Source organism: Arthrobacter sp. MYb221 (assembly GCF_002979835.1).
Classification (GTDB): domain Bacteria; phylum Actinomycetota; class Actinomycetes; order Actinomycetales; family Micrococcaceae; genus Glutamicibacter.
The window spans coordinates 1-115,343 of the sequence record NZ_PCPW01000010.1 but is presented as its reverse complement, the minus strand read 5'-3'; the positions used below and the strand labels follow the sequence as shown (position 1 = coordinate 115,343).

Genomic DNA, 115,343 nt, shown 5'->3' with positions numbered 1-115,343 from the left:
GGAGGGACCCGAGCCGGAGCCCGGCGATCCGCAGGCCCTGCGCGGCCTGCGCCGCATGCGTGCCTCCCCCTACCTTTCCACGCGCCTGCTGGCCATCCTCGCAGGGCTCTGCACCACCACGGACCCGGCGCGGCGCGGCCGCCTGCTGCGCGCCGCGGCGCGGGATACCGCCGCCGCCCGGGCCGGCATGGCAAGCCTGGATCTGCGTACCGCCGTCGCGGTCCATCTGGCCCCCATCATGCGCTCCGATCTAGAGCGGGTGGCTGCCAGCGGCGACGGCTGGGCCGCCTTGCGGGCTACCGAACGCTGGCGGGCGGCGCTCGCCGAGGTGCCCTCGGTCCTGCCGCCCGCGGACGACGCGGCCGCCGCCCTGTTCGCCACGCTGCGCCGGCTGCGCGAAGAGCTGCGCACCGCCGCACCGGGTCCGGCAGGTGCCCTGCGCGTCGCGGCCGGCAGAATCGAAAGGCAGCTGCGCGAGCACCACTGGACCCACCGCACCCATGAATCGGAAGGCCTGCCCGGGCCGGTGGGCCGTGCCGAGCTGTCAGCGGTGGGCGTGCTCAGCTACTTCTGGTCCGCGGACGCGCTGCATCTGGTGCAGCTGGCGCCTGGCGCTCCGGCGCGGTTGCTGCCGCTGGCCGGGCGGGCAGAGGTTTCCGACCTGATCGCCGCCGCCCTGGCCGACACCGCGGCGGCCGGCAACGCGCCGGCGGGCCCGCTGTCCCGCGCGGTGCGCTCCTCGCTGAACGCCGCGCTGCAACGGCTCGAGCAACTGGTGCTGCCCGAGGACCTCGGCAACGCCCCGCTGGTGATCATCCCCAGCGGGGAGCTGGCCAGGCTGCCCTGGGGCATGCTGCCGCGGCTGCGGCACCGCGGTTTCACGCTGAGCCGCTCGGTTGCGGCTTGGGCTGCCGGCGGCGTCAGGCTTGCCGGCCCACCCAGCGTGGCCGTGATTGCCGGTCCCGGGCTGGCGCTGGCCGAAACCGAATGCGCGGCGGTGGCCGGCTGCTGGGCCGGCGCCCGGCCGGTCCCCGCCGAACCGGCCGCGCTCAAAGCCGCCCTGGCCGCCTACGACGTCGTCCACATCGCCGCCCACGGGCAGCACCGGGAAGACAGCCCGCTCTTCTCCTCGCTGCGGCTGCACGGCGGCTCGCTGTTCGCCCACGAGCTGGAGCAAGTCCCGATCCGCGCCTCGCTGGTGGTGCTCTCCGCCTGTAGCGCCGGGCGAGGGCGGCTGCGCCCCGGGGACGAGGCGCTGGGCCTGACCTCGAGCCTGCTCGCCATGGGGGTGGGCGCCGTCGTGGCGCCGCTGACCGACATCCCCGACGCCCTGGCAGAGCGGACCATGGCAGGCCTGCACCGCCGGCTCGCCTCCGGGCAGGAGGGGCCCGCGGCGCTCGCCGCGGCCTGCGACGGGCCGCTGGAGCGCAGCTTCGCCTGGTTCGGTTCCGACTGGCGGGCCGGCCCGGGCAGCTGAGCGGAAACTTTTTGCGCGGCGGTGTATCACCGGCCGCCGCCGGCGCTCCTAGGGGGTGCGGCGCAAAGGGGCGCCGCATCCGTTATCGGCTCCAGGAGCAATCCAATGTCAGAGAACAATGAGGCGCAGGCCTACTACTACGCCGACGGCGAGCGGGTTCCGCTGGCCGCATCACCGAACTTCGTCGCCATCCATGCAGACGCGGATCAGGCCGAGGCCATGAACGCCCGCGCCGCGGCGGCATCCCACGACCCGCAGCACCCGGTCCAGCTGCTGCGGGTCACCGACCAGAACCTCGTGGTCATGCGCGTCGAGGACGCGCCGCTCGCGCGGCCCGCCGGGGCGCAAGCCGCCGCGGAGGCCGGGGCAGTGGACATCTACGAGCCGGTGGCCGCGCAGGCCGGGGACGGCGAAGACGCGCCGAGCGCGCTGATCGACCAGGGCGAGCTCATCGCCAAGTTCGAGCCCGGCGCCGACGCCGCGGCGAAGCTCATCAAAAAGCACCATCTTCAGACCGTCCAGGAGGACTACCCGGAGCCCGGCGCTTACCTGCTGCGCACCACCCGCGCGCCGGACTCCGCGCTGGCCATCGCCAATGAGCTGCACGAGCAGGAGGGCGTGGAGTACGCCGTGCCGAACTTCGTGCGGATCGCCCCGCGGCTGACCAGCACCCTGGAGGAGCTCGTGGAAACGGCCGAGCCGAACGGCACCGGCCCGGCGTTCACGCCCAACGACCCGCTGCTGCCGGCGCAGTGGGGCATCAGGAAGATCCGCTGCCCCGAGGCCTGGGACATCACCCGCGGCAGCTCCGCCATCTCGGTGGCGGTCATCGACGAGGGCGGCAACGCGCACGAGGACTACGTCCTGGCCCCGGGCTACGACGCCCGCTTCAACGACCCGAACCCGGCCCCCAGGTCGGCCGATGGCCACGGGGTGGCCTGCGCCGGGATCGTCGCGGCCACCGCCCACAACGGGCGCGGCATTGCCGGTGTCGCGCCGAACAGCCGGGTGCGGCACATCCGCATCGCCTACGGCATCGGCAACGGCTTCTGGTCCACCACCGACGCCATCATCGCCGCCGGCGTCCGCAAGGCGGTCGACCTCGGGGCCGATGTGCTGTCCAACTCGTGGGGCAGCCCCACCAGCACCGTGGTGACCAACGCGTTCCGCTACGCCCAGGCCACCGGGCGCGGCGGCCGGGGCACCCCGATCGCGGCGGCCACCGGCAACGGCGACATTCTCGGGGTCGGCTACCCGGCCCGCCTCTCCCCCTCGATCCGCGGCTTCCTCGCCGTCGGGGCCAGCAACCAGTGGGACCAGCGCAAGAGCAAGACCAGCCTCGACGGCGAAACCTGGTGGGGCTCGAACTACGGACCGCAGGTCGACGTGGTGGCGCCCGGGGTCAAGATCCCGACCACCGACATCATGGGTTCCGGCGGCTACTCCGGCGGCAACTACGTGAACACGTTCAACGGCACCTCCTCGGCGACACCGCATGTCGCCGGCCTGATGGCGCTGATCCTTGCCGTCGATCCGGCGCTGCGCTCCTGGGAGGTCGAGGACATCATCAAGCTGACGGCGCGGGACCTGGGTTCCGGGGGCCGGGACCAGCACTTCGGGTTCGGCCGGATCGACGCCCGCAAGGCGCTCGAGGCCGCTTCCCGGTTCTGGTACTCGATCCAGGTCACCCCGGTCTTCCTCGGCTCCGGCCGCGACACCTATATCCGCGCCAACATCCGGCTCTACAACCCGGGCATCAACACGGTGCGGCTGAACGGACTGACCTTCCGCTCGCACGCTCCGAACGGATCCGTACTGGACCAGTTCAGCTTCGCGGGCAATCCCGGCCCGGTGATGCTGGCGCGCAGCGGGCACGACGTGCGCTTCACGAACGTGCTGCTGCGGGCCAACGGGAACCGCTCGCGGTGGTCCTATAAGTGGTCGGCGAACTGGGGCTACACCTTCTGGCGGCCGGGTGCACCGCTGCATCCGCTCGGGGCCCAGGAGCCGGCCGACGCCGGTGCCGGCGTCCTGGACGAAGCACAGGGCGTGAGCGAGACCGTGCCACCGGTTGAAGGTGCGGACGCTGGCGCGGATAGCCCGGTCGAGCCGGTGCCGAACGCCGAGTCCGCGGCGCTGCCTGCGCTCAATGGAGCCGGCGGGGACCAGATCACCGTCGATCGGACCAGCAAGGCGATCACCATCGTGGTGCGCTGAGCCGGTGCCGCTGGGGGCGGAAATCGGGGATCCGACATGCAATCTTGGGGGATGCATGTCGGATCCCCGCCGCGGTTAGATCGCCGAATCCGGTGATGGTGGATTCCGCCGATTTCAGGCAATGAATTGCATGCAGATCGGCCCACTTCATGTTTGACTTCCCAGGATCCGGAATCCCGCGATGCACGCACCGCCGAAGACAAGGCCATGGCCTTGCTCCGGGCCTTCGGCGATGCAGCGGCCACTTGTGTCGGAGTCAGCGAGCTAGCCCGACGAGCCGAGCTGTCGAAATCCACACCGGCCTACCTGCCAGTCGCTTACTCCTGGTGCATTGCGCTGCCAAGCACCTCACCGTTGCCGTCCAAGGCTTCAACAACGACGTACCGTGCATCGCCGGGCAACGGGATGGCTGTTTCAAAGGACTCCCGTTCGACGGTGGCCTGTTCGCTTGCGGTTGCCGCGTCGTCCCCGGTTAGCAGGCGCCATTGCGCGACCTCGGTAGCACCGTTCCAGGAGACGTATGCGGTGCGATCCCGGAGCGTGAGCTGCGGGTCGGTCGATGGTTGCCCGTGCCACGCAGCCTTGTACGCCCGGTAGCTGGTGCCTCCCCCAGAGAATCCTTCCGGGTAGCAGGCATCGCCATGGCAGATATCGTAGAGCAATTCACCATCATGGTTGTATTCCGAAAAATAGGACTGCGAGCCCCAGCCGATAAGCATGTTGCCGTTGGACAGTTCTTGGGCGTTGGCCATGCTGCCGGCCGCCCGTTCCTGCGGCGGAGCATACTCGGTGACCACCGAGGCGGTCATTGCCCCCTCGTCCAGTGACAGCCGCAGCCCCCGGGAGGACCGTTCGCTCTCATCTCCTTTGGCGTGGTTGTCCAGCAGCGTCAGCGTCCCGTCGGGTGCTCGCTGCGCGTCATGCTGCCAGACGAACACGGCATCCTCATCGAGGTCGAAGTCGCTGGCCGATCCACCCAACGTCCAGACCACCTCCCCGGTGGTGCGGTCCAGCCGGTACACCGCCGAAGTATGCCGGGCCGAGACGAGAATTGCGCCGTCGTGGTCTTCGGTTATCGAATTAATGTGGAAGTAGTCAAAAGGCTTTTCCGCGGTGCCCAGTTCGTCCTCGTCCTCCGTCTGCGCGGCCCGTTCGGAGTCGAAATCCAGCATCGTCTGCGTCAGCGGAACATGATCCAGCGCGCTCCATTCGAAGATCACCTCGCCGCTGGCAATGTCGACCTCTTGGATCACCGCATCTTCGATGTTTCCATCCTCCGGGCCTCCCACGGCAGACAGATCGGCCGGGGTGGGCACATAGGAAGCGATCAGCATGGTGCCGGCTGCGGTGATGGTCGAGTCGTGGAAGTCTGCCTTGCCCGGACCTAGAGAACCGCCGGTGGTGACGCTGGCAATCTGTTCGTAGGCGGCGTTGAGGATGAGAATCTCGCCATTGCCGCGGCCTCCGTCTCTGGTGCCCTGATAGACCGTTAATACTGTTTCGCCGCGGTATTCCTGCGGACGAAGGTCAAAATAGTTGTCCTTAGGGTCCTCCGGGTCGATCGGTTCCATCCAGACAAGTTCGCCTTGGGCATCGAAGATCATCGCCCCGGATGAGGGAGTGCCGGTCTCGTAGCCCGGGGTCAAGAAAATATACTCGGTCATTCCCCCGTGCTTTGCGGCCGCGGTTTCGCCGTGCGAAACTGCCAATTTCGGCGGCGTCAGATCCGGGCGGCTGACGAAGCTGTGATGCGGCACGGGGTAGTCCTCGGCCCCTTCGGTGGGAGCACAGCCGGAGAGCAGCACGGCGAGCGCCGCCACGATGGCTGCAGCCGACGCCCGGCGGCGGCGAGGTTGATACCAAGTGATGTTCGCACCCATACCTCAGAATGACACCGTTGGGCCGAGGATAACAAGGGCTGAGCGCTGCGGCACCGTCATGGCTGGATAGGTAACCGCGGGCAGCTATCAACTACCATTGCTGCGCCCGGCTAAGAGCGCCCATGCCAGGCACCGGTCGGAGCCCGGACTGCTGATTTACCGATTGGCGCTTTTTCCGGATGATCGCTTCAGGTCATTCCATTCCTCGAAGCAATAAGAAATACAGGATCTCGGTGGAGATCCAACATGCCGTATTCCGCGGCTGAAGCGCAGCAGAGTCTGTCCTTGCGCGTGCGGTGAGACACAATACCCCTGCAGGGAAACGCAAGGGCTGCGGCCCTGCCCTCAGGGGACAGGATCCGCAGCCCTCTACTTGCCTAGCCGTTCAGCGCGCTGTAATCCAGAGCGCCTCCGGTGGCGGAATCGCCGTAGGTTTCCACGTGGACGTGGTCCATATGCCGGGTGGTGTCATTCCAGTTGTCGGTGAACTGGGTGCCGTACTTGCCAGAGGTCGAGTACGGCTCCCAGCCCTTCGCCTCAGATAGCCAGATCTTGTCCTGCCAGATCAGGTAGTGGACTCCCAGCTGCTTGCGGTTGTCCAGCAGGAACTGGGAAATGCGGTCTCCGGCGGCGATTCCGGCGGCGCTGTGGTAATTGCCGATCATCGCGTCCACGGCTTTGCCGGAGCTGTGGCCAACGGATCCGGGACGCACCGTGCCCAGCGAGGTGAAGTCACCGGCGAACAGCTGCCGCAGCTGCTTGATGCCCCCTTGGGTATCGCTGCGCACCGGGTGCAGCTCGGCGGTGCTCAAGTAGCGGGAGCTGACGTATCCGGTGCCGACGCCGCTGGTCACCTTGGCCCAGCCGTTCTGCGCGCTGATCAGCTGCACTCGCCCATAGGCCGGGAGAATTCCCTTGCTTGCATAATTGGTCCCCGGGCCGGTGCGCAAATGCAAGCTGCCGGTTGTCCAGCGGTATTGCGCGCTGGACGGTTTTTCGTCGCTCAGGTAGTCGGCGCTGACGTAGCCGGTCCCCTCCGAGGAGGTCACCTTCGACCAGCCCGCCGTAGTCAGGTGGACGGTGAGCTTTTCCCCCTTCGGGATCACGCCGAGCGAACGATGGCTGGTGCCGGCCCCACTGCGCAGGTTGAGGTTCGCGGTGGTCCACTGGGTGCTGCCCCCGATAGGGCGGACGCTGTCGTCGTCATCCTTGGGCTGGCTGTCGCTCTTGGCGCTCGTGGACAAATACGCGCTGCTGGCCCAACCGGTGCCTTGAGAGGAGCTTACCTTCGACCAGCCGCTGGAGGTCGTGTGGATAGTGACCTTCTCGCCCTTGGGGATCACGCCGAGCGAACGGTGGTTGGTTCCGGCCCCGGAGCGCACGTTCAGGTTTGCCGTGGTGTACGCTGACTTTTTGGCGGTGGGCGGGGTCTCTGGTCCGGAATTGGAGGCGCCACCGCCCAGGTAGGTCCGGCTGACCCAACCGGTCCCCTTCGAGGACGAGACCTGGGCCCAGTTGCCCGAGGTGCGCAGGACATTGACCTTTTCGCCCTCCGGGATCACCCCAAGCGAGCGGTAGCCGGTTCCGGCCCCGGTGCGCAGATTCAAGTTGGCGGTCGTATAGCGCGAGCCCTCCGAAGATTCCGTTTTCGGGTTGCTCGGCTTCGACGAAGAACCCTTCGAGGTCAGGTAGCTGGCGCTGGACCAACCGGTCCCCTTTGACGAGGTCACCTTGGCCCATCCCCTGGACGTCTTCGAAACCGTGACCTTCTCCCCCTTGGGGATCACACCGAGCGAACGGTAGCCGGTCCCGGCCCCGGTGCGCAGGTTGAGGTTCGCCGTCGTATAGCGCACCGAACCGCCCTTGGAATCCGTGGTGGACGAGTCTTTTTCCAGGTATGAGCCAGCGGACCACCCGGTTTTCCCGCCGTACTTGATCTTGTTCCAACCATGGCTGGTCGCCAGCACGCTGACTTTGGTGCCCATCGGGATCACCAGCAACGTGGCTGAGGAGGTTGTGGCCCGTTCGCGCAACCGCAGGTTTGCCGTGGTGCGCTTGATTGTTGCCGATTTGGCGGATTGGACGGTGAGCTTCGCCGTCGGCAAGGAGTTCGGCACATCTGCGGATGCCGGTGGCGCTGCGGCTGCCTGAGCGCCGGTTCCGATTGTCATGGTCACGGCCAAGGCCAGTGCTGCGGTGCGTCCCGGATTCCTCATAAGTCCCTACCTGATATCAGTCGGCGACGCTCATCCATCACGGTTCATAAGGCATCTGGCAATGTCCGAGCGGCTTGTGCTAGTTCGTTCAATCGGCACCCACCCCACAAGGAAAGCCGCCCCAAGCTCGCCACCGAAAGTACTTCTACGCAACACCCTCCCACAATCGGGCCCGACTCGCACATCATTTTCCCAGATCGACGTCTTAAAACACGCAGAGGTAAGGTGGCTTACTTTTCCGATGCACTAGGCGCTCCGCCGGTCCTCGACCGGCGTGACCCGTTGTGCGTCCCCTCCAGAATTCCAGCACGTAGGCTTGAGCACATGGGCATCGATAATTCTCAGTCACAGATTTTCTACGCGGTGGCTACCGCCCGCGAGGTCGAGCTGGCGGCGGAGAACTTTGGCGGTCCAGAGCAGATTCTTGGCACCGAAGCGAGGCGCGCAACCGACTTCCTGCAGGCCGAAGACCGCGAGGCCTTCCTCGGGGCACGCACGCTGCTGCGCTTACTGCTGGCGCATGTCCAGCACGGCGATCTGGCGATGGCCGCGCAGCTGCGGATCTCTCGTCGCTGCACTTCGTGCGGTTCTGTAGAGCATGGGAAACCTGCATCCCCAGAGCATTCCATCTCGCTTTCGCGCACCCGCAAAATGTTCATCGCGGCAGTCGGCCCGAAGAGGATCGACCTTGGAGTCGACATTGAGCGGGGGCCCGGCTTTTCTCCCGAAGGCGTCTTTGCCGGTTTTGATGACGTGGCGCTCACCGCCGCGGAACGCAGACTGGTTCGTCGAGAGGCCAATGCGGATAGGGTGCGCCTCATCGCATGGTCGGCCAAGGAGGCTCTGCTCAAAGCCTCCGGCACGGGGCTACGCCAAGAGCCGTCCGCCGTCCCGGTGCTATCGGCGCGTGCGCTTCGCGCCGAGCGTGAAGGTCAGTGGACCGAGGTGAAGCGCCCGGCCGAATACCAATTGCGCTGGCTGCCCGTGCCTGCCACCCATGTCTCGGCATTGGCCGCTTCTGTGTCGCTGCCGGTCGTGGAACTCAGCGCAGAATTATTCGGAGATGGGAACGGCCAGCTACTACAGCGCTAAACGTCGATGAAGGTAATCAAAATGCGGGCAGGGTTTTCCGCATAAACGGCGTGGACCACACCGGCCTCCAACTGGATCATTCCGCCATAGCTCAGTTGATGGGTCTGATCACCGACGCTGAAGTCCACTTGCCCGTCGAGAACCTGCACGATGATGGGAGTGGCTGCCTTATGCTCGGCCAATTCGACATCTGCGTCAAAAGCGATCTGCACGAGCGTGGCGCCGGAAGCGGAACTGATCCGCTGGGCCGAGTAGCTCCCTGGCTTAATCGGATTCGCTAATTCAAGATCGCCCAATTCCTGAGCCAACAGGGAACTTGCTACCTTGGTGTAGTTCTTGTCCATCACGAATCTTCCTTTACGTCAGGTGGTGCCCGGTGCTGGAGGTCCAATCTCCTTCGAGTATTCCAGAATTTGCCTGCATTCCAAGGCTGCGAGCGCATTGGCCGCAGCGGGGCTAGTAGGAGCGCCGCCTGACCTTGCGGACAATTAGCAGAATGACGCTCACCAGCATCGCCGTCGCAAGCGTCACCAACGCCGGAATGATCCAGTCGGATTGCCGTACGGCAGCTACGGTCAGCTCGCCGAATCTGCTCAAGGATGCGCCCCATGACCCCTCAGGGTTTTCCAAGATCGTGACCACCGCGGAGATCACCGCGGGCATGATCCATTGAATTGCCAAGGCAATAATCCAGAGAACCAGATGCCAGGCTCGGAGAAAACCAAGGAATCCCAGCACGAATCCGAGCAGCAACGGGCCGGCATAGGTCAGCGAGGAATAGATGTTTGGATCGGCCGGAGTATACGTCGCCACCATTTGCATCCATTGCCCCACGCTGAATGCGAGCACTGCGACCAGCAGGGCCACCACGCTCAGCCGCAATTTTGCGATGACAAAATAGAGGATCTGGGAAATCACCAGCAGCGTTCCGAAAACCCATAGTTCCCTTTGAGTTTCGGGGCTGGCACCCCCCTGCAGAAAATTCGGCTCGCCGCCCAATATCCAATGCGCCGCTAGTCCCAAGAGGAAGAGCATCATGCCCACATCGGTCAGAATCGCGAAGCTCGTCGCGCGCCGCCCTATGGCTCGGGCAAACCAACCACCGAGCAGAGCGACAAGGGACAAAACAATAATCAGGCCCGCTGCGTCGGAATCCGGAGCAGGCAACAGCGACTCGTCTCGTTGGCCAAGCCACAACCAAAGCCAAGGAGCAACCGCAAGAAGTACAACGAATAACCCCGCAACGATCTGGGCCCACCAGGGACTCCAGAAGTTCCGGCTGCTTCTCATATTCAACGTATGTGCTCCCACGGGCTCATTCTGTCAGAGGAGCGAGTCTGATTCTAGGACCTCAGGAGCTATTTCAGTGCGTCGGCCACCGGTGTCACAGCGTCGACAAGTTCACCGCATACGGCGGTTCGGATCGTTTTGGGCTGCACTGCCCCGCGGCACAACGCCAAAGAGACCCGTACACGTTTCCCCTCAAACAGGGAAGCGTGTACGGGTCTCTTGATCAGACCTTTTGACGCCCGACGACGGTGTATTTGTCCCGTGTCTAGATGCGCCCGCGAAGATGTGGGTGATCTTTACGGTGATCGGCGTAAGCCATGCCAGGCGGTAACCCGATGACTTCAACTGAAACCAGTAAATACCAAATCAATCACTGTGTGCAACCGACCTGTTGATGAGTGATCAATATGATCAGTCCTAATACTTTGAGGTACCTTAGAGCCGACATTCTGCCGAATCCACTGAATTTAGTGTCGTGGATCACTGTCTTCAACGGCTTCGCTATGGACTCTTTCAATCTTGATCTTTCGCTCGGACACTGCGGAGGATAAGAGCATCGCCACGATGACAAACCCCAAAGGCAGGATCAATGCCTGACGCAGCCCAAATTCATCACCCACGAATCCGAGGAGTGGCGGGCCGACCAGGAATGCGATGTATCCAATGGTTGCTGCTACGGCGACGCGTCCTGCAGGATCATTTCCCGAGGCTCCAGCGGCAGAAATCGCCAGCGGAAATGCGAGCGAGGTGCCGATTCCCCAAAGAATGACTGCGCTGCCTGCAAGAACCGGGTTTTCGAGAAAGATGACGCCGGACAGGCCGGAGGCACCGAGGAAGGCGCTCACGGCAAAGGTCCGGCTCGCGCCGAAACGTGCGATGAACCAGCCGCCGCAGAACCTGCCAATGGTCATCGCCAACGCGAAGCCGGTGAAAATCAGGGAGCCCGCGGCCGGGTCAAACCCGTGGCCGTCCACCATGACCAGCGGGAGCCAATCATTGGCGGACCCTTCGGCGAGCGCCATCGCCAAGACGATGAAGCCGATCAGCAACAAGCGAGGATCCAGCCACAACCGCGCGGTGCGCTGCGGCACTTCTCCATCTTGCCTGTGCGTATCGATTTTTCCGGTTCCCTGCGGAAGATAGCGATTGACGTAGAGGAATAGCGCGAGAGAAAGCAGGCCGCTGAGCACTAAGTGCCAAATCACAGGGAAGGCCAGCGACGTGAAGACTATCCCGAGGCTCGCCCCAATGACGGTACCGAGCGAGAAGAAGCCGTGCAGGCTCGCAAGGAATGGCTTCTTGGTGATTCGTTCCACCTCGGCTCCTTCCACGTTCATGCCAACTTCTGCACTGCCCATTCCGGCGCCGAAGATGAATAGACCCGCGGCGACGCACCATTCCAATTGGAAGTGGGCGCTTATTCCAATCAGCGGCATAGAGATAATCACGGCGGATGAGCCTGCTTGGATCACCGGACGGGCCGCGAAACGCGCAACGAGCTTTCCGGAAAAGATAATTCCAAGCATCGATCCTACGGATAAGCCGAAGAGCACAAGCCCCATCTTGGCGGGGGTAGCTTCGAGCAGATCGCGAATGGCCGGTGTACGGGTTACCCAAGAGGACATCGTCAGCCCGGGGAGGAAAAACAGCGTATACAGCGCCCAACGGCGTTGGGTAATGGTCGGTGCCAAGTCCGCTCCTGGTGCGGGTGCAGTCGGTGCCGAAATCGGCATTCATAGTAAATCTACACAAGGTTGGCATTTGCAGGACAACTTTGTCTGCAGAAACATCATTACGCCTTGACCTTGACGCTGCGTCAACCCTTAGCGTGGTAGCCATGAACGATTTTCTGTCGACCAATCCCGGTGGTGCGCACTCGATCAGTGAAGTGGCACGGGCCGCAGGTGTGAGCAGTCGAACCCTGCGCCACTACGACCATATCGGTCTACTCCATCCGAGCTGGACCGCAGACAATGGGTACCGTTTTTACACCCGGCATGAGTTGGTGCGCCTGCAGCGCATTCTTCTAATGCGTCAGTTGGGACTGAAGCTGGAAACCATTGGCGAAATCATTGATGAGCATCAAGATGAGATTTCTGCCCTCCAAACCCATATCACCGAGTTGTGGAACCAACGCACTGCTTTAGATGCCCAAATCAACGCCCTGAGGCACACCATCCAATCGCTAAGATCAGGAGAGAGCATGAATGTAGATCAAGCCTTCGACGGCTTCAACGAACAATACAAAGACGAGGTAGTCGCCCGTTGGGGCCAAGAGAGCTACGTAAAGTCGGATCAGTGGTGGCGCGGACAGTCGAAGGACCAACAGGCCGCACAGCTGCAGCAGGTGAAAGACCTAAATGAAAAGTGGATACAGGCTGGGCGTTCAGGCATAGACCCAACTGGTGACCGAGCCCAACAAATTGCTGCGGAGCATGTAGCTTGGCTCAATAGCATCCCCGGAACCCCGGGCCATGAGGGAGATGAAGCACAGCTTAGGCAATATGTATTGGGGTTGGCCGAGATGTACGTGGCCGATGAACGATTCGCGAAGAACTACGAAGACCAAGCTCCCTTTGTGAAGGCATCTTTGGAACGTTTTATGCAGGAGTAGTTGCACTCCTAGAGGTAAATCCCGTCCGGGGCTGTCCCTCGGTCGGGATTTACTGCTGTCGCCTACACATGCGCTATTCGCTGCCGTCGCTGATTTCGTCGCGGGCTTGGGCATAGCGGTGCTGAATGTAGTTTTCCAATTCGACCCTTTCGACCCGCCACATGCCACGTCCACCAATCTGTATCGCCGGAAGCTCGCCGCTTTTCACCAGTGCGCGTACCTGCGGAAGCTTGACGTTCAACTCTTCGGCGACGTCTTCCAATCTCATAAACCTCATACTTGATAGGTTACTGTTATTTGCGGTTATTTGGTGTGGGAATAGGCAAGTTGTGGATAAGTTGGTGTTCGAAGATTCGACTGCATCCGGGCGATGACACATAATGAGTTAGACGCAACAAAACCGGTCAGACCGTGCAACACACTTGGGTGCGGCTGGTCATTTTGACTAAAATCCTATGAAGGCACTTACGCCGCCGCCCACCCAACTTGCCAGCCCAGGAGAAACTCCATATGCATTCGGAAACGTATCAGCTCGATGAGACCGACCGCCGAATCCTGTTGGCCCTGGATGCCGATCCCCGAGTGCCGATCATGATGCTGGCACAGCAGCTGGGTTTGGCCCGCGGCACCGTGCAGACCCGGCTGGAACGGCTGGCCCACTCTGGCGCGTTGCGTCCAAATACCGCACGGATCCTGCCAAGCTCGATGGGGCGCGGAGTCAGCGCGTTCGTCAGTGCAGAGCTCAACCAGTCAAGTTTGAATGAAGCCATCGAGGCACTTCGCGGCATCCCAGAGGTACTCGAATGTGTTGCACCGGCCGGTGAAACCGACTTGTTGATCCGCGTCTCGGCCACCGATCCAGATGATCTATATCGAGTCTCCGAAGAGATCCGCCTATGTCCTGGCATCACGCGCACATCTACCTCGATGATTCTGCGCGACGTGATCCCCTACCGCACCACCGAATTGCTCAAGAAACTCAGCGGAACCAAGAACTAGCTAGCTACTAGATCCAGTGTCCTTGCCGGAAGGTTTCTACGCGCGGCAAATACGCACACCATGCTGAGCAAGCAAAGCCCGATTAGCAACGCGATAAACCAGATGGGGTCCGCGAATGGACGCCACATGGCGAAGAGGGTCGGGAAGCTAAATCCGATAAAGCACACCGCATAGAACCGTCCGGTGAGTTTGCCCATTTCTGCCGATCCGGCAAGGTCAAGCACCTGGCTCAATCCAGCCACCAGCAAGACGCCATTTGCCGAACCCGAGAGAATAAAGGCGACGACGCCCAAGGCTTCGGAGCCGGTCGTGTAAACCACGATCATCAAGAGAAAAGCCAGGACCGCCAGAGTGAGCCCGGCGAGCAATAGGTTCACCTTGCTGGTGTTGTTGTATCGTTTGGCCAGTGGCTGGACGATCACTCCCATGCCCATGGTGATGGCAACCGCGGCGGTGGTGTAGAACAGCGATGACTGGCCAGCGTCCGTGCTCAATGCGGGAACTATGGCAAAGCCACTAGCGGCCAGCCCAAAGACCCACGGAGCCGCTGGAAGAACTACGAATCTGAAGCGGGCGAGATTCTCCGCCGTGGTGCTGCCTCCAGCTGTTCGAAGTTTGGCAGCTTTTTCTTCCTTGACTGTGGTGATCAGCAGCAGCCAAGACACAGCAGCTACGGCGTGAATTCCATAAGCCAGTTCGGGGCTAGCGCTCGCGCCAACTATTGCACCGGAAATTATCGGTCCCAAGGCAAAGCCTGCCGAGGTGCACAGGGCCGCACGAGTGGCTCCTGCCGGACCGACGCTCAGTACTTTAACCCAGCTGGTCACCGCGACCATCGCCAGTCCCATCCCCATTCCGGTGAAGACACGTCCGAGATACAACCCGGAGTCGTTCACCATGCCGAACATCATGGCAACCGAACCCAGCGTGGACGCGGTCAGCGCCAGCAGCGTGAACGGCTTGCGGCCAAATTTGTCGGCCAGGGGCCCGCCCAAGAGCAAAGTGGGGATCATGCCGAGCAAATAGCTGCCCATCACCAGCATCGCTTCAATTTCGTTCAACTCGCGGTGCTGCTGGTACCAGCTAATAAGCGATACGTACTGGTTGGCGCACCAGCCAGTGAGGACTAGGCAGATGCCTGGAAGCCACCATGAATTCTTGCCCTGCTTGGTCTTGCTCGTGGTGATCTTACTTCTCCAGTTCATGGAACAGTTCGCGAACGCGATCTGCAATTTCGTCACGGATCATATTCATCCGTTCCGCACCGGTGACCCCGTCTTCGCTCGGTTCATAGGTGATCCAGCGTTCGGTGGGGATCGCTTCGTCAATGCTCGGGTTGGCTTCGCTCCCCAAGATGACTACGCGGTCCACCTTCTCCACGACCGACGAATCAATAGCCTTAGGCGTTCCGGCAGACATGTCTGCACCGGTTTCGGCCAAAGAATCGACCGCCTCGTGATTGATCACGGTGCCAGGGTTTGTACCGGCCGAATAGCTGGTGACCGTGCCGCCAGAAACAAGATCCATCAATGCCGCAGCCATTTGCGACTTGCCTGCATTGCGCGAGCAGATAAAAAGAACCGAAGTAGCCATGAACTCATTGAACCACCCACAAGGCATTCGTGGGTGGTTCAATGATATTTGTTGAGGGCACATTATGGCTGCGCTCAACGCGTTTTGATTGTTTCTCCCTTGAAAAAAGCGGGATGCCGCACCCTGGTGAAGAGCATGATTGCTACGCCAAGCAGCAGCACACCTACGCCGAGGATGAAGACCATTCCCACGTTGCCGATCGCGGATCCGGAACCATAATCGGGGTTCATCGATTCGACGGCGGTGCTGAAGAACATCACCAGCAGCACCACACCGCCGACCAAAGGAGCCAAGAATTTGAAGAAGAAATTCCGCACATTGGTAAATAGTTCACCGCGGAAATACCAGACGCAGGCCAGCGCCGTCAGCCCGTAGTAGAAGCAGATCATCAGCCCGAGCGCCGTGATGGTGTCCCACAATGCATTTTCGGAGATCAGCCGGGTCACGACATAGAACACCGCGGCGGCAGCTGCCGAGACGATGGTAGCTACCGAGGGCGACATGAAGCGTGGCGAAATCTTGGCGAAGCTCGGCGGCAAGGCCTTGTAATAGCCCATGGCGAGCAAGGTGCGTGCCGGAGACACCATGGTTGACTGCAGCGAGGCTGCCGAAGAAGAGAGAATCGCCAATGACATCAGGATGGCCAGTGGACCCATGATCGGCCCCGAAAGCACCGCAAAAATCGATTCTTGGTTCGCTTCATTGCCTGCCCCGAGCCCGGTTTCACCCACACCTGCCCAGTAGAGGACCCCCAAGGAAACCGCTAGATACAAGGCGATGATCAGGAGCACTGTCCAGGTCGCGCCGCGTCCGGGTACCTTGTTGGGGTCGGTAGTTTCTTCGTTCATGGTCAGCGTGACATCCCATCCCCAGAACACGAAGATGGATAGCGAGATGCCCGCGGCAAAGGCCGAGAATGAATCCACGCTCGCCGGGTTGAACATATCCAAGGTGATCGGCGTGCGGTCAAAGGGCGTGCTGTTGGTGAAGGCCATGACGGCAAAGAGCAGCAGCACCGATACTTGGAAACCGACCAAAATATACTGAAACACCTTGGTTGCGTTCAGTCCGCGATAGGAAATATAAGCCGCCGCGGCGATAAAGGCCAGTGTGGTGGGAATGTTGACCCAAAGATTATCCGTTAGGTCGGCAATCGCTTGATTGCCGGTGAGCTGGGCGATGAGGATATAGAAGAAATCCACGGCTACGGCCGCCAGATTCGATAAGACGATCACCGTCGCCGCGATCAGACCCCAGCCGCCCATCCAACCGATCATGGGACCAAAGGCGCGGGTGGCCCAGGTAAATGAAGTCCCCGAGTCCGGCATCGCGTTGTTTAGCTCGCGGTAGCCCAGTGCCACCAGCAGCATCGGAATGAAACCCGCCAGCAAGATGGCCGGAAGTTGCGTGCCGACCTCGGACACCGTGGCGCCTAGGCCGGCGGTCAAGGTGTAGGCCGGGGCAATACAGGAAATACCGATCACGACCAGTCCCAGCACGCCTACGGTGCCGGTGGACAGGCCCTTGGAGTGCAGGCCGGTGTCCGGTTGCTCGACGGTGTCCCGTCTGAGATCTTGCGACATAGTGATTACCTTCTGGGGTTCATGCTGGGCAGGCGTCGTCGTCTGTCCAGGGTGCGGGCAGCGACCGCTCCACGGATTTTTAGTTCGGCACCACGGCCATGGGGACGTTGAGCTGGCGCAGAATTCGTTGTGCCTTGGGACCGATGAATAGGCGCCGGGTGGCGGCAAGCCGCGCCGAGCCAAGAATGGCGAATTCGCCATCAATCCATTCCAAGGACTCGATGGCCTCATCCAGGCTTTGCCCCGAAACCACTTCAACGGATGCCTGCAGTCCCATGGAGTCGGTCAGTTCGGTGAGGAACTTCCTGGTGCGCACCAGATGCTGGTTCAGCTCGGTGGCCGGGTCAGACACATCAGAGTCAGCCACGAGGGTGGCCACACGTAAATCCACGCCACGGGCTGTGGCGAATCTAGCTGCGCTGGCGATCACCTCGCGTGCCCCGGGGCGGTCCCCCACGAAGGCTGTCATGCGGGTGATCCTCCCTTGGGCCGCACGCAGCGAGGCTAGCGCTTGCGGGCTGGACATGATCACCGAAACGCTCGAAGCGTGCAGGAGCGCGTTCGCCACGCCACCGGGCATGAAGAAACCCGCCCGGTGGCGTTTGCGTCCGCCCAAGACGATCCCATGGGCTCCGCTGTCTTCGGCCAGCTCCATCAGACCTTCGGCCACCGAAGGCACCGAGCGGGCTACCACGCGAACGGTGACTCCCGCCGGGACCTGGTTCAGCGCGTGGGCGGCCCATTCATCGACCTTGGCGGAGAGAATCGAGTCGAATCCGTGGTCCCCGCCGGGATAGACGGCGCTAAACGGGGTACTGGCAGGGAGCACTATCGCGATCACCAGGCTGGGTGACAAGGTGCCCTGCACCAGGGCCGCGGCCAGTTCGATGGCTTCGGCGCCGCGTTGATCTGCGGTGTATCCTACAAGCAATTTCATGGCTAGGCGGTGACCTTATTCAGTGGAGCCACACCGTCATAGTTTTCGTCGTAGCTGGCCCCGTCAAGCTCGGCGATGATTCGTGCGGCCGAGCGGCGGCCCATTCGCACGGCGCCATCCACGTGCTGGAATCCTTCTCCGGCGAGATCTGAGGAGGAGAAGTAGAGCGGTCCGACGTTGTCATTTTGGGTTGCGCCGAACCTCGAGAGGCCGCCCAAGTCGTAGCTGGTGGCATAGGCCCCTCGGGTCCATTCTTCGGCGCCGAAATCCGAAAGGTAGAAGACCTTTGGCTCCAAGGCTTTCTCGCCGAGGAATTCGCAGATCCCCTGCAGGATCTGCTTCTTGCGGTCTTCTTCGTTCAGTTCCCACATGGCATCGGCGTTGACGTCAGAGATGAAACCGACCAGGGTACCGGTGCTTTCTCCGGTGTAGGTGTTGTCATAGAGTTCCTGGACCAAGGAGCTTGGGCCGAAACAGGTTCCGGATAGCCCGGCTTCTCGCCAGAACGGCGTCTCGTACACGGCATGGACCTTGATCACTAGACCCATGGAGTGGTGCTGGTGGGTGATCAGCTGCTTGCGGGGAAGCGCCGGCACATAGCTGATGCGCGAGTACAGGTTCGGCGGAACTGCAATGACAGCCTTCTTGGCCTTCACGCTGACGGTAGCTCCGTGGGCGATTACCCCATCTTCAGACCATTCGAGCTTCAACACCGGATTCTCCAGGAATACGTCGTCGCCGAGGCGCGCGGCCACCGTTTTGGAAACTCCCTGCATGGTGCCCACGATGCGACGGTCAAGGATGAAATCCTCATCAACAAGGTTGTCGAAAGATCCTGCCGAGGATGCCATCAGCACCGCTTGCAATGCCGAGAAGGTGTGCGCCGGTTTGGTCAGCATGCCACCGGCGATAAATAGCCCAATGTTTTCGCAGGCGAGATTGTCTGCCGAATGTTCGCGCAAGAAATGATGGAAGGAGACCATGTCCAGCTCCTTGGCGCGCGGGTGCTCCCATGGCTTGTCTGGATTCATCTGTGCCGCAAGCTCATTCATCAGCTCAATGAGTTTGTTCATTTCGACTACGGTGCTTGCCGCGACCGGGAAATCCGCGCCTTCATAGACGATGCTCTCGCCATCGGTGGTTCGATAGACGCTCTTGCCCGCTTTGTAGCGTTCGAAGGTTTCGATGCCCAACTCGTCGATCAGCGAATACAATCCGGTCTGATCCGGGCTGATCCACTGGCCACCGATTTCAATGGTGGCGCCGTCCATTTCTTCGCTCCAGGTGCGCCCGCCTACACGGTCACGCGCTTCGAGCACCGCCACGGTCTTGCCGCATTTTTGCAGTTCGAAGGCGGCGGTCAGACCCGATGGCCCAGCACCGATCACAACGACGTCACGTTCAAGTTGTTTCATGGTAATTCTCCTCAACGCTAAATGAATTTGGTTCATTTACCTCTGCGTATAGCATAGAGTACGAACATGCGCTTGTGAAGCATGCCACGTCAGGGGGAAATTGGAATGACCACCGAAGGTGCCCGACGGGCCGGTCGACCACGCACAGCGATACTCAACCGTGACCGAATCACCGAGCACGCGCTGGGTCTCGTATCGCAGGACGGCTATGACGCACTGACCATGCAGCAACTGGCCAGGTCCTTGGGGGTCTCGCCTTCGGCCCTCTACAACCACGTGGATTCCAAGCAAGACCTGCTGCAATGGATTCAGGAATTGGTGATGGCGGAGGTGAACACCTCCGCCTTCGAAAAACTAGAAATCCACGAGGCGCTGATTCACTGGGCTACCAGCTACCGCGATATTTTCGCCAAGCACATTCCATTGATCCCGATTATCGCCGTGCTCCCGGTGGCCGATTCGCCACGCACCTTGGGCATGTATGAGCATGTGGCAAAGGCGTTGAAAAACTACGGGCTCGCCGAATCCGAGATCGTTCCGACGATTGTCGCCCTGGAGTCGTTCATCTTCGGCTCAGCCATGGACACCGCAGCGCCACATGACATTTTTGACACGAGCAATCGCCAAGATGCCACCCCTAATTTCACGCAGGCCGTTGCGGCGCAGCGCGAGACGGGAATCAACACCAGCGACGATTCCTTTAGACGCGGAATCCGCGCGCTGGTGCTCGGCTTGCTGGCTTCGCGAGACCAGCTATGAGGCAAAGCCGTACGCCTGCTGGGAGTTCAAGGCTTTCGGCCAAACAGTGGGCAGCCATCGCGCTGGGAATTATTGCGCTGGTCTTTATCTTGCAGAACCTTCAATTCGTGCGTGTGGAACTGCTGCTCTTCCACACCGCCGCTCCGCTGTGGGCCGTGCTCTCCGCCACTTTGGCCATAGGTTATGTGATCGGGCGGTTCTCTAAGAAGCGGGATTAGTCATCAAGGAACGCCCATTCGCCAACCTCTTCACCCTCGGCATCGAGGATGTCCCCCTGAGCGCCTGGCTCTAGCGGGTAGATGGCGATATTCTTCGACCAGTCCGCGAGTATCTTCTGCAACTCCTCGAGTGGCTTGAGCTTCATACTCTCGGAGTCGAAGTTTACTTCCATTACGAAACGCATGTCGGGCTCCAATCCGTGGGATTGTCGCCATCCTATGCCCAGAATTTCTTAATTACGAGTCTTGTCAGCGGCGCTCCGAGATGCGCACACAGCCGAAGTACCAGCAATACAGAAGCAGCTTGGGCGAAACCAATAGGTTTCGCCCAAGCTGCTTGAAAATTCTGGAGTTAGGGCATAGCACCCATGGTCGACAGCGACGCGATCGCCTCGTTGCCACCGACCTTGTACAGAGCCAACAGCAATCCGCCGAAGACGATTCCCATCACCGCGCTGAACCCGAGAGAGATCTTCACCAGCGAGCGCACTTCCTGGCGGCTGACTACCGATTCATCTTCCAGGTAGGAAACTGCTCCGCGGCTAATCGATTCTGCCGGACTAAGCGCTCGGGCACTGAGCAGATTCGACGCCGAATCCGTTGCGCCCCCACGCAGATAGGCAACAGTTGCACGGTTTTTGCGATCCTGACGAAACTTGACGACACTTGCGCCATGACGGGCCAAGAGTATGTCTTCGCCGAGAGGGATCGCACCCATGTTCTGCTCCTAGATTTTTGCCAACATCGTAATTCCAGTAAAGCCCATAAATTTTCCCCTTTTTTACAGAACCCTCTAATTCGTTCACAACGTCACAGCACCTTGTGATTCAATCCGCATGAATAACCGGAAGTTACGGCAAAAATGGTGACTTGCGCCATTTATCAAAGAGGCTAAAAATCAAAGCGTAAATATGATTCTGAAGATTATTTATTCTTTAACTAATCTAGGTTTTGCGACCCGTCCATCATCACTCAGGCGGCGAATGCGACGGGTCTAGCGAAGAGCCTGAGCGGGGAAATAAATGACGGCGGTGAGCGAATCCGAAATGTTCTATTCACCGCCGCCATTGAAGGTAGCGCGCCGATACCTGCTAGGCGGTCTTCATCTGCCCTTGCTTGCGGTCGCGCTTAGCTTCGTGAATATGTGCCTTGAGCTCCTGATTCGTCAGGTTCTCCGGGGATACGACGCCATGCTTATTTGCCTGCCGAATCAGCGACTCGCGGATCTCTGCTGCGTGTGTTCGCCGGTATTTCGCGACCAGATAGATACTGGCGCCAGCAAGCGCCGTAAGGGTGACCAATGCGGCCAGTACAGTTACGTCAACACTCATTAAGTTCTCGGCCTCCTCAAAACTCAACCGCGGATGCGGCTAGCCTCGACCGAGGCATCATCAGCGATGGTTCGCGACTTCGAAACGCCTCACCTCGGAAGAGAACGTTCATATTAGCATTTTTATTCGAATAATGCCAGTCGCTATCGTCAGGAAGTACGAATCGAGAGCGTGTTCCCGAAGCCTGCAAATCGTTCTACTTTCGCACGCTGGCTTCGATTCCGTCGTGGACCATATTCCCGATACGTTCTCATCCAAACGTCAGTATCGTCGAGGGGTGCCAACCGGGTTGCAACCATTCGCTAATACTCGTCGGTTCCATGGCTGTGTTCAAAGACCAGAGAAGTTTGGGTGGTGGCCACCGCGGGATTCGCTGACAGGTTGTCCAAGACGAACTGCCGCACATCTGAGGAGTTCCGGACAGCAACGTGCAGGACGAAATCGTCGGCGCCGCCGAGGAAGAACAGCTGGCGGACCCCGGGTTTAGCACGCATGTCCGAAGCGAAGCTGGACATCAGGTGACGTGCGCCCGGACGTATTTTGACGAAGATCAGCGCCTCGAGCTCCCGACCAAGAACTTGCGGATCGACCTCGATGGTGAATCGGGAGATGACTCCGGAGTCGCGTAGGGCATTTAGTCGAGCCAGGCAGGTGGATGCCGCAATTCCCAATTCCTCGGCCAACGAGTTATTAGTTCTACGTGAATTCTCCGAGAGCAGCGCCAACAACCGTCGGTCTAGCTCATCGAGCTGGGCAGTTCTTTTTTCGCCAGACGCGGGGTTATTGAGCATCTATTTGCACCAGCTTTCACTACCAAGTTTTTTTGGGCCTTGCCGCCTTGGACGTCTTTACATTCTCTAGAACAACATCATAGTGAGTTCATGATTGATCAGGCATGCTCTCTTCGGAAGCGGCACCGCTGATCCGTTCGGAATTGCGCTTGCGGTAGCGGAGGAAAAAATACACGACCACCGCGATGGCCAACAAGGCAGCAACAATATACGGCCAATCCAGCGAGAGCCAGGCGTAGAACACCGCCATGCCAATGGTCGTGTAAATCAAGGCCCAGGCCAGCGCTCCTACCGTCACCGCAGGCAGGTAGCGCCGTAGCGGCATCCGGCTAGCCCCGGCCGAGGCATTAACCGCAGACTGAATTCCAACGGTGAGGAAGCACAATGGAACCGCAAGCATTCCCCACCGTGCAATGAATCTTTGGGCACGCCGGTACACAATTCCGTGCATGATTCTTTGATACCGGGTGTTTTCCACCCCTCGTGCCACTGCGCGGCCTACCCAATAGGTCGCGTTGCCGCGCAGCATCGCTCCGAAAAAGAAGAATGTGAAAGTCACCATGAAAGGTGCCTCATTCACCAGCCAATCAATTGTCATTTACCGCTACGGGACACTTTTGATCTTCGTGACCAGTACGGCACCTACGAGGCTGATCACCGCGGAGCAGATGAACAAGGTTGAATATCCGCCGAACCAAGTCACCGACAGCCAAGCGACAAGCGGGGCTACGACCTGAGGCAGGGAGTTCGCAATATTGATCATGCCCAGATCCTTGCCCCGTGAGTCTTCATGCGGAAGGACCTGGGTTAGCAGGGCAAAATCCACCGCTAGGTAGGCTCCGAAACCAATGCCCAGCAGTACCGCGGCAATGATTGCGGTGCCAAAGGAAGAGGCGAAAGCCAGCGTGAGGGCAGCAATGGCCACGATGACCGAGGAGATGATTACATACTTCTTGCGCTTCCCATCCCGATCTGACAAGCGTCCAGATATCACCGAGGAGAAGATCACGCAGAAGGCGTAAATGGCGGTCAGCACCAGCACCCCGGTGGCTGGTTCCGGATGATGCAGTTCGTCTTGCAAGAAGAAGAGCAGATATACCAAACATAGTTGGCTGCCCAGATACAGCAGGAATCGAGTCAGCCAGGCCCACCCGAAATCGGTGTACTGCAGGGGGTTGATCCAGAAGCTCTTGATGAATTCCAAGAGTTTCAACGGTTCCAGCGTTCCCTTGGGCAACGGCACGTCCTGGCGCATCAATACGAATGGAATGGCGCAGATCGCCACCGCAGTAGCGACCATGGCATAGCCGAAAACCAGGTTCGAGGCGGCCACCATGCCGATGACCGCACCAATAAGCGAACCACAGGTCTGGCCCAGTGCTACCAGTCCACCGACCAGTCCGCGTTGTTCCACCGGCACCTTATCCGGGATGGCCGCGAAGATCGCGGCCAGTGCCGCGTTGCCGGCTGCCTGCATCAACGCCCAGCCGATTACCAGCATGGTCACCGTCTGCGCGGTGGACATCAAGAGCAATGCCAGCGCGGCAAAGACGGTTCCACACATCACCCACGGGACGCGTCGGCCAAATTTCGAGGTGCTCCGGTCGCTCAAGGCACCGAATAACGGGTTGGCAACCAGCGACACCGCCGCGCCCACACCGGTGACCAGCGAAAGAATGGCGTTTTTCTGGCTGGCGTCCAGCTGTTCGGCGTGCAGGCCAAGCAGCACCTGAATCGGCGCGAAAAATCCGACATTGATGCCGATATGGACAATGACGACCGCGGCTATCCATCCGGCTCCTACGCGCTTCGTCGGAACGCGAAGAGCTTCGGGCAACCGCGAATTACGTTCTGTGATCATGTTCGGTCCTGCCGTCCAAGGTCGCGAGGACCGACCAGTGGGTCTCGTAGTTCTTCAATGCTCGGGGTCACGCCTCGGGCAATAAGTCGTTTAACTGCCTTGGACATCAGCCCGCCATCGACCATTGATGCGGCGATCAGGCTTCCGGACTCGTCCAAACCAAAGAGTACCTGCAGCTGGCCGCGCCGGTTCAACCGCGAAATGGTTCGACTTGCCTTGCCGAAGTCCCCCACCGTTTCGACGTGGCTGTCGTGGCGGTCAGACCAGAACCAGGGAACCGAGTGTGCGGTTGCTTCGGTGCCCATGATGGTTGCGGCAGCGATGGCTGCATCCTCCATGGCGGCTTCCCAGTGCACCGCACGAGGCCGCTGAACCATGCGCGCGGCGTCCCCAATAGCAAGGACCTGCCGCTGACTGGTGGTGCGCAGGGATTCATCGACAACAATCCCGTCGTTGATTTCCAACCCCATATCCGCTGCGAGCGTGGTTTCGGCGGTGACACCGATTGCTGCAACGATGATTTCTGCATCGATCCGCCGACCGGAAACCATCGCGTGCGTCGGACCGAGCTCGGTCACCGCCCCCGTCATCGAGGTAATCCCGCGGCGGGAATGCTCGGCATGCAGCGCCGTTGCCATGTCTGTGCCCAAGACTTTGGACAGCGGAGCCGAAGAGCTGGACACGAGGGTCACCTGCGCTCCGAGCATTTTTGCGGTGGCGGCGAACTCCGCACCGACCAGTCCGGCGCCGATGACGAGGACTCGTTGGCCGAACATTCCATCTTCCAGCATCGACGACAGAAAAACGGCGTCTTCTCCGCTGTGCAGGCTGCGCGCGTATTCTGCGCCTGGCACCTGAAGCTTGTTGGGAGTGGTGCCGGTGGCGAGCACCACCCAATCGTCCGGCTCCGTGGGTACGCTCAGTTCGGTGACCGATTCCTGGACCAGCCCCACACCATGTTCCTCGAACCACGAGAGCGGAACAAAGTGCTCACGCTGCAGCGACTTGCTTAGCGGTGGCCGGTCATAGGGAAGCCCCTCGGGGTCACTGATCTTGATGCTTCCGGAATATCCCTTGTTGACCAATTCGCGCGCAAGGGTAAATCCGGCAACGCCACCGCCGACAATATGAACTGACGGCATTTAGATATCTAGCTCCAAATTCCCGTCAACTACCGCAACCTTGTAGGTGCGCGCGTCATCGGTGGCGGGAAGGCACTGCACCTTTCCGCTCTTCAAATCGAAGGTGGAGGCGTGCAATGGGCATTCAACCTCGCACCCTTCGACCCAACCGTCGGAGAGCGAAGCGATCTCATGGGGGCATTCGTCCTGCAATGCATAAAAATTGCCGTCTGCTGCATGGAAAATCGCAATGTCTTCGCTGGCGCCGCTGTCACTGGCGGGGACCAGCAGAGCGTCTCCTCTGGAAATCTGTTCTGCGGGACCGACTTGGTAGCTCACGATGACTCCTTGTTGTTGAACACGTCTGGAACCATCTTGTCACTTTCGCCCCTCACTCACCTATCTGGCAGGCCACTATGATGCAATGCAATCTGGCCTGCTACGCGCTGGCTTGCTGGAGGCCGTGACATGCAGCGCCGGCACGGCCTCCAGCAGCGTGCATCGAGTGCCGGTTTAACCTGCAGGAATTAGTCCCGCTTCGGAGGGATCAGCCACAGGAAAGTGGCATTCGGCCACATGCGCTCCGGCGCCCGGTCCGACTCCGGGCATCCCCAAGCTGACTTGACCAGAGTCATTTCTAGTCATCTTTTCTGGCCGCTCTGCGCTGCAAATGGGTTGTGCTTTCCAGCACCGCGTGCGAAAGCGGCACCCCGACGGTGGATCCAGCGGTGATGGCAGCTCGCCTTGCAACACGATTCGCCTGGCCGGACGTTTAGCGGGATCAAGCTTCGGCGACGCGGACATCAACGAGGCGGTGTACGGATGAAGAGGCGCGTCGAAGACCTGCTCGGTGGATCCAGATTCGATGATCCGGCCCAAATACATGACCGCGACCCGGTCGGTGACGTGCCGAACCACCGACAGATCGTGGGAAATGAAGATGTAACTCACGCCCAACTCCTGCTGCAGATCGTTGAGCAGATTGAGCACCTGCGCTTGTACCGAGAGGTCCAGGGCAGAGACCGGCTCGTCAAGGATGATCAGGTCGGGGTCCAAAGCCAGCGCCCGGGCAATCCCAATGCGCTGCCGCTGTCCTCCGGAAAATTCCTGCGGAGACTTGGCGGCATCTGTTGCGCGCAGCCCCACCAGATCCAGCAGTTCATTCAGCCTTCTGTTCTTGGCCGCGGTTCCTCGATACAGGTCCTTGTGTGTTGCAAAGGGCTCCGTAATGATTTGCCCCGCGGTCATGCGGGCATTAAGCGAGGCGAAAGGGTCTTGAAATACCATTTGCACTCGGCGTCGCCAGGTAAGCAATTCCTTGCCCCGCAGGGCGAAGGGGTCCTGCCCTTCAAAGCGCACAGTCCCCGTATCCGGAGTCTCCAGCATCATCAGGGTGCGGGCAAGCGTTGACTTGCCGCACCCCGATTCTCCGACCAGCCCAAGGGTTTCGCCCTGGCGTACATGGAGATTAATGCCGTCCAGGGCCCGTAGCTCTTTGCTTCCGGCGGCCCCGGCCGATACGTGGAAGGTCTTGGACAAGTCCTTGACCTCCAGCACGTTCTCGGGGCTCATACTAGGCGAAGTGCTCATCGGATTTCCTCCTTGACGTTGTTGGCATCATCGTTGCCGGTCTTGGCCGCTGACACCTTTTCGGCGAAGTGGCACGCCGCGCGTTGTCCATCTGCCGTGTCCCGCAGCAGCGGGCGCTCTTGACGGCAGATAGCACTCGCCAGCGGGCAGCGATCCTGATAGACGCACCCGGCAGGAATCTTGGTTAGTTCCGGAGGGCTGCCCGGAATCGAAGACAGCCCTTCGCCGCGCTGCGCATCGGTCGGCACCGACTCGAGCAACCCCTTGGTGTATGGGTGGGTGGGGTGAGAGAACACCTTGTCGACGCTGCCTTGCTCAACGACGTTTCCGGCATACATCACGCACACCTCGTCGGCTTCTTCCGCCACCACCGCGAGGTCGTGGGTAATGAGCACAACCGCCATCTGCTGTTCGGTACGCAATTTACGCAGCAACAACATGATTTGCGCCTGCACCGTCACGTCCAGAGCGGTGGTGGGCTCATCGGCGATCAGCAACTGCGGACTGAGCGCGACGGCCATCGCGATCAGGATGCGCTGGCGCATGCCCCCGGAGAACTGGTGCGGGTAGGAGTTCACTCTGGTTTCGGGTTCCGGTATGCCTACCCGGCGCATCAGGTCGATCGCCTCGGCTTTGGCCTGCTTCTTGCTGGCCCCACGGTGGATGCGGAACGCCTCCCCCAGCTGAGTGCCAATGGTATAGACCGGATTCAGTGCGGTCAGCGCGTCTTGGAAGACGATACCCAGCCCGGGGCCGGCGACCGCCCGGCGCTGTTTCGGATTCATCTGGTTCAGGTCTTGGCCATCGAGTACCGCGGTGCCGCCGGCGACGGAGGCCACCGGGTCGAGCAGCCCGGCAATGGCCTTGGCGGTCATCGATTTCCCGCACCCGGACTCGCCCAGCAGGGCTAGCGTCTGGCCGCGCCGCGCGGCGAAACTCACCTGGCTGACCACTCTCACGGTTCCCTGCGGAGTGCGTATGTCCACGTCGAGTCCGGTGACTTCGAGCACCGTGTCGGTAGGCGGATCTGATTGCGCTGTCGGTTCAAGCATCTCGGTCATCATTTCGCGTCCTTGATTACTGCGGTGAGGTCCTTCTTTGTCTGCTTATCCAACGTCAGTCGCCAGCGTTGGGCCGGATCGGTGGCAATGCGCATCCATGCGGCCAGCACGTTCGCGGCCACCGCGGTGATCACAATGGCAAGCCCCGGAAGGATCGAAAGCCACCAGGCGGTCTGCAGGTACTGGCGTCCTTGGGCGACCATCAGCCCCCAGGAAACGTCTGGTGGCTGGATGCCGATCCCCAGGAATGACAGCGAGGATTCGGCGAGCATTACGAAACAGAATTCCAGGGTCGCCAGGGTCAGCAGGGTCGGGGTGACGACCGGGATCACATGCCGCACGATAATCGAGTTGGGTTTGGTTCCGAAGGTCCGCGCCGCGTCCACAAAGGTGCGCGACTGCAGCTCGGCAGATTCGGCCCGTGCGGTACGCATGTAGATCGGGATGCGGGTGATCGCCAGAATTAGCACAATATTTGCAGCCGACGGGCTGAAAACAAAAAGAACAACTACGGCAAGCAGCAACGAGGGAAAGGACATGATGATGTCCGCCAGGCGCATTGAGATATTTTCGCGCCGGCCGCGGTGATAGCCCGCCCAAACTCCCCAGAGCGAACCGAGGACGAGGGCAACGAGCACCGCAGGAACGGCGACCAGCAATGTGGTCTGGGTCGCGACAACCATCCGGGCAAGCATGGAACGGCCCAGCGAATCCGAACCCAGAATATAGGCCCAGCCATTTGCCGGATCAAATGGCGCCTTATTCATGAACATCAGATCTTGATTGGTGGCCAGTTCACCCATCAGGGATGGCCCGAAAGCCGCAGTCAGCAGGACGAAGCCGAGAATTACCGCGGCTACGGTGGCAAATTTATCGCGCAGCAGCATGCTCAGCATGCTCGGCCGCCCCAGTCGTTGGGCGACCGATGCCTTAACCGTCTTGCCGGGCACCGGCTGATCTTGGATTTGTGTCATGGCTATCCCCTAAGCGTCGAGCACGGCGGTCGCCGCCGAGCCGGTAGTAGTTGGGGTGGTGGGTGCTTTTGGACCGTTTTGCTGTCCACGGTGCTCGACTCGCGCCTTGCGGCGCTTGCGCGCCCCGGCGCTGGGTCGAACCCTCGGATCCAGCAGCGCGTAGCCGATATCGATCAGGATGTTCAGGACAAAGATCGCCACCGCGGTCAGCAGCACACAGGCCTGGAGCACCGCGAAATCCCGTTGCAGAATGGAGTCGATCATCAGCTTGCCAATGCCCGGCCAACCGAAAATGGTCTCCACCACCACCGCGCCATTGACCAGTCCCACCGTCAGGTCACCGGCGACGGTGAGCCCCGGGGCAGCGGCATTGCGCAATGCATGCGCTCCGACCACCCGATATTGGGTTGCACCCTTGGCGCGCGCCAGCTTGATATACGGTTCAGACAGTGAAGAGACCATGGCTCCGCGGACCACCTGGACCAACGTGCCGAAGGGTCGCATCACCAATGTCGCCACCGGCAGCACCCAGGCCGCCATGCCCACCACCCCGGAGGTAGGAACCCAGCCGAGCGTGATGGCGAACACCCAGATTCCTACGATCGCGAGCCAGAAATCTGGGATGGACGCGGCGGTCATGGACAGGAAGCTGGAGAATCTGTCCAAAATGCCGTTGGGCTTCAGCGCCGCGGCGGAACCCACAATAACCGCCAGCACAATCGCGAGGGCCATCGTGGTGCCGGCCAGCTGCAGCGTTGCGGGGAAAGCCCGCAACGCCATGGCGCCCGCGCTTTCACCGGTGCGCATCGATTCGCCGAAATCCAAACGGAGAATTCCGCCGAAATACTGTGCCATTTGCACCCAGATCGGCTGGTCAAGTCCGTTGCGGACCGCGAAGTCCTCTCGCATGGCCTCGGTGGCATTCAACGGCAGGTAGAGCGCCGCCGGGTTGCCGGTCATCCGGGCCAGTGCGAAAACGCCCACGATGACAACCAGCAACGGCAGGCCAGAGGAGATAATCCTTTTACGCAGATAGGTGAACATGTGACCGTGTACCTTCAGTAATTTTCGTCATTATCTGTTCCACTTCAACAGCATCGGATGCTTACTTCGCGGTGACTTCGGCCAAGCGCAGCTCGTCACCCGAGGATGAGTTCGGTTCGTAGCTCACGGTCCCGGCAATGCCGAGCATGCCCGTCTGATGCGCAATATGGGCGAATTGCACGACCTCGTCATTCTGGTACTGGAAGACCTTTTCGAAGGCCGCCTGGCGGTCCTCGCCGGTGGCGGCATCCGCCGTGTCGATGAGTTCATCCAGCTCCGGGGTTCCGAAGGCCGACTGGGCTCCCTTGGATGTCATGTACTGGTCAACGGTGAAGGCTGCGTCACCGGCTTGGTTCCCGTGCTGGGTCATCAGCATGATGGCGCCGTCCTCGTCCGTGGGGAACGGCCGGACCTGGTAAGTCAGATGCTGGCTGGTCTCAAGCATCTTCAGATTCACGTTGAGCCCCGCCTGGGAAAGCTGCTCCTGGATGACTTGCCCCAATTCCTCGATCTTCGGGAACTGTGCGGTGCGCACAATCATGTTGATCTGCGCCGAGGTTTCCACGCCGTCGTCCTTTGCCTCTGCGACCAAGGACTTGGCTTTTTCGGGGTTGTACTCCCAAACCGGCAGGGATTCGCTGTGCCCCACGACGCCTTCGGGCACGAGTTGGGCCGCGGCCTTGTCGCGCCCGCCGTAGAGCGAGGCGACGATGGCTTCTTTGTCGATGGCATAGTTCACCGCCTGGCGGATCCGGATGTCATCAAATGGTGCCTTGTCCGCGTGCATGCGCAAAGCGACGGTCTCATTGTTCGGATAGGAGACGCCTAGATCCCCGATGCTGTCTTCGGGGCTCAGCCCGGTGGCGATGTCGGCTTCCCCGGAGGTGATCATGGCAGCTCGCACGCTTCCCTCGGAGCGCCACTGGTAGTTCGCCTTGGCAAAGGCCGGGGCCTCGCCCCAGTACTCGGCAAAAGCCGAGGCATCGATGCTTTGACCGGCATTCCATGCATCGAGCTTGTACGGACCGGTTCCGATGGGTTCGCGTACCTTTTCGGTGGTCGAAGTTTCCGCGGGGACGACTTCGAGGAAGGACAAGCGCAGCGGCAGGATCGGGTCCGCTTTCAAGGCGGTGACCTCCACCGTGTTGTCATCCACCACCTTGACGTCCAAGTCATCGTCGCCAAAGACATAGCCTTCAACATTGCAGCCCAAATCCGAGTTGACGGCGCGGTTTATGGTCGCCGCGGCATCTTCTGCGGTGAAGTCCGATCCGTCGTGGAATTTCACACCTTCGCGAAGCTTCAGCGTCCAGGTGGTGTCGTCCTCGCTGGACCATTCGGTGGCGAGTTTCGGTTCGAGTTCTCCGGTGGAGGGATTGCGTTCGATCAACGGCTCGGTGATGGTCGAACGGACCACCACGCCGGTGCTCGTCAGATTCGATTCGCAGGCCTCAAGCGTGGGAGGCTCCTGCTGCAGCACGATCCGGAGGGTGTCGCCGGCAACGGCCGCCTGCGAGCCGCTGGTGGAATCTTCGGAATTGGCCACCGAGCAACCGGCCAGCGCCGTGGTGCTCAGCAGGGCGCCGGCGGCCACTGCCATGGAGATGCGCCGAGCTCGTGGTGCGGTGTGCGGGGAGTTAGTCATCGTTGTTTCCTTCGACGTACGAGTGCGGGTGCGGCCAGTGCGAAAAACTAGCCTTGTTCGTACCAAAGTTTTGACTGCGGCCGGTGGCCGGTCAAGGGATGACCGGCCCGCGTCATGGCCAAAGAGAAGGATCACTGGTGCCTACCGGCAAGTATCAAATGTGACATGCGCTACATTTCGCGCCTGGATCCTCACTGATACCGTAAGGGCATAGATCTATCCAATCTGCGTGTTGGACTTGAATCGTTGAAAGTTCCTACGATGCAGTTATGCCCACAGATACCAGCGCGTCCGCATCGCGCAACACCACCGCAATCACCGGGAACGCCATCGTGCGCGTCGGCCCGGTGAACCCCACCGTCGCGAAGGCGCTTGCCGAAGAATTCGATTCGCTGATCCTTCCCGCGGCCGGCGCCGAGCGCGACACTTTCCTTCAAGTGCACGCGGATGCGATCCGCATCGCCGTATGCTCGGGCAAGATCGGCGTCGATACCGAACTGATGAGCCGCTTGCCCAATCTGGAAGCGGTTATCAATTTCGGCGTGGGCTACGATGCCACCGACTTCTCCCAGGCCGCACAGCGCAACATCCCGATCAGCAACACTCCAGAGGTTCTCACCGACTGCGTGGCGGATACCGCGCTGGGCTTGTACTTGAGCACGCTTCGCTCATTGGGTGCAGCCGAGCGATTTGTCCGCAATGGAACGTGGGGCAAGGGAGAGAATTTCCCGCTGGCCACCAGGGCCAGCAGCAAACGCGTGGGCATCCTCGGCCTTGGCCGAATCGGGCAGGCAATCGCCACACGCTTGGAGGCATTTGGGTGTGAAATCCACTATCATAACCGTTCGCAAAAGCCCGGCGTTTCCTATACCTTCCACGGCTCCGCAGCCGAGCTCGCCGCGGCCACCGATGTCTTGATCGTCGCGGCGGCAGGCGGCCCGGAATCGGCCAATCTGGTGGACGGCGAGGTCCTGTCGAAAGTTGGAACGCAAGGCTTCCTGATCAATATTGCGCGCGGCAGCGTGGTGGACGAAGCAGCGCTTGTCCATGCCCTGCAAAATGGCCTGATTGCGGGCGCAGGGTTGGACGTCTTCGCCAAGGAACCGACCGTCCCGCAAGCGCTGCTTGCGCTGGATAACGTTGTGCTGCTGCCGCACCTGGGCAGCGGAACGCACGAGACGCGCGCAGATATGGCGGCGATGACCTTGGATAACCTGCGTTCCTATCTGGCAGACGGTTCGCTCGTCACCCCAATCTCCTGACGCGGCCTGCTTTCCAGCGCTCCGGCGGCACCGCGTGAGAAGAGTGGAAGACTCAAACTGCTGAGGCTGGAATATCGCAGCACGACTTCGCGTTGTGCCTAAGACGACAACCGAGGAGAAATGAGCAGAATATGGCCGAAACAAATCGAGTAGTCATTCTTGGCGGACACGGGAAGATCGCCCTTCTCGCGGCGCCCAAACTTGCACGTCAGGGACTGGAAGTCGAGTCCGTGATCCGCAATCCGGACCATGCAGAAGAAATCACCGCGCTTGGCGCGACTCCGGTCGTGCTCGACATCGAGCAGGCCGACGTGGACAGCCTCGCTCGGCAGTTTGCCGGCGCCAAGGCCGTTGTTTTCTCCGCCGGAGCCGGCGGCGGCAATCCCGAACGCACCCTTGCGGTGGACTACCAGGCTGCCGTGCGCACCATGCAGGCAGCGCAGCAGGCTGGAGTGAAGCGCTTTGTGATGGTTTCATACTCACGCGCTGCGGTGGACGTGGACACCCTCGATCCGGAAGATTCGTTCTTCGGCTACGCTAAGGCCAAGCACGACGCAGATGAGTATCTGCGCGGCACCGATCTGGACTACACGATCCTCGGACCGGGCGCCTTGACCCTCGACTCGTCCACCGGGCAAATCGTCCTGGCCGACGCAGAAGGCAAGATCCAGGGTCGCGCCGTGCTGGATGGGAAATCCAACACCTCGCGAGAGAACGTCGCCGAGGTCATCACGCACGTGCTGGCCAAGGATGCGGCGACTCGCCGAACGGTTAATTTCTACGATGGGTCGACCCCGATCGCTGAAGCCATCGGCTAGCCCAAGCCTCCCCTCCACGAAAGACCGCTCGGATGCTCCGGGCGGTCTTTCACTTTAATCTTGGTGACTGCGGTCGGCACCGCGGCAGATCTGGTTGCAGAATCCCAGCAGAACCACTTGTGTCACAACTCCTTAACTTATAATATAAGTTACATGCAGGGCCCGCGCAGGGCACTTTCCCAATAGGAGTTCAAAACTCATGAGCTACACACCAGATGCCATTCGCCACGTCAAGCTTTCTACCGCACGGCTTCCCCTGGCCACACCGATCTCGGATGCCAAGGTCTTCACCGGACGCCAGAAGCCGATGACCGAAGTGGTCTTCCTCTTCGCGGAAATCACCACCGAGCAGGGCCACGAGGGCCTTGGCTTCTCCTACTCCAAGAGAGCCGGCGGCCCCGCGCAGTACGCACACGCCAAGGAAGTCGCACAGACCATGATCGGCGAGGACCCCAACGACATCGCCAAGCTCTACACCAAGCTGCTGTGGGCCGGCGCCTCGGTGGGTCGTTCGGGTGTCGCCACCCAGGCACTGGCGGCCTTGGACATCGCGCTCTACGACCTGAAGTCCAAGCGCGCGGGGCTGCCGCTGGCCAAGTTCCTAGGCGCGCACCGCGATTCGGTCCGCACCTACAACACCTCCGGTGGATTCCTGAACGCAAGCATCGAAGAGGTCAAGGACCGTGCGACTCAATCCATTGCCGAGGGTATCGGCGGCATTAAGATCAAGGTCGGGCTGCCCGACAGCGCCGAAGACCTGCGCCGCGTCGCTGCCGTGCGTGAGCACATCGGGGCGGACTTCCCGCTGATGGTGGATGCAAATCAGCAGTGGGACCGCGCCACTGCCCTGCGCATGGGCCGCAAGCTCGAAGCATTCGACCTGGTGTGGATCGAAGAGCCATTGGACGCCTATGACGCCGAGGGGCATGCGGCGCTGACCGCCGCACTGGATACCCCCATCGCCACCGGCGAGATGCTTGCCTCGGTGGCCGAACACGAGCGCCTGATCTCCGCCCGTGCGTGCGACATCATTCAGCCCGACGCTCCACGCGTCGGCGGCATCACCCAGTTCCTGCGTCTGGCGACGCTAGCCGATCAGGCTGGACTGGATCTGGCACCGCACTTCGCCATGGAAATCCACCTGCATCTGGCAGCCGTCTACCCACGCGAACCGTGGGTGGAGCATTTCGACTGGTTGGATCCGCTGTTCAATGAACGCCTCGAGACCAAAGACGGCCGCATGATCGTGCCGAACCGCCCGGGTCTGGGATTCAGCTTCAGCGACCAGGCACGCGCCTGGACCACCGAAACTGTGGAATTCGGCCGGGCCTAAAGAAACCGCAATAAGCGCCGGGACATCTCATCGAGGTGCCCCGGCGCTTATTCTTGACCTATGGAGAGCATGAAACCGAATCTGACCACCACCCTGGTCCAGCACCTTCGTGAGCGGATCAGCTCCGGGGCAATCGCCCCCGGCGACAAGCTTCCCAGCGAGAATACGCTGATTGCCGACCACGGCGTCTCGCGCACCGTGGTCCGCGAGGCCATCACCCGGCTGCAAGCCGAGGGGCTGGTGCATACGCGCCGTGGCGCAGGCAGTTTCGCGCTGACTCCCCCGGCAGAGGATGCCTCGGCCCAGGCACGCGTGCCGCGTACCCTGGCCGAACGCCGTCAGCTGATCGAGTTCCGCATGGGCTTTGAATCCGAAGCGGCGGCAAATGCCGCAAGCCGCTCTGCCTCAGCGAATCTCACGGACATGGATTCGGCGTTGGCCGCTTTCCGCGCCGCCGGCCCCAACGCCGCCCAGGCCATGAGCTGTGACTACGAATTCCATCTGGCGGTCGCTCGCGCCAGCGCGAACCCATACTTCGTGCAAGCGGTAGAGCTCTTCGGTCCGGCAATGATCGCCATGCCACGCCAGCGCTTCTCGATCCCCGACGGCAAGCTTGCCCCGCGCCTGGAACGCGTCGCTGAGGAACACGAAGCAATCCGAGCGGCCATTGCCTCCGGAAACCAGTTGTCCGCCAGCGCCGCCATGCGCATGCACCTCGCGAACTCGTTGCATCGGCTGGACCTTGAATCTGGAATTTCCGAGGGCAACTAGCAGGCATCTGGGCAGCCTCGACGCTGCCTGCCACAGCATCAAAGCCGCAGCTATCCCGGATTTTCGGGATAGCTGCGGCCTTGAATTATCTACTGAGAAGCGCTTGCTACGTTTGCTCCACCTTCACCGCAAGCACCGGGTGTTGGGCCTGGAGCAAGATGCGTTGCGCTTGGGAACCCATGATGAACTTCCCCACCTGCGAACGCTGGCGAAGCCCAATGACGATCAGTGACACCTGGTGCTCGTCCGCCAGTCCCAGGAACTCTTCGGTGAGATCGTCACGGTAGGTCGATTCGAGCACCCGAGCCTCGATTCCCGCCTGTGCGGCGGACTCCAGGACCCTGTCCAGATCTTCCGGCGATGCGGTGTTCTTGTCAACTAAAGAACCATCACGTGAGGAATTGACGATCAGCAGCTCCTCCTGGCGCAGCTTCGATTCTTTGATTGCCGCGGCTACCGCGGCCTCTCCGACATTGCTGGGAACGTATCCGACGATGATACTCATGCGTTTTCCTTTTCCTTCGCGACCGCGGCGGCTAGCGAGCCGTTTTTGCGCCTATCGATAGCTGACTTAATCATTGGCCATACAGCAACAAAGATGAACAGAGCCAGCAGCGTTGCAGAGATTGGACGGGTGAAGAACCCCGTGGGATCTCCTTCCAGCACCAGCAGGGAGCGGCGCAGGTTGGATTCCAGCAGGCTGCCCAGGACGAAGGCCAATACCAGTGGGCCTGGTTCAAAGCCGAACTTCTTCATCAGGTAGCCAAGCGCGCCAAAGAGCACCACCAGCAGCACGTCGAACATCGAGTTTCGGATCGTGTAGGCCCCCAGCAGGGTGATCAATGCGGTAATCGGAGCGAGGATCGCCGCACGGATGCGCAGGATCCTGACGAACACCCCGATCAGGGGAATGGACATGATCAGCAGCAGGATATTGCCGATGTACATCGAATTCACCACGCCCCAGAACAGTTCTGGGTCGTTGCTAATCAGCTGCGGACCGGGGGTCACGCCCTGGATCAATAGCGCACCGAAAATAATCGCCATGGTCGCGTTGGCTGGGATGCCCAAGGTGAGCAAAGGTATGAAGGAACTGGTCGCCGCGGCGTTATTTGCCGATTCTGGACCGGCAACGCCTTCGATGGCTCCCTTGCCAAATCGTGAGGGGTCCTTCGCGGTTTTCTTTTCCATGGCGTACGAGGCAAGCGAAGAAATAGTCGCGCCGCCACCTGGCAGAATCCCCAGGAAGAAGCCGAGCACCGAACCGCGGCCGATAGCTCCCGAAGCCTCTTTGATGTCTTTGGCCTTGGGCCAGACATTTGAGACCTTCATCGGAGCCGTGGCGGCGCGGTGGCGTTCTTCAAGGTTGTAGAGGATCTCACCGACGCCGAAGAGTCCCATGGCGATGGGCACGAAGTCGATGCCGTCTGCCAGCGACAGGTTTCCGAACGTGAAACGTTCGGCGCCGGTGAATCCATCACGTCCAACGGTGGCCAGGAACAGGCCAACCGCGGCGGCGATGATCGCCTTGATTTTCGTGCCACCAGAGATGGTGGCAACCAGCAGGATGCCGAGCATTGCCAGCGCGGTATATTCCGGTGGTCCGAAATCCAACGCAAAACTGGCAACCAGAGGGGCCAGGAAGGTCAGCCCGATAATGGAGACCGTGGCGCCAAAGAAGGAACCGATGGCCGCGATACCCAGGGCGGTACCAGCCCGGCCTTGTTTGGCCATGACATATCCGTCAAAGACAGTGACCACGCTGCTTGCTTCACCGGGCAGGCGAAGCAGTACCGAGGTGATGGTGCCACCGTACTGGGCACCGTAGAAAATTCCTGCGAGCATAATGATCGCGGTGACCGGCTCGACGCCGTAGGTCATCGGCAGCAGGATCGCGATCGTCGCGGCGGGGCCGAGGCCCGGCAGCACGCCGATGAGCATACCGACGACGACACCGAGCAGGCAGTAAAGAAGGTTAGTGGGGTCCAAGACGACGGTGAAGCCGTCCATGACCGGTCCGAAGAATTCCATGCGCATATACCTTTACTTGCGACTTAAAACAGTCGGGGAATGGTGGTGCCGAGGGCGGCGATGAAGATCGCGTAGAAGGCGGCGACAATCAAAATCGAGTAGATCGTGGCAGACCTCCAGCGTTCACCACCCAACCAGCGCATCCAGACGAAGCACAACAACAGTGCCGGAACTTCAAAGCCAATCAGCGGCATCAGCACCACCATCAGGATCAGCGTTCCGAAACCAATGGCTGCATACCAGCTCATGCCACTGAATTTCTCGCCGTCCTTGCCTCCGGAGCGTCCGACAATGATCTGTGCAATTGCCATCACACCGGCAATCAGCGTGACGATAAATGGCCACATGCCGGCCGCTGGCGCCGCCGGGGTCCCCAGCCCCAACCCGATGGACAGCGCCAGTCCGGCGATGCTCAGCGCGAGAACCACCAAGGACGAAACCAGGTTTGCGATAGGTCCAGCTGGTTCCGGAGCTTCGGCTTCCCATTGGGCTGCCAGCTCTTCGGGTGTCAGATCGTCAAGCTCGACACCCTCCGCCGGAGCCTGCGGGGCAGCCGGCTCAATAGGCCGAGCTTCTTTAGCCTTTTTCGCGTCCATAACTTTCATCCTTTGGTACTCACTTTCGGGTTGGGACCAGTAGCTACTGGTTACTTACCTGCCAGCGAGATGCCGTGCTCTTCGGTCAGGTCCTTGTACTTGGCTGCCAGTTCATTCCATTCGGTGACAACCTCTTCGCCCGAAATCTCGTGAGGGGTGAGCATGTTCTGCTCGTTGAAGCTCTTGTAGCTATCGGTGCCCACCGCGTCCTTGATCGAGGCCACGAGCGTATCCTTGGCCTCATCGTCCAGGCCCTTAGGCGCTGCGATGGCGCGGTACTGGGATACGGGAACTTCATAGCCTGATTCGATGGCGGTCGGAACATCCGGCAGGAACTCATTGCGTTCCTTGGAGAAGATCACAATCGGGGTCACGGTACCCGCATCGATCTGCGGCTTGGCTTCGCCCAGCTGAATCGTGGAGATCTGCACCTGGTTGCCCATAACGGCGGTCAACGCCGGGGAACCCGAGTCGAAGGGAACGGTGGTTCCCGCGATATCAGCCTGCGCCAAGAGCAGCGCCTGGGCCAGCTGCGAACCGGTGCCAACACCGGTGGTGCCGAAGGAAAGCTTCTCGTCACTGTTCTTAATGTCCTCTAGGCTCTTCACACCCGAGTCGGTGCTGGCGACCATCACGTAGTCGTCTTGGGATAGACCCATGAGCACATCCAAGTCGTCGAGGGAGACGGCTTCTTCTTCCGAAACCGCCAACGGTGTGATGGTGATCAGCGACGCGTTGAGCAGGATCAGGTTCTGGCCATCGGCTTCCAAGGCCGCTACTTCCTGAGTAGCCAAGGCGCCGTTGGCACCGGGCTTATTCACCACGGGCATGGAAACGCCCAGGGATTCGGCCATGCCTTCCGCAGCAGCGCGGGAAATCAGGTCGGTGGAACCGCCGGGAGCCTGGCCCACCGTGAGCGTTACCGGACCGCTCGGGAATTCGCCGGAGGCCGTGCTGTCGCCGACATTGCCGCCACAGGCGGTCAGCGCGAGGGCCGCGCCGGCGGCGGAAAGCGAGAGGAGGGTGCGTCGAGTCATGCGATTTTTCACGGGAAGATCTCCTATGGTTTCGAGTGTATGAGTCCGATTAATGCTGGCCTCGTGAGGCAGCTCACCAATCAGGTCTCCGGTACAGCCTAGAAAATAGATATGATGCATGTCCAAGGTCAACTATGCATGGAATGATTCCCGAAAGGTATCAAGTGTTCACTCTGGATCAGGCCCGCAGCTTTGTTGCGGTAGCAGAAGAGCTGCATTTCGGACGGGCGGCCGAACGTCTGAATATGACGCAACCTCCGCTGAGCCGGCAAATTCAAAAGCTGGAAAGGTCGGTAGGGGTTGAACTGCTCGAACGAGATAACCGCCGCGTTTCATTGACCGCGGCCGGCCACGCATTCCTCACCGATGCCCGGCGGCTGGTGGTTGCCGCCGAACGGGCCCCGGATAACGCGCGGCGTATTGCCGCGGGCCAGCTCGGTGAACTTCGAATCGGGTTCACCGCCGCGTCGGGCTTTAGCCTCTTAGGTCCGCTGCTGGCCGAAATCACCGAACAAATGCCAGAGGTCCATCTCGATCTCGTGGAGATGGTGACCAGCGAGCAGGTAGGCGCACTGCTCGACGGGGATTTGGATCTGGGACTCGCCCGGCCGCCCTTTGACGAAAAGCTCTTCGAATCCACCTTGCTGTTTTCCGAGGGGCTCTTTGTCGCGGTGCCCACTGGGCACCGGCTTGACCTGCTGCAGCGAGAACTCATTTTTGATGATCTGCGCGAAGAACCATTGATCATGCACTCGTCGACCAAGGCGCGCTACTTCTACGATCTGGTGATCCGCCGGCTCGATGTGGAGCACAAGAACGTGCGCCATACCGTCAGCCAGATCCTCACCATGATTGCCTTGGTGTCCGCCGGACGCGGTATCGCGATTGTTCCGGAAAGCGCCAAGCTGCTGGGCGTGCACGGGGTCAGCTACCTGCGACTTGGCGACGTCACCGACGATCCCGTGCAATTGCACGCCATCTGGAGCAAGACCTCCCGCAATCCGGCGCTTGGACGCCTGGTGGACATAGTGCGCGGCTCGCTGCATGGTTAATGATGCTCGTAGGGTATCAAACAATATAAATATGGGCTTGGACAGGCATCACACTAGCTCCATACGCTGGGGACAACGGATTCAATCCACCCACCTTCCGTCGATTCATCTTGCGACGGATCAAGAAAAGGACCATCCCCATGGCTCAGTACACTCCCGCCGAACTCGCCGACAAGCTCAAAGACGGGCTGCTCTCCTTCCCGGTCACCGCGTTCGATGCTGACCTCGAAATCGACGAGGCAACCTACCGCCGCCACCTGGACTGGCAGTCGAGCTTCGACGTCGCGGGCCTGTTCGCAGCCGGCGGCACCGGCGAAGGCTTTGCGCTGACCTCAGAAGAAGCAGCAAGAGTTGTGCGCATGGCCGTGGAAGAAGCCGGCTCACGAGTTCCGGTGCTCGCTTCGGCCGGCGGTTCCACCAAGCAGGCCATCCAGAACGCCCAGGACGCCGAAGCCGCTGGCGCCGAGGGGTTGCTGCTGCTGCCTCCATACCTGACCGAGTGCGACCAGGAAGGCCTGTACCAGCATGTCTCCTCGATCTGCTCCGCAACCAAGACCGGCGTGATCGTGTACAACCGCGCCAACGCCGTCTACTCGGCGGACACGGTGGCTCGACTGGCAGAAAACCACGAGAACTTCATTGGCTTCAAGGACGCCAACGGCGACATTGAGCACCTGACCAAGGTCTACGCCAAGAACGGCGATCGCTTGTTCTACCTCGGCGGCCTGCCCACTGCCGAGACCTTTGCGCTGCCACTGCTGCAGCTGGGCATGAGCACCTACTCCTCGGCCATGTACAACTTCGTCCCGGAATTCGCCCTGGACTTCTACAAGGACGTACGCGCTCAGGATCGCGTGGCAGTCAACGAAAAGCTCAACCGATTCGTATTGCCGTACCTGGATATCCGCGACCGCGTCAAGGGCTACGGTGTCTCCATTGTCAAGGGCGGGTTGAAGGCCATCGGCCGCGACTCGGGTTCGGTACGCCCACCGCTGCAGAACCTGACCGAGCAGGACCTTGCGGATCTGAGCGCACTGATCCAGCAGGCAGGCATTGTGCCCGCCGGGGCCATCCACTAAGCCAAGCCGCGTTCATCACCGGCAAACAAATACGTCGAATCAGGAGTAATAATGACTATCAATACTCAGAACTTGACCGGGCAATCAATCCTTGCGGGTATAACTACCGCCGGAAACGGCCGCGCAGTACACGGCTACAACCCTGCCACCAATGAACCGCTGGAGCCGGCATACTCGCTGATCGATCTGGACCAGCTGAAGATCGCCACGGCGGCGGCGGCCGGGGCTTTCGAATCCTTCCGTTCGCTGGAACCCGCGAAGCACGCGGATTTCCTGGATGCGATTGCCGAGAACATCGAAGCCGTGGGTGCCGAGCTGGTAGCACGGGCCATGGCGGAAACCGGGCTTCCCGAGGCGCGCCTGACCGGCGAGCGCGGTCGCACCACCGGGCAACTGCGGCTGTTCGCAAAGGTTGTCCGCCAAGGCGACCAACACGGGGTCCGCGTAGATCCGGCGCTTCCGGAACGCGCCCCGCTCCCGCGCGTTGACATTCGCCAGCGCAAGATCGCTGTAGGACCGGTTGCGGTCTTCGGCGCCTCCAACTTCCCGCTGGCATTCTCCACCGCTGGCGGAGACACCGCATCGGCGCTGGCCGCTGGTTGCCCGGTTGTTTTCAAGGCACACAACGCCCACCCGGGGACCAGCGAGATTGTCGGTCAGGCAATCAGCAAAGCTGTTGCGGACTTTGGCCTGCACCCGGGCGTCTTCTCGCTGGTTTATGGTCCGGGCGCGACCATCGGCCAGGCCCTCGTAGCGGATCCAGTGATCAAGGCAGTTGGATTTACCGGTTCGCGTTCGGGCGGCACGGCACTAATGGCTACCGCGGCCGCACGTCCAGAGCCAATTCCGGTCTACGCCGAGATGAGCTCCATCAACCCAGTGATCTTCTTTGACGGTGCGCTGTCCGAAGATCCAGCCGCGCAGGCAAAAGCCTACCTGGGTTCTGTCACCGGTTCCTCGGGTCAGCTGTGCACCGCACCGGGATTGGTCTTCGTGCCTACCGGCACTGGCGGTGACGCATTTGCGCAAGCCATCAGCGGCCAGGCTCCGAATACCGCGGGGCAGACAATGCTGACCGAAGGAATCTACAACTCCTGGATGCAGGGTGTCGAGGCCTTAGGCGACCAGCCGGGCGTCGAGCTGTTGGGTCGCGGTACCGAAGGAGCCGGTCAGAATGCACCGGCTCCTGCCATCTACTCCTCCTCGGTAGAACAGCTGCTGGAAAATCCGGTGCTTCAGGATGAAATCTTTGGTGCCGCTTCGCTAGTGATTCGCTACGATTCTGCTGCCGAACTGGTCACCGCGCTGTCAAAGTTGGAAGGCCAGCTCACCGCGACCTTGCAGCTCACCGATGCGGACCACGAAACCGCTGCCGCGGTACTCCCGACCTTGGAAACCAAGGTTGGCCGTATCCTGGTCAACGGCTGGCCAACGGGCGTTGAGGTGGGCCACGCCATGGTGCACGGCGGGCCGTTCCCGGCCACCTCGGATCCGCAGACCACCTCGGTAGGCACGCTGGCTATCGAACGTTTCTTGCGCCCCATTGCCTACCAGAACTTCCCCAACGCGCTGCTGCCACGGCCGATCGCCAAGGACAACCCTTGGAATCTGACCCGACGCATCGATGGCGCACTGACAACCACCGGAGAGTAATCGATGAGCAGCCAGCCAACTATCGCCTCGATTCAGGTCATTCCCGTCGCCGGACACGATTCGATGCTGTTGAATCTCTCCGGTGCCCATGGCCCCTTCTTTACCCGAAATATCGCCATCGTCACCGATTCCGAGGGTCGCACCGGCCTGGGTGAGGTGCCCGGGGGCGAAGCGATCCGTTCGACCATCGAAGAGGCCGGTACGCTGCTCACCGGCGCTCCCATCGCGACATACCGTACGCTGCTGCGCCGGGTCGCGTCCCGCTTCGCGGACCGGGATTCCGGCGGACGCGGGACGCAGACCTTCGATCTGCGCACCACGGTGCACGCGGTGACAGCCATCGAATCCGCCTTGCTGGATCTCCATGGCCAGTTCCTCGGCGTGCCGGTGGCCGAGTTGCTCGGCGATGGGCAGCAGCGCGACGCGGTGCCAATGCTCGGCTACCTGTTCTACGTGGGCAACCCGGATCGGACCGACCTTCCGTACCTGCGCGAATCGCAGGGTGCGGATGACTGGGAGCGCGTGCGCCGCGAAGAGGCCATGACTCCCGAAGGCATTGTCCGCTTGGCCGAGGCGGCCCAGCAGCGCTACGGCTTCAAGGACTTCAAGCTGAAGGGCGGAGTCCAGGACGGCGACGCCGAGGTGGACGCCGTCATCGCACTGAAGGACCGTTTCCCCGAGGCTCGAATCACCCTTGATCCCAATGGCGGATGGTTGTTGGAGGACGCGATCCGGTTGGGCAAGCGCATGGCCGGGGTGGTGGCCTACGCCGAGGATCCCTGCGGCCCGGAGGGACGCTTCTCGGGCCGCGAGGTGATGAGCGAGTTCCGCCGGGCCACCGGGCTGCAGACCGCCACGAACATGATCGCCACCGACTGGCGGGAAATGTCTCACGCGGTGCGCACCAACGCGGTGGATATTCCGCTGGCCGACCCGCATTTCTGGACGATGTCCGGTTCGGTGCGTGTTGCCCAGCTCTGCGACGAATTCGGATTGACTTGGGGGTCGCATTCCAATAACCACTTCGATGTCTCGTTGGCCATGTTCACCCAGGTAGGTGCGGCCGCACCGGGCGAGATCACTGCCCTGGATACGCACTGGATTTGGCAGGACGGCCAGGGACTCACCGAGGATCCGCTGCTGATTCGAGATGGGGAAATCAAGGTTCCGCAGCGCTCCGGTTTGGGCGTCACGCTCAACATGGACCGCGTGCAGGAAGCTCACGAGCTGTACCTCGAGCAGGGGCTGGGTTCACGTGACGATGCGGTGACCATGCAATATCTGATCCCCGGCTGGACCTTCGATTCGAAGAAGCCTTGCCTGGTTCGCTAGCGGGCAGCAGTAGAATCTGAATAATGCGCCGTGGACGGTGAGGATAGCTTTCAGCGTTATCCTCACCGTCCATAGCTGCGAATAACCGCAGACTTGGCAGCACCAATTTTTGGGCGAGGAAGGCAACATGCAAGGAGTTTTGCAAGGATTTGCCGTTGTCCTGATACTCATCGGCATTGGCCTGCTGACCTCGATAGCATTGCCGCGAAAACGGGTGGCAATTACCCAGGGGCTGACCCCACTCATCTTCTACATCACCAACCCCGCGCTGATGTTCACCCTGCTGGCAAGCACGGACCTGCATGCGGTTATCGGAGTATTCACCCCGATAGCATTGATCACCGCCGTGTTAACCGGGGCGCTGTATGCCTTGGTAGCGAAGCTGGTTTTCAAGACTCCGGCCCATCGGCTGCCCGCCGCGGCCATGTCCACAAGTTACGTCAACGCCGGAAATATCGGGGTGCCGCTGGCCCTCTACGCGGTAGGGAGCACCAACCCTGTGGTCTCGGTGCTCATTGCGCAGCTGCTGATCATTGCACCGGTCTACCTGTGCATGTTTGCGATGGTCTCCCGCGCTCGGCGCGGGGACACAGGCAATATGCCGCTTGCGAAGACGATCCTCAAGTCCATCGCCAATCCGGTCACCATCGCAACCTTGCTCGGCGCGGTCTTCTCGTTCTTTGGCTTGCGGCTGCCCGAAGTCATTCACGCTCCAGTGCAAATGCTCGGCGATGCGTCGATTCCCCTCTTGCTGATGGCCTTCGGCATGGCGTTGTACGGCCAGCGCCCGCTGTCCGATAAAGACCTGCGAGGCGAGATCTATCTGGCGACCGCGTTCAAGGTGCTTTTCATGCCGGTGTTCGCCTGGCTCGTGGCCCGATTCGTCTTCGGCTTAGCAGGAATCGAGCTTCTCGGCGTGGTGATCATGGCGGCGCTGCCCACCGCGCAAAACGTCCTGCTATTCTCCCAGCAGTTCAAGCTGCCCGTTGCTGTGCCGCGAGAAGTGGTGCTGACCAGTACCTTGCTCACCATACCTGTGGTCCTGCTGGCAACATTCTTGTTGGGTTAGGCAGGAACCGAACCGGGAATGGAAGCGGCGGCCAAGCCTTGCTCGTTCCAGCGGTCCAGCGCCGCTAGTTTGCGCAGCCGCAGCTACCTGGCGATGGCTCCATGGGAGGGGATGACCGCACCTTCAACACTTTCCAAAGATTCAAGAAATACTTCCCTGAGCCGTTTGGCTGCCGGGTTGGCCGACGATTCTTCCCACGCCAAGAAAATGTCCGAATGGTTCAGCCCCTGCAATCCGTCGGGGCCAACCAGTTCTTCAAACACCACTCCGGTCGGTGCAAAGTCCATGGCGCTTGCCGGTACGAGCGACACACCCAATCCGACTCCCACCAGAGCCATTAGCGCTGGGATCTGGCTAGCGATCTGGCTAATCCTTGGCTTGGCATTGACCGAGTCAAACAATCGGAGCACCAAGTCGTAGAAGTAGCGCGCCTCATTGGTTGAATACATCATCAGCGGCAGCCCCACGAGTTCCTTGATGAGCACTCCCTTCCCGGTGACCAGATAGTGTCCTTCCGGAAGCGCGACAACCAGCCGGTCCTTTTTGATCAGGCAAGTTTCCACTCCGGCACGGTTCACTACCGGTCGCAGCAACCCAATATCGATGGTCCCCTTGCTCAACGCGTCAAGCTGGTCGACGGAGACAGCCTCGCGCAGCACCATGGTCACGTCCGGTAATTGTTGTGCGGCTCTGGCCAGGAATTCTGGGAGCACCGATTGCCCGGCCACGGAGGTATACCCGACAACCACCGTCCCCGATTCCCCCGAGGACACACGGGACACTTCGAGGCTGGTCTTTCGGCTCATATCCAAAAGGCGTCGCGCATTAGGCAACAGCACCTCACCGGCGGCCGTGAGCGCAACGTTGCGCGAGCTGCGAATGAATAGTTTTGCCTGGAGCTCGCGTTCAAGCAATTGGATCTGCCGGCTCAATGGCGGTTGCGTCATATTCAAACGTTCAGCTGCGGCGCCGAAGTGAAGTTCTTCGGCGACAGCGACAAAGGACTCAAGCTGAATCAGCGTGAACATCAATGCACCTCTTGAATCGTTGATTGCATAATTTAGCTTGGACAGGTATCGATCCGTGCTCTTAGTGTGAGTCTAAACGCCAACGAAAACCGGAGCACCAATATGTCGCACATACCTTCCCTCGGCAGCCTCGCATCTCTGACCGCTCACACTTCAAGACCGCCGGTGCGCATTTCCGACATTCAAGTCACCCCGGTGGCATTCGCAGACCCTCCGCTCTTGAACTCAGTAGGAGTCCACGAACCATTCGCCCTTCGTGCCATCGTGGTGGTTCGTACGGAAGGCGGGCATTATGGTCTGGGCGAAACGTATGGGGATGCAGTCCATGTGAGCAGGCTGCGGCGAGCCGCAGCCAGCCTGATCGGCGCAGACGCTTTTAATACCAATAGAATTTCGTCTTTGGTCTCGCAATCCTTGTTGGACGATAACGGCGTTGGTGGTCATGGGACCGGAGGCATGGTCACCACCACGTCGCTCGATGACCGCGTACTCTCTGCTTTCGACGTTGCCTGTCTGGATATTCAGGGCAAGATCCTCGGGGTGCCGGTCAGCACCCTGCTCGGTGGTGCAGTACGGGATGAGGTCGAGTTCAGCGGATACTTGTTTTACAAGTGGGCGGCGCACCCCGGATTTGACGATGATTCGTGGGGCGAAGCACTCGACCCTGCCGGAATAGTCGCCCAGGCTCGCAGAATGGTTCACGATTGCGGATTCAAAGCACTCAAGCTAAAGGGCGGGGTGTTCCCACCCGATCAGGAAGCCGAGGCGATCCTTGCCCTACGCCAAAGGTTCCCGGACATTGCCTTGCGCATCGATCCAAATGGCGTGTGGACCGTGGAAACTGCCATTCGCATAGGACAACGGTTAGCGCCCGTTCTTGAATACCTTGAGGACCCCTGCCTCTCGATTGCCGATAACGCACAGGTGCGGGCAGCCATCGATCTGCCCGTCGCCACGAACATGTGCGTGGTGTCGTTCAATGACCTGCCTCCCGCTATCGAAGCCGGAGCGGTTGACGTTGTGCTTTCCGACCATCATTTCTGGGGAGGGCTGAACCGTTCCCGGCTTCTGGCCGGGATTGCCGAAACCTTTGATCTTCGCCTATCAATGCACTCGAATTCCCACTTGGGCATTAGCTTCGCGGCGATGATCCAACTCGCCGCCGCTACCAAAAACATTGACTATGCTTGCGACACTCATTGGCCTTGGAAACGGACTGACGATGACTTGATAGTTCCAGGCGTATTGGCAATATCAGACGGGGCAGTCAAGGTTCCGACATCTCCAGGTCTGGGCGTAGAACTGGACGAGGTAGCCCTAGAACGCATGCATCAGCAGTATCTGGACTGCGGAATGACCAAGCGTGATGATACTTCGTACATGCAAGGCATCGATCCCACGTACGAGCTTAAGAGCCCTCGTTGGTAACGCCGCTGCGCGTAGTGGTCACAGATCCTATCGTGTCCCGCCTTGCACCTTTGTTCAAGGAGCTTGGCCCCGAGCACGATTGGGAATTCGTCGCCCACCTGTCCCCTGCCGAGCAATCCAAACATGTTTCCATGTCCGATGTGCTGGTCTGCTCTAAGTTGAACTCGGAAGACGCTGCGCAATGCCCGGCGCGGCTGGTTCATGTCACCGGTGCGGGCACGGATCGAGTCGCGTTGGCCAGCTTGCCTAGTTCAACGCTAGTTGCGCGCACCGCGCACCATGAGCGTTCGATTGCCGAACACGTATTGATGGTGATTCTGGCCCACCAGCGGCGGCTCTTCTCCGCGGCCGAAGAGCTGCGTCAAGGAAGCTGGAGGTCGGTTTCCACCGCTCAGGCTGTTCCGCTGCACCGTACTTTCAGGGATTTGACCATCGGTTTCATTGGACTGGGTGGCATCGGTGAGCAAGCCTTGGAATTCACCACCGCCTTAGGTGCCAGCGCGATAGCCGTGCGAAGAACACCACTTGGCGATAGGCATCCAAATCCACAGCTGAGGTGGGTGAAAGGTCTAGGCGCCTTGCCCGAGCTTCTACGTGACAGCGACGTAGTGGTCCTCGGATTGCCGCTAACCGATGAAACCCGCGGCCTCATCGGCGAAAAAGAACTAACGCACATGCGTGATGATGCCTTGCTGGTCAACGTTTCGCGCGGGGAGATCGTTAATGCTTCGGCGCTCTACGCGGCACTGGCCGACGGAACAATCGGAGGCGCAGCCTTGGACGTGTGGTGGGGTGCTCCCTATGGTTCCCAAGCACCCGCGGAGGTTCGAAGGTTCGCCGCCTTGCCGAACGTCATCGCTACCCCGCACTACTCGGGGCACGCTGTGGAAACCTTCGAAAAGCGCGTTCGGGAAATCACCAGCAACATCAACGCATTTGCCGGCGAGCTTCCGCTGAGCAACAAAGTCGAAATCTCGCCGAACCGACGTAGGCAACGGAAAGGAGGACCGGTAACGACTTCTTCTTTGCGATCTTCATCGAAAGCATCACTCCAAGCTACGAAGCTCAACGCCTTACCCCTAGCCAGCACTTTCCTGCTGACCAGCGCGGAGCCACTTCGCCGCTGGCCGGAAAACTAACGACGGCTTTTGGCATTCCGCTGCCCTTGAACCGACCGGTGCGTTCGCTCTGCAAGCAGACGGCGTCCAACGCGATGTCTCCCTCGCGTTCAAAGGACTACGCTATGTCGTTCTCGACCCGATGATGATCGCCTGCTATGCAGTTGGCATCGGTTCGTCCGCAACCACGGTTCGCTTGGACTCCGTCACCGTGACCGTTGCTGTGCTGCTGACGGGCACGCAGCGGACCGCCCAGCTCAGGCGGCATTACGTTCCTAGTTGCACAAATGAAATTAATTCCTGGCTCGTGTGCCTGATGAGGTCGCGGCAGCCGCTCTTCGGGCCAATGCTGAGGCTAATCCCCCAATAGTGGCGACCATCGCTGGAACCGAGACTGCTCGCGGCGTAGGCGGGGTTTCAGATCTATAATCTGCCGTTACGTAATTTCAAAAGCTTCTTCCTTGCGCGAATCGTTTTGGAGTCCGGGACGTTGCGAGCAGCCTCCTGCCTCGCCGTACGCGGTCGATTCGCAACACCCAGAGCACACGAGCGAGCCCAGGCAAGCCCGCATGAATGCCGGCTTGCCTGGGCTCCGCTTTTCTAGTCCGAGAGCTTCGGGGAGTTGATCCCGGAATGCTTGCCTGCGACATATGGCCTTTGCTTGAGCATCCACCGGACAATCAGCGCGATGGCTATCAGCAGCACCGCCAGCATGATTGTGCCGGCATTCAGCCCCAGCCCGTGAATGAACAGGAAGGAAAGTGTGCCGCCGGCCAAGCAGTAGTAGATCGTGACGAGGATCGTCTTGCGCAGCAAATCACCTTCGCGTCCTAGCAATCCAACAGTCGCCGAGGCGGCCACGATGTTATGGATGGAAATCGGATTTCCACCAGCTCCACCGACGGCCTGTGCCGCCACAATGGATTCCGGAGGAACGCCGATCTGCGCCCCGGTGGAAAATTGGAACTGCGAGAAGGTCAGGTTCGAAATCGTATTGGAGCCTGCCACGAACGCTCCCAACGCGCCGATCCACGGCGCGATGAGCGGCCAGAAGCCCCCGGAAATCGCCGCGGCGCCCTCGGCCAACGTCACCGGAATGCTGGAGAGTCCCGAATTGTTCAGTTCCGGTCCCGATTGGATCAGGATGCGCACCAGCGGAACGGCGAAGAGCAGTGCAACGGCGGTGCCAAAGAGCTGCCCGGCCGACACCTTGAAAGCTCGTGCAATTTGGGCGCCGTTCATCTTATGCAAGACGAACGCAAAGACGGAAGCGAGGATAAGCACGAAGCCGGGAAGGTAGAACGGTTGGATACTGGTGCTGATTCCGGTGCCGAGAATGTCCGCTACTGGAATCGCCAGTCCCGTCAGGAATGCTTTAAGGTCCGGGATCACTCGTGTCGCGACCAAAAGAGTGCCCATCAGAATATAGGGCGCCCAGGCACGGAGCACACCCATGCGCCCGGTAAGGTCAACGGCCTTGGCCGATTCGAGGGAGCCCATCCAACGCTCGGACCAAGTCTCTTTGGGCCCGAAGTCGAAGACTTCCTTGGGCATCAGGAATCCACGGCTGGAGGTAAACATGACCAGTGCCAGGCCGATCAGCCCACCGAATAGCGAGGGGAATTCAGGACCGAGGAAGCGGGCGGTAAGTACAGAAGGAACCGTCATGGCCAGGGATGCGTAGATGGCGAAGGGGCATACGGCCAGACCATCACGGAAGCGGCGCTCCGGACCGAAGAATCCGGTGAGCATGCAGACCATAATTAACGGAATGAGCAAGCCTACGATGGCGTGGATTATTGCGACTTGCAGTCCGATTGAACCCACGAATTCCGGCATGGTCACGCCCAGCACGCTGATACGTTCTGCCACTGCAGGATCGCCACCGAGCCCCTGCTGGACGCCAATCAGGATCGGGGTGCCCACCGCACCGAAACTCACCGGCGTGCTCTGGATGATCAAGCCCACCATCACCGCGGCCATAGCCGGGAAGCCCAAGGCCAGCAGCAACGGCGCGACAACGGCGGCAGGAGTACCGAAGCCCGAGGCCCCTTCGATGAAGCTGCCAAACAGCCAGCCGATGATCACCGCTTGGACGCGGCGGTCTGGAGAAATGTTGTTGAAGCCGGCCCTGATGGTGGACATTGCGCCACCAACGGTAAGCGTCGCGAGCAACAGCAAAGCGCCGAACACGATGTACAGCATGGTTGCCGCGACGATGAGCCCTTCAATCGAGGCTGCAAGCACACCGCTGAAGTCCATTTTCCAGACGAATAGTGCCACCAGCACCGCAACGACATATCCGACCGGCATCGCGAATTTCGCGGGCCAGCGGAAGCCTGCGAGCAACACTCCAACCACTAATATCGGCGCCAGCGCGAGCAACGCGAGCACAGCTAAGTTGTCCATATTTCTGATCCTCTCTGACCATACTTCCGCAGACTTCCAATCTGCGTCCAGGCAGCTTCACTTTGTGCGAGAAACCAATCACCTTATGGTCAGACCACTATGGTCTGACCATAAGAGCATAACCTATTCTCACATAAATTGTGAGGGTAGTCACGCAATGAATCTTGCCATAGCTCCCGAGAGAACCTCGCGAAGCAGGATTAATGGAGTCCTGACGTCAGCAGATAATCTGCGGGCCCCAAGCTCCGTCCCTTAATGTTCAGCGGCAATTGGCCTCGATACTTCCAGCCGAATGGGCCTACCCTCGCGAAAGTGGCGCACAATCCCCTGGTGGCACCGCTCTGCCCTGGAACCAATAACGATCCCGCGGCCCCAGGGGGGCGCGGGATCGTTATTGTGCTTCTTGGGATCTTGCGGAACTTCAGGTCAGCGTCCAGGATCGCTTGGACAGTCCGTACCAGAAGCCGTCGATTGCAGTCTTCGCGTCGATACCGCCAGAGGCGTAGGCGGCACCAAGGGATACGTACAGCGGCGCCCAGTGCTCGGAGCGCGGATGGGCCTCGCGGGCCGCCGGAGCCTTGTGCATGAAATCAAGGATGGAGTCCACATCGCCGCGCGCCATCGCCTCTTCGGCCCAGTGGTCAAATTCGTTCGAAGCCGCCGGCGGAGCGGAATCGGCCCCCGCGGCAGGATTGAACCAACGCAGATTGTGGGTGGTGAAACCCGACCCGACGATCAGCGTTCCGCGTTCGCGCAACGGGGCCAGCGATTTGCCGAGTTCGAACAGGCCAGCCGGATCCAGGGTCGGCATCGACATTTGCACCACCGGAACGTCGGCATCCGGAAACATTTCCTTCAATGGCACATAGGCGCCATGATCGAGCCCGCGAGTCTCATCGCGCTCCACGTGGTGACCATGCGTTGCGGTCAGCCGCTCAACCTCGGCTGCTAGCTCTGGAGCCATAGGCGCGTCATAGCGTACGTCATAGTACTTCTGCGGAAAGCCCCAGAAGTCATAGACGAGTTCGTTTTTCTGCTGCGTGGCACTCAGCATCACCGGCGCATTTTCCCAGTGCGCGGAGATCATCAGAATGTCCTTGGGTTTATCGATGGCACCTGACCAGTCAGCTAGTTCACTGGTCCATCGGGCGTCATCGGCCAATGGCGGTGCACCATGGCTAAGGAAGAGGACTGGAGGGAGTTCTGCTGGCTGCGTCATGAGACAAGGATACACTCAAGTTCATTGAAGCTTCAAGTAATTTACGTTGTTATCCATGGCACCACCCCACCGTGAAATGCATCCTGCGCCCGGTGCATGCAACCGCGCCATGGTCCTATTTGCGAGCTAAAAGTCGATGACCGGGCCGGAGATACCTAGAATGGTAACCATGCACGATGAAAAGCTGCTTTCCGAGGTGGAAAAAGAGTTCACCACCACTCTGCTTCGCGCCCGCCAGACAATCCGCGAACGCGCCAAAGCGATCCATCCGGAGCTGCAGGCACCGGGCTACCGGATTCTGTCCTTCTTGATTCACCACGATGCACAGCAGCAAGGTGTCCTCGCCGAACACCTCGAACTGGACAAGGCCACCATTTCTCGGATGGTCAAGCAGCTTGAGACCATGGGGCTCATTACGCGTACTTCGGATCCAAACGATGGCCGAGCCCAGCTGGTTTCGGTCACCGGAAAAGCGCGCGAGGCTTGGAAGGTCAGCGGGAATACCCTGCGCGAGCGGCTACACCGCCGCTTGTCCGAATGGGACGAGACGGATGTGCGTCGTTTCGCCGACCTGCTGCACCGTATGAATGAGGAAATCGAAGATCCCCAATAATCCCGGTTATTCGAGAAGCGCCAGGAAATCCTCGGTATTCAGGGATGCAGCCGCCGCCATTTGGTCCGAATCCCCCAGCACATCGTTGAAGAGCTGGGTCTTCCTTGCCTGCAAAGCCAGGACCTTGTCTTCGATGGTGTCCTTCGCAACCAACCGGTACACATACACCGGCTTATCCTGACCGATGCGGTGCGCCCTGTCGATAGCCTGGGCTTCGGCCGCGGGATTCCACCACGGATCCAGCAAAATGCAGTAGTCCGCTGCGGTGAGGTTAATGCCGAACCCTCCGGACTTGAGCGAAATGAAGAAGACCGGGAATTTGCCGAGCCCAAAATCATCGATTAGCTCTCGGCGCTTTGCCCCGCTGGTGCTTCCGTCCAGATAGCCGGTTTCAAAGCCAAGGTGCAGGGCAACACCGCGCGCCTTGGACAAGAACGAGGTGAACTGGCTAAAAACCAAGATCTTATGGCCTTCGGCCACCGCATCTTCCAGCAGCGAATGCAGCAGTTCAAGTTTCGCGCTTGGTCCGGTCCCTTCATCGACAAGCGAGGGATCCAAGGCAAGCTGGCGAAGCAAGGTCAGCGACTGCAATATCTTGAACCGGTTGGAATCCACGTCTTGCACCAGACCCAGCACCTCTTGGCGAACACGCTGGAAGCGCCGGTCGTAGGCTTTGCGGTGCGTCGGTTCCAGGTCCACGTAAATGACCTGTTCGGTCTTCGCCGGAAGGTCCTTGGCCACCTGCTCCTTGGTCCTGCGCAGGACAAAGGGACGCAACCTGCTCTTCAGCCGTTGCATTCGCGAGCCATCCCCCGAAGCGATGGGCTTGGAATAGTTGTCCTTGAAGGCCTTGAGCCCACCGAGCAGGCCGGGGGCGGCTAACGAAGTCAGCGCCCAGAGTTCCAAGAGGTTGTTTTCCACCGGAGTGCCGGTGACCACGAACTTGCACGGCACTTGAATCTGGCGAACCTGCTTATATCCCTTGGAAGCGTGGTTCTTGACCATTTGCGCTTCGTCCAGAATCAACACCGAGAAGCCCATCGCTTCAAAGTGCTCGAAATCCAGACGGAAAATTGCGTAGCTGGTGATCACCAGCTGTGCATCGCCGATTGCCTCTGCCACGCTAGAACGGCGCTTGGTGCTTGTCTCGCCCAGCGCCGTGGCGCGAAGCTGCGGCGTGAATTTGGCCGCCTCGCTCGCCCAGTTGCCTACCACCGAGGTAGGCGCGACCACCAGATATTTGGCGTCCGGATCCTCGTGACGGGCTTTGTCCAGTGCGGCGAGCAACTGAACCGTCTTGCCCAGTCCCATATCGTCCGCGAGCACACCACCCAACTGATGGCGGCGCAAAAAGTCCAACCAGTTGAGCCCTTGCTGCTGATAGTCGCGCAAGGTGGCGGTAAAGGTTTCGGTGACCTGAACCGGTTCCGGACCATCCATCCCGGTCAGCTTCGCCATCGCGGTGAGCCACTCATTTTCCTGAGCTTCGATAATGCCCAGCGCTACCAGCTCTTGCCACCAGTCAATGCTCAACCGGTGCATTCGCACTCCCGAGGATGTGCTTTGCGCCAGTTCACCGGCTTCCGCAATGAGCTGGCGCAAGATATGGAACTCCTCGCCGTCGATGGGAACCACCCGCGCGTCTTCCAGCACCAGGTAGTCATCCCCGGCGCTGAGCGCGCTGAACAGCTCGACGAAGGGAATGTCCTGGTCGGCGAGCTTGATATCGACGTCTAGGTCGAACCAATCAGTGCTCGATTCGCCGGCCCCGATGCGTACCACAGCTTGCCCCTCGGCGACTCGATAGTCAGGCACTGCGGTCTGCTCATCGACGTGCACATCGGGGTGTTCACGCAGCAATGGCAAGGTATCAAGCACAAAATCGATGCTCGCGCTAGTGTCCAGGCTCAGTGGCGCGAAGCTTCCCGTGTTCATCTGCACCAAGGGGTGCTCGGACCCGACCTTGTCGAGGATGCTGCGGACGATCAGCCGTTCGGTCTTCCGCTGGCGCACCCCCGCATCGGCATACTGCCAGGAGAACTCTCCGGTCAGTTCGTTGCGCGAATGCCGCAGTTCAAGCCGCAGCATTGGCCGCGCCGGTTCCGGTACGTCAAAGCTTCCATCGGTACTGCTCAGCGGCGCAACGAGACGCACCCGGGACAAGAACGATTGGTTGAATTCGGCTATCTGATCCGCCGGAATTTCCAACGGACCATTGCGGATAAGATCTATGAGCTCGTTGGTAATCGCCGGTTCGAAGCAGGCAAGATGCAAGGAGCCGCCCTTATCCGGTGCCCCGTCAGAGAACACGGCCGCGGCCGGTGGCCTGCCCAGCGCGATCATGGATTTCGGGAATCCCTCTGGAGCCGAAATCTTGGGATCCAGGGTGAGCCCGGCGGGACCTTCCGTAAAATCAACAAAACCCGTGGCAGGCGCTTGCGGGAAGTTGATGGGTTCCTTCGTCTTTGCGGCCACGATCGCGACACCCGAATCGCGGATGTTCTTCAGGCAGTGCGCCAGCTCTTCACCCGGCAGGGCGTTGAGGGTTACCCAATCGTTGCCCCAATGATTGTAATAGTAGGCTTCGCCCTGTCGCAGCGTCAGCCCGTGCAACTCCATCATTGCCTTGCGTTGCGTCTCATCGAAACGCTTGTCATTTTGCAGATTCGACCATGAGACGCCGCTTTGCACCCAGGGCGAGCGGCTTCCCGGTTGGGCCGGGCGCACTTTGATGTCATAGGACTCAGCATGCCGATATCGTTCATGAACCACCGAGACCAGCATGCCCAGTTCGACGATATCGGCCTCGGGTTCCGCCACGGGCAAGAGTGCTTGCAAGGATCGCTGCCAGTGCGGAATCGGCCGCGGACTCGACCCGTCGTGGGCGTCGAGGCTGGAGTCATCGTTGACCGTCAGTTCCTCATCCGGGTTACGCGTTAGGTACAGACCCAGCGCGGCGATGTGCTTGCATGGTCCCGCTGGTTCTTTGGCCGAGCAGTTAAAAGCATAGTGGACTTTTCCATTATTCAGTTCCAGCTGGATGAACGCATCGGCGTCGGCCACGTCGGCGTGGACACGACTCATCCCGCCGGTCTGCACCCAGCGGTACGGGTTCACCTCGCCCGACGAATGGATGAGGCTGCCCTCCATCATCGTTCGGGCAGCGAAGTAACGGTTCAGCTCGGGAAAAGACAGCGTATATTCCATGTCCACCATTCGTTGCGGCTCAGGTCCGAGGGAAGCGGTACCTCAAGTCTATTTGCTTGCCCGACAAAATTCTTCGTGCCTAGGCCAGCTGATGCATAGCCGAGTTCCGCAGGGCTTTATGTCGTGCCAATCATTCTTACCTCGACAAGCCAGAGAACTTATCAAAAAGTGCATGCCTGCGCTGGAGACTAGTAACCCCGGTAGCTTTCCCACTTGCGGGCTAGCTACCGGGGTATTCCTTGTGCCTTAGCGTGTCTGCGAATAGAACCAGGTGATGTGCTCTTCCAGCAGCTGCGCTGCACGTTCGCGCTGGTTGGTGGCGAAAGCGTGGTGAATGGCCTTGTGCTGTCGGCGGAGCACCCGCACGATCGGCTGCCAGGACTCATCATCGGGAATTGATTCGGAGACGTACTGGCTAATCGAGTTTCGCAAAGATTCCATCATGGTTTCCACCACCGAGTTACCCGCCATGGAGGCCAGCAACACGTGGAATTCGGCATCGATCCGGTGGAATGCGTCGCGGGAAAGCTGCGGGTCATCCATGCGCATGATCAGCACCGCGGTGCGGTCAATGACCTGTTGGGCATGCGCCTGATTTCGCGGATTCATCTGGGCAGCCCAGGTTTCCATCAAGATTCGGGATTCAACTATTTCGCGAACGTTGATGCCCTTCGCTGCCAAGTGCATGCGCAGAGCTTGGGAAATACCCGCGGACGGGTTCGAGATGATAACCGCGCCGGAGTTCGGGCCGGAACCCGTCGAGGTTCTGACCAGGCCCAGCACATCCAGAACGCGGATGGCATCGCGAACCGATGCTCTGGAAATCTGATGCTGCTCCGCGAGCGCACGCTCGCCGGGGAGCTGGTCCCCAATGGCGAGTTTTCCGGAACGGAGGTCTGCCTCGATTGACTCAAGGACGACTTGATACGCACGCGGGGCTGGAGTAATAGACATCAGAAGACCATTTTAGCCTTGAACTAGATTACGGAAGCATCCACGACAAAATCGGCGTGGACTGGAGGTAAACCAGGGTACACAGTACCAGCAGCATGCCTACGGACCAGCCGGCAACCTTCTTGAGAATCACCGATTCCTGGCCTTCCATCTTCACCGCGGTGGCGGCAATTGCCAGGTTCTGCGGGGAGATGAGCTTGCCGACCACGCCACCGGAGGTGTTCGCTGCAACCAGCAGGGTTGGGTCGATGCCAGCGTTGACGCCGGCGGTCTGCTGCAGCTTGGCGAACAGTGCGTTGGCGGAGGTATCCGAACCGGTCACGGCGGTACCGATCCAGCCCAGGATTGGGGAAAGGAAAGCGAAGGCGCCACCGGCACCGGCGAGCCAGGTGCCCACGGTGATGGTCTGACCGGACAGGTTCATCACATAGGCCAGGCCCAGCACCGAGAGGATCGTCAGCGCCGCATAACGCATGTTGTAGATAGTCTTGCCAACTTCTGCCATGCCTTCGCCGAAGGTCATGGCGTACTTGCCGTTGCCGGTGTTGCGCGAGTAGACGAATGCAACGATCACACCGGTGATCAAGAGCAGGGTGCCCGGGGAGGACAGCCAGGAGAAATTGTAGATAGTGGAGGGTACGGCCTCGCCCGCTGCATCGACCACGCTGCCATGCAGTCCTGGCCAGCCGAACTTGATATCGGTGCTGGCCAGCCACGCGGGAATGTCAACGCCCAGCTTCCACAGTTTGGCAATACCGAAGATCACGATCACCAGCAGGTACGGGAACAAGGCCATCCAGGTGTTGTTGGCGTGCAGCTTCTTGTTGTGCTCCACCGGCTCGGCAGCAGCCTCCGCGGTCAGCACTCGCGCACGCGCTTCGTCGGCACCCTTTGGAGTCCAGAAGCGAAGCAGAATCACTGCGGCGGCCAGGCCAACGAGCGAGGCCACGATATCGGTCAGCTCGTAGGAGAAGTAGGTCGAGCAGAGCCACTGGGCCACACCGAAGGAAATGCCGATGGTCAGGGTCGCCGGAAGGGTCTGGCGCATACCGCGCCAGCCGTCGATAACCAGCACCAGAATCGACGGAACAAAGAGCGCCAGCAGGGGTGACTGGTGGCCCACAACCGCACCGATCTCGGTGGCCGGGATTCCGGTCAGGGCACCGGCGGTGGTGATCGGGATGGCCACTGCGCCGAAGGCAACCGGGGCGGTGTTGGCGATCAGGACGGCGCAAGCCGCACGCAAAGGAGCCAGACCCAGAGCCAGCAGCATGGTTGCGGTAATTGCCACCGGTGCGCCGAAACCTGCCAGCGCTTCGAGCAGGCCACCGAAGCAGAAGGCGATCAGCACGGCCTGGATACGCACGTCGCCACCACCGATCACGTCAAAGACGCGGCGCAGATCCTCGAAGCGTCCGGACTTCACCGTCACCTGGTAGAGGAAGATGGCCATCACCACGATCCAGACGATCGGGAAGGCGCCGAAGACCATGCCCATCACCCCGGAGTTCAATGCCATGCCAACTGGCATATGCCAACCGAAGATCGCGATGATGATGGCCACTGCCAGCGAGCCAAGGCCGGCTATATGCGCTTTGGTCTTGATTACTGCCAGCAAAACAAAGAAGGTGAGAAGAGGGATCAAGGCAACAAGTGCAGAGATCGCTACACTTCCCGCAACTGGATCTGTGGAGGGTGTAAACACGGTGTGGGCGTCCTTACTCGAAGTTGGTCTGACCATACGTGGTCCGACCACCTAGATTACAAGGTGAGTACGATCACAACAAATCTTGACTTATCCAAAGATGAACACATAGTATGGTCAGACCACACTTTGAAAGAGTTATTTACTATGCGGATTGCTCTCTTTGCCACATGCATCGTGGATGCCATGTACCCCGAAACCGCCAAGTCGACCGTCAAAATCCTGGAACGCTTGGGCCATGAAGTCATTTTCCCCAAGGCCCAGGCCTGCTGTGGGCAAATGCACATCAACTCCGGATACATGCCTGAAGCCCTGCCCGTGGTCGAAAACCACATTAATGCCTTTGACACCGACGACTACGACGTCGCGGTAGCTCCCTCGGGCTCCTGCGTTGCCTCTGTTAAGCACCAGCACCCGTATCTGGCAGAGCGGCTCGGCAAGCCCGAGTTAAAGGAACGTGCGATTGCCGTCGGCAAGCGCACCTACGAACTTTCACAGCTCCTGGTTGACGTGCTCGGCGTGAGCAATGCCGCCGACCAGCTGGGCAGCTATTTCCCGGATACCATCACCTATCACCCTTCTTGCCACGGCAAGCGCTCGCTGGGGCTTGGCGACCGCCAGCTGGACCTGCTGAAAACCGTGGGAGGCATTACCGTCGAGGAGCTTCCCGAGGCGGATCAGTGCTGCGGATTCGGCGGCACCTTCTCGTTGAAGAACGCCGACGTTTCCACGGCCATGCTCGAAGACAAGATGAAGAACATCTGCTCCACCGGTGCTTCGGCCTGCGCCGGGGGCGATGCCTCCTGCCTGATGCACATCGGAGGCGGCCTCTCACGCACCGGGGCTAAACCAAAGACCCTGCACCTGGCCGATATTCTGGCCAGCACCATGGAAGAGACGGTGACACTGTGACTCAGGTATTCCTCGGCATGCCAGCCGCGGGACATGGCAACCTTTTCGAAGAGGAGCCATTCCCCCAGGCCGCGCACCGCGAGCTGGGCAACACCCAGATGCGCAAGAACCTGCGCCATGCCACCCACACCATTCGCGACAAGCGGGTGAAGGTTGTCGGTGAACTTCCCGACTGGGAAGAACTGCGCGATGCCGGCTCGGCCATCAAGAACAACGCGATGGCAAATGTCGAAGAGCTGCTGCTCCAGTTCGAGAAGAACTTCACCGCCCGTGGTGGCACCGTGCACTGGGCACGGGATGCCACCGAGGCCAATAAGATCGTCACCGAGCTGGTCAAGGAGACCGGCTCCACCGAGGTGGTCAAGGTCAAGTCCATGGCCACCCAGGAAATCGGTTTGAACGAGTACCTTGAAACTCAAGGCATCGAGGCCTTCGAAACCGACCTCGCCGAACTCATTGTTCAGCTGGGCAACGACAAGCCAAGCCATATTCTGGTTCCGGCAATCCACAAGAACCGCACCGAGGTGCGAGATATCTTCTTGAAGGAAATGCCTTCGGTGGACCCGGAGCTCACCGATGAGCCGGCCAAACTGGCCGAGGCAGCCCGTTCGCATCTGCGCAAGAAATTCCTGGCCGCCAAGGTCGCGATCTCCGGTGCGAACTTCGCCCTGGCAGATACCGGCACCCTGGGCGTCGTGGAATCCGAGGGCAACGGCCGCATGTGCCTGACCCTTCCGGAAACCCTGATTACCGTCATGGGCATCGAGAAGGTCCTGCCAAAGTGGGAGGACCTCGAAGTCTTCATGCAGTTGCTTCCGCGCTCCTCCACTGGCGAGCGCATGAACCCGTACACCTCGCTGTGGACAGGTGCCAGCGCCGACGACGGACCGCAAGATGTGCACATCGTGCTGCTGGATAACGGTCGCACCCGCGCCCTGTCGGACCGCTTTGGCCGCACCGCCTTGAACTGCATCCGCTGCTCGGCCTGCATGAATGTGTGCCCGGTGTACGAGCGCACCGGCGGCCACGCCTACGGTTCGACCTACCCCGGCCCGATTGGCGCGATCCTGTCCCCGCTGATGACCGGCATCGAGGCAGAGGACAACGGTTCGCTGCCCTATGCCTCCTCGCTGTGCGGCGCCTGCTACGACGCGTGCCCGGTGAAGATCAATATCCCCGAGATCCTCGTGCACCTGCGCGGCGAAGACGTGGATGCCAAACGCGAGACGCATAAGATCCCAACCCAAATGGACCTGATGATGAAGGGCGGTTCCTGGGCACTGGGCAAGGGCAAGAACCTGGGCCTGCTTGAAAAGGCTCTGCCGCTGGGCCGCCTGATGGCCGGCAAGGATAAGAAGATCAAAAAGCTTCCGGGCATCGCGGCCGGCTGGACGCAGAGCCGCGATATCCCCGCCCCGCCAAACAAGTCCTTCCGCGACTGGTGGAGCGACGAAAAGGAGTCCAAGTGAGCGCCAAAGAAGAAATCCTAGGCCGCATCCGTTCGGCGCTGTCAGATGCGCCGGTGGCCGAGGAAACTCCCCGCGAGTACCGCACCTCCTCGCAGATGTCCGAGGAAGAGCTCATCGAAATGCTGGTGGACCGGCTGGTCGATTACAAGGCGGGAGTAGAGGTCATCGACAACGCGCAGATTCCCGAGCTTGTCGCCGCGAAACTGAAGGACGCTAATTCGGTGGTCTTCCCGCATGGGCTGGATCAGCGGTGGCTGGCTGACCTGCCGCAGGGTGTCGCCCAGATTGCCGATGCCCCAGGGTCACGGCTTACGGTTGCCGAACTGGATGAGACCAGCGCCGTGGTGACCTCCTCGCAAGTCACCATCGCCGAGTCCGGAACCATCATCCTCGACGGTGAACCAAACCAGGGGCGCCGCGCGATTTCACTGGTCCCGGACCATCACCTGTGCATCGTTCCGGTGTCCAGCATCGTGCAGCTGCTTCCCGAAGCAATGCCCCGGCTGACCATCACCCGCCCGTTGACCTGGATCTCTGGCCCGTCGGCTACCAGCGATATCGAGCTGGAGCGGGTGGAAGGCGTGCACGGACCACGCACCCTGGACGTGCTGCTGGTGCGCGGGCTGTAGCAAAAACACTCATTAAAGCCATCGCGGCCGGATCCCGTTCCTGAAATCCCAAGGGGATCCGGCCACGATTCTATTAATCGGCCCTGCCAGCTTTTGCCGTCGCTGCAACTTCTTTGGGTTGCTCGGCAGGGGATAGCGAAGCATTCTCCTGCCCGGCAACCAGGTCCGCGGAATGCACTTCCTGCAAGTCGGTGCTATTGCTCGACCAGCCGTTATCAGAACGCGCAGCATCTTGCTGCTCGAACGGTCGCGTTGCGCCATGGGAGAGTCAACGGTTTCCTCGCCAGTGCTGTCATGGCGGGGCATTAGCGCCAAGACTCCCGCCAGTGGCGAGATTTTGGGTGAATGATTTAGAGGTGGGAGAACATTTTCAAGCGCATCGACTTCGCCGTCGACATATGCGTCCGGACTTGCTCCTGCGCTTGGTCGGCACGGCGCTCACTAATCAGCTCCACGATGCGCTGGTGCTCATCGAGGGATTCGGCCCAGCGGGATCCCACCGACAGCGTCGAGGTTGGGGCGTGCAGTTGATGCGTTGCCAAGCGCTCCAACAGGTCTTCGAGCACCGGATTGTGCGCGGCACGCCAAAGCGAGCGGTGGAACTCGATATTTGTCAGCAAACGCGTTGAATCATCGGGATCGACCAGTGCCCGATCTCGTTCAACGAGCGCTTCGAGCCTGACCAGGTCCGGGTCGGTCCGACTCCGCGCGGCCTCCGCAGCGGCTTGGCCTTCGAGCATGATGCGCAGGTCGTAAACCTGCATGATCTGCTCCGGGTCGATTTCGCGCACGAACAATCCGCGGGCGCGGCGTTCGAGCAGTCCCTCATGCAGCAACCTGGTGAGCGCTTCGCGCACCGGGGTGCGCGAGACACCGAAGCGTTCGGCCAGCGCGACCTCACGCAACGGATCTCCGGGCGCGAAGGCACCGCGCAGCAGGTCTTCCTTCAACTGCGCGTGAATCGTTTCCGAATCGATCTTCGCCATGCCCCGCCATTCTGCGTTCAACAGTATTGATCTGCAGTTCTCTCGCACGCGGTGCCGCGTGCGAGAGAACTGCACTATGCCTTAAGCCAGATTACCGGCTCGGCGGCCAAACACGACACCGGCGGCAAGACCCGAACCACCTGGGTAGTTGGCCGAGAACAGTCCACCGAGCATCTCGCCGCAGACGAACAGGCCCGGTACCGGCTGGCCTTCCTCGTTCAGCGCGCGGCCTTCGGTGTCCCCCTTCAGCCCGCCGAAGGTGAAGGTGATGCCGCAGGTTACCGGGTAAGCGTAGAACGGGCCGGTGGCCAACGGGGTGGCCCAGTTGCTCTTGACCGGGCTGACCTTCGAGGCGCGGCCGTCCAGCACATTGGGGTCGAAGGGGGTGCTGGTGTCGATGGCGCCGTTGAATTCGGTGATGGTCTTGGTCAGCGAAGCGGGGTCCACATTGATCTTTGCGGCCAGCTCCTCGATGGTATCGGCAACGACTTCGGAGATACCTGGCATCTCGTATTCTTCGCTACGCAGCATCGGACGCAAATTTGCGTCGAAGATCTGGTAGGCGACCGAATCCGGCTGCTTCAAGATTTCGCGGCCGTACTTGGCGTAGGTCAGATTGCGGAAGTCCGCCCCTTCGTCGAGGAAGCGCTCGCCACGGTTGTTGACGATGATTCCCAACGGGTAGGACTGGCGGGTCAGGCGGTTGGTCAGTTCACGGTTCGATTCGTTCTGCGCGGTGAATGCGTCCCACTGCACCGAGTGGCAGGTGCTCCAGTCTCCGCCCTTGGCAATGCCGATCTCCAGTCCGGCCTGGATCATCGCACCGTGGTTGTAGGGGGTGCCGCGGACCTTCGCGTTCTCCCACCCCTCCCCCAAGTGCTCCTTGCGCAGCTCAGGGCTGGCTTCGAAGCCACCGGCTCCCAGCACGACCGACTCGGCGCGCAGTTCCTGCACGCTGCCGTCGCTCTGGCGGACCTTGACACCCTTGACCGTGCCGTCTTCAACGATCAGCGCGAAGACATCCTGCTCGAAGCGGACCTCGGTGCCCAGCTTCTCGGCCACCGCAAGGTGGTCCTTCATCAGGCCTTCTCCGCCGTCCACGTTCCCGACATGCAGCCCGCCCCAGAAGAGGAAGGTGCCATCTTCGCGGGAGTAAGCCTGGCGCTCGTACATGAGGCGGTACTTCAGCCCCAGGGACTTCAGCCAACGCAAGCCCGGTGCCGCTTCGGTGACCAGAACCTCGGTCAATTCCTTGTCGTTGCGCCCCTCGGTGACCTTCGCCATGTCCCCTGCGTAGTCTTCCGCGGTGTAGGGCGGCACCTCGGAGAGCTGGTGGCGCTCGTCGAATTCGATGAAATCCTGCAGGTCTTCCAGACCGTTGTGCGCGATGCGGGTGGCGCCGGCGGTGTAGTAGCTGTTTCCGCCGAACTGATCCTTCGGAGCTTTTTCCAACAGCAGGACCTTGCGGCCGCGCGTGACCGCGGCGTGTGCGGCGGTGAGGGCTGCATTGCCTCCACCGACGACGATCACATCTGCGGCGTTGGTGGATTTTCCCTGGACTGGAGTCGTCATATGTAGTGACCTTTCGGAATTCTTGAATTCGGCGCCCCCGGCCGTGTGAAGACCACACGAAGCGGAGCCGGATTCTACGTCTGAACGTTGATTCCTAATTAGTGTATACACAAAAGAACATTAATAACCACTAAAGTTCACAAATAGTTCGAGCGCTACTTCCGGCGACAGCGATACTCCGGACGGCCAGCGGTACCGGATCGCGATTCAGTTCGACACCCCACCTCCGGCGAGTACTCACCGGTGCGGCTCCATGGATCCCTGCCCGGGCTCAGCACCGGGCAGAGAATGCTCGACGCCTAGTTCCGGGACTTCGCTTAGCTGTCCAGCCGCACTAGGTCATACCCGCGAACAGTACGGCGCATCTCTGGTTACATAGGGTGGTTATAGGTATTGGGTTGAAGATAGGAAAAAGCTTTGAGCAAACCACCGGCCGCAGCAACCAAGCAGGTGCCCGACTCTGCCCTGCGCTTCGTTGGGTTCCTGTCATTTTTCGATCGTTATGCCACCCCGCCAATGTTTCTGGCACTATCATTGGCGACTGCGCTTACGCTGTCTCAAGCCGTCGAACTCGTGGCGGGGTATTCCCTGCTTTACGCCTTGGGACAACCGCTGTGGGGCTTGGCCAGCGATAGGCTTGGTCGACTAACCGTGTTGCGGTGCGCGCTGTTCGGAGTGGTGCTTGGCGCGATTGCGAGCAGCGTATTCACCGAGTTCTTCCCCCTATTGATCGCCCGGTCATTTACGGGTTTCATGTTTGGTGCGCTGTATCCGACCCTGCTGACCCTGCTCGGTGATACTCGAGTTGGCTTGGCTAAGGCCCGTGGTCTGTCAGATCTGCAAATTTATTCTTCGTTGGGAACTACCTTGGCCACGCTTGTGGCTGGGGCCCTTGCCACGTTCGTGGATTGGCGCCTGGTGTTTCTTCTTCCGGCCCTAGGCGCGATAGCGGCGCTGGCAACCCTACGCCGGGTGGCCGAACCGCTTCGGGAAGCCACGGCTCGGAACTTCAAGGCGGCCTTCGGCGCAGAGAATTTGCTCCTGTACGCGGCGGTATTCCTCGAAGGTGGGCTGTTGATGGGGATGCTTGCCTATGTAGTTCCCGCCTTGCAAGATGCTGGCGTCGGCATTTGGATCTCGGGCCTGCTTGGTTGCGGATTCGCGGGTGGAGTGATTTTCGGTGCGCGGCTCATGCGCTTGCTCGTGTCGCGGTTTTCCCGTACGTGGCTCATCGGCATCGGTGGCGTAGTCCTTTGGGCGAGCTTTGCGCCTTCGGCTTTTGCTCCGTCGCCTGCGGCTTTCACCTGTACCGCGTTCCTGCTCGGGGTAGCCAACGCGGTCATGCATTCGTCCATGCAAGGTTGGGCCACCGAAGTAGCACCGCAAGCGCGGGCCACAACTGTTTCGCTGTTTGTGTTCTCGCTGTTTTTCGGGGCCTCGGCGGCTACCTACCTCACGGCTGACCTTGCTGAGCAGGGAAACTTTTCGCGCATATTCGGTATCGGCTTTTGGCTCAGTATCGTCTTGGTTGTCGCAGCGACCTGGCTGCATGCCCGCTGGCTAGCAAGGCAGCTCGCCTAAAGGAAAGCGCTCAGCAGCACTCCAATGCCCATAAGGAAAAGCGCTGCACAGGCCGTCCATTCCAAGCGAAGAGTGATCTCTGGCTTCTTGAACCACTGCATCGCCTTGGATGCCACTGCGCTCAATATCAATAGATAAAGAAATCCAACCGCCGCAAAGATTGCGCCCAAGCCCATTCCCCACAGCAGGGTACTCGATTCCTTGGGGATAAAGCTTGGCATCATCGCCAGAAACAACAATCCTAATTTCGGATTCAGCGCTGCCGAAAGCACACCAGCAACAAAAGATCGGCGCAAGGTTTGACCCCGCATCCGAGCCCCGGCTCGCGTTTCGGTGCGCGCAATGGCGCTATCGGCTTTGGCGACGGCGCGAGATTTCAGGAACCCGGATAGCCCCAAGTACATCAGGTACAGACCGCCAAGCATTGCAATGATCGATTCGATGACGGGGTAGCGCTGCATCAACGATGCGGCACCCGCACCAGCCAGCGTGGCCCAGGCGAAAATGGCTGTCACCATGCCGAGAGCCGCGACGACACCGTGGAGCTGGCGTACCAGCGAAAAGCGAAGGACCAAGAAGGTATCTGGCCCTGGTGAGAGAGTGACCATTACGCATACGCCGAGGTATGCCAAGAACGAAGCCCAAGTCATGATCTCTAAGTATAGAAATTCGCCACCAGAGTGTGTTAATGCATGACGCGGGCTTAGCATTAGAAGTGCACTACATAGGAGGCAGAGGCAAAATGTCACAGCCGCAGTATGGGCCGCAGCCCAGTTACCAAGATCCTGCTACCCAGTTCAACGGACACTACCCGCCGCCGCATCCTGGCGTTGCCTTGTCGCAAACTTCAATGATTCTCGGGATTCTCTCGCTTTTTGTCGTGGGCGTGATCCTCGGCCCGATCGCCATCATCAAAGGAAACGAAGCCGAACGCGCCTACGGCGTTCAAGCTACCGTCGGTAAAGTCACCGGGATGATCGGCTTGATCCTGGGAGCGTTGCAGCTGCTAGCGGTCGTAGGATACTTCCTCTTGGTCCTCTTCATACTTCCGTTCTCGATTTACGGCTCAGGCATGCCAGAGCAGTGAAGACTGCAGAAACACGATAATCATTTTCTCTCAAATAAATAAGGACCCCTCATGAGCACCCCGAACAACGAACCGAATAATCCCTACACCTCAGGAAATCCCGGCCAGCAGCCGCAGTACCCGTACCAGACCCCTGGCCAGAACCAGCAATTTGGTGCAGCACCGGGCTACCCCGGATACGCTTATCCGCAGCAGCATGCCCAAGGTTCCCAGTTGGCGCAGACATCGATGATCTTGGGCATCATTTCGCTATTCGTCGTAGGCATCATCTTGGGGCCAATCGCCATTTCGAAGGCCAAAAGGGCCGAACGGGAATTCAACACCGACGCCACGGTCGGCAAGGTGACTGGCTGGATCGGGACCATATTCGGAATTATCGGGTTGCTCTACATAATTTTGATGATCGTCATGGCGGTCACCTTTGCCGGAACCGATGCCATGTACTCCGAATTCTCGTAATCTCTGCGTGCCCTCCGCCTAGCACGTTTAACGACAGAGACCTGGCGATGCGCTTTCGCGCATCGCCAGGTCTCTGCCTGTATCGGCCCTTCGCCATCCCCCATAGATGGCTTCGGGAGCTTACTCTGCGGTTGGCAGGACGAAAGAAGCGTCGATTTCGATCTTGACCTTGTCGCTGACCAGAACGCCGCCTGCTTCGAGAGCCGCGTTCCAGGTAATGCCGAATTCCTTGCGGGAGATGGTGGTGGAGGCGAAGAAGCCTGCACGGGTTGCGCCGAAGGCGTCAACCACCTGGCCGCCGAGCTCAGCTGCGAACTCAACCTGCTTGGTGACGCCGCGGATGGTCAGGTCGCCAACGAGAACGAAGTCCTCAGCGTCGCCCTTGGTGCCGGTGGACTTGAAGGTCATAACCGGGAATTCCTCGGCATTGAAGAAGTCCGTGCTTGTCAGGTGACCGTCACGGTTTGCATCCTTGGTGTTGACCGAAGCGATCTGAACGGTAGCTTCGATCGAGGACTCTTCCAGGCTCTGGCCAACGTTCAAGGTTGCCTCGAAATCCTGGAAGCTGCCGCGAACTTTGGAAACACCTGCGTGGCGAACCGAGAATCCGATTTCCGAGTGCGAAGCGTCCAGGGTCCAGGCGCCGACGGTCAGTGGTGAAGTTGCAGATACAGTCATTTTCAGTTCCTTGTCGTCATCGCCAACACTGTAGTTGACGTTTCAATTTGTTTTGCTGGTACCAGTATTGCACTATTTAAGTTGAAGCGTCAACCATGTCGCGCAATAAACTTTTCCTCGATTTCAAAGCAGGTGGGCCATTTCAGCTCTGACTAGTAATTTAATTTCCAAAAATTTTTCTACTCAGCCCTCTCCGATCCCAGTAATTCTGGCTAGACTGGGCGCATGACCAGTGATCCGAACGCACCTAATAAAAAAGCGCAGGAAGCCGAACTAGCCGCGGATCTGGAAGAGATCTGGCAGGAAGAGTCCCCCACTACCGCCGAAGCCACCAAGTCTGCCGACGAAGTCGACGGCAAGTTCGGTACCCGCGACGGTTCCTAGAAACCATCCGGACCGACACAACTATCTTGCGCCCCCGGACGCTAACTAATCCAGTATCTCGGCGCAAGGCCACCGGGCGAACCAACTGCGGGTGAACACTGCGCAAGTTTTGCCTGGGTCATTAACCGCAAATGGCCGTTCCAAGGAACCTATCCTTGGAACGGCCATCACGTCGGTTGCTTCACTAAGGTGCGCTAATAAGACCTTCGTTCAGCATCCATTCATAGGCGACATCGGCGGGCTCGCGCCCCTCAACATCCACCTGGTAGTTCAGTTCCAGCAGCACCTCATCGGTCAACATTGGCGCAATCTGCGCCATCACGTCTTTGACCCCGGGATTTTCGTGCAAGAATTCGGCGTTGAACGCTGGGGCCGCGTTATAGCTCGGGAAGTACTGCTTGTCGTCTTCCAGCACCGTAAGATCTAGCGCCCTGATGCGACCGTCAGTTGTGAACACCTCACCGAAGTTGCAAGCGCCCTCGGCGGTTGCCTGGTAGATGGCGCCCACGTCGTACAAACCGATGTTCTCTTCCTTGACTTGGCTGCCGCGGTCGATCCCGTAGTGCTCGAGCATCGGGGTCAACCCATCACGGCGCGAGTTGAACTCCGGGTCGACACAGAAGGTCAGCTCTTCCGAATCAAGTTTGGACATTTCCGAAAGCTTGGTGATGCCCAAGCGATCAGCAACTTTCCGGTTCATGGCCATGGCGTAGGTGTTGTTCAGCGGCGCCGGTTCTCCCCAGACGATGCCGTTGGCCACATCTTCCTCGCGCACCGCTTCCCACTGCTCTTCGGCACCGGCTACCGGTTCTTCATAGCCCAGATAGGTCAGCCATGCGGTACCCGTGTATTCCCACAAGGCGCTGGCGTCCCCGGAGAGCAACAGCTCGCGTGCCGGTTGGGATCCGGGCACATTTGTCAGATCCGTGACGTCATAACCGGCAACATCCAAGGCAATCACCGAGATTTTTCCCAAGATCAATTGCTCGGTGAATGCCTTCGAGGTGACGGTGACCTTGGCGTCATCGGCCAGATCTGGAATTTCTTCAATGATTCCCGGGCTGGCATCGGGCACCGTGCCGGTGGAGGGGCTCAGCCCGCAGCCTGTCAGGCCTAAAAGGGCCGCGAAGGATAGGGCTCCAAGTTTCAATTTCCGATTCATGAGAGTCCTTTCGGTCGGGCGACCTGTTCCACGACTCGTCCAAGCCAGTCGATGGTCAATGCCAGCAAGGCCACCAGCAGCGAACCTGCAATCAGCACCACGTTCAGATTCAGGTTCACCCCGGTGGTAATCAGAATTCCCAATCCGCCACCGTTAATGAAGGTGGCCAAGGTGGCGGTTCCTACCAGCAGCACCAAGGCGGTGCGGATGCCGGAGAGCATCACCGGGACCGCGAGTGGAAGCTCGACCTTGAACAAGACCGCCATCTGGCTCATGCCAATGCCGCGCCCGGCTTCCACCAGTCGTTCATCGACCTGTTGCAAGCCCACAATGGTGTTTGAAAGGACCGGGAGGATCGCATAGATCACCAAGGACACGATGGCCGTATTCGGACCGAATCCAAGCCAGAAGGCCAACAGCACGACCACGCCGATGGCCGGGGCCGCCTGGCCGAAGTTGGCGACGGCACGCACCCCGGGCGCCGCCTTGCGAAACGCTGGACGGGTCAAGATGATGCCCAGCGGAATCGCAATGATCAGCACGATCACCGCTGAGATCACCGTGATTTTCAGGTGATCCAGCGTATAGCCCCAAATGGTTGCCGGATCCAGCGTCTGCCGTTCGGTTTCCGTGAGGTTCGCGGTGACCAACCAGATCACCAGGATGCCGAAGGCCGCGGCGATGCCAAGGAGCTGGTAGATCAGCCCTCGTTTTTCGGCATTCATGAAGATTCACCGCCGGTTTGACCGCGGTCCGTCTGGATGTCTGCCACATTGATGGCGCCGGAGTTCAGGCCTACCGGTGCATCGTGGTCATCGTCCAGGTTGGCGTTGCTCGCAGAGATCGCTTCCATCACCGTCTGCACCGTGATGATGCCCCGAAGCACATCGCGACGCCCGGTCACCAACGCAGATTCGGTGCTTGCCACCAGCATGGTGTCCAGCGCATCGTTCAAGGTCGCCTGCTCGCCGACAACCGGCAAATCCGGATCATAGGTGCCATCGATAATCTCCGCACGGGAGAGTTGGCGCCGGGTGAGCCGACGCAACGGGCGGCCGCGCGAATCCAGGACCACCGCATATTTCCGTCCGGCGCCTTGCAGCTGCGAAAGCACCTCGGAAGCGTTCTTCCCGGCGGTGGTGGTGATGGCTTCGGACAGTTCCACCTCGTGCACGCGGGTCAGCGTCAACTGCTTCAAGCCGGCACCGGATCCAATGAAGTTCTCCACGAATTCGCTGGCGGGGTTGGCCAGGATGCGCTCGGGGGAATCGTACTGTTCCAGCTGTGCGCCTTCATTGAAGATCGCGATCCAGTCCCCCAGCTTCACGGCTTCGTCGAAGTCGTGGGTCACGCAAACGATGGTCTTCTGGACTTCCGACTGAATGTTGAGCAGCTCATCTTGCAGACGCTGACGGGTAATCGGGTCGACCGCACCGAAGGGCTCGTCCATCAGCAATACCGGAGGGTCTGCTGCCAGTGCACGGGCCACGCCCACGCGTTGCTGCTGGCCCCCGGAGAGCTCCTTCGGGAAGCGGTTGCGGTACAGCTCCGGGTCCAGTGAGACCAACTCCAGCAGCTCGTCGACGCGCGCGGCAATCTTCTCCTTGGACCAGCCAAGCATCTTCGGCACCATCGCGATATTTGTCGCCACGGTCATATGCGGAAACAGCCCTCCGGCCTGAATGACATATCCGATGCGGCGACGCAGCTCGTCGCCATCCATGTCGGTGACGTCTTCGCCGTTGATCACGATCTCGCCGGAGGTCGGTTCGATCAACCGGTTGATCATTTTCAGCGTGGTAGTTTTGCCGCAGCCCGAAGGGCCGACAAACATCACGATCGAACCGGCGGGGATCTCAAGGGTGAGCCCACCGACCGCAGATTTCTTCTGGCCCGGGTAGGTCTTGGTGACCTCCTGAAGCATGATCGATGCCCCGGTGACGCTATTTTCGTTACTGGTTTCGACTTTATTTTCAGACACGGATACCTCGCGGGGTAGTCAGTCGGCCAATGCCGAGCAAGATCAAATCAAGAATGAGCGCCAGAATGACGACCCCGACCACGCCGGTGATGACGGATTCAAGGGAGTTTGCGCCACCTAGACGGGAAAGGCCGGAGAAGATGTAGCCGCCGAGTCCTGGGCCCAGCGCGTAGGACACCACTGCCGCCACGCCCATCACCATCTGCGCCGAGATGCGGACCCCGGTGAGGATCACCGGCCAGGCCATAGGCAGTTCAACGGAGATCAGCGTTTTCATGCGGCTCATCCCGATGCCCTTCGCCGATTCGACGACGGTGGGTTCGATGTTGTTCAGCCCCACAATGGCATTGCGCAGGATCGGAAGGGCGGCGAAGAATGTCACCACGATCACCGCCGGCAAGACGCCGAAGCCGAAAGGCACAATCAGCAGACCGATCAGTGCGAAAGATGGGATGGTCAGCCCGATGGCGCTGATTCCGTTGGCCACTCCGGATAAAGATTTACTGCGATACACCAATACGGCGATCAGCACGGCAATGATCGTCGCCAGGACTAGGCACTGGGCTACCAACCACAAATGCTGCCAAGAGGCGAATAGAATTTGGCGATATCGCTCGCCGAAAAAGTCACCCACATTAAGACCTGCTTCACTTTAGTTTCGTTTCAACCACTGACTCGGAGGAGGTTCCTCGCCTCAGCTTTTCTCCCAAGTTTACGTGGCGATGCGCCACTCCCTTAGTATCGTTTTGATAAACCTTTGCTTGACTTGGCCGAATATGAGTGTCGTTTTGGCCTATTTAGCCCCCTCAGCAGGCTAGCCAAGACGGTGCGGATGTAGTGAGATAGGAACATGAAACTAGCTACCGTGCGACTGACCACCGAACCGGGCCTAACGACAGCGGCCGTCATCGAAGAGGGCCGTCTTTACTATCTGGAAAATCTCGCCAACGTTCAAAAATTCTTGCGCCTCGATAATGCAACGCAGCAAGAAGTCGTCGCCCGGGCGCTGGTAGGCGATTCGATCGCCGAAGGCGAGGCAGACTATGCCGCACTGATCCCAACCCCCGCCAAGGTGTACTGCATTGGGCTGAACTACCGCAACCACATCGCCGAGGTGGGAGCGGAAGAACCTGAGTTCCCCACGGTCTTCGCGAAATTCGCCTCCACGCTCTGCGGAGCAAATGACACCGTCGAAATTCCTGCCGAAGATTACCGGATGGACTATGAGGGTGAGCTGGCCATCGTCATCGGCAAACCCGGACGCCGGATCTCGATCGAAGACGCGGAGAATCATATCGCCGGCTACGCGGTCTCCAACGATGTCTCCATGCGCGGCTTCCAGGGACGAACCACCGAATGGCTGCAGGGCAAGGCCTGGGATAAGTCGACTCCGGTGGGTCCATGGTTGGTCACCTCCGAAGAGTTCACCCCGGGAGCCAAAATCACCACAAAGGTCAATGGCGCGGTAGTCCAGGAAGACTCAACCGATGATCTGGTGTTCTCCGCGGCCGAGCTGGTCTCCTACCTGTCGGTGATCAACGAGCTGCAGCCCGGGGACCTAATCCTCACCGGCACCCCAGCGGGCGTTGCCTTGGGACGCCGCGACGAGCATGGACGACGCCCGTGGCTCAAGGCCGGTGACACCTTGGAAACGAGCATCGAGGGGCTCGGCACCTCGGCGGTCAAGTTCACCTCCGCCTAGTACTTTCAGGATTCCAGTTTCCCCGAGCCGCACCCAACGGCTCGGGGAAACGTTTTAACCCCGAATGCGACACGAAACAGCGTTTGTGACTTGACTCTCACCATCACGTAGGATGACTGAGGATGTCACCTACGATGACAGTCATCATCGCTTCTCACTCGCATCGAAGGATCTAGAACTCATGGACTCATTGGGAACACTCTTCGGAGATATCTCCTCGGTCATTTGGGGACCGTTTGTCCTCATCCCGTTGCTCTTGGGCACCGGCCTCTACCTCACCATCCGCCTCGGCGGATTGCAGTTCATCAAACTCATCCCGGCACTCAGGCTAGGAATCTTCAAGCGCAAGGACCCGGGCGCCGATGGCGACGTCTCGCAGTTCCAGGCGCTCACCACCGCACTGGCGGCCACCGTCGGGACGGGTAACATCGTCGGCGTTGCCACGGCCATCGGCATCGGTGGCCCCGGCGCGTTGTTCTGGATGTGGGTCACCGGCCTGCTCGGCATGGCTTCGAAGTACACCGAAGCCTACTTGGGTGTCCGTTTCCGCGGCACCGACACGGCTGGTGAAAAGTCCGGCGGTCCGCAGAACTACCTTGAGCGCGGCATCAAGGGGCCATTCGGCAAGTTCCTGGCGCTGTTCTTCGCTATTGCGGCGACCCTTGCCAGCTTCGGCATCGGCAACATGACCCAGGGCAACTCGATTGCAGCCAACTTGGAGAACTCCTTCAACGTGATCCCATGGGTCACCGGCGTGGTTCTCACCATCTTGTCGATCGCAGTTCTGGTCGGTGGCATCAAGTCCATTGGCAGAGTCACCGCGGCATTCGTTCCGGTAATGATCGTGTTCTACGTGGCCGCAGCGATCTTCATCTTGATCTCCAACGTCAGCGGCATCCCAGCTGCCTTCGGCCAGATCTTCACCGACGCCTTCACCGGCTCCTCGGCGGTCGGCGGATTCGTCGGCTCGGCCATCATCATCGCCATCCAGTTCGGTGTGGCTCGCGGTATCTTCTCCAACGAATCCGGCATGGGCTCGGCAGCTATCGCCGCAGCCGCGGCGCAGACCACGCACCCGGTTCGCCAGGGCCTGGTCTCCATGACCCAGACCTTTATCGATACGATCATCGTGGTCACCTGCACCGGACTGGTCATCATCACCACCGGCACCTGGAAGCTGATCGATGAGGCCACCGGCGAACAGATCGCCGCCTCGCTGATGACCGGCGAGGCATTCACCAACGGCCTGCCGGGCGAATGGGGCCATTGGATCGTGACCCTTGGCCTGGTCATGTTCGCCTTCTCCACCATCTTGGGCTGGTGCTACTACGGTGAGCGCAACATCGAGCGTCTCATCGGACGCAAGGGCGTTATGCCATTCCGCGTGATCTTCTCGCTGGTCGTCTACGTCGGCTGCACCACCGAGCTGACCCCGGTCTGGAATTTCTCTGACATGATGAATGGCCTGATGGCCCTGCCAAACCTCATCGGCTTGCTGATCCTCTCCGGCATGGTGGCCCGCGAAACTCGCTGGTACCTGAAGAATGACCCGAAGCTGGAAGCCAACAAGGACCAGATCGAGGACTTCATGTCCGGCCGTCCAGGCTGGGCCGAGTGGAAGGCCGGCAACGTGGTTGGCTCTTCGCACCATCGCGGAGCACACGAAGTTCAGGATGATCCAGAGCCTCGACGCTAAGCGCTAAGCAACCGCACCGCGCATTGCGAGGACTGCCGCCGTATCGGCCCTTTCGGGCCGCTACGGCGGCAGTCCTTTTTGCTCCTCAGCGCATACGCAATTGGCTGGTCCCACCATCGCGGGAGCAGCCGTCTTCCGGGTCGGAGCCGTCAAAAGGCTGATGCCCGAGGGATTGACGCCACTTTGCTCCAGCGACGGCGCACAACATGATGACCCAGAGCCGAAAATTGCCTGACAGGCAGCTTAGGGAACCTCCAGCGCCGGGCCAGTCTCGACAGCCGCTCTCCTAATTCGGCGAGCGATTTCCGCAGATTATGGAGCCCGTAGATCTGACGGTGACGCAGCCCACTCAGTGGAAAACTTCTGCGATATAAAACAGATTTTCTAGATATAACCGTAGATTATTCGGCAGAGCCCCACTAAGCCCGTTGTAAACTCTAATCTGGTGAGTAACTACTACGGCGAGCATCGTCCCGATATCGATTCGATGTCCTTGCCCGACATGTCTCACGAGAGGACTGACTGCCATGATCATTGGTGTCCCAAAGGAAATCAAGAATAACGAATTTCGCGTCGCCATGACACCAGCCGGCGTGTCCGAGTTTGTGACCCGCGGCCACGATGTGATCGTCGAAACCGGTGCAGGCGTCGGCTCGGGGAATGCCGACGAGGCCTATCTCGCGGCCGGCGCGCGCATCGCCGCCGACGCGGATGCCACCTGGGCCGAGGCGGAGATGATCTTGAAGGTCAAGGAGCCGATCGCCGCGGAGTACCATCGCATGCGCTCCGGACAGCTGCTGTTCACCTACCTGCATCTGGCCGCCTCGCGAGAGTGCACCGACGCGCTGTTGGCCGCCGGTTCCACCGCCATCGCCTATGAGACCGTCACGTCGGGGCGCACCTTGCCGTTGCTGGCTCCGATGTCCGAGGTCGCCGGGCGCCTTGCGGCCCAGATTGGTGCCGTCCAGCTGCAGCAGCCCAACGGCGGCGCCGGCGTGCTGATGGGCGGCGTGCCCGGTACGCGCCCGGCCAAGGTTGTGGTGATCGGCGGCGGCGTGGCCGGCACGCATGCGGCCACCATCGCCATGGGGATGGGGGCCGACGTGACCATCATCGATATCAACCTCTCCCGGCTGCGCGAAATCGATCTGGCTTTCATGGGCCGCATCAAGACCCTGGCCTCGCAGCGACTGTCGATTGCCTCCGAGGTGGCCGCCGCCGATCTGGTCATCGGTTCGGTGCTGATCCCGGGCGCGGCTGCGCCCAAGCTGGTCACCCGCGATATGGTCGAGCACATGCGCCCGGGCTCCGTGCTCGTGGATATCGCAATCGACCAGGGCGGCTGTTTCGAAGGTTCGCGCCCGACCACGCACGCCGAACCGACCTTCAAGGTCCACGACGCCGTGTACTACTGCGTGGCCAACATGCCCGGGGCCGTCCCGCAGACTTCCACCGCGGCACTGACCAACGCCACCCTGCCCTATGCGCTGCGTATCGCGGACAAGGGCTGGAAGCAGGCGCTGCGCGAAGACGCCGGTCTGGCCAACGGCCTGAACGTGCACGACGGCCAAGTGACCTTCAAATCGGTGGCGGACGAATTTTCCCTGCCCCACTTGCCCATCGAAGAGCTGCTGGGCGCGGCGTCGCTCGTCTAATTCGCGGCGACCGAAGGGGTATCTAGGCCCGCTCGTCGTGGCACGGCCGGTGAATGCAAATTACCGGCCGTTCCATTGCGCACGAGAGGTAATGGAGCGCAGCTGCGGACTAGGCGTTCCACAATCCGTAGGAGTCGGCCAGATCTGCGATCTTCTGTGCACGGGCTAGACGCGGCAGGTAGGACCCGTCGCCTACCGACGCACCGGCCGCGTGAGCTTCGAGCAGCTCCATGGCCCAGGACAGTTCGTCCTCGCTTGGTGCGAGTGCTGCGTTGATGCCATCGACGTGGTCGCGGGACAGGGAGAGCTTCCCGGTCATGCCCATCGATGCGGTTACCAGGGTATCTTCGGTAACTTTCGCTGCGCTTGCACCGGCAGGCGGCGGGCCGTCGATAGCGCCGGGCAGCTTACCCACGCGGGAAGCCATGACCAGCTTGCCTCGGGCATAGGCCAGGGCCAACGGGTCATCGGAGACACCGGTGTCCTTGCGGAAGTCGTTCACGCCGAAGGCCAGGCGGAAGGTGCCCGGAGCCGAGGCAATGTTCGTGGCGTTTTCGATGCCTACGGCGGTTTCGATCAGCGCGAGCACCGGGGTGCCTGCGCGCAAGCGCATCGCGGTGTAAGTGACCTGCTCTGGTTTTTCGGTCATGGCCAGCATGACCCCGCGCAGGCCCGGAGTTTCCGCGAGAGCCGCGAGATCATCGGCCCAGAAGTCGGTGTCGGTGCCGTTAACGCGCACCCAGGCGGTCATGCCGTTGGATAGAGCGCGCACCACGTTGTCACGGGCGAAGGCCTTTTTGTCGTCCGGAACGGCAGCTTCCATATCAAAAATTACCGAGTCCGCTTCACAAGCTAGGCCGGGTCCGAAGTCTTCTTCTTTGGCGGCGTTGACCAGAAGCCACGAACGGGATAATTTTGCTGGGAGAGCCGCAGCGCGACGATTTCGGAAAGCCATAATTACAAGCCTACTCACTTTTTTGGCCGGTCCTCCACCGACACTCATCCACAAGCACTACTTGCACCGCATCCCAAATTTGGAGTGAAACATGACCGCGTGTGGTCAGACCAAGGATCGCTAATTGCACGGGTTTTGTCCGGTCTCCAAAATGCACCCCTTCTGCCATGCGAGGGCGGCTCATGAGGGAGCACTGCGTGGCGCCTCGGCCGAGGAAACTCATCGCCTACAAGAACGGCGGGACACCGAACGAGGATTATCCAGCCGCGATATTCGACAGCTGATGATTCGCGGAACGGGCGGCACAATGTGCGACGGCCCCTCGGTCAATGATGCCTTGAAGATCCTTGGATTCAAGCAGTTCTTCGCCATTCGCGCCTTGGATCAGACGCTGCCGAACAAGCTGGACTACAAGAAATTCTCTGAATCCGCGGGGTCACCCGCTCGGAGCATGGGTTGGGTTTTCAGCAGATGTTCCCACTAGTTCCGTTCGGTGGTGGCTAGGATCGCGAATGTGTCCGCGATCGCACAATGCACAGGATTCTGTTGGACAGAGCAAAAGCCGTGGTCCCCGGTTTCAGGCCGCATCTTGCCGACTGCGGGACCAAGGTTGCGCGCGGCGAAGGCTTAAGGTGAAACCGAATTCTGGTTCCCACCGGCCAAGAACATCGCTGCATGGACGTTTTCGTTGTGGGGCTTGTCATGATTGTTACAGGCTCTGCCTCCGTAACCGGGGCATGGTGGCTTGTTCCCCCAAGGAATCATGGGTTTGGTCGCGGAGTCCAGATTGCAGCCTTCGCCCTCGTCGGAATCGGCGGCATTGGGTCGCCGCAGCGGAAGATAAGGACCCAGAGAACATACTCCGTCAGGCCACCGTTGTCGGATCGTTTGATCCTTGCAGGATTAACCGCTGGTGTGGTGGATTTCGCGGTTCTCAACTCCGCATGCTTGGTACGCGTAGGGGGAACTGTTCCGCCTCTTCGCTACTGAATGCCCAAGCGAAGTCGGGCTACATGTCTAAGTGTTGCGGTAGTTCCCCGTACTCAAGGTGCAAGACAACATGGGTGCACCCCGCATGGCACAGTTCTACCTTGGCGTTCGTCCTCTAGGCCGGGGGCACGCAGATCGATAACCTCATGGCCCTTCTGCTCACGCGGCCACGGTTTCTCGTAGTGCGGGTCGCCTTCAGCCTTGAAGATCCGTAGTTCAATGCGCCTACTCAATTACGTGCAGTGCACGCGGCAAACTCGTCCATGAGAACCGGAACACCGACGAATCCAGAGTTGCCAGGCCGTTTAGTTTGCTGAGGGTCTGCCCCACCAAGACGTGTCGGAGCCGCAGCCGGTGCCATCCCTCCTGGCGGCTTCGGCCAACAGCTCAGGTGGTGGCGGCCAGGAATCGATGATGTGAATTTCCAATGCCGTCATCGCGGTACCGTAGCGCACAACGGCCTCCAACAGGTGGGCGTCAGCATCGGGGATGCGCATGAAATAGAGCAGCTGCTGCCCGAGGTAGTGCGCAGTATGCTGGTGCCCGAAGATTTCACCGGTTGCAATGACCCGCTGGGCCAATGGATTCAGCAGCTCGCAGGTTGTCACCATATCCAGGCCTCGCACCAGGAATTCCGGGTGCCCGTGTGCGGTCAGTCCGACGGTGTAGCCGAAGGTCTTGGTCGGGTCGGGGTTTTCGATGAATTGCACCGCGTTGCCGTACATGCGAATCGTGTTTGTGATCTGCAGTTCGACTTCTTCGTTTGAAAATCCATCACATTGCAAGCACATGTCTGGTCTCCTTGGGCTTCGTCCTATTGACACTCCAAGTGTTGACCCGCAGCTGAGCTTGGCGACAAGCAACTCGAAATTTGTGGATAACTCCGGCAGCAACTCCGGGCAACTTTCGATTGCTGGCGACTCGCCGTGAGTTCAAGAGCACCGTCGGCCGACCGAGCGGCACCTCCCCAGCACAGCTACCGGCAAGCGATCCACGGTGGTGGGAACCGCGTAGTGATCATCGGCCTGGCTGCGCGTTCGCGCCTTCGAGCTCAACGCCGGAATGCTGGAAAGGCGCCTTCCCAAACGACTGGGTTCGGGCAGCAACCCCTGAGGTGGCCGGAGCTGACCGGTCCGCTAGCTGCCACCGATACAGGCACGGCAAGTCGAGGCGCCATGCCAAGCCGAAGAGCCGAATCTTCCAGAGGTAATATGGCCAGCCTGGCTCGCGCCCGGAGCCGAAGCCGACGCGCTATTTCACCGGAAAACTGGAAGGGAATAGTTCGTTGGTGGGGCGCCGTTTAAAGTCGCTCTCGGTGAACGAGGCGATGTATTTCTCCATGAACTCTTGGGCCCGCGACTGGTAGTCGCTGGTGTCCACGGTAGTGATTTCACCACCCTGGACGATTGTTTCCCCTGCCACCACCACACGGGAAATATCCCGGCCATCACCATTCATGACGAGCGTGCGAATCGGGTCAGCGTGCGGCCCTACGTGAGTGCCGTCCAAGTCCATAATGAAGTAGTCAGCCTGGGCGTCGACGGCCAGCCTACCCAGATCATCCCGTCCCAGTGCCCGGGCAGGTTCCAGGGTGGCCGCACGGTACAGGTCCTCGGCCTGAGCGCTGGAACGATCCGCCGTGAGCGTCTTGGTCATGGCCATGGCCAGGTCCAGCGCGTGAATCATATTCGGTGGCGCCGAATCGGTTCCCATCACTACACGAACACCTTTGTCGCGATAGGCATCAAAATTATCAAGGCCACCGCCATAGTGGGCCGTGGGTATCGGGCAGTAAACGACCGACGTGCCGTTTGCAGCCAGGCGCGAGATGTCATCCCCACTGCCGAGTTCGGCCGGCATGTGCCGATGGCCAGGGACCGTCCACGCATGCGGGATGAAGGTTCGTTCCTTGAGGAACCCGATGTCGTCCAGATAGGGAATCGAACGCTTTCCCGTACGTTGATAGATGATCTCCATTTCGCCTAGCCCCTGCGCCGCATGCAGCCGGACCGGAACATCCAACTCATCTGCCGCAGCCCGCGTCATTTTCAGGGTGCGTTCGGTCTGCGTTTCGATACGGGCCGGCAGCAGGGCTGCCCGGATCAATCCGTTGGCCGTATCTTCGAAATCCTCGGCAAACGTCACCGCTTGGCGCAAGCCTTCGATGCCCTTGGCTTCGTCAGCAAATAGTTTGACCACTCTCCCGTCGGTATAGGGCACCAACGCACGGTAGCTCGGCCCCAGATAGGCACGAAGGCCCAGCTGTCGAACGGCCTGAGCCAGCTGGGCCATGTCTTCGTAGTCTTCGCACCACGGTTTGTAGGTTTCGGCCGCAATCGGCATGACCGTGGTGATGCCATTGCGCACCAACTGGCTGAGCGCATATTGCCGGCGGAACATTTCCTCTTCCTCGGTGAAAACCGAGCCATGTTGCTTCAAGTAGGTTTCAGACCAGACCAGCCCGAGCCGCCGATCGCGAGCTGGCCACGAGTCGAACAAGGCGTGATCGATATCGGCTAAAGCGTTCATATCAATGAATCCCGGCGACAGAATCGCGTGCCCGGCATCCACCTCGACATCAACGCGCCCTTGGTAGCCCCGACCCACGAAGATGATGCGTTCTTCTTCGTGAACCAGTTCACCCTGCGGCCATATACAGTGGTCCCCCGCTTCAAAACCAATGACAAAGGACGCCTTCACACGGGTAATCTGTCCCATTTAATCGATGCTCCTTCTAGGTTCTTCTGCGCTGGCCGCTGCCGCGGGCCTCCGGGCCGGAAGCTCCGCGATCTACCCTACCCAACATCAGGTCATTTTGGGATACTAAAGTGATCACGCCTTAAGGAAAACCGGCCGCTCAGCGCGCCGCTTTGTTGTCACAGCAAACACTGGAATGCCTTGTATGCGACAGGTCTTAGCGCCAAGACTTGCATTCTAAATTGCTTAATTTTGGTATTCCATATGGTTTTCTTGACCGGAGATCCATAGGATGGATCCCAGCAGACCCAAGGAAAGGGAGCACCCATGTGCGAACACGATCACACCTCCGGCCCAGTGCCACAATCACAGCTTCAGCGCCGACACGTCCTCGCCGGAGCCGCGGCCCTGGCGGGACTCGGGCTCGCGAGCATGATTCCATCCCCGGCGCATGCAGCAAAAACCAATGGCGATACGGCGCCGGCGGCTCGGCGGGCGAATTCAACGCATCCAGCACCGGTGATTATCAAAGGAGGCACACTCATCGATCCGACCACGGGTCAGGTAACCGAAGATGCCGTAGTCGTTCTCGCCGAAGGCAAGGTCCAAGCGGTGGGCGACCGCGCGTCCACCCGCCGAGCGGTCGCCGAGTACCGCAATTCGGCGACCACAATCGAGGCTGCAGGAAAGTTCATCCTGCCCGGCTTCGTCGACGCCCACGTCCACGCCCAGACCTTTGAAGATGCCTCGCTGATTCTCAGCCACGGGGCCACCACGGTACGCAGCGGATCGACCAGCTTCTACCAGGACATCGCGCTGGCCCAGATCCCGAAATACGCCGCCGGACTCAGCCCACGCATGCATGCTGCGGGTCTCTTCGTCTCGCCTGACCAATCCGACTCTATTCTCGCCGACCCAGATCTGGCTCCACTGGCTTCCTCTCGCCACCAATTGACCACCGTGTCGGAACTGGCGCATCTGACCAAAGTCAATATCAGCCGGGGAGCTACCGTGATCAAGACCCGCGCCAATCCCCGGGCGGGCCTTGCGGATCAAGATCCCCTGGAGCTGGTCTATGATCGCGAACAGCTGGCTGCCATAGTCCATGCGGCCAAGGGTGCCGGGGTTTTATGCCACAGCTATAGCGCAAAGGCAATTGCCGGAGCCGTAGCCGCCGGCGTCCAAAGTATCGAACATGGCGTCTTCGTTGACGAGAAAACACTAGCCAGCATGGCAGGCAAGGGAACGTACTTCACCCCGACTCTCTTCGGCATTTCGGGCATGGCCCAGTCCAGCGATCCGGTATTGGCCGAACGCGGCCGCGAATACGCCCCGATCCTGGCCAAAGCCGTGGGGGCCGCCGACGAGTTGGGCGTCACTGTCATCGCCGGCACCGACTCCTTCGGCACGGATGTGACCGCGATTGGCGACGAAGCCAATTCCTTGGCCAAAGCTGGCCTTAGCCAGCTGAAGGCATTGCAGTCCATCACCACTGCGCCCGCGCGGATGCTCGGCGTGCACAAGCAAGGTGTGGGTCGCCTGGTCCACCGTGGCGTAGCGGATCTAGTCCTTCTGGGAAGCAACCCGTTGGAGCGGTCCACGGCTCTTTCGGATGTTCAATTGGTCGTCGCCCAAGGAGCCATTGTGCGCAACGACGCGGCCTGACACTACTGAAAACAACGGGTGTCCGGACTCTTCCGAACACCCGTTGCGTTTAGTATCCAATCCGAAAACAGCATCCCACCGCAGTTCCCTGGCAAAGCCACTGGCAGGGCTCAGACATAGTCAGTCCCGTTCCATCCGCACACCGGTCTGCACGTCGCAGGATTGCTCATCGATTGCGCTGGATCCGTACCGGCATCTCCGAAGCAGCTTCGAATTCACCGCGCTGGCATCTGACTAGTCTGTCCAGACCACCGCCCAGCGACACGACGCACCAGCCACCGAAGCAAAACGCCCCGGTGGCTTGTGCATCTCCAGACGCTGAAGCGCAGCGGTTTGCTGGCTAATCGTTGGCAGGCTCTTCATGATCGGTAGGGGTATGGATGATGTCCACGTACAAGTCCTGGTTGCCCTCTTCGGGGTAGCTGCGGTAAGTGAATTCGTCGCCGGTCAGCGCAGTGATTTCCGACTCTCGCTCGAACAGGGTTTTGCCAGCATCATCTTTGGCCACGATATGGCGGGTCTTACCATCCTCGGATACGGTCCAATCACCGTGCATTTTCGGTTCATCATCCAGGGTGTACATGGTGAACTCGCCACCGTCTTTGAAGTAGGCATAGCCCACATAGTTCTTGGCCGTCTCGTCGGTCAGCGCAACGTTATTGCCGTCCTGGTCCACCGCGCCTGTGGTCTGCCAAGCCGTGGCGGACAACACTTGTGACGGGTTCTGGGTGACAGATTCGGAGGGCGTCGAGCTGGACGCTGGGGCTTCGGTGGCCGCGCCGCTGCTGCAGGCGGCCAACAGGCCCATGGCCAGGACTGCGGAGCCCATAGCGGTGATTGCCTTGGATGGCTTGGATTTGATGTTCATGTTGATCCTTTGATCTGCGGTTTTCTTTGCTGCTTTAATCCTGCTAGAAGTTGCTCGTGCCAACATCTAGCAGGTGGCTATCAAGAAATAGCCAAATGGGGGATATCGGAAAGTAAGATACGAATCTATGAATACTGTCGAGCAGGTTGAACGCCGTGGGATCCTAGGGCAAATGCGGCGTCTTGACCGTTGGCTGCATCTCATCTTCGCGATCCTCGTGATTTCCAGTGCGTTGCGCTATCACGAGCGTCATGATCTGTTTTCCGACGGATTGCCGGTTCTATTGGGTACGCTCGCGCTGGTGCTTGCATATGCCCTGCGGCCACTGGCGACCCGGCATCGCTGGGGCATGGCCTGGAGTCTGGTTGTGGTTCTGCTCTGGGCCACGCTGGTCATCCTTGCGCCGAGCTTCGCTTGGTGTTCGGTACCCATCGCTTTTGCGGTATTGCAGGTGCTGCCCTTCAAGCTGGCTGCTGTCGTCGTCTGCTCGATGATGCTCACGATAACTGCCGGCTGGCTTCGAGTAGGTACGGCCATCGATCCGACGCTCGTTGTCGGCCCGATCGGCATTGGACTGGTCACGGTCATTGCGTACCGTGAATTGGAGCGGGAGTCGAGTGCCAGGGCGAAAGCCGTCGATGACCTGCTCCAAGCCCAGGCGGATCTGGCTAGCGCCGAACGGCGCACCGGTGCGGTGGCCGAGCGTGCCCGCCTTTCACGCGACATCCACGATTCAATCGGACAGGATCTATCCAGCATCAATCTCTTCTTGCTGGCCGCCGAGCAATCCTGGGGCAGTGAGGTGGCCCGCGAGCGGGTGCGTACCGCGGCGCAGACCTCGCGCAGCGCGCTGGACGCGGTGCGCCGGGTAGTGCGGGATATGGCGGAGGAGTCCCTCAGCTCGCTGACTCCCGCATCGCTGCGCACCCAGTTGGAGCAGATCGTCGCGCAACCCTGCGCAAGTGCTCAGCTGGGGCTCCGCATTGAGGGACAAGCACGAAAAATCCCTGCCCCGCTGGCGGAAGCGGTGATCTACACGGTGCGCGGAGCGCTTGCCAACGTGCGCGACCATGCCGCGGCCGAGCGCGCCATGGTCACCTTGACCTTTGCGGATGAGGCGCTGCTGGTCGACATTCGGGACGACGGCAGGGGCTTCAACGCCCAAGCGAAATCCATGCCTTCGCTGCGCGGCCACGGGTTGCCGGGGCTCAAGACGCGTGCGCTGGCGCTAAATGGTACCTTTACCCTCGACAGTTCCCCCGGTGAGGGCACGACGCTGTCGGTAGTGTTCCCGTGGGAGGAAATATGATCCGCATTGCCTTAGTCGACGATCATCCAGTGGTCCGCGCCGGGCTCGTCGCCCTTCTGGACGCCGCCGAGGACATCGAGGTGGTTGGCCAGGGACATGACGCGCAAAGCGCTCTGCAGCTAGTCAGCGAGCAAGCTCCCGATGTGGTGCTGATGGATCTGCACTTGGGTTCTGGCCCGGGCGGCATTGAAACGACCCGCTCGCTGCGCGCCCTGCCCAACCCGCCGCAGGTACTCGTGCTGACGACCTATGACACCGAAAGCGACATCCTCAAGTCGTTGGAGGCCGGCGCCCTGGGCTACCTGCTCAAGGACACTCCCCCAGCTCAACTATTTGCCGCGGTGCGTTCCGTGGCGCGCGGGGAGACGGTGCTAGCTCCGCTGGCCGCAGCGACCTTGGTCAAGCGCAACGCCAACTCGGCCCCGCAGATCACCGCCCGCGAGGTCGATGTGTTGGAGCTCCTTGCCGAGGGCAAGAGCAACAAGGAGATCGCCAAGTCGCTATTCGTCTCCGAGGGCACGGTGAAGTCCCACCTGGCGCACATCTACGCCAAGCTTCAGACCGATTCGCGCGCCGGCGCGGTGGCCGCGGCGATCGCCCAGCGCATTATCCGCCGCGCCTAGCGCCCTGCGATCACTGCGACCTTTGAAGCGGCGCACCGCCGCTGCCTCAACGATCTGCCGTGCCTCCAGCAGCAAAATGGCAACTTACCTCATCCCCAACGGACCTTGCATCGCATAGCAGCGTAGTACGAAGGGCTATCCCAAGGTCCTTCGTGCAATCTTCCAAGCACTCAGTCTCCGCGCGGGCCACTTGCAGACCGTTCCAACGCCGCGCCCCGGAGCTGGCGCTCGACGCGAATATCATCAGCAGGGACTTTAGCTTCAGCGCTAACTACGTGAACTTGGCCTTAGCCCTTGCATTGCGAAACCGTTGCTCGAAACGTACAGCTACCGATGAAATGCATTCAAATTCCGCGTAATGATATTTCTTTTTCATTATGCGATAGGCCATGATCGTAGTAGGGCTAGGAAACAGGGACCCAGAGGGCTTCTCGCAGGATCCCCAAAGCAACAACTGCGCACCCGATCACGCGGTGACACCACCGCTCCGCACCCAGGACCAGTCGTTCAGTATTCATTCAATGGAAGGTAGACATGGAAGCGTTGAGCATACAAACTATTGCACGCAATCTGCGCCAAGCGACGCGCACTGGCGTCGCCGTCTCGGCTGTCGGAGCAGGAACACTTGAACTAGATCTTGCCGTCGAGATCGCCGCGACTGGCCGCGCGCTAGCGATTGCTGAAGGCGAACGCGTAGTTGGATACAAAGTCGGCCTCACCGCTGCTGCAGTTCGTGAATCCTTCGAAACCGTAAACCCCGTTCAGGGGTACCTACTGGCCGGCACCCTCCTGCCAGCGGGCGGAACCCTAGACACCGGGAAGTTAAGAAACCCGCTGGTGGAAGCCGAGATCGCCTTCATCATCGGCGAACCACTCAATAATCCGAACGCAACCCTCGAAGACATCATCGCGGCGACCAAGGCCGTTGCGCCGGCCATTGAAATTGTGGACAGCCGCTGGAGCGGCGGCGCGGCAAATCTGTCCTTATTGATCGCCGACAACACGAATGCTGCTGCGGCTTTCGTGGGCGAACCGGTCCCCCTGCCAACGAACATTGCCGAGGCCACGAGCCTGCTCACCGTGGGAACTTCAAAGTACCCCGGTTCGACGGAGACCGTGTTGGGCAACCCGTTGGAGTCGGTAGCCTGGCTAGCACGCCATCTTGCAGCCGCCGGCGCCGGGCTCAGGGCCGGTGACATCGTCCTCAGTGGTTCAATGAACATCCCAGTTCCGCTGGGCTCTTCGAGCTCGGCAACCGCCACGATCGATTGTGCGGGGAGCGTCAGCGCGAACTTCCGCTAGAGCCTTCGTCGCCGTTCATAGGCACTCGTCCGGAAGGCAACCTGCAATATTCACGCCGTCATTCGAGGCTCGACTAGCCGGTGCTATGGCAGCCGCTCAGCCACATCAAACCATGCGGCGGAAAGCCCAACCGGTCAGCGCTGGCGGCCGGTTGGGCCAACCAGATCAGCCCGTGCGTCCGCCTGCAACGCAGCCATTGATGAAGTAGCCGAAAACCGGCGAGGTGAACTTTCCGGTCCAGTTCGCGAGCCGGTCGACGGAGACAAAGCGAAGAGCCAATGCTCAGTAGCTGTTCGCTACGCCGAGGACCTCCAGTCCGTCGGCCACCACTCGGCCGTCGTGGATGACGGTGCGGTCATTGCTGCGGTCCATCACCGTGGAAACTACGGTCTCCCCCGCAAGCAGCACGAGATCCGCACGGTCGCCTGCCGCAACACCCGGGCGGTCTGCCACAGAGGCCAGACGAGGCACGTCATGATCCATGATGGACGCGCCGCCGACCGTGGCCACCGCGAGGCAATGCTCGATCAGTTCATCTTGGCGATACCCGTTGACGAAAGCCAGCTGCCAGGTTCGATCCAGCAGGTCGCAATTGCCATAGGGGCTCCAGTAGTCGCGCTGTCCATCTTCGCCTAGACCAAAGCGCACGCCTGCCTCGGTCAACTGCACCAAGGGGAGATGATTGGAGGTGTTTGGCGCCACGGAGGTCATCGCGATATCTAGCTCGGCGAAGGTGTTGATCAGGCGGCGACTGGTGGCATCGTCGACGCTGCCCAGTTCATAGGCGTGGGAGATCGTGACCTTGCCCTGCATGCCCAGGGCCCGGGTTCGCTCCGCAATCAATTCGGCGGAGAACACCCCCTGGGTGCCGCGCTCGTGCAGGTGGATGTCGATTTCGGTATGGTATTTTTCGGCCAGGCCGAAGACCACGTCGAGATGGCGGACCGGATCGCGATCCAGTTCGCACGGGTCGATGCCGCCCATCACGTCGGCTCCAAGCTTCAGCGCCTCCTCCAGGTACTTTTCGGTACCTGCTTCGAGCAAGATGCCTGCTTGCGGGAAAACCATGATCTGTACGTCAGCCTCGTTGGCGAATTTCTCCTTGGCGGCTGCCACTGCCTCATACTTTTCCAGCTTGCAGTCCACATCCACCTGGGCATAGGAACGCACGCGCGTGGTGCCGCGAGCGATCATGCGTTCCAGCGTGCCGGCCACCCGTTCGGTGATGCCGATTTCTGCGTTTCTCCAGTTCTCCCGGTCATTGCTCATCATGCCCCAGACTCCGGGCCGGCCCGTGTGTTCACGGAACGGCAGCCCGATCCGGGTTGAGTCCAAGTGCACATGCACGTCGGAGAATGAAGGGATGAGTATGCGTCCGCCGCCAACCACGTCCCCGGCCTCCAGCTGGCGCTTCGGGTCATGCGCGGTGACTGCGGCGATTATTCCATCCTTGACCAGGATGTCACTGGCGGGCCGGCCCCAGGGGCGGGCATTGCTGATAAGCACGACGTAGGTTTCCTTCGGTGAAATGTGAAAATTTAGATGACTTGCTTCAGGGTATCGTCAGCCACTCTGGGCCATAGCCAGTTGCGCTTCGGGAAAATGGCAGGCCATCTGGCCTGTGGGGACTTCGCGAGCGCAGCGCTGGCGTCCTGGCTCATCTAGCAGCAGGTATGCCGGACAGCGGGTGCGGAATACACACCCCGAGGGCGGATCGCTGGGCGAGGGCAAGTCTCCGCGCAATCTAATGCGCTCGGTCAGATTGGCCTCCAGATCCACGCTTGGCACGGCTGAAAGCAGCGCCCGGGTGTAGGGGTGGCGCGGATCAGCGAACAGCTCGCGGGCCGGTGCCTGCTCCATGATCTTGCCCAGATACATCACCGCGACCTCATCAGCCATGTGCTTGACCACGGCCAGATCATGGGCGATGAAAATGTAGGAAACTCCGGTGTCGGCTTGGATATCCTTGAGCAAGTTCACTACCTGGGCTTGCACCGAGACATCCAGTGCGGAGACCGGCTCGTCGCATATCACCACGTCTGGATCCAGGGCGAGGGCGCGAGCAATGCCGATGCGCTGGCGCTGGCCGCCGGAGAATTCATGGGGGAAGCGATTGGCGTGCTCGGGGCGCAGGCCCACCCGGTTCATCAGGTCTGCGACCTTCGCCTTGATGCCCCCGGGAACCCTGATTCGTTGCTCCACCAATGGGGCGGCGATCGCAGCTCCAATGGACTGGCGCGGGTTCAAAGACGAAGCCGGATTCTGGAAGACCATCTGCACGCGGCGGCGGAACCCATCGAGCTGGCGTCCGCGCAGGCCACTGATTTCTTCCCCGTCGAGTCTGAAACTGCCGCTGGTGGGTTCCAGCAGTCGCATTAGCACCTTGCCGGTGGTGGATTTACCGCACCCCGATTCCCCCACGAGCCCCAGGGTGGTGCCGCGCTCAAGGGTGAAGCTCACCCCATCTACTGCCTTGACCGCACCGGTGGTCCGCCCAAGAACACCCTTGGTCGGGAAATGCTTGGCGAGGTTGTTGACTTCTAGTAAAGGGGTAGTCATGAACCGGCTCCGATCAGACTCGTATCGTCCAGCAAGTGCAATTCGTGGCCATGACAGCGCACCGCATGCGACCCGTCACTGCGCAGTTCGGGGCGGTGGTTCTGGCAGCGCCCGTCCGGAACCAGGCTGGCAAAATCGCAACGGTCCGCGAAGATGCATCCGGTTGGCAGAGACAACAGTGCTGGCGGCGCCCCCGGAATCGGGGTGAGCCGGTTGGCCTCGGTGGACAAATGCGGCATGGAGGCCATCAACCCCCGAGTGTACGGGTGGGAGGGACGCTGGAAGATTTCATGGACATTTGCCTCTTCCACGCATTGCCCGCCATACATCACCACCACACGCTGGCACAGCTGGGCCACCACGCCCAGATCATGGGTCACGAAGATAACCGCCGAGTTGGTTTCCGCTTGCAGCTCTGAAATCAGGTCCAGGATCTGGGCTTGGACGGTCACGTCAAGAGCCGTTGTCGGTTCGTCGGCAATCAACAGCTCCGGTTCACACACCAACGCCATCGCGATCATGGCTCGTTGCCGCATACCACCGGAAAATTCGTGCGGATAACTATCCACCCGACGCTTGGGGTCTGGGATTCCAACCCGGCCGAGCATGTCGATGGCCACCTGGCGAGCGGTCTTTCGGGAGACCCTGTTATGCACCCGGTAGGCCTCGGCAATCTGCGAGCCGACGGTGTAGAAAGGGTGCATCGCAGAGAGCGGGTCCTGGAAGATCATGCCCATTTTCTTTCCACGATAGGCGCGCATGGCATCTTCGCCTAGCGGCAGCAGGTCGGTTCCTTCGAACAGCACTTGCCCCTCCACCTGGGCGCTGGATTCCTTGAACAGTCCCATAATCGCCTGGCTGGTCACGGATTTGCCGGAGCCCGATTCCCCGACCAGGCCCACCGTTTCGCCTCGGCCAAGAGTTAGTTCCATGCCGTTGAGCGCGGCGACCATTCCGTCATCGGTGGGAAACTTTACGGTCAGCTCGTTGACCGTCAGCAGCGGTTCCAATTAATTCACCCGTACTCTCGGATCGATAAACGCGTAGGACACGTCCACAATGACATTGAAGAAGATGATGAAGAATGCCGCCAACATGGTAATTGCCATCGTGACCGGCAGATCTCCGCTGGTGGCCGCGTGCACCGCGGTGAATCCGAGTCCGGGCACCGAAAAGATCTGTTCGGTGAGCACCGCTCCGCCCAGCAGCGAGCCGAGATCCAAGCCCAGCATCGTGATGATCGGGGTGATTCCGGCTCGCACACCGTGCTTGAAGACAATTCTCCTTCGCGACAGCCCCTTGGCCCGCGCCGTGCGCATGAAATCCTCGGCGAAGGTTTCGATCATGTTGTTACGGGTGATGCGCACATACTGAGCCGAGAATAAGACGGCCAAGGCAACCCAGGCCAGAAAATAATTGGCCACCCAGGCACCGAAGCCGGCTTCGCCCCACGGTGCCACGATTTGGTTGGTGGTGAACGGTAGCCAGCCCAGAGTTCCGACGAATACCAGCAGCAGTACCAAACCGGTAACCGGGATGGGTAGCGAAACTCCAATGGAGGCCGCCCCGACGATAACCCGGTCGGCCAGCCTGCCCTTGCGCAGGGCGGCGAACAGCCCGAGCCCGACACCCACAATGGTCCACAGCAGTACTGCCCCGACCGCCAGTGAGAGGGTATACGGCAAGGCGTTGGCGATCATATCCGTGACGTTCTCATTGGTCTGGAAGCTCTTGCCCAAGCAAGGCCAGGCACAGAATTGTTCAGCCCCCGCGGCGCCGAGCAAACGCGGTCCAACCAGACCGGAGAGGAAGGCAACATACTGGACGAAGAACGGTTTATCCAGGCCCAACGCGACCCGCGCCTGCTCAACGCGTTCGGGGGTGCACTGCTGCCCGCAGGCCGCCGAAGCGGGATCTGCCGGACCGAAGTGGAAGAGGGTGAAGGTGATGAAGCTGACCGTGAGCAGCAACAGCAGCATCGCGCCGAGCCTGCGCAAGAGGAAACTGACCATGAGCGTGTTCCTTACTGAGCGACGCCGACCGAGTTCAGGTCAATGGCACCGAAGAAGTAGCCAACCTGTGCATTTCGGATATTGGATCCGACCACCGAATTCGTGTAGCTGTGAATGGTAGGGACCAGCGGGTAGTCGGCCATGACTTCGTTGTAGAGCTCAGACCATTTGGCCCCAAGTTCCTCAGGAGTGCCGTTCGCGCCGCGCAGTTCATGCATTTTCTTGGACAATTCCTCATCGAAGTATCGCGGAATATTGCTAAAGCCGTAGGTCTTGCCGTCCAGGGAAGGGCCCAGATTCGGATCAACGGTCATCCGGGCCGAGGACGAGTCGGCCCCGCCGCACCAGCCGGAACGGGCGATATCCGGCATGCCCTCACCGGCCAAGGTGGAGTAGTAGTTGGCGGCTGGGATTGGACGCAGCTCCAGAGCGATTCCAATTTCCTTCAGGTTCTGTTGCAGCACGGTGCCGATGTTCTTATAGCGCTCAACGGAGTTTGCATATCCATAGACCAGCTTCTTCGGAAATTCCTTGCCCTCCAAGAGGGCCTTGGCTTCCTGAAGCTTCGGGGTGCCATCGGCCGACAAGTCCGTGCGCTGCTCGGTGACTCCAACCATCTGGTCGGTCAATTGGCTGGTTACCAGTTCGCCGAAACGCGCGCCGCCATACTGGACTTGGATCGCTGCACGGTCCATGGCTAGAGCGATGGCCTTGCGAACTTGCGGGTCCTCAACGGTTTCGGTATTCAGACCCAGTACGTCGATGCACCCCAGGAAACCGCCGGCCGTGCGTTCTGCGACCTTCGGGTCGTTCAGGCTTGCGGCATCCGAGGCTTGCATGGCCCCATTAGAATCCAGGGTGATGGCGTTCGGGTCGGCATCTGAAATGAGTTTCTGCGAGATAGTGGACTGCGAGCTTGACAGGCTGAAGCTGAAGCTGTCGGGTAGGGCCGAGCGATGCTGGTCGGTGGCCGGGTCCCAGTTTTCGTTGCGCACCAGAATCAACTCGCGGCCACGGTCATAGTTCTTGATCTTGTAGGGTCCGGAGGATACTGGATGGTTGGTGTAGTCCTGCTTGGTGTCCTTTTCCTCCGGTACCGGAGCGGTGTTGGAACGCGAGACCAAGGCCGGGAACTCCGCGAACGGCTGTTTCAGGTGGAAAATAATGGTTCGGTCATCCGGGGTTTCAATGGCTTCGAGATCCCCATCGGAGTACGGCCCCTTGTAGCCTTCGTCGGTCAGCGCCGAGTTCAGTTCCTGCGGTGCCTGCGTGTACACGTCGCGGGCGTAAGTGCGTTCGACGCCGTACTTGATGTCTTCTGCTGTAATAGGCGAACCGTCCTCGAACTTTAGTCCTTCTTGGAGGGTGTAGGTCCAAGTCAGCCCATCCTCGGATACCGTTCCAGTATCCGTGGCCAGATCCGCAACAATTTCCGGAGGTTGGCCTGCGGTTTCCTTCGCCATAGTCAGGGTCCGGTAATACAGCTGCCCCACATTGGCGGTCTGCACGTAGTTCGAGTTCCCCGGGTCCAGCGTCGCGAAGTCTGAGGACATCAGAACGTTGATGTTGCCGCCCTTTTCGGCGAAGTCCGGCTGAACAACTACCGGCGCGTAGGGGTCCGATGGCGCCCCTTCGGATCCTTGCTGCCCCTTGGCCCCGCCGGCGCACCCGGTCAAAGCCAGGGATATGACCACCGCGGCGGATAATAGTTTGGTAGCTCGCGAAAGCATTAGATTCCTCCTCAGGATCATTGGGAGCGAGTGGTGATGGTGGTTATTGGGAATTAGCGCGAGGACTTGGGGTCCAGCGCATCGCGCAGTGCGTCACCCAGAATATTGAAGGCCAGAACCGTGATGATCAGGGCAATGCTGGGTACCGCCAGGAACCATGGGTCCGACAGATACCAGTTGCCGGCCTGTGCCGCGTTGAGCATCTGCCCCCACGACGGAGTGGGGTCTTTAACGCCTACGCCGAGGAACGAGAGCGCCGCTTCGGCGGTGATGTTGGTGGGGATCATCATGGTGGCATAGACCAGCACGACGCCGGTGACGTTCGGGACGATTTGTTTGAGGATCATCGACTTGTTCTTGGTGCCATAGGATTTGGCAGCTTCGATGTATTCCTGCTCTCGGATCATTAGCACCTGGCCTCGGACCACGCGGGCCAAGTAGGCCCAGCCGAAGAAGCCAAGGACTATCACCAGCGAGGCAATCGGCACGAATGATCCGCTGCCCAGATCGGTGCCCGCCAGCCGGGATTGCATGATCGGTGCGATGGACAGCACCAGTAGAAGATGAGGGAAGGCGAGAAACAAGTCCATGATCCGGCTAATGATCATATCGACTTTGCCACCGAAGTACCCGGCGGTCGCCCCGAGAACGGTGCCCAGCACCACCGAAACTAAGGTGGAGAGCAATGCGATGACCAGCGAGACCTGTGCCCCATAGGCCAGGCGGGCGAACAGGTCCCGTCCGAGACCTGGTTCGACACCGAGCCAGTGCTCTGCGCTGGGATACATGTACTGCGGCAGCGGAAGCCCCGGGTTATAAAAGCCGTCGAGGACCTCCGGTGACGTGTTGGTGGTGTGGGGATCTTGGCCTTCTATGGCTACGAGCACCGGTGCCAGGACCGCGAACAGGATCATAGCGATCACGACGACCAAGCTTGCCATAGCAATCCGGCTTCTGCGGATGCGCATCCAGGCGGTGGCAATCAGCGAACGGCCGGTGGGTACCGATTTGGCTGCCGCTGGCTTCGGAACCGTTGTGGTCATGGCCAACCCCCTTTGCGATTGAGTGATCTAGGTAACAAGAAAACCGTATACCAAAAAAGGGAAATTTGGAATACCAAAATAGACAATAGTCGGGAGTTCAGCATCTGGATTTCGATATCTGCACACAAATACGGCAGAAGTCGCAAAATTCAACGGCCGCAAAACCGTGGATAAATTTCACGAATCTTATGGGCTAGAGAGGCCAGTGATTCGCCGCAACGCGTGAAGCATCAGTTGTTTGCAATGGAATTTCCAGAACTCGGAATTCCCGCAGGATCGACAACGATGGGATACCACAACAGTAGGAAGTGGTCTTCAAGGATCCTCAATAGCCGCGATAGTCGCGCTATTTGCTCAGATCGACGTGCTGGCCCAGGCCCTGCTCCAGAGCACGCTCATATGCCAGTTTCCCGACAGCAAGATCGAGTGCGCCAATCCCCACCGAGTTGAACAGCGTAATCTCTTGATCGTCGCAGCGTCCGGCAATCTGCCCAGCTACTACCGCACCGAGCTCCCCCGCCGCGCTTTCATTGGTGATGGCGCCCTCGGCCAACGCCAGGAGATAGTTGCCGGATTTAGCCTCAGCGGTACCCCAATGATCCACAAAAACGCGCGCACGGGCCATGCCCTCGGCATCAATTTCGCGCTCGCTGGGACGCGGACGTGCTCCCACGGCATTTATGTGCTGCCCCGAGCGGAACCACCGACCCGCGATAATTGGCTGCACCGACGGAGTCAAGGTGCACACAACATCGCTGAGCCCGATGACCTCTTCAGGACTTGCGGCCGCTTCGACTTGGAGGCCATACCCGGCCACAGCAGAGGTGAATTCCGCTATGCGCTGGGCCGTACGGGACCACACAACGATCTTTTCAACGTCCATTACGCAGCGCAGCGCAACGACGTGTTCCACGGCAAGGTTTCCGGCGCCCACTAGCCCAAGGACCTTCGAGCCCGCACGCGCAAGGTGCCGCGTGGCGACCGCGGTAGCCGCGGCGGTACGAATCCGAGTGGGCACCCGGCCGTCGAGAATGGCCAACGGAGAGCCGGTCACATGATCCGCCAGCATAATCAACGACCGCTGCGAGGGAAGGCCCCGCTCGGCGTTAGAGGGAATATCGGCTAGTAGCTTGACCGATGCCAGTGACGGCGTGGCTGCCACCGAGGGCATGACGATGAAGCTGGAATCCACCCCGGGGACCCCCATGGCGGATGGGGCTGGCTGGGTGGCAGTTCCAAGAGCAATATCGCAGAAAATCTGGTCTACGGCTTCGACAGTGGAAGGCATATCAAGCACTTCGTGAAGCACTGAGGCACTAAGCATGAGGGTCATCAGGGACTACTTTCAGAGCGAAGGGGTTTATTTAAACTCACCTTAGCTCATTTGGTATCCCAAAAAACAGACTTAGACATGCAAAATCAGTGTCTTTAAGTGGGTGTTCGATATTACCAATGGGTATGCGTATACCAAATAATGTCCATTTTTCGATCTGGACGCGGAACCGCTGTCCTACGGATGCCAGTTGATTCCGCAACCGCGCCACTCACGCTACGCCTACGCCAGCATGTGGTCGCCGCAGGAGCGACGCCCGAAAAGCTTTCATCATGCGTAGACGCGCGCAAATTCCGTGTCGGCCACGCCCGGTGTTGCCCGGTTCATCAGCAACAGATCGTTTGCTTCGACGGGATCACCCGCATCCCTGCAGGATGCCTGCGCCGGGTGGAAATTTCTCGAAACTCGCAGGAAACCGCCCTTCCCACGCCGCAGAAGTCCTGAAATCATCAAACGAGGTCAGACCAAGGACTTGACGCCGCTCGTCCAAGTGATAGCTATCCGCAGCCGCTTCTGCCAGCGGACCGCTACTGGCTCTCCCTGGCGGTTGAGGAATCTTCACGGGCTTGTTTCTCGGTGACGCTGCCACGGCTGGTGGACAGGTGCTGTTGAACCAACTGCTGCAGGCGGACAATATCGCGCCCAGCGATGGCTTCATAGAGTTGCTCGTGCTCCTCGGCCATCACTTCAAGTTCGTCATGCTGGGCCAACAGCCAGCGCATCCGCGAGGCGAGCGACCCCTGCACTTCGCTGAGCAAATCGTTGCCGGCCAGTTGGATCACCACCTCGTGGAAGCGTGCCCCGGCGCGGCGAGCAGTGATATAGTCTTTCGCCCTGGCCGCGACGAGCTCCTCGTCAAGCACCTCGCGCAATTCAGCCAACCCGTGGCGGGTATGCCGCTGGGCCGCAAGGGAGAACGTCACAGTCTCCAGGGCGCTGCGCACTTCCAATAGGTCAGCAATGTCCGGTGCGGTGAACTCCCGGACAGTGGCCCAGCTCCTCGGCCGAGGAGTAACCAGACCTTCGGAGACCAGTGCACGTAAGGCGTCGCGGATGGGAAGCCGGCTAACCCCCAGCTCGTCGGCCAGTTCGCGTTCGACCAGCCGGCTGCCCGGTGGGCGCACACCGTCAATGATCTCGTTCCTGATGCGCTCGATGGCGCGGACGGATTCGGGCTCAAAGTCCTTGTCGGTCAATCCATTCCCTACTTCCGGTGCTCTTTGGCTCTATCCTAAGGGTTCAACCCAATATCCAGCCCTGTGTTCAAAGTCCATTGTCCAGCGAAGTATCACCGGGCAGGAAATCCTACATCGTTTTGCGCCTGGCCGGCCCTTCGAGTTTCAGCGGTGGCCGACGGGCTTGCGAAGATTTAGCCGAGTCGCGTTTTGCCACCATGCCAGAAAACTGGTCGATCGCACAGTTACACTCAACGATGTGGAGATCCATCTGGCAGCCGCCGACGAACGCTCAATTTCTATGAGCCGAAGGACTAGCAGGGCAGCGCAACGTGTTGAGTTGCAGCTCCGAATATCCGGGCACGGCATAAGAACTGATGGCCGAATAGCACGCCGGCGCAGAAACACCGGTTTACCTGCCACCGTGCGAATTGGCTTCGATGTGGATATATCCCGATTTACCCAGCTATGTGCCAGCACGCTCTGAAACCCCGAACCAAAGTTAAATTCATCCGCTGCCTGGTCATCGAATACAGCAAATCCTGGAGGCGCCAGCTCGTACTGACACAGGTCAGAGCTACGTCATGCATCCCTCTGCCGCCTTAGCCATGATGCCGCCGCGTTTGTATTCGATACGCCCCAGCCCGGCTCCGCTTGAGTCCGATTCGCGGCCGTATTTGGGGCAGATAGATGCCAATTTTCATGGCGCCACTCGAAGGCGATTTCGCAACAAGGTGCCGCCCGTCCTTGCAACGGCAAGTACCAGCGCTACTGCCCCAACAGTTGGTTCAATGTGAATACACCTCGTTGCCTCAGCGTTTCTGAACAGTCGAGGAACTTGTGAGTCGACGCCTCAGTCATTCACTGCGGTTGCGCAATAGAGTTCTTAGTCTTCGTCCACACATAGGCTGAGTGGAACTGCCACTACTCAAGGACGGGTTTTTCGTTGCCTCGCCGGACATCGTTTGTGAACTTGGCTAATGGTTACATTCTCATTTTAGATAGCGTATGCATGGGCATGGGCATGGAACTATTCGATCCATCCACGTTGCGCGGCAGCCACACCCAATTGAAACCGGGTACTGACCTCAGCACGATTCATCAACAGCTGAAGCCGGCGCTGAATGGTTCGCAAGCTCACCGATAGCTGCCCGGCCATCGCCTTGTCGGTAATTCCCGCGCGCAGCAAAACAAGAAGGTGACGGTCTATCTCGTCGAGCGACTCCGCCGTTCCCAAATCATTGGCCGGCAAGTAGGTTGGCTGCGCCTGCTTCCAGCTCAATTCAAAGAGGGCACACATTGCATCCAATAGTCCGCTGGGACGGATCAGCAATGCACCAATTTCGCTGTTTGCCGCTGATTCCGAATTCAGCGGGAGCAGAGCCAATTCTCGATCTGCGATGAGCATTCGCAACGGAAGAGAGTCGGTTGCGCGGATTTCCTCACCCGTCGCTGCGGTCATGGCAACTTGATTGGCAAAGCCGGGTTTGTTGAAGGCTTGGGATTCAACAATCACTTTGTATTTAACACCGCGCTCCAAGGCCGCGCCCTCGTCGGTGTTGTCTTCGGATTCCACCACCGTGACGTCCGGTTTCACCATGGCCCACACGGTTTGCTTGGCCCCGCGCTGCAGCTGGGCGAAATGCTGGGCTACGGCCTGTGGCCCGCGAACTATGTCAATGACATCCAGCCCGGCCCGGCCAGTCGCAGCCCTCTGGAACAAACCGTTCAAGGCATGAAGTTCGAGTTCGGCCCTTCGCAGGTCTTGCTGCTGTTCCACGATGAGTGAGCCAAGCGCTAATTCCGGAGGCGAGGCGATGAAGTGATCCAGCGTCGCAATCGAACGTGCGACGAGCCCGAGAGTTTCCAAGGACTCCAATGTCAGGCGCACATCGCCAAGGTCCGCTTCGAGTATTTTCGCGAGGTTCTCAGCCGCGGCGGAGGGCAATTCCACGAGCTGCCGATAGGCACGCTCCTGCAGTTCATTAAGTCCTAACACACTTAGCATCATTGCACCTTTACGACAGACTCTCGGATGAACCGTGGTGACAGAAAGTAGACATGGCACTTATCCGTCATTGCGCATCTTATCGACGTTTGACACATTTATGTCAATAGCTACTCCCATTTGGTCTCCGAAAGGTCGTCATGCCCCGCTATAAACGATTACCCGCAAGTGCCGTCGCACTTGCAGTTGGCGCCAGCCTGCTCGCATTTTCCACACCCTTGGCTACGGCCTCGCCGCAAGGTCCGGGTAACACCATTGTCGGCCAGCACAAGGGCGAACGGCCACAAGCGGTTACGCTCATCAACGGCGATACCATACAGGTCACCATCTCCGCAGACGGAAGCCCCTCGGCCATCTTGCCTACCGGCAGGGATTACTTCACGCGCATTCTCAATGAAGATCTGTATGTAATTCCCGCCGACGCGCAGGACTTGATTGCAGATGGAGTGCTTGACCCCGAACTGTTCAACGTCACTGGGCTGATCGCCCAAGGCTACGCCGACGCAGAATCCACAACCCTGCCACTCATCATGCAGGGGAAATCCTCCTCCTACACCCGGGCTACCGGTCTCAACGTACATACTTCCCTGGAATCCATAGATGCCACGGCACTGACCATGGACAAAGCAACATCCGCTAAAAGCTATGACCAGCTGCTCAATTCCAAGGCTCGGGCAGCCAGCACCGTCAAGAAGATATGGCTGGATGCCCGGGTTTCCCCAAACACGGTTGCCCTAGATCCCGCTACCGGCGTCGAGCAAACCGGTGCACCGCAAGCCTGGGACTTGGGCTTTGACGGAGAAGGCACCACTGTGGCCATTCTCGATACCGGCTACGACAAAGACCATCCGGACCTAGTCGGCCAAGTGGCAGGTGCCAAGGATTTCACCGGTGAAGGCACCGATGACAACCAGGGCCACGGAACCCATGTGGCCTCCACAGTGAGTGGTTCAGGAGCCGCCGATGCCTCCAAAGTTGGCATGGCTCCCGAAGCGGACCTACTCATTGGCAAGGTTCTGGGCTACGGCGGCGGACAGTCTTCCTGGATTATCGCCGGCATGGAATGGGCTGTTGACCAAAAAGCCGACGTGGTCAACATGAGCCTGGGCTCCGATGTGCCCACCGATTGCACCGATCCGATGTCGCTGGCCAGCGAAGAGTTGTCCAAGCAGAGCAAAACCCTCTTCGTTGTGGCCGCAGGAAACGCGGGCGCCCGTGAAACTGTCAGCGCCCCAGGCTGTGCCGAAGGGGTACTCACCGTCGGAGCAGTGAACGATCAGGGAGAGCCCGCAGCATTCTCTAGCCGAGGTGCGACTTTGGGCGGACACCGGGTGAAGCCAGATCTGGCGGCACCGGGCGTGGACATTGCCGGTGCCCAAGCAGGAAGCACCGACGGCAATCGGTACACCCAAATGTCCGGCACATCCATGGCCAGTCCCCATGTAGCCGGCGCCGCCGCACTGGTACGCCAAGCGCATCCCGACTACACGGCACAGCAGCTCAAAGCCGCTTTGGTCTCCTCCGCCAAGCAAGAGGCCGTCGGCAATGTCTATGCCCAAGGCAGTGGTGAACTTTGGACTCCAGCGGCAATCGACACCCCACTGACCAGCGATGTCAGCATCGAACTTGGCGATTTCCCCTGGCCGCACGATAAGAGCCAGAGCTCAACTCGGCCGGTGACCTACACGAACAGCTCGGACAAGCCGATCGAATTGACGCTGAAGCTTCAGGATCTCACCGGAGCCGATGGCAAATCCGTTCCGGCAAGCCTCATCAAGCTCAGCGACAGGACCCTCACGGTACCGGCCAACGGCACTGCTACCGTAGATGTAACGGCCAGCGGCAAGGCAAACAACTTGCGCGAGGACGCATACGGCGAAATCGGTGCCCGCATTGTCGCTACCCAAGCAGGCTCCGAGAATGCCCGTGCGGTGACCGCGGTCGGGTTCTGGCTAGAGCCAGAGACCGTCAACGTGACCATCAAGAGCATTGACCGCAATGGCGACCCAGCCACACGGGGCTTCCTCGACCTGACCGACATGCACCAGCCAGCGCGCACGGCCGAGTACTTCAGCGGTGAAGATCTGGAATTGCGACTACGCACCGGAGAGTACCTCCTGACCTCGTACATCAGCACCATCGATGGCGAAGGCAATAATTCCTACGCTTATGTCGGTCAGCCGCAGATGAACTTCACCGAAGATACAACCGTTGTTCTCGACGCCCGCGAAGCCACCCCGGTCACCTTGGACGGCGACCGGCCAACGGCCATCCGGTCGGGCTCCCTCGGTGTGGACCGATCCTGGGATGACTACTGGCGTGTCGCCAGTTCGGTCGTCGCCACCTCGATCACCGACCTTTATGCCACACCCACCGACAAAGTTAAAAATGGAACGTTCAGCTTTGGCAAGTACTTGCGTGCCTACGCACCGGAAGTACCTGAAGAGAAAAGCCCTTACCTCTACAACCTGGCGTTCACCGAAGAGAACAGGGTTTCGAAGAACCAGCATCACCAGATTCCCGATTCATCACTCGGAAAGGTCGAAGAATCCTGGTACGCCCAGGGCGAGCAGGCCTGGAACGCCGAAGATTGGGCACGTATCATCCCGTTCGAAGCCGGAGCCAATCCGTTCTACGCTTCCTCGGGTTCCGACGTTTCAACTCCAATAGACCGCACGGCTTTCTACACCGCAGATCTGCAGTGGCAGCAACTAGCTCAATCAGGTCCCTACAATCAGTTCCCGGAGATCTGGTTCGACCCGGTACGCACTTACCCGGCAGGATCGAAATCAGAGGTCGACTGGTTCAAGCTGCCGACCAACACCGCAATGGCCGTTACAGAAAACGGAGCACCTAGCCGCGTCGCAGAACGCCAGGGCAATCTGGTGGGCTTCAGCTTCCCGCAATGGAAAGACAGCGAAGCCGGACGCACCGGACTTGGCGGCTTGGCCGATATCGGAAAGCTCTCCATCTACGAAGATGACAAATTACTGAGCACCTTCCCCGTGGCTTCGGGCGCAGTCGAGGTCGGCGCCGGCAAATCAACGCTCAAGGCTGTTGTTGACCAAGCACGGCTTCGCCGGAGCGGGTACTGGGATCTGGGCTTCCATACCCAAACCACCTTCACCTTCGATTCGCAAACACCGGATACCAACGAAATTGTGCCGCTACCCATCGCGTTGCCAATAATCGATGCCGAAGTTGACGGTTTCAACCGCGCAACGCCGCAGGCGGATTTCCCGGTCTCAGTGGATCTGCTGGGCCAGAACGGCTACGACCCAGGCGGAATCTCCGAAATGACCGCCGCGGTCAACTATGACCGGCACCAACAGATCGATGAAGGCGCCGTTGGCGATTACGAATGGACCGAAGCCAAGGTGGTGAACCACGACGGCCAGTGGCAAATCCTGGTGGATAACTCGCTGGCTGACGAGGGTTTCGTGTCCCTGCGGATCAACATCGAAGATGAGCACGGCAACAAAACCGAGCAGATCATCGAGAATCTGTACGGTGTGAACAAGTAAATAATCGCCACTGCTGGCCCGGTTTTGTCTCTCGGCAAACCGGGCCAGCAGTGGTTTAAACAGAAGTTCGGCAGATATTGGATTCTCAGCATGCGGACCTCAAAAGTCACCGCCGTCCGTCCAGCGTTAGCCAGCCTTAAACGACGCAGCGCACCTGCTCTCGCCGTATCGGTCTGAGCAGGTGCGCTGCGTTGCGCAAGAAACCTACTTCGCGTTCTTAGCTTCCGCGGCCACCGCGGCGGCAACGGCCGGCATCACACGGTCGTCGATCGCCGAAGGAACGATGTAATCCGCGGCGAGGTCCTCGCCGACCAGATCGGCGATCGCGTGTGCCGCGGCCACCTTCATCGCCTCGGTGATCTTCTTGGCGCCCGAATCCAAGGCACCACGGAAGATCCCGGGGAAGGCCAGCACATTGTTGATCTGGTTCGGGAAGTCGCTGCGTCCGGTGGCCACCACGGCCGCGTAGCGCTTGGCAACCTCCGGCATGATCTCCGGAGTGGGGTTCGACAGGGCGAAGATGATCGCGTTCTCGTTCATCTTGGCCACCGCTGACTCATCAAACTGCGAGGAGGACAGCCCGACAACGACGTCTGCTCCGTCCAATGCCTCGGCGAGGCCGCCCATGACGTCTTCACGGTTGGTGCGTGCCGCCAGTTCCGCCTTGACCGAGTTCAGGTCATCGCGGTCGCGGTGGATGGTGCCGCGCGAATCGAGCACAATCACATCATCAACGCCTGCCTGCAGCAGCAGGTTGGTGACCGCGACACCGGCCGACCCGGCACCCGAAACTACAACCTTCAGCGAGCTGATTTCGCGCTTGGTCTGGCGAGCAGCACCGATCAGGGCCGCCAGCACCACCACAGCGGTGCCGTGCTGGTCATCGTGCATGACCGGGCAATCCAGGGCTTCGATCAGACGCTTTTCAATTTCGAAGCAGCGCGGCGCCGAAATGTCTTCGAGGTTGACCGCGCCGAAGCTTGGGCGAAGGCGGATCACGGTTTCGACGATTTCATCTACGTCGGTGGTGTTCAGCACCAGCGGGATCGAATCCAAGCCGCCGAATTCCTTGAACAATGCGCTCTTGCCTTCCATCACCGGAAGCGATGCGGCGGCACCGATATCGCCGAGGCCGAGGACAGCGGTGCCGTCCGAAACGACGGCGACCATGCGTGAGGCCCAGGTATGGGTGGCGTGCATGGCTGGGTCATCGGCGATCGCCTGGGAAACCTTGGCTACGCCCGGGGTATAGGCAATGGAAAGATCGCGCTTGGAATTCAGTGGCATCTTCGACTGGACGGTGAGCTTGCCGCCAAGATGGGCGTTGAAGATCTCCTCGTCGGTGATGGTCTTTAGGTCTTTGCTGGCTTCAATAGACATTGAAATACTCTACTTTCAAGAAAGTTCTGAATGACGAAAACGCCGTACCCACGAAACTTGTGGCATAGCGTAGGAACGCGCATGACCATTCATCCGACCGCAAAGGAACCCGAACCAACGCATTTAAGGTGGACATCAGGCTTCCATCTACACAATTCCCGCGGCGTCGTTGCCAGGTAAGGCGAAACGCTCCGTCGCGGTGTGCCGGATGATGGTTGGTCAGTACTTTCTTTAGACCTACAATTTCCACCATACGGGAACCGCTGAACGTGGCACAACCCCCGTTCGTCGCATTCGGTCTTATCAGCAGGCGGGAGCACCGATTGAAACGACAACGCTCCCGCCTGCTCATAAGTTCCAAGCTAAGCCGACGCCACGGGCCTGACTTGGGCAGATGATAGATTCACCAATTCTTCATTCAACGCCATTTCAAGTCGATGCTTGAGGCCCTGAGCCTGTTGCAAACCCGCTAGGTTTTCCATCTCGTCATAATCGTTCCGATGATCATAGAGTTCGTAGGTATCGGTACCGAAATACTTAGTCAGCCTCCCTTCGGGGGTGATGACCGAGCGCATGCGAACCGGCGCAGGCAGTCCCTCCAGTGAAAACGGCTGGTCCTCTTCGATCAGCAAAGCGCGTGCACCGTCGCCGACACGTAGCTCACCGTTTTCTGACAGGCTCCGCCCCTGGATTCCTCGGAATGCTGGAACCTGTGCCAGATCCATAAATGTCGGGGCCAGATCGGCGCTGGAAATCAAATCGGCCCTGTGCTCTGCGACCTTCTGCCCGGGCATGTGAATCAACAGCGGGACCCTCGTGACGGCTCGGTAATGGACGAAGTGCTTGAGCATCAATCCATGATCGCCGAAGAGGTCACCGTGGTCGGAAGTAAATACCACAATGGTGTTATCTGCCTGCCCAGTTTCTTCCAGAGTCTGAAGTACTTCGCCAATTTGCTCGTCCATAAACTCGATCAGGCCATACTGAGCGGCGGCTGCCATCCGATATTGCGTCTCCGTCACCGAAAACGTCATGGTTGGATCTCCGTTGGGTTGCCCGCGTTGAGCGATCATCTTCCGAATGTGCTCTGGAGAACGCGAATGGTCTTGGCCGAATCCAACCGGAAGCGACAAACTGTCGGGGTCGTACCGACGCGAGTATTCACGCGGCGGGGCAAAGGGATGATGCGGGTCGGGAAAAGAAACGAACATGAAAAAAGGATCGTCTTCGCCAGCTGCTTTGCGCACCTGCTCGCTGGCCTTCACCCCGATATACCTAGTCGGGTGTGCAGAGGCAGGAATCGATGACGTATAAACTTGTTCCCAGCTATCAAGCACATTGGTACCGGCTTTTGAGCCGCCCAGCAACTCGGGATCTATGCCTTGTTCGCGGGCCCAGTGAGCCCAATGTCCGCCCGGAGCATCGCCATGCCCAATGACAAGGTCTACATTCTGATAACCGTAATAGTCTTCGGGCATCGGAATGAACGAAGCAGCATGACGTTCCCGGTTTTCACACTGATCCCAGCCTGGTTCTCGGAGTCGGTTAAATGCATCGGGCAATCGAGGGTCCATCAGCCCCGGAGCACTGGCCCTGATCTGTTCAAGCTGTTCTGGCTCAAAGTCCCATCCCATGTTCTGGTGGTGTAATTTTCCTACCGCTGAGGTTCGGTATCCACAACTGGCCAGTTGGCGAACAAACGTCGAAGCCTCGGGATCAACGGGAATACCGTTGTACTGCGTGCCGTGCGCGCTCGGCCAGCGTCCTGTCAGCAGGCTGGCCCGGTTGGGCATGCAGGTCGGATTCGCCACATGTGCGTTCTCGTACACGGTGGACCGTTCTGCTAACCGATCGAGGTTTGGGGTACGCACTTCATCATTTCCATATGCTCCCAAATGGTCTGCACGTAGTTGGTCAGCAATGAAAACTAGAATGTTTGGGCGCGTCACCTCTGGTCCGCTCATGATTCGGACTGCCGAATCAATGACAGGACCTTCGTGCGCAGACCGGAGAATTCCGGTAATGCACGGCTGGTGATCTGATTGCGCGGCTGGGGAAGATCGACGGGCAAGACTTCGAGGACTTGGGCCGGCTTGTTGCCGATGGCAACAATTCGATCCGACAAATAGACAGCTTCGTCGATATCGTGCGTGACGAGCAAGATCGTCATTCCTAGCTCATCGCGGATCTTCAGGCATAAGTCCTCCAAATCGAATCGGGTCTGCGCATCCACCGACGCGAATGGCTCATCCATGATCAGGATCTCCGGGCGATAGGCCAATGCCCGAGCGATCGCCACACGTTGCTGCATCCCGCCCGAGAGCTGCCATGGATAACGTTTCGCTGCGTGGGACAGTCCTACTTCATTCAGCGCTTCCTCGATCCGAGTGCGAACCTCGGCCGCTGGGAGATGCAAATGGCGCAGCGGCAGGAGCAGGTTTTTCTCAACTGTCAGCCACGGCATCAGCGACCGCGAGTAGTCCTGGAACACCAACGCCATCTCGGCCGGTGGGCCGGAGACTTGGTGTCCATCGATCTTCATGGTCCCGCCGCTTGAAGGCTGAAGTCCTGCCAAGCACTTGAGCAGGGTGGTTTTGCCGACGCCCGAAGGCCCAACAATGCACACCACTTCGCCAGCATGTATCGAAAACGTCAGGTCTTTGATGACCTCAACGGATTTCGGTCCGTGTCCGTATGTTTTGGCAAGGCCTTGAACTTCTAGTCGCGCGACAGGTGTGGACCCTGCTTTGGGCTGTGTAGTGGTGGGGATGGTGGAGTTCACGATACCTTCTCCATTTTCTTGGATCCGATGTACCAGGACAGTGCCCGGTTTTTGACGAGGTCGAAAAGGACGTTGCTCAGAAAGCCGATAAGGCCGAGTAAGAGTATCCCGGCCCACATGTCAGCAGCCATGAAGGTCTGTTGCGCAAGCAGGGTCATCGCGCCGATGCCCTGTGCGGTGCCCATCATTTCGGAAGCGATCATCACAATGAATGCCACTAATAAGCTAACTTGCATGCCTGCGGCAATCTGTGGACTGGCCGAGGGCAGATACACCGACAGCAACCGGTCTTTGCGATCGAGCCGGTAGACGGTGCACACGTCTTTCAACGAAGCATCTACAGCCTTGATCCCATCCATGGTCGCGATCAAAGTCGGGAAGACCGCAGCGATCACGATTGATGAAATGCGCATCTGGTCGGTGAAACCGACCAGAGTAATCAGGATCGGAACCAGAGCCACCGGCGGAATACCACGTAGCAGGTGCAACGATGGCTCGAACAAGACGCGCAGAACTGGCACCGTAGCAAGGATGAATCCGATGACCACACCGAGCACCGCAGCCAGGGCGAAGCCGATGATCAAGTTACGCATGCTCGGGATGATGTCACTAACAAAGTGTTCAAAAATCCATAAGTCGGCAAAACGAACCAAAATATCACTCAACGGCGGGAAAAACGCATTGGTCGACTGGCTGGATGCCTTGAACCACGCGAGGATCAGCACAAAGGGGGCCGTGATGGCCAAGGCTAGGTTGAATAGGTGGCGTTTCACTTTACGTCCTCCCGGAAGGCCGGGTGCCAATGAAGCACACGTCGTTCGATCATGCTCGAAAGATTCTGGGCAACGAGCCCCAACACACCAAGCACCAGAACCAGCGCGTAGGTTTGCGGGAAATCCCCGGCAGACTGGGAACGATAAATCGCGCTTCCCAAGCCCGGCGCTCCGCCGAGCAAACCTGCAACCACCACTATGATCAGGGCCGCGGGGGCTCCGATGCGTACGGACGTACCGATGTAAGGCGAAGCTGATGGAAGGGTGACGCGCAGCAGGCGTTCGACACGGCCCATCCCGTAGGAACGGGCAGTACTCAGCGCCACCGGGTCGGTGTCGTTTACTCCCGCAATTACCTGGATAGTGGTTGACAGGACGGTTCCGAGCAGCACTAGGACGAGTGCCATGGTATTTGTTGGGCCCCAGATCATCACGCACAGCGGCAGCACGACGATCGGCGGTATGGGCTTGAAGAATTCGGTTACAGCCAGAGTTGCATATCGCACCCAATCGATGGTGCCGATCAGAAGGCCGAGCATCACGCCGGCAACCACCGCGATGACCATGCCCAAGACCGCGAGCCAGATAGTGGTGAAAGTGTCGGTCCAGAATTCGGGATTACCGAACAGGGCGAAGAGCTCGATCAGTGTTGCGGACACCGTTGGAAGCCCATTCCCGAAAGTTCCGCGGATCGCGGCAAACTGCCACAGCCCGAGTAGCAAAACAGCACCGAGGATCCCGAAGCCGAACTTGGCTGCTGGCGACTCGTAGTTGATTCCACGAGCCTCATTCTGCTTGCCGGGCTTTTGCGAGAGCGTCTGCCCGTCTCGTCTACTGGGCACCGTGGATGAGCGTTTCATCAAGCCCCACCTCCTGGCTCAGGTACCCAAGGTTGACCAAGTTGGAGTCGACACGCTGCAAGTCCTTGAGTTCAACGCTGCTCGGCCAGTACGGATCGGCGCCGTTTTTGATAGTTTCCAAATCGAGGCTGGTAATTTCTGAAGCCAGTTCGTCCATCTCATCCAGGTGTTCGTTGGCGTAGGCGTTTGCCCTATAGATAGCGCGTTGGAAGCCGGCAACGCTTTCGGGTTCTTCGGCTATCTGCTTGGCCCCAGCCACCCACAGCCCTACGGCCCCTGCCTCAAAAAACTCGATTCCAGGGCTTCCGAGCAGCTTCATTCCCTCAGCTTGTGCGTTAGTGGTGAAAGGTGCCACCAAACCGGCCGCATCGACGCGTTCTTGCTGCAACGACTGCAGTGAGCTGGCAGGATCCAGCACCATCCAATTGATGCTCGCGGGGTCTCCCCCGTCCTTCAACACCATGTTGGCCACGGTGACCTCAAGCTGTGCCTTGCGGGCGGGCACTGCAATCTTTTTGCCCGCTAAATCGCGCGCGCGGGCAATGCCGCTATCCGGCCGTATGAACAACCCCGTATCATCGGATTTTCCCGGGTCCTTGTCTTCCAAGGCCTCTGTTGCGTAGCCGTCCGCTGCCGCAATGACGTTTAGTTCTATATTCTGCGAAAGTGCGTTTATGAGCGGGATCGACGGGGTGTAGGCAACATCGAGCTGACCGGATTGAGCCGCGGCTATTCCAGCAGGCGGATTCGCGACAACCGTTGTCTCCACGTCCAAGCCCTCCTCGGCAAAGTATCCCTTGTCGATGGCCGTCTGGATAGCGGCGTCCGAGCCAATCCCGATGACACCGACGGTGAACTTCTCCATCCCCCCGTCTTCTCCGTCGGCGGTGCCGCTCCCTGCGGAGCACGCCGTCAGAGACAGGGCCAGGGTGAGGGTCGTAGCTGCTGCTAGAGCTCGTTTTTGCATTTTGGTACCTTCGATGTCTTTCTCAATTGAGCGAGTTAAGTCGGTACACCACGTCGCCGTCGACTATGGTGTGGGTTGTAGGGTTCTGCGCAAGTTGCTGGATGTCCGTCGAGAGCGGGTCGCGCAGGATACAAAAATCGGCGACCTGACCCACTTTGATGCTTCCTTTGTCTTGCTCCGCGTGGTCCTGCCAGGCTGGTGTCTGGGTCATCATGGCCAATGCCTGTGCCAGACTGATTCGTTCACTATCGTCCGCGCCCGGTCCCGCACTGGTATCGCGGGTAACCGCCGAGATGATGCTGTTGCGCCAGTCCGGATTGGTAACCGGCGCATCGGAGGCCAACGAGGCCGCTACTCCCCGCAGTGCTGCCGTGGCCAGTGGCTGCTGCATGGTGAATCGATCTGGCCCTAGTAGCCGACGTATGAGCGTGCCCGCTTCGGCACGGATTTTTGGGTTGGTGCTGTATCCCATGCCGGCTCGTTGCACCCGGTCCAATAGCTCAGGATCCCGGAAGGCGCCGTGGATGATGTAGTGGCGATTTCCCCGCGGCCCGGCTTCGACATCGAGCTGTTCCACCGCTTCAATCAGAGCTTCGGTGGCGGCGTCCCCGGTCACATGCACCCCGGCTTGCAAACCAGCCGCGTCGATCTCGGAAATGATTTGTCGAAATTCTGCGACTTTTTCCGCGTCACTGTTCCCCCGGAGCACGAGGGCGCCATGCCCATGTCCGCATGGGAGTTGGTATTCGTCGTGGAACCACGAAGTTCCCGAACGCGGGATACCATCGGCGAATACTTTTACCCCCGCGATGCGTAAGCGAAGTGGATCTATCCCTTTCGCAATGGTTGGAAGATCTCCTGCCAGTCCGCTTCGCACTGCTGCCAGTGATTCACCACCAGTGCCCGAAAAAAGTAGCAGGCAGTTCAATCGCAAACTAAGCAGCCCCTCGTGAGCCAAATCTGCAAGAATCTCCAACGACTGCGTGCCACAGCTTGCGGCCATCAAGGTGCGGCCGCCGGGTCCAAGACCTGGTTCCGTGAGCGAAGTGATCCCGAGAGAGTGCAGCTCTTGTTGGTGTTTTATGAAGGCCGTACGCAGCTGATCTTCGGTGAAACTAGGCAGCCCGTCGTTTACCAGCTGCATGGCCGCATCGCCGAAGAGCCCGCTGGGTGAACCATCCGCGAGTCGTCCAATCACCCCACCAGGCACAGGTTCATCTATGCGTTCCAGACCCAAGATCTTCAAGCCCACGGCGTTTACCAGGAGTTGATGGCCCGTCGTATCGAAGGCGACTACTGGCCACCGGCTGTTAGCTTCCAGCAGTAGTTCGGAGTCAACGCTACCTAGCCGGACTTCGTCCCAGCTTGCGGCACGTATCCAGCCGCTGGCGTCGGGTTTGGCCGTGTCCAGGAGCTTTGCGACCTCGGTCCAGTTCGCTGCGGTCGCCACCGAGAGGTGTGCGTGGCGGATCATCGCGCTGGCGGAGAAGTGCAGATGCCCGTCGTTCAGTCCCGGCAGGATGGCTCCTCCACGAGCATCGATGACCGTGGTTTCCGGCCCGGCCAGGCGAAGCAAATCTTCATCTCCAATGGCAATGATCCTGCCATCCCGGACGGCTACGGCACTGGGCCGTCCATCGCAATGCGCAGCATCGATGTCGGCTGCGAGTCCGATGCCAGGAACTACACCCGAGTGGATAACCAACTGAGCCAGTTCGTCAGCCATGGGTCCCCCTTTCTTCCAATTTCCAGCATGCCATGTGACGCGAGTAACAACTCCAAGTAGTATGTCGTATGACTTAGTCATTTGACCAGCTTTGTGGGAAAATTAATTTAGGCAGCCTCCATGAAGGGCCCCAGCCGATCGGCTAGAGTCCAAAAGACAGTAGTGATTTGGGACAGGAACTATGGCGCGCATATCAGTTGAAGACCGCAGCAGGCAATTCATCGAAGCAGCGGCACGCGTAATTGCCTCGGAAGGGATCGCAGCAGCCACCACCCGGCGCATCGCCACCGAGGCCGGCGCGCCCTTAGCCGCGCTACATTATTGCTTTCGCAGCAAAGATGACCTGCTAGACGAGGTCTATAACCACCTCAGCCGCGACTACGCTCGTGATCTGGACCCAATACCCGATTCCGTGGGCCTTGACGAAGCCGTAGACCTGCACATACATCGCGTCTGGCGGCGCATGCTCAACGCACCTCATGAACAGGTCACGACCTTCGAGCTGCTGCTACGCACCACTCGCCTTGCCGACCCCGAAGACATTGCTGCATCCAACAAGATCAACCGGTCAATGTATGAGGCATGGGTTCAGTCCACCAGCGCTGTTTTCCGCAAGGCCGCCACCAGCTCGAACACCGTTTTGAAAGCTGACGTTGAGACAGTCTCCCGCATGCTAATCGCCAGCATCGACGGCATCAACCTTCAGCATCTTTCGGATCCCGACCTAGATCGCTCCGCACTGCTCATCGACCAGCTATGCGCCACCATCAAGTTCTTATTGCACTCGCAAACAAACTCTTCGGATAGCTGATGGCTTGCTGCGCGCCTCGACGCAATGAACCGACGCCTAGCCCACCCGGAGATGCTATGCAGATACCGGCCTGCACAATCATGAGCGACCGGCCGATGCGGCTGGTCGACGTGCCAGGCGGCACCTTCATGATGGGCGACCACTTTGATGAGGGGTATCCCGCCGATGGCGAGCGTCCGGTTCACCGGGTATCGCTGCCAACGTTCAACATGGATGCATCCCCGGTTACCAATACCGAGTTCTCGCGATTCGCACTAGCCACTGGATACGTCACAGAGTCAGAGCAACTTGGCTACTCGGCTGTTTTCCATGCCTACCTGAATGCACCTGCGAAGGAGGTCATGGGGAAGGTGGAAGGTACCGACTGGTGGTTAGGCGTGCGCAACGCCAGCTGGCGTCACCCCACTGGTTCAGGCTCCCACTGGCAGGATTTGCCAGATCACCCCGTCGTGCAGGTTTCTTGGAACGATGCCTTAGCCTACTGTCATTGGAGCGGCAGAACCCTGCCCACCGAAGCGCAGTGGGAATATGCCGCTCGCGGACTAAAGCCAGGGCAACGCTACCCATGGGGAAATCAACTCACCCCGGATTCGGTCCACAGATGCAATATTTGGCAAGGCAATTTCCCGCGAGAAAACACTTTGCAAGACGGTTATCTCGGAACTTCACCAGTGGGCAGTTTTCCACCGAATCCGCTGGGACTCCTCGATATTGCTGGCAACGTCTGGGAGTGGTGCCAGGATTGGTTCCTGCCCAAGTACTATCGCAATAGCCCGGAGCTAAACCCCCAGGGGCCAACTATCGGATGGGGCCGGGTCATGCGCGGAGGATCCCACCTTTGCCACGAATCTTACTGCAATCGATATCGAGTTTCCGCCCGAAGCTACAACACGGCCGATTCCGCCAGCAGCAACACAGGTTTCCGAACAGTTGGCCTGCCCGCCTAGGCCAGTCGCTCGCCACCACACCTCACTTCGGGCAAGATGAATACATGGCATCACCTACTTCCGCTCTTGGCCGGGTTCGCACCTTTGAAGCGCTGGATGAGAAAACTACGCAGCGGCTGCATCGCGCCCTAGCGGAGTCCAGCGACACTACGGTCTTCGTCAATGGCACGGCACTGCAGCTACCCAAGGACGCCCATGACGCGTTACTTGAGGTGCTCAATCGATTCGCGGCAGGCGAGTCCGTCAGCATCGGGACAAGCGAATTATTGCTCAACACCTCGCAGGCCGCGCAGATGGCTGGGATCTCGAATTCCTACCTGCGCAAGCTGGCCGATTCGGGCATTATTCCGGTGGAGTATCGCGGAACGCACCGACGCATCCGACCTAGCGACGTTCAAGCCTGGCTGGATCAGCGCCCGGCAGCGGGGTCCGAAAACAAGGAATAGCACCAAATACAAGGTGCCGGTTCTTGTCATCTGGTAAATTTCCTGCTGGAATACCAAAGTAGCCTAATAGAAAACTTTGCTCGCATGCCACCGCATGCACAATTGTTCTTCCCGTTACCCACGGGCAGATGCCGGTCGAGGAGGACCATGTCAACGAATCAGTCAGTCGACGCACTGCGCACGACGCACGAAACGCTTTTCTCCGATAGAGCTGCCGGGATCAAGCAGTCCGCGGTACGCGACGTCTTCGAGCTGTCGTTGGATCCTTCGCTGGTTTCGCTGGCCGGCGGCAACCCTTACCTCCAGGTCCTGCCACTTGAAAAGATTGGCGAGATCTCCAAGCGGATCATCACCGAACAGGGCCATGTCGCATTGCAGTACGGCTCGGGACTGGGTACTCCAGAATTGCGGTCGCAGATTCTCGAAGTCATGGCAGCCGAGGGAATTACCAACGTTTCGGTAGAAGACGTTGTCATTACCAACGGTTCGCAGTCGGCGCAGGACATGGCCTGCAAGGTATTCTGCAACCCCGGCGACACGGTACTGTGCGAAGACCCTACCTACGTGGGCGCGCTGAACACCTTCGAGGCCTATCAGGTGAAGGCAGCCCCCGTGCTCACCGACGAAAACGGTTTGGTTCCGGACGCGCTACGGACAAAGATCCAAGAATTGCGTGCGGCCGGCGAAAAGGTCAAATTCCTTTACACCATTCCGAACTTCAACAACCCTTCTGGCATCACGCTGGCCGCCGAGAGGCGCCCAGAAATCGTGGACATCTGCCGCGAAGAAGGCGTACTGATCCTTGAAGACAATCCTTACGGGATGCTGCGCTATGAAGGCGAAGCCGCCCCGACCCTGCGCAGCCTGGACGAGCAGAACGTCATCTATATGGGATCCTTCTCCAAGATCCTCTCCCCTGGGTTGCGCATCGGCTGGGCCGCGGTGCCAACGCACCTGTTCCGCCGTTTCTACCTGGCTGGCGAGGCGGTGGCGCTGTGCCCGCCAACGCTCAATCAGATGATCATCAGCGCCTACCTCGAAGAGCATGACTGGCGCGGGCAAATCCAGACCTACAACGAGCTCTACCGTTCGCGACGCGATGCAATGCTCGAAGCCTTGGCCAAATATCTTCCGGCAGGGATCACCCATACGCACCCCGAGGGCGGATTCTTTATCTGGCTGACCCTTCCGGCCGGAATCGATACCTATGAGCTATTGCAGGAAGGCGTGAAAGCCGGCGTGATATTCATTCCCGGCGCCGCGTTCAGCTCCTCGGAATCGGCTCACCACAAGCTGCGCTTGGCCTTTTGCGCGGTGGATGAACAGACGATCACCGAGGGCGTGCGTCGCCTGTCGGCGCTGCTGGAAACCGAGATTTCGAAGCTGCTAAAATAGTCTGCCCCTAAGTAAAAAGTCAAGGGATTTTCAGCTCTGGAACGTCATAAAGTGAGCCGTCTCGGATCATGGCAAATAGAACCGTGAG

Annotated in this window: 101 protein-coding genes and 1 pseudogene (1 of these 102 running past the window's edge); 40 read left to right on the top strand and 62 right to left on the bottom strand. The window is 59.8% G+C overall.

The window, feature by feature from the left end; genetic code table 11:
- From CQ015_RS13110 to CQ015_RS19410, 3 genes and pseudogenes are all read left to right on the top strand, one after another.
- Nucleotides 1–1,477, top strand: partial view of a CHAT domain-containing tetratricopeptide repeat protein gene (locus CQ015_RS13110; RefSeq protein WP_105650306.1) — the 3' portion only. The gene continues 1,016 nt to the left of window position 1, outside the view; the window shows 1,477 of its 2,493 coding nt (coding positions 1,017–2,493); its start codon lies off the left edge, out of view; its stop codon occupies nt 1,475–1,477.
- A gap of 105 nt (nt 1,478–1,582) precedes the next feature.
- On the top strand, nt 1,583–3,694 hold the full coding sequence (locus tag CQ015_RS13105) for a S8 family serine peptidase (RefSeq protein WP_105650305.1): 2,112 nt from the start codon (nt 1,583–1,585) through the stop codon (nt 3,692–3,694).
- Between the two features lie 207 nt (nt 3,695–3,901).
- Nucleotides 3,902–3,979, top strand: a pseudogene (locus CQ015_RS19410) (hypothetical protein); the annotation flags it as partial.
- A 32-nt stretch (nt 3,980–4,011) separates the two neighbouring features.
- Here the strand turns inward: CQ015_RS19410 and CQ015_RS19405 are convergent.
- Both CQ015_RS19405 and CQ015_RS13090 read right to left on the bottom strand, forming a co-directional pair.
- The gene (locus CQ015_RS19405; protein WP_105650304.1) at nt 4,012–5,574 is read right to left on the bottom strand and encodes an arylsulfotransferase family protein; all 1,563 of its coding nucleotides are present in this window, start codon (nt 5,572–5,574) and stop codon (nt 4,012–4,014) included.
- Nucleotides 5,575–5,951: 377 nt separating this feature from the next.
- Complete coding sequence (locus tag CQ015_RS13090) at nt 5,952–7,790, bottom strand: SH3 domain-containing protein (protein ID WP_105650303.1); 1,839 nt, start codon at nt 7,788–7,790, stop codon at nt 5,952–5,954.
- Between the two features lie 324 nt (nt 7,791–8,114).
- On the opposite strand from CQ015_RS13090, the gene CQ015_RS13085 reads away from it, so the two are divergent.
- The gene (locus CQ015_RS13085; protein ID WP_105552912.1) at nt 8,115–8,882 is read left to right on the top strand and encodes a 4'-phosphopantetheinyl transferase superfamily protein; all 768 of its coding nucleotides are present in this window, start codon (nt 8,115–8,117) and stop codon (nt 8,880–8,882) included.
- Here CQ015_RS13085 and CQ015_RS13080 read toward each other — a convergent pair.
- From CQ015_RS13080 to CQ015_RS13070, 3 genes are all read right to left on the bottom strand, one after another.
- Complete coding sequence (locus CQ015_RS13080) at nt 8,879–9,226, bottom strand: cupin domain-containing protein (RefSeq protein ID WP_105552911.1); 348 nt, start codon at nt 9,224–9,226, stop codon at nt 8,879–8,881. The two genes, CQ015_RS13085 and CQ015_RS13080, sit on opposite strands and share 4 nt — an antisense overlap.
- Nucleotides 9,227–9,338: 112 nt before the next feature.
- A complete protein-coding gene (locus CQ015_RS13075) occupies nt 9,339–10,193 on the bottom strand; it encodes a hypothetical protein (protein WP_146113357.1) in 855 nt (284 codons plus the stop codon).
- Nucleotides 10,194–10,639: 446 nt separating this feature from the next.
- Nucleotides 10,640–11,863, bottom strand: coding sequence for an MFS transporter (locus CQ015_RS13070; RefSeq protein WP_258138501.1), 1,224 nt, complete (start codon nt 11,861–11,863; stop codon nt 10,640–10,642).
- A 146-nt stretch (nt 11,864–12,009) separates the two neighbouring features.
- Between CQ015_RS13070 and CQ015_RS13065 the strand changes: the two genes are divergently transcribed.
- A complete protein-coding gene (locus CQ015_RS13065; RefSeq protein WP_105650301.1) occupies nt 12,010–12,786 on the top strand; it encodes a MerR family transcriptional regulator in 777 nt (258 codons plus the stop codon).
- 73 nt (nt 12,787–12,859) lie between these two features.
- On the opposite strand, the gene CQ015_RS13060 is transcribed toward CQ015_RS13065, so the two are convergent.
- Nucleotides 12,860–13,054 carry a helix-turn-helix domain-containing protein gene (locus tag CQ015_RS13060; RefSeq protein ID WP_105552907.1) on the bottom strand — a complete coding sequence of 65 codons (195 nt, stop codon included), beginning with the start codon at nt 13,052–13,054 and terminating at the stop codon, nt 12,860–12,862.
- A gap of 242 nt (nt 13,055–13,296) precedes the next feature.
- Here CQ015_RS13060 and CQ015_RS13055 point away from each other — a divergent pair, with 242 nt between their 5' ends.
- On the top strand, nt 13,297–13,785 hold the full coding sequence (locus CQ015_RS13055; RefSeq protein WP_105552906.1) for an Lrp/AsnC family transcriptional regulator: 489 nt from the start codon (nt 13,297–13,299) through the stop codon (nt 13,783–13,785).
- Here CQ015_RS13055 and CQ015_RS13050 read toward each other — a convergent pair.
- The 5 genes from CQ015_RS13050 to CQ015_RS13030 form a co-directional block, all read right to left on the bottom strand.
- Nucleotides 13,782–14,990, bottom strand: a complete 1,209-nt coding sequence (locus tag CQ015_RS13050; RefSeq protein ID WP_105650300.1) for an MFS transporter — start codon at nt 14,988–14,990, stop codon at nt 13,782–13,784. The two genes, CQ015_RS13055 and CQ015_RS13050, sit on opposite strands and share 4 nt — an antisense overlap.
- Nucleotides 14,974–15,378, bottom strand: coding sequence for a low molecular weight phosphatase family protein (locus CQ015_RS13045; protein ID WP_105552904.1), 405 nt, complete (start codon nt 15,376–15,378; stop codon nt 14,974–14,976). The genes CQ015_RS13050 and CQ015_RS13045 overlap by 17 nt, the downstream gene beginning before the upstream one ends.
- A gap of 74 nt (nt 15,379–15,452) precedes the next feature.
- A complete protein-coding gene (locus CQ015_RS13040; protein ID WP_105650299.1) occupies nt 15,453–16,961 on the bottom strand; it encodes an APC family permease in 1,509 nt (502 codons plus the stop codon).
- A 79-nt stretch (nt 16,962–17,040) separates the two neighbouring features.
- Complete coding sequence (locus CQ015_RS13035; protein WP_105552902.1) at nt 17,041–17,898, bottom strand: universal stress protein; 858 nt, start codon at nt 17,896–17,898, stop codon at nt 17,041–17,043.
- 2 nt (nt 17,899–17,900) lie between these two features.
- Nucleotides 17,901–19,313: an NAD(P)/FAD-dependent oxidoreductase gene (locus CQ015_RS13030; protein WP_105650298.1), complete on the bottom strand. Its 1,413-nt coding sequence runs from the start codon at nt 19,311–19,313 to the stop codon at nt 17,901–17,903.
- Between the two features lie 105 nt (nt 19,314–19,418).
- Between CQ015_RS13030 and CQ015_RS13025 the strand changes: the two genes are divergently transcribed.
- Complete coding sequence (locus CQ015_RS13025) at nt 19,419–20,072, top strand: TetR/AcrR family transcriptional regulator (protein ID WP_105650297.1); 654 nt, start codon at nt 19,419–19,421, stop codon at nt 20,070–20,072.
- Complete coding sequence (locus CQ015_RS13020) at nt 20,069–20,290, top strand: DUF1049 domain-containing protein (RefSeq protein ID WP_105552899.1); 222 nt, start codon at nt 20,069–20,071, stop codon at nt 20,288–20,290. The genes CQ015_RS13025 and CQ015_RS13020 overlap by 4 nt, the downstream gene beginning before the upstream one ends.
- On the opposite strand, the gene CQ015_RS13015 is transcribed toward CQ015_RS13020, so the two are convergent.
- The 13 genes from CQ015_RS13015 to CQ015_RS12955 form a co-directional block, all read right to left on the bottom strand.
- Entirely contained in the window at nt 20,287–20,475 is a 189-nt protein-coding gene (locus CQ015_RS13015; protein ID WP_105552898.1) for a hypothetical protein, read from the bottom strand. The two genes, CQ015_RS13020 and CQ015_RS13015, sit on opposite strands and share 4 nt — an antisense overlap.
- Before the next feature lie 167 nt (nt 20,476–20,642).
- A complete protein-coding gene (locus CQ015_RS13010; RefSeq protein WP_105569622.1) occupies nt 20,643–21,008 on the bottom strand; it encodes a hypothetical protein in 366 nt (121 codons plus the stop codon).
- 373 nt (nt 21,009–21,381) lie between these two features.
- The gene (locus CQ015_RS13005) at nt 21,382–21,621 is read right to left on the bottom strand and encodes a hypothetical protein (RefSeq protein WP_105650296.1); all 240 of its coding nucleotides are present in this window, start codon (nt 21,619–21,621) and stop codon (nt 21,382–21,384) included.
- A 302-nt stretch (nt 21,622–21,923) separates the two neighbouring features.
- On the bottom strand, nt 21,924–22,412 hold the full coding sequence (locus tag CQ015_RS13000) for an Lrp/AsnC family transcriptional regulator (RefSeq protein ID WP_105552895.1): 489 nt from the start codon (nt 22,410–22,412) through the stop codon (nt 21,924–21,926).
- 88 nt (nt 22,413–22,500) lie between these two features.
- Complete coding sequence (locus tag CQ015_RS12995; protein WP_258138497.1) at nt 22,501–22,974, bottom strand: DedA family protein; 474 nt, start codon at nt 22,972–22,974, stop codon at nt 22,501–22,503.
- 42 nt (nt 22,975–23,016) lie between these two features.
- On the bottom strand, nt 23,017–24,273 hold the full coding sequence (locus CQ015_RS12990) for an MFS transporter (protein WP_105552893.1): 1,257 nt from the start codon (nt 24,271–24,273) through the stop codon (nt 23,017–23,019).
- On the bottom strand, nt 24,270–25,415 hold the full coding sequence (locus tag CQ015_RS12985; RefSeq protein WP_105650294.1) for an NAD(P)/FAD-dependent oxidoreductase: 1,146 nt from the start codon (nt 25,413–25,415) through the stop codon (nt 24,270–24,272). The genes CQ015_RS12990 and CQ015_RS12985 overlap by 4 nt, the downstream gene beginning before the upstream one ends.
- Nucleotides 25,416–25,733, bottom strand: coding sequence for a non-heme iron oxygenase ferredoxin subunit (locus CQ015_RS12980; RefSeq protein WP_105552891.1), 318 nt, complete (start codon nt 25,731–25,733; stop codon nt 25,416–25,418). It lies immediately after the preceding gene.
- A gap of 174 nt (nt 25,734–25,907) precedes the next feature.
- The gene (locus CQ015_RS12975) at nt 25,908–26,984 is read right to left on the bottom strand and encodes an ABC transporter ATP-binding protein (RefSeq protein ID WP_105650293.1); all 1,077 of its coding nucleotides are present in this window, start codon (nt 26,982–26,984) and stop codon (nt 25,908–25,910) included.
- On the bottom strand, nt 26,981–28,048 hold the full coding sequence (locus tag CQ015_RS12970) for an ABC transporter ATP-binding protein (protein ID WP_308727285.1): 1,068 nt from the start codon (nt 28,046–28,048) through the stop codon (nt 26,981–26,983). Before CQ015_RS12970 ends, CQ015_RS12975 begins: the two co-directional genes overlap by 4 nt.
- Complete coding sequence (locus CQ015_RS12965; protein WP_105650291.1) at nt 28,045–29,019, bottom strand: ABC transporter permease; 975 nt, start codon at nt 29,017–29,019, stop codon at nt 28,045–28,047. The genes CQ015_RS12970 and CQ015_RS12965 overlap by 4 nt, the downstream gene beginning before the upstream one ends.
- 9 nt (nt 29,020–29,028) lie before the next feature.
- Nucleotides 29,029–30,063, bottom strand: coding sequence for an ABC transporter permease (locus tag CQ015_RS12960; RefSeq protein WP_105650290.1), 1,035 nt, complete (start codon nt 30,061–30,063; stop codon nt 29,029–29,031).
- 61 nt (nt 30,064–30,124) lie between these two features.
- On the bottom strand, nt 30,125–31,708 hold the full coding sequence (locus CQ015_RS12955) for an ABC transporter substrate-binding protein (RefSeq protein ID WP_105650289.1): 1,584 nt from the start codon (nt 31,706–31,708) through the stop codon (nt 30,125–30,127).
- Nucleotides 31,709–31,977: 269 nt separating this feature from the next.
- Here CQ015_RS12955 and CQ015_RS12950 point away from each other — a divergent pair, with 269 nt between their 5' ends.
- The 4 genes from CQ015_RS12950 (at nt 31,978) to CQ015_RS12935 (ending at nt 35,892) form a co-directional block, all read left to right on the top strand.
- The gene (locus CQ015_RS12950; RefSeq protein WP_105650288.1) at nt 31,978–32,970 is read left to right on the top strand and encodes a 2-hydroxyacid dehydrogenase; all 993 of its coding nucleotides are present in this window, start codon (nt 31,978–31,980) and stop codon (nt 32,968–32,970) included.
- Between the two features lie 131 nt (nt 32,971–33,101).
- On the top strand, nt 33,102–33,788 hold the full coding sequence (locus CQ015_RS12945) for an SDR family oxidoreductase (RefSeq protein ID WP_105552884.1): 687 nt from the start codon (nt 33,102–33,104) through the stop codon (nt 33,786–33,788).
- 199 nt (nt 33,789–33,987) lie between these two features.
- Nucleotides 33,988–35,121, top strand: coding sequence for a mandelate racemase/muconate lactonizing enzyme family protein (locus tag CQ015_RS12940; RefSeq protein WP_105650287.1), 1,134 nt, complete (start codon nt 33,988–33,990; stop codon nt 35,119–35,121).
- A gap of 60 nt (nt 35,122–35,181) precedes the next feature.
- Nucleotides 35,182–35,892 (top strand): GntR family transcriptional regulator, encoded by a 711-nt coding sequence (locus CQ015_RS12935; RefSeq protein ID WP_308727242.1) that lies wholly within the window; start codon nt 35,182–35,184, stop codon nt 35,890–35,892.
- A gap of 106 nt (nt 35,893–35,998) precedes the next feature.
- Here CQ015_RS12935 and CQ015_RS12930 read toward each other — a convergent pair whose 3' ends face one another.
- From CQ015_RS12930 to CQ015_RS12915, 4 genes are read right to left on the bottom strand one after another with little or no spacing between them, the layout of a single operon-like run.
- Nucleotides 35,999–36,397 (bottom strand): universal stress protein, encoded by a 399-nt coding sequence (locus CQ015_RS12930; protein ID WP_105650286.1) that lies wholly within the window; start codon nt 36,395–36,397, stop codon nt 35,999–36,001.
- On the bottom strand, nt 36,394–37,923 hold the full coding sequence (locus CQ015_RS12925) for a tripartite tricarboxylate transporter permease (protein WP_105650285.1): 1,530 nt from the start codon (nt 37,921–37,923) through the stop codon (nt 36,394–36,396). The genes CQ015_RS12930 and CQ015_RS12925 overlap by 4 nt, the downstream gene beginning before the upstream one ends.
- Nucleotides 37,924–37,946: 23 nt before the next feature.
- A complete protein-coding gene (locus CQ015_RS12920; RefSeq protein ID WP_105650284.1) occupies nt 37,947–38,519 on the bottom strand; it encodes a tripartite tricarboxylate transporter TctB family protein in 573 nt (190 codons plus the stop codon).
- A gap of 50 nt (nt 38,520–38,569) precedes the next feature.
- Nucleotides 38,570–39,568, bottom strand: a complete 999-nt coding sequence (locus tag CQ015_RS12915; protein ID WP_258133508.1) for a tripartite tricarboxylate transporter substrate binding protein — start codon at nt 39,566–39,568, stop codon at nt 38,570–38,572.
- A 152-nt stretch (nt 39,569–39,720) separates the two neighbouring features.
- On the opposite strand from CQ015_RS12915, the gene CQ015_RS12910 reads away from it, so the two are divergent.
- The 5 genes from CQ015_RS12910 (at nt 39,721) to CQ015_RS12890 (ending at nt 45,741) form a co-directional block, all read left to right on the top strand.
- Nucleotides 39,721–40,608, top strand: coding sequence for a LysR family transcriptional regulator (locus tag CQ015_RS12910; protein WP_105650283.1), 888 nt, complete (start codon nt 39,721–39,723; stop codon nt 40,606–40,608).
- 140 nt (nt 40,609–40,748) lie between these two features.
- Complete coding sequence (gene kdgD, locus CQ015_RS12905; RefSeq protein WP_105552877.1) at nt 40,749–41,687, top strand: 5-dehydro-4-deoxyglucarate dehydratase; 939 nt, start codon at nt 40,749–40,751, stop codon at nt 41,685–41,687.
- Nucleotides 41,688–41,738: 51 nt separating this feature from the next.
- Nucleotides 41,739–43,340 carry an aldehyde dehydrogenase (NADP(+)) gene (locus CQ015_RS12900; protein ID WP_105650282.1) on the top strand — a complete coding sequence of 534 codons (1,602 nt, stop codon included), beginning with the start codon at nt 41,739–41,741 and terminating at the stop codon, nt 43,338–43,340.
- Between the two features lie 3 nt (nt 43,341–43,343).
- A complete protein-coding gene (locus CQ015_RS12895; RefSeq protein ID WP_105650281.1) occupies nt 43,344–44,672 on the top strand; it encodes an enolase C-terminal domain-like protein in 1,329 nt (442 codons plus the stop codon).
- Between the two features lie 127 nt (nt 44,673–44,799).
- Nucleotides 44,800–45,741, top strand: a complete 942-nt coding sequence (locus CQ015_RS12890) for an AEC family transporter (RefSeq protein ID WP_105650280.1) — start codon at nt 44,800–44,802, stop codon at nt 45,739–45,741.
- 83 nt (nt 45,742–45,824) lie between these two features.
- Here CQ015_RS12890 and CQ015_RS12885 read toward each other — a convergent pair whose 3' ends face one another.
- Nucleotides 45,825–46,769, bottom strand: coding sequence for a LysR family transcriptional regulator (locus CQ015_RS12885; protein WP_105569612.1), 945 nt, complete (start codon nt 46,767–46,769; stop codon nt 45,825–45,827).
- 219 nt (nt 46,770–46,988) lie between these two features.
- On the opposite strand from CQ015_RS12885, the gene CQ015_RS12880 reads away from it, so the two are divergent.
- Together CQ015_RS12880 and CQ015_RS12875 are read left to right on the top strand one after the other, a co-directional pair.
- On the top strand, nt 46,989–48,197 hold the full coding sequence (locus CQ015_RS12880) for an enolase C-terminal domain-like protein (RefSeq protein ID WP_258138490.1): 1,209 nt from the start codon (nt 46,989–46,991) through the stop codon (nt 48,195–48,197).
- A gap of 32 nt (nt 48,198–48,229) precedes the next feature.
- The gene (locus CQ015_RS12875; protein WP_146114058.1) at nt 48,230–49,336 is read left to right on the top strand and encodes an NAD(P)-dependent oxidoreductase; all 1,107 of its coding nucleotides are present in this window, start codon (nt 48,230–48,232) and stop codon (nt 49,334–49,336) included.
- A 579-nt stretch (nt 49,337–49,915) separates the two neighbouring features.
- Here the strand turns inward: CQ015_RS12875 and CQ015_RS12865 are convergent.
- Together CQ015_RS12865 and CQ015_RS12860 are read right to left on the bottom strand one after the other, a co-directional pair.
- Entirely contained in the window at nt 49,916–51,724 is a 1,809-nt protein-coding gene (locus CQ015_RS12865; protein WP_105650276.1) for an L-lactate permease, read from the bottom strand.
- A 421-nt stretch (nt 51,725–52,145) separates the two neighbouring features.
- Nucleotides 52,146–52,943: a dioxygenase gene (locus CQ015_RS12860; RefSeq protein WP_105650275.1), complete on the bottom strand. Its 798-nt coding sequence runs from the start codon at nt 52,941–52,943 to the stop codon at nt 52,146–52,148.
- Nucleotides 52,944–53,112: 169 nt separating this feature from the next.
- Here CQ015_RS12860 and CQ015_RS12855 point away from each other — a divergent pair, with 169 nt between their 5' ends.
- Nucleotides 53,113–53,556 carry a MarR family winged helix-turn-helix transcriptional regulator gene (locus CQ015_RS12855; protein ID WP_181148396.1) on the top strand — a complete coding sequence of 148 codons (444 nt, stop codon included), beginning with the start codon at nt 53,113–53,115 and terminating at the stop codon, nt 53,554–53,556.
- A 6-nt stretch (nt 53,557–53,562) separates the two neighbouring features.
- Here the strand turns inward: CQ015_RS12855 and CQ015_RS12850 are convergent, their stop codons facing one another.
- The 3 genes from CQ015_RS12850 to CQ015_RS12840 all read right to left on the bottom strand — a co-directional run bounded on the left by CQ015_RS12850 (nt 53,563) and on the right by CQ015_RS12840 (nt 59,458).
- On the bottom strand, nt 53,563–56,763 hold the full coding sequence (locus CQ015_RS12850) for a DEAD/DEAH box helicase (protein ID WP_181150420.1): 3,201 nt from the start codon (nt 56,761–56,763) through the stop codon (nt 53,563–53,565).
- Between the two features lie 246 nt (nt 56,764–57,009).
- Complete coding sequence (locus CQ015_RS12845; RefSeq protein ID WP_105650273.1) at nt 57,010–57,717, bottom strand: FadR/GntR family transcriptional regulator; 708 nt, start codon at nt 57,715–57,717, stop codon at nt 57,010–57,012.
- A gap of 28 nt (nt 57,718–57,745) precedes the next feature.
- Nucleotides 57,746–59,458 (bottom strand): L-lactate permease, encoded by a 1,713-nt coding sequence (locus CQ015_RS12840; RefSeq protein WP_105650272.1) that lies wholly within the window; start codon nt 59,456–59,458, stop codon nt 57,746–57,748.
- 111 nt (nt 59,459–59,569) lie between these two features.
- On the opposite strand from CQ015_RS12840, the gene CQ015_RS12835 reads away from it, so the two are divergent.
- Genes CQ015_RS12835 through CQ015_RS12825 form a run of 3 tightly spaced genes read left to right on the top strand, consistent with a single transcriptional unit; the run spans nt 59,570 to nt 62,432 of the window.
- On the top strand, nt 59,570–60,334 hold the full coding sequence (locus CQ015_RS12835) for a (Fe-S)-binding protein (protein ID WP_105552864.1): 765 nt from the start codon (nt 59,570–59,572) through the stop codon (nt 60,332–60,334).
- A 17-nt stretch (nt 60,335–60,351) separates the two neighbouring features.
- Nucleotides 60,352–61,803, top strand: a complete 1,452-nt coding sequence (locus CQ015_RS12830) for a LutB/LldF family L-lactate oxidation iron-sulfur protein (RefSeq protein ID WP_105552990.1) — start codon at nt 60,352–60,354, stop codon at nt 61,801–61,803.
- A complete protein-coding gene (locus tag CQ015_RS12825) occupies nt 61,800–62,432 on the top strand; it encodes an LUD domain-containing protein (RefSeq protein ID WP_105552863.1) in 633 nt (210 codons plus the stop codon). Before CQ015_RS12830 ends, CQ015_RS12825 begins: the two co-directional genes overlap by 4 nt.
- Before the next feature lie 350 nt (nt 62,433–62,782).
- On the opposite strand, the gene CQ015_RS12820 is transcribed toward CQ015_RS12825, so the two are convergent.
- Both CQ015_RS12820 and tcuA read right to left on the bottom strand, forming a co-directional pair.
- Nucleotides 62,783–63,418: a GntR family transcriptional regulator gene (locus CQ015_RS12820; protein ID WP_105650271.1), complete on the bottom strand. Its 636-nt coding sequence runs from the start codon at nt 63,416–63,418 to the stop codon at nt 62,783–62,785.
- An 81-nt stretch (nt 63,419–63,499) separates the two neighbouring features.
- Entirely contained in the window at nt 63,500–64,990 is a 1,491-nt protein-coding gene (tcuA, locus tag CQ015_RS12815) for an FAD-dependent tricarballylate dehydrogenase TcuA (RefSeq protein WP_105650270.1), read from the bottom strand.
- 417 nt (nt 64,991–65,407) lie between these two features.
- On the opposite strand from tcuA, the gene CQ015_RS12810 reads away from it, so the two are divergent.
- Nucleotides 65,408–66,571, top strand: coding sequence for an MFS transporter (locus tag CQ015_RS12810; protein WP_258138484.1), 1,164 nt, complete (start codon nt 65,408–65,410; stop codon nt 66,569–66,571).
- Here the strand turns inward: CQ015_RS12810 and CQ015_RS12805 are convergent.
- A complete protein-coding gene (locus tag CQ015_RS12805; RefSeq protein ID WP_181150418.1) occupies nt 66,568–67,203 on the bottom strand; it encodes a LysE family translocator in 636 nt (211 codons plus the stop codon). The genes CQ015_RS12810 and CQ015_RS12805 overlap by 4 nt on opposite strands.
- A 110-nt stretch (nt 67,204–67,313) precedes the next feature.
- Between CQ015_RS12805 and CQ015_RS12800 the strand changes: the two genes are divergently transcribed.
- The gene (locus tag CQ015_RS12800) at nt 67,314–67,658 is read left to right on the top strand and encodes a hypothetical protein (protein WP_105552859.1); all 345 of its coding nucleotides are present in this window, start codon (nt 67,314–67,316) and stop codon (nt 67,656–67,658) included.
- 51 nt (nt 67,659–67,709) lie between these two features.
- The gene (locus tag CQ015_RS12795; protein ID WP_105650269.1) at nt 67,710–68,117 is read left to right on the top strand and encodes a DUF4190 domain-containing protein; all 408 of its coding nucleotides are present in this window, start codon (nt 67,710–67,712) and stop codon (nt 68,115–68,117) included.
- Between the two features lie 120 nt (nt 68,118–68,237).
- Here the strand turns inward: CQ015_RS12795 and CQ015_RS12790 are convergent, their stop codons facing one another.
- Nucleotides 68,238–68,795, bottom strand: a complete 558-nt coding sequence (locus CQ015_RS12790) for a YceI family protein (RefSeq protein WP_105650268.1) — start codon at nt 68,793–68,795, stop codon at nt 68,238–68,240.
- Between the two features lie 225 nt (nt 68,796–69,020).
- Between CQ015_RS12790 and CQ015_RS19020 the strand changes: the two genes are divergently transcribed.
- The gene (locus CQ015_RS19020; RefSeq protein WP_181148386.1) at nt 69,021–69,179 is read left to right on the top strand and encodes a hypothetical protein; all 159 of its coding nucleotides are present in this window, start codon (nt 69,021–69,023) and stop codon (nt 69,177–69,179) included.
- A gap of 184 nt (nt 69,180–69,363) precedes the next feature.
- Here the strand turns inward: CQ015_RS19020 and CQ015_RS12785 are convergent, their stop codons facing one another.
- The 4 genes from CQ015_RS12785 to CQ015_RS12770 are packed head-to-tail and all read right to left on the bottom strand — an operon-like array spanning nt 69,364 to nt 72,956.
- Entirely contained in the window at nt 69,364–70,341 is a 978-nt protein-coding gene (locus CQ015_RS12785; RefSeq protein ID WP_105650267.1) for a glycine betaine ABC transporter substrate-binding protein, read from the bottom strand.
- Complete coding sequence (locus CQ015_RS12780) at nt 70,338–71,066, bottom strand: ABC transporter permease (protein ID WP_105552855.1); 729 nt, start codon at nt 71,064–71,066, stop codon at nt 70,338–70,340. Before CQ015_RS12780 ends, CQ015_RS12785 begins: the two co-directional genes overlap by 4 nt.
- Complete coding sequence (locus CQ015_RS12775; RefSeq protein ID WP_105552854.1) at nt 71,063–72,265, bottom strand: ABC transporter ATP-binding protein; 1,203 nt, start codon at nt 72,263–72,265, stop codon at nt 71,063–71,065. Before CQ015_RS12775 ends, CQ015_RS12780 begins: the two co-directional genes overlap by 4 nt.
- Before the next feature lie 49 nt (nt 72,266–72,314).
- Nucleotides 72,315–72,956 carry an ABC transporter permease gene (locus tag CQ015_RS12770; protein WP_105569603.1) on the bottom strand — a complete coding sequence of 214 codons (642 nt, stop codon included), beginning with the start codon at nt 72,954–72,956 and terminating at the stop codon, nt 72,315–72,317.
- Between the two features lie 216 nt (nt 72,957–73,172).
- Between CQ015_RS12770 and CQ015_RS12765 the strand changes: the two genes are divergently transcribed.
- The 3 genes from CQ015_RS12765 to ald all read left to right on the top strand — a co-directional run bounded on the left by CQ015_RS12765 (nt 73,173) and on the right by ald (nt 77,375).
- A complete protein-coding gene (locus CQ015_RS12765; RefSeq protein ID WP_105650266.1) occupies nt 73,173–74,024 on the top strand; it encodes a fumarylacetoacetate hydrolase family protein in 852 nt (283 codons plus the stop codon).
- A gap of 181 nt (nt 74,025–74,205) precedes the next feature.
- Nucleotides 74,206–75,720, top strand: coding sequence for a sodium:alanine symporter family protein (locus tag CQ015_RS12760; protein ID WP_105552851.1), 1,515 nt, complete (start codon nt 74,206–74,208; stop codon nt 75,718–75,720).
- A 527-nt stretch (nt 75,721–76,247) separates the two neighbouring features.
- Entirely contained in the window at nt 76,248–77,375 is a 1,128-nt protein-coding gene (gene ald / locus CQ015_RS12755) for an alanine dehydrogenase (protein WP_105650265.1), read from the top strand.
- Between the two features lie 109 nt (nt 77,376–77,484).
- Here the strand turns inward: ald and CQ015_RS12750 are convergent, their stop codons facing one another.
- Entirely contained in the window at nt 77,485–78,330 is an 846-nt protein-coding gene (locus tag CQ015_RS12750) for a CoA ester lyase (RefSeq protein WP_105552849.1), read from the bottom strand.
- 283 nt (nt 78,331–78,613) lie between these two features.
- Here CQ015_RS12750 and CQ015_RS12745 point away from each other — a divergent pair, with 283 nt between their 5' ends.
- A complete protein-coding gene (locus CQ015_RS12745; protein ID WP_105650264.1) occupies nt 78,614–78,814 on the top strand; it encodes a hypothetical protein in 201 nt (66 codons plus the stop codon).
- 811 nt (nt 78,815–79,625) lie between these two features.
- Here CQ015_RS12745 and CQ015_RS12740 read toward each other — a convergent pair.
- Both CQ015_RS12740 and CQ015_RS12735 read right to left on the bottom strand, forming a co-directional pair.
- Nucleotides 79,626–80,111 carry a DUF4262 domain-containing protein gene (locus CQ015_RS12740; RefSeq protein WP_219844311.1) on the bottom strand — a complete coding sequence of 162 codons (486 nt, stop codon included), beginning with the start codon at nt 80,109–80,111 and terminating at the stop codon, nt 79,626–79,628.
- 460 nt (nt 80,112–80,571) lie between these two features.
- Complete coding sequence (locus tag CQ015_RS12735; protein WP_105650263.1) at nt 80,572–82,038, bottom strand: chlorohydrolase family protein; 1,467 nt, start codon at nt 82,036–82,038, stop codon at nt 80,572–80,574.
- 306 nt (nt 82,039–82,344) lie between these two features.
- Between CQ015_RS12735 and CQ015_RS12730 the strand changes: the two genes are divergently transcribed.
- On the top strand, nt 82,345–83,682 hold the full coding sequence (locus tag CQ015_RS12730) for an amidohydrolase family protein (RefSeq protein ID WP_105650262.1): 1,338 nt from the start codon (nt 82,345–82,347) through the stop codon (nt 83,680–83,682).
- Between the two features lie 340 nt (nt 83,683–84,022).
- Here the strand turns inward: CQ015_RS12730 and CQ015_RS12725 are convergent, their stop codons facing one another.
- Nucleotides 84,023–84,550: a DUF4822 domain-containing protein gene (locus tag CQ015_RS12725; RefSeq protein ID WP_219844310.1), complete on the bottom strand. Its 528-nt coding sequence runs from the start codon at nt 84,548–84,550 to the stop codon at nt 84,023–84,025.
- Between the two features lie 127 nt (nt 84,551–84,677).
- Between CQ015_RS12725 and CQ015_RS12720 the strand changes: the two genes are divergently transcribed.
- From CQ015_RS12720 to CQ015_RS12710, 3 genes are all read left to right on the top strand, one after another.
- The gene (locus tag CQ015_RS12720; RefSeq protein ID WP_219844309.1) at nt 84,678–85,859 is read left to right on the top strand and encodes a sensor histidine kinase; all 1,182 of its coding nucleotides are present in this window, start codon (nt 84,678–84,680) and stop codon (nt 85,857–85,859) included.
- Nucleotides 85,856–86,482 (top strand): response regulator transcription factor, encoded by a 627-nt coding sequence (locus CQ015_RS12715; protein WP_105650261.1) that lies wholly within the window; start codon nt 85,856–85,858, stop codon nt 86,480–86,482. The genes CQ015_RS12720 and CQ015_RS12715 overlap by 4 nt, the downstream gene beginning before the upstream one ends.
- A gap of 543 nt (nt 86,483–87,025) precedes the next feature.
- Complete coding sequence (locus CQ015_RS12710) at nt 87,026–87,784, top strand: 2-keto-4-pentenoate hydratase (RefSeq protein ID WP_181150417.1); 759 nt, start codon at nt 87,026–87,028, stop codon at nt 87,782–87,784.
- 282 nt (nt 87,785–88,066) lie between these two features.
- On the opposite strand, the gene CQ015_RS12705 is transcribed toward CQ015_RS12710, so the two are convergent.
- From CQ015_RS12705 to CQ015_RS12665, 9 genes are all read right to left on the bottom strand, one after another.
- A complete protein-coding gene (locus CQ015_RS12705; RefSeq protein ID WP_105650259.1) occupies nt 88,067–89,290 on the bottom strand; it encodes an amidohydrolase family protein in 1,224 nt (407 codons plus the stop codon).
- A gap of 57 nt (nt 89,291–89,347) precedes the next feature.
- The gene (locus tag CQ015_RS12700; protein ID WP_105650258.1) at nt 89,348–90,343 is read right to left on the bottom strand and encodes an ABC transporter ATP-binding protein; all 996 of its coding nucleotides are present in this window, start codon (nt 90,341–90,343) and stop codon (nt 89,348–89,350) included.
- Nucleotides 90,340–91,353 carry an ABC transporter ATP-binding protein gene (locus tag CQ015_RS12695; RefSeq protein ID WP_258138473.1) on the bottom strand — a complete coding sequence of 338 codons (1,014 nt, stop codon included), beginning with the start codon at nt 91,351–91,353 and terminating at the stop codon, nt 90,340–90,342. The genes CQ015_RS12700 and CQ015_RS12695 overlap by 4 nt, the downstream gene beginning before the upstream one ends.
- Nucleotides 91,354–92,355: an ABC transporter permease gene (locus CQ015_RS12690; protein ID WP_105650257.1), complete on the bottom strand. Its 1,002-nt coding sequence runs from the start codon at nt 92,353–92,355 to the stop codon at nt 91,354–91,356.
- A gap of 11 nt (nt 92,356–92,366) precedes the next feature.
- Nucleotides 92,367–94,085 carry an ABC transporter substrate-binding protein gene (locus tag CQ015_RS12685; protein WP_105650256.1) on the bottom strand — a complete coding sequence of 573 codons (1,719 nt, stop codon included), beginning with the start codon at nt 94,083–94,085 and terminating at the stop codon, nt 92,367–92,369.
- A gap of 53 nt (nt 94,086–94,138) precedes the next feature.
- The gene (locus CQ015_RS12680) at nt 94,139–95,128 is read right to left on the bottom strand and encodes an ABC transporter permease (protein ID WP_105650255.1); all 990 of its coding nucleotides are present in this window, start codon (nt 95,126–95,128) and stop codon (nt 94,139–94,141) included.
- A gap of 346 nt (nt 95,129–95,474) precedes the next feature.
- Entirely contained in the window at nt 95,475–96,452 is a 978-nt protein-coding gene (locus tag CQ015_RS12675) for an ornithine cyclodeaminase family protein (protein WP_258138507.1), read from the bottom strand.
- Between the two features lie 536 nt (nt 96,453–96,988).
- Nucleotides 96,989–97,657 carry a GntR family transcriptional regulator gene (locus CQ015_RS12670; RefSeq protein ID WP_219844308.1) on the bottom strand — a complete coding sequence of 223 codons (669 nt, stop codon included), beginning with the start codon at nt 97,655–97,657 and terminating at the stop codon, nt 96,989–96,991.
- 1,009 nt (nt 97,658–98,666) lie between these two features.
- Nucleotides 98,667–99,635 (bottom strand): helix-turn-helix domain-containing protein, encoded by a 969-nt coding sequence (locus CQ015_RS12665; protein WP_181150416.1) that lies wholly within the window; start codon nt 99,633–99,635, stop codon nt 98,667–98,669.
- Between the two features lie 149 nt (nt 99,636–99,784).
- Between CQ015_RS12665 and CQ015_RS12660 the strand changes: the two genes are divergently transcribed.
- Nucleotides 99,785–103,168, top strand: a complete 3,384-nt coding sequence (locus tag CQ015_RS12660) for a S8 family serine peptidase (RefSeq protein WP_105650252.1) — start codon at nt 99,785–99,787, stop codon at nt 103,166–103,168.
- Between the two features lie 204 nt (nt 103,169–103,372).
- Here CQ015_RS12660 and CQ015_RS12655 read toward each other — a convergent pair whose 3' ends face one another.
- The 7 genes from CQ015_RS12655 to CQ015_RS12625 all read right to left on the bottom strand — a co-directional run bounded on the left by CQ015_RS12655 (nt 103,373) and on the right by CQ015_RS12625 (nt 111,656).
- The gene (locus CQ015_RS12655; protein WP_105552846.1) at nt 103,373–104,548 is read right to left on the bottom strand and encodes an NADP-dependent malic enzyme; all 1,176 of its coding nucleotides are present in this window, start codon (nt 104,546–104,548) and stop codon (nt 103,373–103,375) included.
- Between the two features lie 362 nt (nt 104,549–104,910).
- Nucleotides 104,911–106,512 (bottom strand): sulfatase, encoded by a 1,602-nt coding sequence (locus CQ015_RS12650; RefSeq protein WP_105650251.1) that lies wholly within the window; start codon nt 106,510–106,512, stop codon nt 104,911–104,913.
- Nucleotides 106,509–107,330 (bottom strand): ABC transporter ATP-binding protein, encoded by an 822-nt coding sequence (locus CQ015_RS12645; RefSeq protein ID WP_258133881.1) that lies wholly within the window; start codon nt 107,328–107,330, stop codon nt 106,509–106,511. The genes CQ015_RS12650 and CQ015_RS12645 overlap by 4 nt, the downstream gene beginning before the upstream one ends.
- A complete protein-coding gene (locus CQ015_RS12640) occupies nt 107,327–108,103 on the bottom strand; it encodes an ABC transporter permease (protein ID WP_105552844.1) in 777 nt (258 codons plus the stop codon). Before CQ015_RS12640 ends, CQ015_RS12645 begins: the two co-directional genes overlap by 4 nt.
- Nucleotides 108,100–108,963: an ABC transporter permease gene (locus tag CQ015_RS12635; protein WP_105650250.1), complete on the bottom strand. Its 864-nt coding sequence runs from the start codon at nt 108,961–108,963 to the stop codon at nt 108,100–108,102. Before CQ015_RS12635 ends, CQ015_RS12640 begins: the two co-directional genes overlap by 4 nt.
- The gene (locus CQ015_RS12630) at nt 108,935–109,930 is read right to left on the bottom strand and encodes an ABC transporter substrate-binding protein (protein WP_105650249.1); all 996 of its coding nucleotides are present in this window, start codon (nt 109,928–109,930) and stop codon (nt 108,935–108,937) included. The genes CQ015_RS12635 and CQ015_RS12630 overlap by 29 nt, the downstream gene beginning before the upstream one ends.
- A gap of 22 nt (nt 109,931–109,952) precedes the next feature.
- Nucleotides 109,953–111,656, bottom strand: a complete 1,704-nt coding sequence (locus tag CQ015_RS12625) for an amidohydrolase (protein ID WP_181150415.1) — start codon at nt 111,654–111,656, stop codon at nt 109,953–109,955.
- 181 nt (nt 111,657–111,837) lie between these two features.
- Between CQ015_RS12625 and CQ015_RS12620 the strand changes: the two genes are divergently transcribed.
- The 4 genes from CQ015_RS12620 (at nt 111,838) to CQ015_RS12605 (ending at nt 115,255) form a co-directional block, all read left to right on the top strand.
- The gene (locus CQ015_RS12620) at nt 111,838–112,467 is read left to right on the top strand and encodes a TetR/AcrR family transcriptional regulator (protein WP_105552840.1); all 630 of its coding nucleotides are present in this window, start codon (nt 111,838–111,840) and stop codon (nt 112,465–112,467) included.
- A gap of 56 nt (nt 112,468–112,523) precedes the next feature.
- Nucleotides 112,524–113,414: a formylglycine-generating enzyme family protein gene (locus CQ015_RS12615; protein ID WP_258138465.1), complete on the top strand. Its 891-nt coding sequence runs from the start codon at nt 112,524–112,526 to the stop codon at nt 113,412–113,414.
- A gap of 44 nt (nt 113,415–113,458) precedes the next feature.
- Nucleotides 113,459–113,860 carry a helix-turn-helix domain-containing protein gene (locus CQ015_RS12610; RefSeq protein ID WP_105650246.1) on the top strand — a complete coding sequence of 134 codons (402 nt, stop codon included), beginning with the start codon at nt 113,459–113,461 and terminating at the stop codon, nt 113,858–113,860.
- Nucleotides 113,861–114,007: 147 nt separating this feature from the next.
- Nucleotides 114,008–115,255 (top strand): PLP-dependent aminotransferase family protein, encoded by a 1,248-nt coding sequence (locus CQ015_RS12605; RefSeq protein ID WP_105650245.1) that lies wholly within the window; start codon nt 114,008–114,010, stop codon nt 115,253–115,255.
- Nucleotides 115,256–115,343 lie beyond the last annotated feature (88 nt).

What these genes read in the sequence shown, in the direction of transcription:
- CQ015_RS13105 (WP_105650305.1), top strand. Translation starts at nt 1,583, where the DNA reads ATGTCAGAGAACAATGAGGCGCAGGCCTACTACTACGCCGACGGCGAG.
- CQ015_RS19405 (WP_105650304.1), bottom strand. Translation starts at nt 5,574, where the DNA reads ATGGGTGCGAACATCACTTGGTATCAACCTCGCCGCCGCCGGGCGTCG.
- CQ015_RS13090 (WP_105650303.1), bottom strand. Translation starts at nt 7,790, where the DNA reads ATGAGGAATCCGGGACGCACCGCAGCACTGGCCTTGGCCGTGACCATG.
- CQ015_RS13085 (WP_105552912.1), top strand. Translation starts at nt 8,115, where the DNA reads ATGGGCATCGATAATTCTCAGTCACAGATTTTCTACGCGGTGGCTACC.
- CQ015_RS13080 (WP_105552911.1), bottom strand. Translation starts at nt 9,226, where the DNA reads ATGGACAAGAACTACACCAAGGTAGCAAGTTCCCTGTTGGCTCAGGAA.
- CQ015_RS13065 (WP_105650301.1), top strand. Translation starts at nt 12,010, where the DNA reads ATGAACGATTTTCTGTCGACCAATCCCGGTGGTGCGCACTCGATCAGT.
- CQ015_RS13060 (WP_105552907.1), bottom strand. Translation starts at nt 13,054, where the DNA reads ATGAGATTGGAAGACGTCGCCGAAGAGTTGAACGTCAAGCTTCCGCAG.
- CQ015_RS13055 (WP_105552906.1), top strand. Translation starts at nt 13,297, where the DNA reads ATGCATTCGGAAACGTATCAGCTCGATGAGACCGACCGCCGAATCCTG.
- CQ015_RS13050 (WP_105650300.1), bottom strand. Translation starts at nt 14,990, where the DNA reads ATGAACTGGAGAAGTAAGATCACCACGAGCAAGACCAAGCAGGGCAAG.
- CQ015_RS13045 (WP_105552904.1), bottom strand. Translation starts at nt 15,378, where the DNA reads ATGGCTACTTCGGTTCTTTTTATCTGCTCGCGCAATGCAGGCAAGTCG.
- CQ015_RS13040 (WP_105650299.1), bottom strand. Translation starts at nt 16,961, where the DNA reads ATGTCGCAAGATCTCAGACGGGACACCGTCGAGCAACCGGACACCGGC.
- CQ015_RS13035 (WP_105552902.1), bottom strand. Translation starts at nt 17,898, where the DNA reads ATGAAATTGCTTGTAGGATACACCGCAGATCAACGCGGCGCCGAAGCC.
- CQ015_RS13030 (WP_105650298.1), bottom strand. Translation starts at nt 19,313, where the DNA reads ATGAAACAACTTGAACGTGACGTCGTTGTGATCGGTGCTGGGCCATCG.
- CQ015_RS13025 (WP_105650297.1), top strand. Translation starts at nt 19,419, where the DNA reads ATGACCACCGAAGGTGCCCGACGGGCCGGTCGACCACGCACAGCGATA.
- CQ015_RS13020 (WP_105552899.1), top strand. Translation starts at nt 20,069, where the DNA reads ATGAGGCAAAGCCGTACGCCTGCTGGGAGTTCAAGGCTTTCGGCCAAA.
- CQ015_RS13015 (WP_105552898.1), bottom strand. Translation starts at nt 20,475, where the DNA reads ATGCGTTTCGTAATGGAAGTAAACTTCGACTCCGAGAGTATGAAGCTC.
- CQ015_RS13010 (WP_105569622.1), bottom strand. Translation starts at nt 21,008, where the DNA reads ATGGGTGCGATCCCTCTCGGCGAAGACATACTCTTGGCCCGTCATGGC.
- CQ015_RS13005 (WP_105650296.1), bottom strand. Translation starts at nt 21,621, where the DNA reads ATGAGTGTTGACGTAACTGTACTGGCCGCATTGGTCACCCTTACGGCG.
- CQ015_RS13000 (WP_105552895.1), bottom strand. Translation starts at nt 22,412, where the DNA reads ATGCTCAATAACCCCGCGTCTGGCGAAAAAAGAACTGCCCAGCTCGAT.
- CQ015_RS12995 (WP_258138497.1), bottom strand. Translation starts at nt 22,974, where the DNA reads ATGGTGACTTTCACATTCTTCTTTTTCGGAGCGATGCTGCGCGGCAAC.
- CQ015_RS12990 (WP_105552893.1), bottom strand. Translation starts at nt 24,273, where the DNA reads ATGATCACAGAACGTAATTCGCGGTTGCCCGAAGCTCTTCGCGTTCCG.
- CQ015_RS12985 (WP_105650294.1), bottom strand. Translation starts at nt 25,415, where the DNA reads ATGCCGTCAGTTCATATTGTCGGCGGTGGCGTTGCCGGATTTACCCTT.
- CQ015_RS12975 (WP_105650293.1), bottom strand. Translation starts at nt 26,984, where the DNA reads ATGAGCACTTCGCCTAGTATGAGCCCCGAGAACGTGCTGGAGGTCAAG.
- CQ015_RS12970 (WP_308727285.1), bottom strand. Translation starts at nt 28,048, where the DNA reads ATGATGACCGAGATGCTTGAACCGACAGCGCAATCAGATCCGCCTACC.
- CQ015_RS12965 (WP_105650291.1), bottom strand. Translation starts at nt 29,019, where the DNA reads ATGACACAAATCCAAGATCAGCCGGTGCCCGGCAAGACGGTTAAGGCA.
- CQ015_RS12960 (WP_105650290.1), bottom strand. Translation starts at nt 30,063, where the DNA reads ATGTTCACCTATCTGCGTAAAAGGATTATCTCCTCTGGCCTGCCGTTG.
- CQ015_RS12955 (WP_105650289.1), bottom strand. Translation starts at nt 31,708, where the DNA reads ATGACTAACTCCCCGCACACCGCACCACGAGCTCGGCGCATCTCCATG.
- CQ015_RS12950 (WP_105650288.1), top strand. Translation starts at nt 31,978, where the DNA reads ATGCCCACAGATACCAGCGCGTCCGCATCGCGCAACACCACCGCAATC.
- CQ015_RS12945 (WP_105552884.1), top strand. Translation starts at nt 33,102, where the DNA reads ATGGCCGAAACAAATCGAGTAGTCATTCTTGGCGGACACGGGAAGATC.
- CQ015_RS12940 (WP_105650287.1), top strand. Translation starts at nt 33,988, where the DNA reads ATGAGCTACACACCAGATGCCATTCGCCACGTCAAGCTTTCTACCGCA.
- CQ015_RS12935 (WP_308727242.1), top strand. Translation starts at nt 35,182, where the DNA reads ATGGAGAGCATGAAACCGAATCTGACCACCACCCTGGTCCAGCACCTT.
- CQ015_RS12930 (WP_105650286.1), bottom strand. Translation starts at nt 36,397, where the DNA reads ATGAGTATCATCGTCGGATACGTTCCCAGCAATGTCGGAGAGGCCGCG.
- CQ015_RS12925 (WP_105650285.1), bottom strand. Translation starts at nt 37,923, where the DNA reads ATGGAATTCTTCGGACCGGTCATGGACGGCTTCACCGTCGTCTTGGAC.
- CQ015_RS12920 (WP_105650284.1), bottom strand. Translation starts at nt 38,519, where the DNA reads ATGGACGCGAAAAAGGCTAAAGAAGCTCGGCCTATTGAGCCGGCTGCC.
- kdgD (WP_105552877.1), top strand. Translation starts at nt 40,749, where the DNA reads ATGGCTCAGTACACTCCCGCCGAACTCGCCGACAAGCTCAAAGACGGG.
- CQ015_RS12900 (WP_105650282.1), top strand. Translation starts at nt 41,739, where the DNA reads ATGACTATCAATACTCAGAACTTGACCGGGCAATCAATCCTTGCGGGT.
- CQ015_RS12895 (WP_105650281.1), top strand. Translation starts at nt 43,344, where the DNA reads ATGAGCAGCCAGCCAACTATCGCCTCGATTCAGGTCATTCCCGTCGCC.
- CQ015_RS12890 (WP_105650280.1), top strand. Translation starts at nt 44,800, where the DNA reads ATGCAAGGAGTTTTGCAAGGATTTGCCGTTGTCCTGATACTCATCGGC.
- CQ015_RS12885 (WP_105569612.1), bottom strand. Translation starts at nt 46,769, where the DNA reads ATGTTCACGCTGATTCAGCTTGAGTCCTTTGTCGCTGTCGCCGAAGAA.
- CQ015_RS12865 (WP_105650276.1), bottom strand. Translation starts at nt 51,724, where the DNA reads ATGGACAACTTAGCTGTGCTCGCGTTGCTCGCGCTGGCGCCGATATTA.
- CQ015_RS12860 (WP_105650275.1), bottom strand. Translation starts at nt 52,943, where the DNA reads ATGACGCAGCCAGCAGAACTCCCTCCAGTCCTCTTCCTTAGCCATGGT.
- CQ015_RS12855 (WP_181148396.1), top strand. Translation starts at nt 53,113, where the DNA reads ATGCACGATGAAAAGCTGCTTTCCGAGGTGGAAAAAGAGTTCACCACC.
- CQ015_RS12850 (WP_181150420.1), bottom strand. Translation starts at nt 56,763, where the DNA reads ATGGAATATACGCTGTCTTTTCCCGAGCTGAACCGTTACTTCGCTGCC.
- CQ015_RS12845 (WP_105650273.1), bottom strand. Translation starts at nt 57,717, where the DNA reads ATGTCTATTACTCCAGCCCCGCGTGCGTATCAAGTCGTCCTTGAGTCA.
- CQ015_RS12840 (WP_105650272.1), bottom strand. Translation starts at nt 59,458, where the DNA reads ATGGTCAGACCAACTTCGAGTAAGGACGCCCACACCGTGTTTACACCC.
- CQ015_RS12835 (WP_105552864.1), top strand. Translation starts at nt 59,570, where the DNA reads ATGCGGATTGCTCTCTTTGCCACATGCATCGTGGATGCCATGTACCCC.
- CQ015_RS12830 (WP_105552990.1), top strand. Translation starts at nt 60,352, where the DNA reads ATGCCAGCCGCGGGACATGGCAACCTTTTCGAAGAGGAGCCATTCCCC.
- CQ015_RS12820 (WP_105650271.1), bottom strand. Translation starts at nt 63,418, where the DNA reads ATGGCGAAGATCGATTCGGAAACGATTCACGCGCAGTTGAAGGAAGAC.
- tcuA (WP_105650270.1), bottom strand. Translation starts at nt 64,990, where the DNA reads ATGACGACTCCAGTCCAGGGAAAATCCACCAACGCCGCAGATGTGATC.
- CQ015_RS12800 (WP_105552859.1), top strand. Translation starts at nt 67,314, where the DNA reads ATGTCACAGCCGCAGTATGGGCCGCAGCCCAGTTACCAAGATCCTGCT.
- CQ015_RS12795 (WP_105650269.1), top strand. Translation starts at nt 67,710, where the DNA reads ATGAGCACCCCGAACAACGAACCGAATAATCCCTACACCTCAGGAAAT.
- CQ015_RS12790 (WP_105650268.1), bottom strand. Translation starts at nt 68,795, where the DNA reads ATGACTGTATCTGCAACTTCACCACTGACCGTCGGCGCCTGGACCCTG.
- CQ015_RS19020 (WP_181148386.1), top strand. Translation starts at nt 69,021, where the DNA reads ATGACCAGTGATCCGAACGCACCTAATAAAAAAGCGCAGGAAGCCGAA.
- CQ015_RS12785 (WP_105650267.1), bottom strand. Translation starts at nt 70,341, where the DNA reads ATGAATCGGAAATTGAAACTTGGAGCCCTATCCTTCGCGGCCCTTTTA.
- CQ015_RS12780 (WP_105552855.1), bottom strand. Translation starts at nt 71,066, where the DNA reads ATGAATGCCGAAAAACGAGGGCTGATCTACCAGCTCCTTGGCATCGCC.
- CQ015_RS12775 (WP_105552854.1), bottom strand. Translation starts at nt 72,265, where the DNA reads ATGCTTCAGGAGGTCACCAAGACCTACCCGGGCCAGAAGAAATCTGCG.
- CQ015_RS12765 (WP_105650266.1), top strand. Translation starts at nt 73,173, where the DNA reads ATGAAACTAGCTACCGTGCGACTGACCACCGAACCGGGCCTAACGACA.
- CQ015_RS12760 (WP_105552851.1), top strand. Translation starts at nt 74,206, where the DNA reads ATGGACTCATTGGGAACACTCTTCGGAGATATCTCCTCGGTCATTTGG.
- ald (WP_105650265.1), top strand. Translation starts at nt 76,248, where the DNA reads ATGATCATTGGTGTCCCAAAGGAAATCAAGAATAACGAATTTCGCGTC.
- CQ015_RS12750 (WP_105552849.1), bottom strand. Translation starts at nt 78,330, where the DNA reads ATGGCTTTCCGAAATCGTCGCGCTGCGGCTCTCCCAGCAAAATTATCC.
- CQ015_RS12745 (WP_105650264.1), top strand. Translation starts at nt 78,614, where the DNA reads ATGATTCGCGGAACGGGCGGCACAATGTGCGACGGCCCCTCGGTCAAT.
- CQ015_RS12740 (WP_219844311.1), bottom strand. Translation starts at nt 80,111, where the DNA reads ATGTGCTTGCAATGTGATGGATTTTCAAACGAAGAAGTCGAACTGCAG.
- CQ015_RS12735 (WP_105650263.1), bottom strand. Translation starts at nt 82,038, where the DNA reads ATGGGACAGATTACCCGTGTGAAGGCGTCCTTTGTCATTGGTTTTGAA.
- CQ015_RS12730 (WP_105650262.1), top strand. Translation starts at nt 82,345, where the DNA reads ATGTGCGAACACGATCACACCTCCGGCCCAGTGCCACAATCACAGCTT.
- CQ015_RS12725 (WP_219844310.1), bottom strand. Translation starts at nt 84,550, where the DNA reads ATGAACATCAAATCCAAGCCATCCAAGGCAATCACCGCTATGGGCTCC.
- CQ015_RS12720 (WP_219844309.1), top strand. Translation starts at nt 84,678, where the DNA reads ATGAATACTGTCGAGCAGGTTGAACGCCGTGGGATCCTAGGGCAAATG.
- CQ015_RS12715 (WP_105650261.1), top strand. Translation starts at nt 85,856, where the DNA reads ATGATCCGCATTGCCTTAGTCGACGATCATCCAGTGGTCCGCGCCGGG.
- CQ015_RS12700 (WP_105650258.1), bottom strand. Translation starts at nt 90,343, where the DNA reads ATGACTACCCCTTTACTAGAAGTCAACAACCTCGCCAAGCATTTCCCG.
- CQ015_RS12690 (WP_105650257.1), bottom strand. Translation starts at nt 92,355, where the DNA reads ATGGTCAGTTTCCTCTTGCGCAGGCTCGGCGCGATGCTGCTGTTGCTG.
- CQ015_RS12685 (WP_105650256.1), bottom strand. Translation starts at nt 94,085, where the DNA reads ATGCTTTCGCGAGCTACCAAACTATTATCCGCCGCGGTGGTCATATCC.
- CQ015_RS12680 (WP_105650255.1), bottom strand. Translation starts at nt 95,128, where the DNA reads ATGACCACAACGGTTCCGAAGCCAGCGGCAGCCAAATCGGTACCCACC.
- CQ015_RS12675 (WP_258138507.1), bottom strand. Translation starts at nt 96,452, where the DNA reads ATGCTTAGTGCCTCAGTGCTTCACGAAGTGCTTGATATGCCTTCCACT.
- CQ015_RS12660 (WP_105650252.1), top strand. Translation starts at nt 99,785, where the DNA reads ATGCCCCGCTATAAACGATTACCCGCAAGTGCCGTCGCACTTGCAGTT.
- CQ015_RS12655 (WP_105552846.1), bottom strand. Translation starts at nt 104,548, where the DNA reads ATGTCTATTGAAGCCAGCAAAGACCTAAAGACCATCACCGACGAGGAG.
- CQ015_RS12650 (WP_105650251.1), bottom strand. Translation starts at nt 106,512, where the DNA reads ATGAGCGGACCAGAGGTGACGCGCCCAAACATTCTAGTTTTCATTGCT.
- CQ015_RS12635 (WP_105650250.1), bottom strand. Translation starts at nt 108,963, where the DNA reads ATGAAACGCTCATCCACGGTGCCCAGTAGACGAGACGGGCAGACGCTC.
- CQ015_RS12630 (WP_105650249.1), bottom strand. Translation starts at nt 109,930, where the DNA reads ATGCAAAAACGAGCTCTAGCAGCAGCTACGACCCTCACCCTGGCCCTG.
- CQ015_RS12625 (WP_181150415.1), bottom strand. Translation starts at nt 111,656, where the DNA reads ATGGCTGACGAACTGGCTCAGTTGGTTATCCACTCGGGTGTAGTTCCT.
- CQ015_RS12620 (WP_105552840.1), top strand. Translation starts at nt 111,838, where the DNA reads ATGGCGCGCATATCAGTTGAAGACCGCAGCAGGCAATTCATCGAAGCA.
- CQ015_RS12615 (WP_258138465.1), top strand. Translation starts at nt 112,524, where the DNA reads ATGCAGATACCGGCCTGCACAATCATGAGCGACCGGCCGATGCGGCTG.
- CQ015_RS12610 (WP_105650246.1), top strand. Translation starts at nt 113,459, where the DNA reads ATGGCATCACCTACTTCCGCTCTTGGCCGGGTTCGCACCTTTGAAGCG.
- CQ015_RS12605 (WP_105650245.1), top strand. Translation starts at nt 114,008, where the DNA reads ATGTCAACGAATCAGTCAGTCGACGCACTGCGCACGACGCACGAAACG.